This window comes from Streptomyces sp. NPDC028722, assembly GCF_040637655.1.
Lineage (GTDB): Bacteria > Actinomycetota > Actinomycetes > Streptomycetales > Streptomycetaceae > Streptomyces.
In genome coordinates, this window is sequence record NZ_JBEZWU010000006.1 from 228480 (window position 1) to 341995 (window position 113516).

At 72.2% G+C, this 113516-nt stretch carries 101 protein-coding genes and 3 tRNA genes (2 of these 104 cut by a window edge); 56 read left to right on the plus strand and 48 right to left on the minus strand.

Annotated elements, in window-relative coordinates:
- The 9 genes from dnaA to AB0F03_RS12580 form a co-directional block, all read left to right on the plus strand.
- Positions 1-565 carry the 3' end of a chromosomal replication initiator protein DnaA gene (dnaA, locus tag AB0F03_RS12540; RefSeq protein WP_361989624.1) on the plus strand. 1367 nt of this gene lie to the left of the window's left edge, so the window shows 565 of its 1932 coding nt (coding positions 1368-1932); its start codon lies off the left edge, out of view; it ends in the stop codon at positions 563-565.
- A 1219-nt stretch (positions 566-1784) separates the two neighbouring features.
- Complete coding sequence (dnaN, locus tag AB0F03_RS12545; protein WP_361989627.1) at positions 1785-2915, plus strand: DNA polymerase III subunit beta; 1131 nt, start codon at positions 1785-1787, stop codon at positions 2913-2915.
- 178 nt (positions 2916-3093) lie between these two features.
- Entirely contained in the window at positions 3094-3969 is an 876-nt protein-coding gene (gnd, locus tag AB0F03_RS12550; RefSeq protein ID WP_361989630.1) for a phosphogluconate dehydrogenase (NAD(+)-dependent, decarboxylating), read from the plus strand.
- A 33-nt stretch (positions 3970-4002) separates the two neighbouring features.
- Positions 4003-5124, plus strand: a complete 1122-nt coding sequence (gene recF, locus AB0F03_RS12555; RefSeq protein WP_361989633.1) for a DNA replication/repair protein RecF — start codon at positions 4003-4005, stop codon at positions 5122-5124.
- Entirely contained in the window at positions 5121-5711 is a 591-nt protein-coding gene (locus AB0F03_RS12560; RefSeq protein WP_361989636.1) for a DciA family protein, read from the plus strand. Before recF ends, AB0F03_RS12560 begins: the two co-directional genes overlap by 4 nt.
- Before the next feature lie 677 nt (positions 5712-6388).
- Complete coding sequence (gyrB, locus tag AB0F03_RS12565; RefSeq protein WP_361989639.1) at positions 6389-8485, plus strand: DNA topoisomerase (ATP-hydrolyzing) subunit B; 2097 nt, start codon at positions 6389-6391, stop codon at positions 8483-8485.
- A 42-nt stretch (positions 8486-8527) separates the two neighbouring features.
- Complete coding sequence (gyrA, locus tag AB0F03_RS12570; protein WP_361989642.1) at positions 8528-11119, plus strand: DNA gyrase subunit A; 2592 nt, start codon at positions 8528-8530, stop codon at positions 11117-11119.
- An 18-nt stretch (positions 11120-11137) separates the two neighbouring features.
- Positions 11138-11878, plus strand: a complete 741-nt coding sequence (locus AB0F03_RS12575) for a DUF3566 domain-containing protein (RefSeq protein ID WP_361989645.1) — start codon at positions 11138-11140, stop codon at positions 11876-11878.
- A 111-nt stretch (positions 11879-11989) separates the two neighbouring features.
- Positions 11990-12063: transfer RNA gene (locus AB0F03_RS12580), tRNA-Ile, on the plus strand.
- On the opposite strand, the gene AB0F03_RS12585 is transcribed toward AB0F03_RS12580, so the two are convergent.
- The 5 genes from AB0F03_RS12585 to AB0F03_RS12605 all read right to left on the minus strand — a co-directional run bounded on the left by AB0F03_RS12585 (position 12045) and on the right by AB0F03_RS12605 (position 19342).
- Entirely contained in the window at positions 12045-12560 is a 516-nt protein-coding gene (locus AB0F03_RS12585; RefSeq protein WP_361989647.1) for a hypothetical protein, read from the minus strand. The genes AB0F03_RS12580 and AB0F03_RS12585 overlap by 19 nt on opposite strands.
- Entirely contained in the window at positions 12503-13027 is a 525-nt protein-coding gene (locus tag AB0F03_RS12590) for a hypothetical protein (protein WP_361989650.1), read from the minus strand. The genes AB0F03_RS12585 and AB0F03_RS12590 overlap by 58 nt, the downstream gene beginning before the upstream one ends.
- Before the next feature lie 63 nt (positions 13028-13090).
- Positions 13091-13483, minus strand: coding sequence for a hypothetical protein (locus AB0F03_RS12595; RefSeq protein ID WP_361989653.1), 393 nt, complete (start codon positions 13481-13483; stop codon positions 13091-13093).
- A gap of 108 nt (positions 13484-13591) precedes the next feature.
- On the minus strand, positions 13592-14170 hold the full coding sequence (locus AB0F03_RS12600; RefSeq protein WP_361989656.1) for a hypothetical protein: 579 nt from the start codon (positions 14168-14170) through the stop codon (positions 13592-13594).
- Positions 14171-15040: 870 nt separating this feature from the next.
- Positions 15041-19342, minus strand: coding sequence for a hypothetical protein (locus AB0F03_RS12605; RefSeq protein ID WP_361989659.1), 4302 nt, complete (start codon positions 19340-19342; stop codon positions 15041-15043).
- A gap of 517 nt (positions 19343-19859) precedes the next feature.
- Here AB0F03_RS12605 and AB0F03_RS12610 point away from each other — a divergent pair.
- A complete protein-coding gene (locus tag AB0F03_RS12610; protein ID WP_361989662.1) occupies positions 19860-20075 on the plus strand; it encodes a ferredoxin in 216 nt (71 codons plus the stop codon).
- On the opposite strand, the gene AB0F03_RS12615 is transcribed toward AB0F03_RS12610, so the two are convergent.
- Positions 20065-20859 carry a glycosyltransferase gene (locus tag AB0F03_RS12615; RefSeq protein ID WP_361989664.1) on the minus strand — a complete coding sequence of 265 codons (795 nt, stop codon included), beginning with the start codon at positions 20857-20859 and terminating at the stop codon, positions 20065-20067. The two genes, AB0F03_RS12610 and AB0F03_RS12615, sit on opposite strands and share 11 nt — an antisense overlap.
- A gap of 270 nt (positions 20860-21129) precedes the next feature.
- Positions 21130-21471: a DUF6344 domain-containing protein gene (locus tag AB0F03_RS12620; RefSeq protein ID WP_361989667.1), complete on the minus strand. Its 342-nt coding sequence runs from the start codon at positions 21469-21471 to the stop codon at positions 21130-21132.
- Between the two features lie 256 nt (positions 21472-21727).
- Between AB0F03_RS12620 and AB0F03_RS12625 the strand changes: the two genes are divergently transcribed.
- Together AB0F03_RS12625 and AB0F03_RS12630 are read left to right on the plus strand one after the other, a co-directional pair.
- Positions 21728-21856, plus strand: a complete 129-nt coding sequence (locus tag AB0F03_RS12625) for a DLW-39 family protein (protein ID WP_003999697.1) — start codon at positions 21728-21730, stop codon at positions 21854-21856.
- A 392-nt stretch (positions 21857-22248) separates the two neighbouring features.
- Entirely contained in the window at positions 22249-23604 is a 1356-nt protein-coding gene (locus tag AB0F03_RS12630) for a hypothetical protein (protein ID WP_361989670.1), read from the plus strand.
- Here the strand turns inward: AB0F03_RS12630 and AB0F03_RS12635 are convergent.
- Complete coding sequence (locus AB0F03_RS12635) at positions 23568-24878, minus strand: serine/threonine-protein kinase (protein WP_361989672.1); 1311 nt, start codon at positions 24876-24878, stop codon at positions 23568-23570. The genes AB0F03_RS12630 and AB0F03_RS12635 overlap by 37 nt on opposite strands.
- Positions 24879-24989: 111 nt before the next feature.
- Positions 24990-25538, minus strand: coding sequence for a DNA-binding protein (locus tag AB0F03_RS12640; RefSeq protein WP_361989675.1), 549 nt, complete (start codon positions 25536-25538; stop codon positions 24990-24992).
- Between the two features lie 181 nt (positions 25539-25719).
- Here AB0F03_RS12640 and AB0F03_RS12645 point away from each other — a divergent pair.
- A tRNA-Ala gene (locus tag AB0F03_RS12645) sits at positions 25720-25792 on the plus strand.
- A 163-nt stretch (positions 25793-25955) separates the two neighbouring features.
- On the opposite strand, the gene AB0F03_RS12650 is transcribed toward AB0F03_RS12645, so the two are convergent.
- The gene (locus AB0F03_RS12650) at positions 25956-26657 is read right to left on the minus strand and encodes a DUF5324 family protein (protein WP_361989678.1); all 702 of its coding nucleotides are present in this window, start codon (positions 26655-26657) and stop codon (positions 25956-25958) included.
- A 205-nt stretch (positions 26658-26862) separates the two neighbouring features.
- Between AB0F03_RS12650 and AB0F03_RS12655 the strand changes: the two genes are divergently transcribed.
- Both AB0F03_RS12655 and AB0F03_RS12660 read left to right on the plus strand, forming a co-directional pair.
- A complete protein-coding gene (locus AB0F03_RS12655; RefSeq protein WP_361989681.1) occupies positions 26863-27393 on the plus strand; it encodes a peptidylprolyl isomerase in 531 nt (176 codons plus the stop codon).
- Between the two features lie 162 nt (positions 27394-27555).
- Positions 27556-28440 carry a rhomboid family intramembrane serine protease gene (locus AB0F03_RS12660; RefSeq protein ID WP_361989684.1) on the plus strand — a complete coding sequence of 295 codons (885 nt, stop codon included), beginning with the start codon at positions 27556-27558 and terminating at the stop codon, positions 28438-28440.
- 283 nt (positions 28441-28723) lie between these two features.
- Here the strand turns inward: AB0F03_RS12660 and crgA are convergent, their stop codons facing one another.
- Positions 28724-28978, minus strand: a complete 255-nt coding sequence (crgA, locus tag AB0F03_RS12665; protein WP_356819045.1) for a cell division protein CrgA — start codon at positions 28976-28978, stop codon at positions 28724-28726.
- Positions 28979-29130: 152 nt separating this feature from the next.
- Here crgA and AB0F03_RS12670 point away from each other — a divergent pair, with 152 nt between their 5' ends.
- The 5 genes from AB0F03_RS12670 (at position 29131) to AB0F03_RS12690 (ending at position 32763) form a co-directional block, all read left to right on the plus strand.
- The gene (locus AB0F03_RS12670) at positions 29131-29919 is read left to right on the plus strand and encodes a DUF881 domain-containing protein (protein ID WP_356819044.1); all 789 of its coding nucleotides are present in this window, start codon (positions 29131-29133) and stop codon (positions 29917-29919) included.
- 149 nt (positions 29920-30068) lie between these two features.
- Positions 30069-30230, plus strand: coding sequence for a hypothetical protein (locus AB0F03_RS12675; protein WP_356819042.1), 162 nt, complete (start codon positions 30069-30071; stop codon positions 30228-30230).
- Positions 30227-30865: an aminodeoxychorismate/anthranilate synthase component II gene (locus AB0F03_RS12680; RefSeq protein ID WP_361989688.1), complete on the plus strand. Its 639-nt coding sequence runs from the start codon at positions 30227-30229 to the stop codon at positions 30863-30865. Before AB0F03_RS12675 ends, AB0F03_RS12680 begins: the two co-directional genes overlap by 4 nt.
- A complete protein-coding gene (locus AB0F03_RS12685) occupies positions 30862-31977 on the plus strand; it encodes a class E sortase (protein ID WP_361989691.1) in 1116 nt (371 codons plus the stop codon). Before AB0F03_RS12680 ends, AB0F03_RS12685 begins: the two co-directional genes overlap by 4 nt.
- A gap of 27 nt (positions 31978-32004) precedes the next feature.
- Positions 32005-32763: a class E sortase gene (locus AB0F03_RS12690; RefSeq protein ID WP_361989694.1), complete on the plus strand. Its 759-nt coding sequence runs from the start codon at positions 32005-32007 to the stop codon at positions 32761-32763.
- A gap of 80 nt (positions 32764-32843) precedes the next feature.
- On the opposite strand, the gene pknB is transcribed toward AB0F03_RS12690, so the two are convergent.
- The 6 genes from pknB to AB0F03_RS12720 all read right to left on the minus strand — a co-directional run bounded on the left by pknB (position 32844) and on the right by AB0F03_RS12720 (position 41134).
- Positions 32844-34862, minus strand: a complete 2019-nt coding sequence (gene pknB, locus AB0F03_RS12695) for a Stk1 family PASTA domain-containing Ser/Thr kinase (RefSeq protein ID WP_361989696.1) — start codon at positions 34860-34862, stop codon at positions 32844-32846.
- 195 nt (positions 34863-35057) lie between these two features.
- The gene (locus tag AB0F03_RS12700; protein ID WP_361989699.1) at positions 35058-36542 is read right to left on the minus strand and encodes a penicillin-binding protein 2; all 1485 of its coding nucleotides are present in this window, start codon (positions 36540-36542) and stop codon (positions 35058-35060) included.
- On the minus strand, positions 36539-37990 hold the full coding sequence (locus tag AB0F03_RS12705) for an FtsW/RodA/SpoVE family cell cycle protein (RefSeq protein ID WP_361989702.1): 1452 nt from the start codon (positions 37988-37990) through the stop codon (positions 36539-36541). The genes AB0F03_RS12700 and AB0F03_RS12705 overlap by 4 nt, the downstream gene beginning before the upstream one ends.
- A gap of 27 nt (positions 37991-38017) precedes the next feature.
- Positions 38018-39580: a Stp1/IreP family PP2C-type Ser/Thr phosphatase gene (locus AB0F03_RS12710; RefSeq protein WP_361989997.1), complete on the minus strand. Its 1563-nt coding sequence runs from the start codon at positions 39578-39580 to the stop codon at positions 38018-38020.
- Between the two features lie 140 nt (positions 39581-39720).
- The gene (locus AB0F03_RS12715) at positions 39721-40257 is read right to left on the minus strand and encodes an FHA domain-containing protein (RefSeq protein ID WP_361989705.1); all 537 of its coding nucleotides are present in this window, start codon (positions 40255-40257) and stop codon (positions 39721-39723) included.
- Between the two features lie 10 nt (positions 40258-40267).
- Complete coding sequence (locus AB0F03_RS12720) at positions 40268-41134, minus strand: DUF3662 and FHA domain-containing protein (protein ID WP_361989708.1); 867 nt, start codon at positions 41132-41134, stop codon at positions 40268-40270.
- A gap of 442 nt (positions 41135-41576) precedes the next feature.
- Between AB0F03_RS12720 and AB0F03_RS12725 the strand changes: the two genes are divergently transcribed.
- The 4 genes from AB0F03_RS12725 to AB0F03_RS12740 all read left to right on the plus strand — a co-directional run bounded on the left by AB0F03_RS12725 (position 41577) and on the right by AB0F03_RS12740 (position 44794).
- A tRNA-Leu gene (locus tag AB0F03_RS12725) sits at positions 41577-41660 on the plus strand.
- Between the two features lie 275 nt (positions 41661-41935).
- Positions 41936-43363, plus strand: a complete 1428-nt coding sequence (locus AB0F03_RS12730; protein WP_361989999.1) for a DUF2252 domain-containing protein — start codon at positions 41936-41938, stop codon at positions 43361-43363.
- Between the two features lie 204 nt (positions 43364-43567).
- A complete protein-coding gene (locus AB0F03_RS12735; protein WP_361989710.1) occupies positions 43568-44380 on the plus strand; it encodes a hypothetical protein in 813 nt (270 codons plus the stop codon).
- 84 nt (positions 44381-44464) lie between these two features.
- Complete coding sequence (locus AB0F03_RS12740) at positions 44465-44794, plus strand: rhodanese-like domain-containing protein (RefSeq protein WP_361990002.1); 330 nt, start codon at positions 44465-44467, stop codon at positions 44792-44794.
- Between the two features lie 172 nt (positions 44795-44966).
- Here AB0F03_RS12740 and AB0F03_RS12745 read toward each other — a convergent pair whose 3' ends face one another.
- From AB0F03_RS12745 to paaA, 5 genes are read right to left on the minus strand one after another with little or no spacing between them, the layout of a single operon-like run.
- On the minus strand, positions 44967-46031 hold the full coding sequence (locus AB0F03_RS12745) for a 2Fe-2S iron-sulfur cluster-binding protein (protein WP_361989712.1): 1065 nt from the start codon (positions 46029-46031) through the stop codon (positions 44967-44969).
- The gene (paaD, locus tag AB0F03_RS12750; RefSeq protein WP_361989715.1) at positions 46031-46588 is read right to left on the minus strand and encodes a 1,2-phenylacetyl-CoA epoxidase subunit PaaD; all 558 of its coding nucleotides are present in this window, start codon (positions 46586-46588) and stop codon (positions 46031-46033) included. Before paaD ends, AB0F03_RS12745 begins: the two co-directional genes overlap by 1 nt.
- Complete coding sequence (gene paaC, locus AB0F03_RS12755) at positions 46582-47283, minus strand: 1,2-phenylacetyl-CoA epoxidase subunit PaaC (RefSeq protein ID WP_361990005.1); 702 nt, start codon at positions 47281-47283, stop codon at positions 46582-46584. The genes paaD and paaC overlap by 7 nt, the downstream gene beginning before the upstream one ends.
- A gap of 56 nt (positions 47284-47339) precedes the next feature.
- Entirely contained in the window at positions 47340-47627 is a 288-nt protein-coding gene (paaB, locus tag AB0F03_RS12760) for a 1,2-phenylacetyl-CoA epoxidase subunit PaaB (protein WP_356819018.1), read from the minus strand.
- Positions 47624-48637, minus strand: coding sequence for a 1,2-phenylacetyl-CoA epoxidase subunit PaaA (gene paaA, locus AB0F03_RS12765; protein ID WP_361989718.1), 1014 nt, complete (start codon positions 48635-48637; stop codon positions 47624-47626). The genes paaB and paaA overlap by 4 nt, the downstream gene beginning before the upstream one ends.
- A 527-nt stretch (positions 48638-49164) precedes the next feature.
- Between paaA and AB0F03_RS12770 the strand changes: the two genes are divergently transcribed.
- Genes AB0F03_RS12770 through AB0F03_RS12780 form a run of 3 tightly spaced genes read left to right on the plus strand, consistent with a single transcriptional unit; the run spans position 49165 to position 51874 of the window.
- Entirely contained in the window at positions 49165-49914 is a 750-nt protein-coding gene (locus AB0F03_RS12770) for a DUF5819 family protein (RefSeq protein WP_361989721.1), read from the plus strand.
- The gene (locus AB0F03_RS12775) at positions 49911-51122 is read left to right on the plus strand and encodes an HTTM domain-containing protein (protein ID WP_361989724.1); all 1212 of its coding nucleotides are present in this window, start codon (positions 49911-49913) and stop codon (positions 51120-51122) included. Before AB0F03_RS12770 ends, AB0F03_RS12775 begins: the two co-directional genes overlap by 4 nt.
- Positions 51119-51874: a TrmH family RNA methyltransferase gene (locus AB0F03_RS12780; protein WP_361989726.1), complete on the plus strand. Its 756-nt coding sequence runs from the start codon at positions 51119-51121 to the stop codon at positions 51872-51874. The genes AB0F03_RS12775 and AB0F03_RS12780 overlap by 4 nt, the downstream gene beginning before the upstream one ends.
- 99 nt (positions 51875-51973) lie before the next feature.
- Here the strand turns inward: AB0F03_RS12780 and paaN are convergent, their stop codons facing one another.
- A complete protein-coding gene (gene paaN, locus AB0F03_RS12785; RefSeq protein ID WP_361989729.1) occupies positions 51974-53665 on the minus strand; it encodes a phenylacetic acid degradation protein PaaN in 1692 nt (563 codons plus the stop codon).
- Positions 53666-53824: 159 nt separating this feature from the next.
- Between paaN and AB0F03_RS12790 the strand changes: the two genes are divergently transcribed.
- Both AB0F03_RS12790 and AB0F03_RS12795 read left to right on the plus strand, forming a co-directional pair.
- The gene (locus tag AB0F03_RS12790) at positions 53825-55339 is read left to right on the plus strand and encodes a 3-hydroxyacyl-CoA dehydrogenase (protein ID WP_361989732.1); all 1515 of its coding nucleotides are present in this window, start codon (positions 53825-53827) and stop codon (positions 55337-55339) included.
- A complete protein-coding gene (locus tag AB0F03_RS12795) occupies positions 55336-55923 on the plus strand; it encodes a TetR/AcrR family transcriptional regulator (RefSeq protein WP_361989735.1) in 588 nt (195 codons plus the stop codon). The genes AB0F03_RS12790 and AB0F03_RS12795 overlap by 4 nt, the downstream gene beginning before the upstream one ends.
- Before the next feature lie 2 nt (positions 55924-55925).
- Here AB0F03_RS12795 and AB0F03_RS12800 read toward each other — a convergent pair whose 3' ends face one another.
- Positions 55926-56408, minus strand: coding sequence for an Lrp/AsnC family transcriptional regulator (locus AB0F03_RS12800; protein ID WP_361990007.1), 483 nt, complete (start codon positions 56406-56408; stop codon positions 55926-55928).
- 190 nt (positions 56409-56598) lie between these two features.
- On the opposite strand from AB0F03_RS12800, the gene pdhA (AB0F03_RS12805) reads away from it, so the two are divergent.
- The 7 genes from pdhA (AB0F03_RS12805) (at position 56599) to AB0F03_RS12835 (ending at position 64730) form a co-directional block, all read left to right on the plus strand.
- The gene (gene pdhA / locus AB0F03_RS12805) at positions 56599-57753 is read left to right on the plus strand and encodes a pyruvate dehydrogenase (acetyl-transferring) E1 component subunit alpha (protein ID WP_361989738.1); all 1155 of its coding nucleotides are present in this window, start codon (positions 56599-56601) and stop codon (positions 57751-57753) included.
- A complete protein-coding gene (locus tag AB0F03_RS12810; protein ID WP_361989741.1) occupies positions 57750-58754 on the plus strand; it encodes an alpha-ketoacid dehydrogenase subunit beta in 1005 nt (334 codons plus the stop codon). Before pdhA (AB0F03_RS12805) ends, AB0F03_RS12810 begins: the two co-directional genes overlap by 4 nt.
- On the plus strand, positions 58754-60196 hold the full coding sequence (locus tag AB0F03_RS12815) for a dihydrolipoamide acetyltransferase family protein (RefSeq protein WP_361989744.1): 1443 nt from the start codon (positions 58754-58756) through the stop codon (positions 60194-60196). Before AB0F03_RS12810 ends, AB0F03_RS12815 begins: the two co-directional genes overlap by 1 nt.
- Positions 60197-60314: 118 nt before the next feature.
- Complete coding sequence (locus tag AB0F03_RS12820; protein WP_361989747.1) at positions 60315-61226, plus strand: NTP transferase domain-containing protein; 912 nt, start codon at positions 60315-60317, stop codon at positions 61224-61226.
- Entirely contained in the window at positions 61223-62626 is a 1404-nt protein-coding gene (locus tag AB0F03_RS12825) for a molybdopterin molybdotransferase MoeA (RefSeq protein ID WP_361989750.1), read from the plus strand. Before AB0F03_RS12820 ends, AB0F03_RS12825 begins: the two co-directional genes overlap by 4 nt.
- Positions 62623-63720 (plus strand): potassium channel family protein, encoded by a 1098-nt coding sequence (locus AB0F03_RS12830; RefSeq protein ID WP_361989753.1) that lies wholly within the window; start codon positions 62623-62625, stop codon positions 63718-63720. The genes AB0F03_RS12825 and AB0F03_RS12830 overlap by 4 nt, the downstream gene beginning before the upstream one ends.
- 29 nt (positions 63721-63749) lie before the next feature.
- Positions 63750-64730, plus strand: coding sequence for an NAD(P)H-quinone oxidoreductase (locus AB0F03_RS12835; RefSeq protein WP_361989755.1), 981 nt, complete (start codon positions 63750-63752; stop codon positions 64728-64730).
- A gap of 69 nt (positions 64731-64799) precedes the next feature.
- Here AB0F03_RS12835 and AB0F03_RS12840 read toward each other — a convergent pair whose 3' ends face one another.
- On the minus strand, positions 64800-65573 hold the full coding sequence (locus AB0F03_RS12840) for a hypothetical protein (RefSeq protein WP_361989758.1): 774 nt from the start codon (positions 65571-65573) through the stop codon (positions 64800-64802).
- Positions 65574-65747: 174 nt separating this feature from the next.
- Between AB0F03_RS12840 and AB0F03_RS12845 the strand changes: the two genes are divergently transcribed.
- Positions 65748-66293, plus strand: coding sequence for a bacterial proteasome activator family protein (locus AB0F03_RS12845; RefSeq protein ID WP_361989760.1), 546 nt, complete (start codon positions 65748-65750; stop codon positions 66291-66293).
- Positions 66294-66406: 113 nt separating this feature from the next.
- Here AB0F03_RS12845 and AB0F03_RS12850 read toward each other — a convergent pair whose 3' ends face one another.
- Complete coding sequence (locus AB0F03_RS12850) at positions 66407-68056, minus strand: protein kinase (RefSeq protein ID WP_361989763.1); 1650 nt, start codon at positions 68054-68056, stop codon at positions 66407-66409.
- A 337-nt stretch (positions 68057-68393) separates the two neighbouring features.
- Here AB0F03_RS12850 and AB0F03_RS12855 point away from each other — a divergent pair, with 337 nt between their 5' ends.
- Positions 68394-70031 (plus strand): protein kinase, encoded by a 1638-nt coding sequence (locus AB0F03_RS12855; protein ID WP_361989765.1) that lies wholly within the window; start codon positions 68394-68396, stop codon positions 70029-70031.
- 67 nt (positions 70032-70098) lie between these two features.
- On the opposite strand, the gene AB0F03_RS12860 is transcribed toward AB0F03_RS12855, so the two are convergent.
- Positions 70099-71115, minus strand: coding sequence for a phosphotransferase (locus AB0F03_RS12860; RefSeq protein ID WP_361989768.1), 1017 nt, complete (start codon positions 71113-71115; stop codon positions 70099-70101).
- Positions 71116-71660: 545 nt separating this feature from the next.
- On the opposite strand from AB0F03_RS12860, the gene pdhA (AB0F03_RS12865) reads away from it, so the two are divergent.
- From pdhA (AB0F03_RS12865) to AB0F03_RS12875, 3 genes are read left to right on the plus strand one after another with little or no spacing between them, the layout of a single operon-like run.
- Positions 71661-72869: a pyruvate dehydrogenase (acetyl-transferring) E1 component subunit alpha gene (gene pdhA, locus AB0F03_RS12865; RefSeq protein WP_361989769.1), complete on the plus strand. Its 1209-nt coding sequence runs from the start codon at positions 71661-71663 to the stop codon at positions 72867-72869.
- A gap of 1 nt (position 72870) precedes the next feature.
- Positions 72871-73848 carry an alpha-ketoacid dehydrogenase subunit beta gene (locus tag AB0F03_RS12870; RefSeq protein WP_361989772.1) on the plus strand — a complete coding sequence of 326 codons (978 nt, stop codon included), beginning with the start codon at positions 72871-72873 and terminating at the stop codon, positions 73846-73848.
- 10 nt (positions 73849-73858) lie between these two features.
- Complete coding sequence (locus tag AB0F03_RS12875) at positions 73859-75244, plus strand: dihydrolipoamide acetyltransferase family protein (RefSeq protein ID WP_361989775.1); 1386 nt, start codon at positions 73859-73861, stop codon at positions 75242-75244.
- Between the two features lie 73 nt (positions 75245-75317).
- On the opposite strand, the gene AB0F03_RS12880 is transcribed toward AB0F03_RS12875, so the two are convergent.
- Together AB0F03_RS12880 and AB0F03_RS12885 are read right to left on the minus strand one after the other, a co-directional pair.
- Positions 75318-76322: a Bro-N domain-containing protein gene (locus AB0F03_RS12880; RefSeq protein WP_361989777.1), complete on the minus strand. Its 1005-nt coding sequence runs from the start codon at positions 76320-76322 to the stop codon at positions 75318-75320.
- 161 nt (positions 76323-76483) lie between these two features.
- Positions 76484-77386: a D-alanyl-D-alanine carboxypeptidase gene (locus tag AB0F03_RS12885; protein WP_361989779.1), complete on the minus strand. Its 903-nt coding sequence runs from the start codon at positions 77384-77386 to the stop codon at positions 76484-76486.
- A gap of 188 nt (positions 77387-77574) precedes the next feature.
- Here AB0F03_RS12885 and AB0F03_RS12890 point away from each other — a divergent pair, with 188 nt between their 5' ends.
- The gene (locus AB0F03_RS12890) at positions 77575-78249 is read left to right on the plus strand and encodes a GntR family transcriptional regulator (protein ID WP_361989781.1); all 675 of its coding nucleotides are present in this window, start codon (positions 77575-77577) and stop codon (positions 78247-78249) included.
- Positions 78246-79556, plus strand: coding sequence for an MFS transporter (locus tag AB0F03_RS12895; protein WP_361989784.1), 1311 nt, complete (start codon positions 78246-78248; stop codon positions 79554-79556). The genes AB0F03_RS12890 and AB0F03_RS12895 overlap by 4 nt, the downstream gene beginning before the upstream one ends.
- A gap of 293 nt (positions 79557-79849) precedes the next feature.
- On the opposite strand, the gene AB0F03_RS12900 is transcribed toward AB0F03_RS12895, so the two are convergent.
- Positions 79850-80674: a maleylpyruvate isomerase family mycothiol-dependent enzyme gene (locus tag AB0F03_RS12900; RefSeq protein ID WP_361989787.1), complete on the minus strand. Its 825-nt coding sequence runs from the start codon at positions 80672-80674 to the stop codon at positions 79850-79852.
- A gap of 183 nt (positions 80675-80857) precedes the next feature.
- On the opposite strand from AB0F03_RS12900, the gene AB0F03_RS12905 reads away from it, so the two are divergent.
- A complete protein-coding gene (locus AB0F03_RS12905) occupies positions 80858-81682 on the plus strand; it encodes a carbon-nitrogen family hydrolase (RefSeq protein ID WP_361989790.1) in 825 nt (274 codons plus the stop codon).
- Positions 81683-81696: 14 nt separating this feature from the next.
- Here the strand turns inward: AB0F03_RS12905 and AB0F03_RS12910 are convergent, their stop codons facing one another.
- Both AB0F03_RS12910 and AB0F03_RS12915 read right to left on the minus strand, forming a co-directional pair.
- Positions 81697-82191 carry an LURP-one-related family protein gene (locus tag AB0F03_RS12910; protein WP_356818973.1) on the minus strand — a complete coding sequence of 165 codons (495 nt, stop codon included), beginning with the start codon at positions 82189-82191 and terminating at the stop codon, positions 81697-81699.
- Between the two features lie 163 nt (positions 82192-82354).
- The gene (locus tag AB0F03_RS12915) at positions 82355-83374 is read right to left on the minus strand and encodes a helix-turn-helix domain-containing protein (RefSeq protein WP_361989793.1); all 1020 of its coding nucleotides are present in this window, start codon (positions 83372-83374) and stop codon (positions 82355-82357) included.
- A 43-nt stretch (positions 83375-83417) separates the two neighbouring features.
- Here AB0F03_RS12915 and AB0F03_RS12920 point away from each other — a divergent pair, with 43 nt between their 5' ends.
- From AB0F03_RS12920 to AB0F03_RS12930, 3 genes are all read left to right on the plus strand, one after another.
- Positions 83418-83813: a cupin domain-containing protein gene (locus AB0F03_RS12920; protein WP_361989796.1), complete on the plus strand. Its 396-nt coding sequence runs from the start codon at positions 83418-83420 to the stop codon at positions 83811-83813.
- Positions 83814-84022: 209 nt separating this feature from the next.
- Positions 84023-84901, plus strand: coding sequence for a calcium-binding protein (locus AB0F03_RS12925; protein ID WP_361989799.1), 879 nt, complete (start codon positions 84023-84025; stop codon positions 84899-84901).
- A 69-nt stretch (positions 84902-84970) separates the two neighbouring features.
- Entirely contained in the window at positions 84971-86827 is a 1857-nt protein-coding gene (locus AB0F03_RS12930; RefSeq protein ID WP_361989802.1) for an NHL domain-containing thioredoxin family protein, read from the plus strand.
- Here AB0F03_RS12930 and AB0F03_RS12935 read toward each other — a convergent pair.
- The 3 genes from AB0F03_RS12935 to AB0F03_RS12945 all read right to left on the minus strand — a co-directional run bounded on the left by AB0F03_RS12935 (position 86815) and on the right by AB0F03_RS12945 (position 90433).
- Positions 86815-87063, minus strand: a complete 249-nt coding sequence (locus AB0F03_RS12935; protein WP_361989805.1) for a DUF6458 family protein — start codon at positions 87061-87063, stop codon at positions 86815-86817. The genes AB0F03_RS12930 and AB0F03_RS12935 overlap by 13 nt on opposite strands.
- A 119-nt stretch (positions 87064-87182) precedes the next feature.
- The gene (locus AB0F03_RS12940; RefSeq protein WP_361989807.1) at positions 87183-88481 is read right to left on the minus strand and encodes a M18 family aminopeptidase; all 1299 of its coding nucleotides are present in this window, start codon (positions 88479-88481) and stop codon (positions 87183-87185) included.
- Positions 88482-88606: 125 nt separating this feature from the next.
- Entirely contained in the window at positions 88607-90433 is a 1827-nt protein-coding gene (locus AB0F03_RS12945; RefSeq protein ID WP_361989810.1) for an acyl-CoA dehydrogenase, read from the minus strand.
- A gap of 287 nt (positions 90434-90720) precedes the next feature.
- Here AB0F03_RS12945 and AB0F03_RS12950 point away from each other — a divergent pair, with 287 nt between their 5' ends.
- The gene (locus tag AB0F03_RS12950) at positions 90721-91206 is read left to right on the plus strand and encodes an SseB family protein (RefSeq protein ID WP_361989813.1); all 486 of its coding nucleotides are present in this window, start codon (positions 90721-90723) and stop codon (positions 91204-91206) included.
- Between the two features lie 123 nt (positions 91207-91329).
- A complete protein-coding gene (locus AB0F03_RS12955; protein WP_361989816.1) occupies positions 91330-92301 on the plus strand; it encodes a pirin family protein in 972 nt (323 codons plus the stop codon).
- A 153-nt stretch (positions 92302-92454) separates the two neighbouring features.
- Here AB0F03_RS12955 and AB0F03_RS12960 read toward each other — a convergent pair whose 3' ends face one another.
- From AB0F03_RS12960 to AB0F03_RS12980, 5 genes are all read right to left on the minus strand, one after another.
- Positions 92455-93063: an alkaline shock response membrane anchor protein AmaP gene (locus tag AB0F03_RS12960; RefSeq protein WP_361989818.1), complete on the minus strand. Its 609-nt coding sequence runs from the start codon at positions 93061-93063 to the stop codon at positions 92455-92457.
- Between the two features lie 30 nt (positions 93064-93093).
- Complete coding sequence (locus tag AB0F03_RS12965; RefSeq protein WP_361989821.1) at positions 93094-93780, minus strand: DUF6286 domain-containing protein; 687 nt, start codon at positions 93778-93780, stop codon at positions 93094-93096.
- 52 nt (positions 93781-93832) lie between these two features.
- Positions 93833-94246 carry an Asp23/Gls24 family envelope stress response protein gene (locus AB0F03_RS12970; RefSeq protein ID WP_361989823.1) on the minus strand — a complete coding sequence of 138 codons (414 nt, stop codon included), beginning with the start codon at positions 94244-94246 and terminating at the stop codon, positions 93833-93835.
- Positions 94243-94413, minus strand: coding sequence for a hypothetical protein (locus AB0F03_RS12975; RefSeq protein ID WP_361990024.1), 171 nt, complete (start codon positions 94411-94413; stop codon positions 94243-94245). The genes AB0F03_RS12970 and AB0F03_RS12975 overlap by 4 nt, the downstream gene beginning before the upstream one ends.
- A 73-nt stretch (positions 94414-94486) precedes the next feature.
- Positions 94487-94969 carry an Asp23/Gls24 family envelope stress response protein gene (locus tag AB0F03_RS12980; protein WP_361989826.1) on the minus strand — a complete coding sequence of 161 codons (483 nt, stop codon included), beginning with the start codon at positions 94967-94969 and terminating at the stop codon, positions 94487-94489.
- Positions 94970-95123: 154 nt separating this feature from the next.
- Here AB0F03_RS12980 and AB0F03_RS12985 point away from each other — a divergent pair, with 154 nt between their 5' ends.
- The 4 genes from AB0F03_RS12985 to AB0F03_RS13000 all read left to right on the plus strand — a co-directional run bounded on the left by AB0F03_RS12985 (position 95124) and on the right by AB0F03_RS13000 (position 97934).
- Positions 95124-95699 (plus strand): RNA polymerase sigma factor, encoded by a 576-nt coding sequence (locus AB0F03_RS12985; RefSeq protein ID WP_361989829.1) that lies wholly within the window; start codon positions 95124-95126, stop codon positions 95697-95699.
- A complete protein-coding gene (locus AB0F03_RS12990) occupies positions 95690-96361 on the plus strand; it encodes a hypothetical protein (protein ID WP_361989831.1) in 672 nt (223 codons plus the stop codon). Before AB0F03_RS12985 ends, AB0F03_RS12990 begins: the two co-directional genes overlap by 10 nt.
- Entirely contained in the window at positions 96361-96738 is a 378-nt protein-coding gene (locus tag AB0F03_RS12995; protein ID WP_361989833.1) for a hypothetical protein, read from the plus strand. Before AB0F03_RS12990 ends, AB0F03_RS12995 begins: the two co-directional genes overlap by 1 nt.
- Before the next feature lie 131 nt (positions 96739-96869).
- Positions 96870-97934, plus strand: coding sequence for an AI-2E family transporter (locus AB0F03_RS13000; RefSeq protein WP_361989836.1), 1065 nt, complete (start codon positions 96870-96872; stop codon positions 97932-97934).
- On the opposite strand, the gene AB0F03_RS13005 is transcribed toward AB0F03_RS13000, so the two are convergent.
- Entirely contained in the window at positions 97886-100039 is a 2154-nt protein-coding gene (locus AB0F03_RS13005) for a SpoIIE family protein phosphatase (protein ID WP_361989838.1), read from the minus strand. The two genes, AB0F03_RS13000 and AB0F03_RS13005, sit on opposite strands and share 49 nt — an antisense overlap.
- Before the next feature lie 174 nt (positions 100040-100213).
- Here AB0F03_RS13005 and aspS point away from each other — a divergent pair, with 174 nt between their 5' ends.
- Positions 100214-101977, plus strand: a complete 1764-nt coding sequence (gene aspS, locus AB0F03_RS13010) for an aspartate--tRNA ligase (RefSeq protein ID WP_361989841.1) — start codon at positions 100214-100216, stop codon at positions 101975-101977.
- Positions 101978-102046: 69 nt separating this feature from the next.
- On the opposite strand, the gene AB0F03_RS13015 is transcribed toward aspS, so the two are convergent.
- Positions 102047-102796, minus strand: a complete 750-nt coding sequence (locus tag AB0F03_RS13015; RefSeq protein WP_361989844.1) for a nucleotidyl transferase AbiEii/AbiGii toxin family protein — start codon at positions 102794-102796, stop codon at positions 102047-102049.
- Between the two features lie 171 nt (positions 102797-102967).
- On the opposite strand from AB0F03_RS13015, the gene AB0F03_RS13020 reads away from it, so the two are divergent.
- Complete coding sequence (locus tag AB0F03_RS13020; protein WP_361989847.1) at positions 102968-104311, plus strand: polysaccharide lyase family 1 protein; 1344 nt, start codon at positions 102968-102970, stop codon at positions 104309-104311.
- Between the two features lie 76 nt (positions 104312-104387).
- Here the strand turns inward: AB0F03_RS13020 and metG are convergent, their stop codons facing one another.
- The 5 genes from metG to AB0F03_RS13045 form a co-directional block, all read right to left on the minus strand.
- Positions 104388-106109, minus strand: coding sequence for a methionine--tRNA ligase (gene metG / locus AB0F03_RS13025; protein ID WP_361989850.1), 1722 nt, complete (start codon positions 106107-106109; stop codon positions 104388-104390).
- A gap of 140 nt (positions 106110-106249) precedes the next feature.
- Complete coding sequence (locus AB0F03_RS13030) at positions 106250-108199, minus strand: VWA domain-containing protein (RefSeq protein ID WP_361989853.1); 1950 nt, start codon at positions 108197-108199, stop codon at positions 106250-106252.
- Between the two features lie 88 nt (positions 108200-108287).
- Entirely contained in the window at positions 108288-110231 is a 1944-nt protein-coding gene (locus AB0F03_RS13035) for an FUSC family protein (RefSeq protein ID WP_361989855.1), read from the minus strand.
- Positions 110232-110264: 33 nt separating this feature from the next.
- Positions 110265-111221: an endonuclease/exonuclease/phosphatase family protein gene (locus AB0F03_RS13040; RefSeq protein ID WP_361989858.1), complete on the minus strand. Its 957-nt coding sequence runs from the start codon at positions 111219-111221 to the stop codon at positions 110265-110267.
- Positions 111222-111237: 16 nt separating this feature from the next.
- The gene (locus AB0F03_RS13045) at positions 111238-112020 is read right to left on the minus strand and encodes an alpha/beta fold hydrolase (protein WP_361989861.1); all 783 of its coding nucleotides are present in this window, start codon (positions 112018-112020) and stop codon (positions 111238-111240) included.
- Between the two features lie 87 nt (positions 112021-112107).
- On the opposite strand from AB0F03_RS13045, the gene AB0F03_RS13050 reads away from it, so the two are divergent.
- Positions 112108-113454, plus strand: coding sequence for a PLP-dependent aminotransferase family protein (locus AB0F03_RS13050; protein ID WP_361989864.1), 1347 nt, complete (start codon positions 112108-112110; stop codon positions 113452-113454).
- On the opposite strand, the gene AB0F03_RS13055 is transcribed toward AB0F03_RS13050, so the two are convergent.
- A protein-coding gene (locus tag AB0F03_RS13055) for a hypothetical protein (protein WP_361989867.1) crosses the window boundary here: on the minus strand, positions 113354-113516 show its 3' end. It continues 761 nt past the right edge of the window; the window shows 163 of its 924 coding nt (coding positions 762-924); its start codon lies off the right edge, out of view; it ends in the stop codon at positions 113354-113356. The two genes, AB0F03_RS13050 and AB0F03_RS13055, sit on opposite strands and share 101 nt — an antisense overlap.

The window sequence follows — 113516 nt, forward strand, 5'->3', positions numbered from 1 at the left end:
CCGTTTCGAGTGGGGTCTGATCACCGACGTCCAGCCGCCCGAGCTGGAGACGCGGATCGCGATCCTGCGCAAGAAGGCGGTGCAGGAGCAGCTGAACGCGCCGCCGGAGGTGCTGGAGTTCATCGCCTCCCGGATCTCGCGGAACATCCGTGAGCTGGAGGGCGCGCTGATCCGGGTGACGGCGTTCGCCTCGCTCAACCGGCAGCCGGTGGACCTGGGCCTGACCGAGATCGTCCTGAAGGACCTGATCCCCGGCGGCGAGGACTCGACGCCGGAGATCACCGCGCCGGCCATCATGGCGGCGACCGCGGACTACTTCGGGCTCACGGTCGAGGACCTGTGCGGCAGCTCGCGGGGCCGCCAGCTGGTCACGGCCCGGCAGATCGCCATGTACCTGTGCCGCGAGCTGACGGACCTGTCGCTGCCGAAGATCGGCGCGCAGTTCGGCGGCCGTGACCACACGACCGTGATGCACGCCGACCGCAAGATCCGCGCGCTGATGGCCGAGCGGCGCTCGATCTACAACCAGGTCACCGAGCTGACGAACCGCATCAAGAACGGCTGAGGCAGGCCGGAGGCCGGCAGGAGGCAGGCAGGCAGGCAGGCCGCGAACCGCACGGAGGGCGCCCCGGAACGCATCCCGGGGCGCCCTTCGGCATTCCCGGGAGCTGTCCCGGCGGGGACCCCCGGCCGGGGGTCCCGCTGCGGAGCCGGCCCAGCGGGGCGCGCCCCCGCGCGACCCGAGCCGTCCCGGCGAGGTGCTCCCGCCGTTCCGAGCCTCCGAGCCGTTCCAGCAAGGTGCGCCCGCCGTGCCGAGCCGTTCCAGCAGGCGTACCCCCGGGCGTCCCGAGCCGTTCAGCTGGGCCCGCTCGGCGGTCGGCGCCCGCTCGCTCGGGCCCGCTCGGCCCGCTCGAGGTGCGCGCTTCGGCGTCCAGGAGGCCGCCCGCCGGAAGCGTCGGCCGGTGTTCCGGCCCCTCGGGGCGCCGCGGGCAGGGCGGTGGGCCGTTCCTCCCGTGTCATCCGGTGTTCGAATACTTGCCGGGTTACGGCCACTCTCCACAGATTCGGTGACTTTCTTCCGTCCACATGCTGGGGACCGCGGAGTTGTCCCGAACTGCGTCCACAGGGAGGCTGGCCCTAGGACCTCCGCCCAGCTCAGAGGCCTGTGGATTCGTGGACAAAGGATCTCCACAGCCTGTGGAAAACTTGAGGGCCTCCACCCTGTGGACGAAGTTGTCCACGGGCAACCCACAGGCTGGGGGTTGTTGTCCCCAGTGTTCCGCCGCTTCTCCACATGGTTGTCCACTGTTCGGCAACCCGCTGGCCCCGGTCACCACGTCGAGTGAAAGGCGTCACACGATGCTGCCGGATTGGGGTGTGGGAAACCCGGGTATTCCTGGGGACACAGCTGGGGAGAACTGCCCCCACCCTGTGGGCGCTGTGTGCAGAACTTTTTGTTCTCCACAGACAGGCCCGGTTGTCCACCGGCTCCACCCACAGGCCCGGTGGATAAAATTCCCGCCCTGAGCTGGGAAAACGGGGTTATCCACGGTATCCACAGGCCCTACTACTACTCCCGACTAGAGATAGCTGGGAAACCGCTTCGAAGTGGGGTCTGTGCACAACTCGCCGTCTCGAGCCCGGCTGCCCCCCGGACCGACTTGACCCCGATGGGCACCTACTGTCAGTGCCGTGCGTCAGACTGGTCCCCGGTGCTCCGCCCGTCGCAGTGGGCGGTGCACCGAGTCGGAGGACTCAGTAGCAACAGCAGGAGGCGGCTTACGGTGAAGATCCGGGTGGAACGCGACGTACTCGCGGAGGCAGTGGCCTGGGCGGCCCGCAGCCTCCCGGCCCGTCCGCCGGCGCCTGTCCTCGCCGGCCTTCTGCTGAAGGCCGAGGACGGCCAGCTGAGCCTGTCGGGTTTCGACTACGAGGTCTCCGCCCGGGTGAACGTCGACGCGGAGGTCGAGGAGGAGGGCACCGTCCTCGTCTCCGGCCGCCTGCTGGCCGACATCTCCCGGGCCCTGCCCAACCGGCCGGTGGAGATTTCCACAGACGGTGTACGGGCGACCGTGGTCTGCGGCTCCTCCCGGTTCACCCTCCACACCCTGCCGGTGGAGGAGTACCCGGCGCTGCCGCAGATGCCGAACGCGACCGGCACCGTCCCCGGCGAGGTCTTCGCCGCCGCCGTGTCCCAGGTGGCCATCGCCGCCGGCCGTGACGACACGCTCCCGGTGCTCACCGGTGTCCGCATCGAGATCGAGGGCGACACGGTCACCCTGGCCTCCACCGACCGTTACCGCTTCGCGGTCCGCGAGTTCCTGTGGAAGCCGGAGAACCCGGACGCCTCCGCGGTCGCCCTGGTCCCCGCCAAGACGCTGCTGGACACCGCCAAGTCGCTCGGTGCCGGTGACAGCGTCACGCTGGCGCTCTCCGGCTCGGGTGCCGGTGAGGGCCTGATCGGTTTCGAGGGCGCGGGCCGGCGTACGACCACGCGGCTCCTCGAGGGCGACCTGCCGAAGTACCGGACGCTGTTCCCGACCGAGTTCAACTCCGTCGCCGTGATCGAGACCGCGCCCTTCGTGGAGGCCGTCAAGCGTGTGGCCCTCGTCGCCGAGCGCAACACCCCGGTGCGGCTGAGCTTCGAGCAGGGTGTGCTGATCCTCGAGGCCGGGTCCAGCGACGACGCACAGGCTGTGGAAAGGGTCGACGCCCAGCTGGAGGGTGACGACATCTCGATCGCCTTCAACCCGACGTTCCTGCTGGACGGCCTGAGCGCGATCGACTCCCCGGTGGCCCAGCTGGCGTTCACGACGTCCACGAAGCCGGCGCTGCTCAGCGGGAGGCCGTCGGTGGACGCGGAGGCCGACGACGCGTACAAGTACCTGATCATGCCGGTGCGTCTCAGCGGCTGAGCGGCCGGTGGTCGTCCACAGGCCGGTGGGAAACCGTCCCGGCCTGTGGAAGGAATCCGCAGGTGAGGGGCTACGGATGAGCACGTATGCCCACAGCTGTGCGTGACCGGGCGGGTTTAGGCTCGGCTCGGCACTCCGGTGCCTGTCACGCCACACAGCGACCTAAGGAACACAACTGATGGAGCTCGGTCTCGTCGGCCTCGGCAAGATGGGCGGCAACATGCGCGAGCGGATCCGCCGCGCGGGCCACACCGTTCTCGGATACGACCGCAACGCCGACCTCGCGGATGTCCACAGCCTGGAAGAACTCGTGGGCAAGCTCAGCGGTCCGCGCGTCGTCTGGGTGATGGTCCCGGCCGGCGAGCCCACGCAGTCGACCATCGACCAGCTCGCCGAGCTGCTGGAGCCCGGTGACGTGGTCGTGGACGGCGGCAACTCCCGCTGGACGGACGACGAGAAGCACGCCGGGGAGCTGGCGGCCAAGGGCATAGGCTTCGTCGACTGCGGTGTCTCCGGCGGCGTCTGGGGCCTGGAGAACGGGTACGCGCTGATGTACGGCGGCGACGCCGAGGACGTCGCCAAGGTGCAGCCCGTCTTCGACGCGCTCAAGCCGGAGGGCGACTTCGGCGCGGTGCACGCCGGCCGGGTCGGCGCGGGCCACTTCGCGAAGATGGTCCACAACGGCATCGAGTACGCGATGATGCAGGCCTACGCCGAGGGCTGGGAGCTGCTGGAGAAGGTCGACTCCGTGGAGAACGTCCGCGAGGTCTTCCGCTCCTGGCAGGAGGGCACCGTCATCCGCTCCTGGCTGCTGGACCTCGCGGTCAACGCCCTGGACGACGACGAGCACCTGGAAGGCCTGCGCGGTTACGCACAGGACTCCGGTGAGGGACGCTGGACCGTGGAGGCCGCGATCGACAACGCGGTGCCGCTGCCCGCGATCACCGCCTCGCTGTTCGCGCGGTTCGCCTCCCGGCAGGACGACTCGCCGCAGATGAAGATGATCGCCGCGCTGCGCAACCAGTTCGGCGGCCATGCCGTAGAGAAGAAGTAGCGCCACAGGAGCAGGGAGGTCGGCGGAACGACCATGCACGTCACGCATCTTTCGCTGGCCGACTTCCGTTCGTACGCCCGGGCCGAGGTCCCGCTCGACCCGGGCGTCACCGCCTTCGTCGGCCCCAACGGGCAGGGCAAGACCAACCTGGTGGAAGCGGTCGGGTATCTGGCCACGCTGGGCAGCCACCGGGTGGCCTCCGACGCGCCCCTGGTCCGGATGGGCGCCGAGCGGGCGGTCGTCCGGGCGCAGGTCCGGCAGGGCGAGCGGCAGCAGCTGATCGAGCTGGAGCTGAACCCGGGCCGCGCCAACCGCGCCCGCATCAACCGGTCTTCGCAGGTCAGGCCGCGGGACGTGCTGGGGATCGTCCGCACCGTGCTGTTCGCGCCCGAGGATCTGGCGCTGGTGAAGGGGGATCCCGGGGAACGGCGGCGGTTCCTCGACGAGCTGATCACCGCGCGGTCCCCGCGGATGGCGGGTGTGCGCTCCGACTACGAGCGGGTGCTCAAGCAGCGGAACACCCTGCTGAAGTCGGCGGCGCTCGCGCGCCGGCACGGTGGGCGGTCCATGGACCTGTCCACCCTGGACGTGTGGGACCAGCACCTCGCGCGCGTGGGCGCGGAGCTGCTCGCCCAGCGGATGGATCTCGTCGCGGCGCTGCAACCGCTGGCCGACAAGGCGTACGAACAGCTGGCTCCGGGCGGTGGCCCGGTGGCGCTGGAGTACAAGCCGTCGGCGCCCGGCGAGGCGCACGGGCGCGAGGAGCTGTACGCCCAGCTGACGGCGGCCCTGACGGAGGCACGCAAACAGGAGATCGAGCGGGGTGTCACGCTGGTGGGCCCGCACCGGGACGACCTGGTGCTCAAGCTGGGGCAGCTGCCGGCGAAGGGGTACGCCTCGCACGGCGAGTCCTGGTCGTACGCCCTGGCGCTGCGACTGGCCTCGTACGACCTGTTGCGCGCCGAGGGCAACGAGCCGGTGCTCATCCTGGACGACGTCTTCGCCGAGCTGGACGCCCGCCGCCGGGAACGGCTGGCGGAACTGGTCGCCCCCGGGGAGCAGGTGCTGGTCACCGCCGCCGTGGACGACGACGTACCGCACGTGCTGGCCGGCGCCCGGTACACGGTGGCCGACGGGACGGTGGAGCGCGTATGAGCCCCGACGGCCCGGCCCCGAAGGACCCGGGGAAGAACCCGGGAAACCCGGCGACGGGAACCCCGGGGCAGGATCCGGGGAGGACAGAGCCCTCTGGCGTCGACCTCGCGCGCGTGGCGTTGCGCGCGGCGAAGGAGCAGGCACGCGCGCGTGGGGACGCGGCACGGCAGAAGAAGCAGGCCCGGCGGGGCGGTGGCCTGCGCTCCGGCGCGCGGGCCGACGGCCGTGATCCGCTGGCGCTCGGCGCGGCGATCAACCGGCTGATCACCGAGCGGGGCTGGGAGACGCCCGCCGCGGTGGGCGGGGTGATGGGCCGCTGGCCGGAGATCGTCGGCGAGGACCTGGCCAAGCACTGTGTGCCGCAGCGGTACGACGAGGACGAGCGGGTGCTGACGGTGCAGTGCGACTCGACGGCCTGGGCGACCCAGCTGCGGCTGCTCGCGCCGGAGCTGGTGGCCCGGCTCAACAAGGACCTCGGGCAGGGCGCGGTCCGGTTGATCAAGGTGCAGGGCCCGGGCGGCCCCGCCCGCCGTTACGGCCCCCTGCGGGCGCCGGGCAGCACGGGCCCCGGCGACACCTACGGCTGAGCCGGCGGCACGGTCGTCGTAGGCACGGGTGGGACCGGCACAGGCCGCTGCGGACACGGGCGGCACCCGGGCGGGCAGGGACGCGGCGCAGGGGTACGGCAGGGACGCCGCCGGCCCGGGCCCTCTCGGGACGCTGGCCCAGGCCGTCTGTGGATACGGGACACACCCGCACGGGGCTCCGCAGGGCGCCCGGGGCGCCGGCACCGGCCCGGCGGGAGCACAGCCGGACACCGGCACACACCCCCCGTGGATACGCCCGGTACCCGGGAGAAGGGCCTCTGAAGCCCCGCCGACGCCGAGGTGACGTACCTCACGTGCGGACCGCGCGCGCGGTGCCGTCGCACCCCCGGGCACAGGCCCGGATCACCCCCGTACACAGGTGTGGGTCGCCATCTGACCCGGGAGTAGCCAAGGGTTGACGGCTCAAGGCGCTGAGTGCCGCCGTGAGCCCCCTGGAGCCCCCATCCGTATATCGGGACCCGGCGGAGACCGGTTGAGGGCGGCACATGGGGACTCAGGTACCGGCAAACCCCCAACGATGTCAGCGCTACCGGTAGACTGGAAGACAATCCCGCCCCCACGTGGGGACCGCCCGGGAAAAGCTGAGCAACGCTGATCAAGGCTTACCAACGCAACATGCCGCAGCCGCTCCGGCAACCTGCCGACGAGCCCGGCTCGTGCTGTGCCAGAAAGGGCGCTTCGTGGCCGATTCCGGCAACCCCAACGAGAACATTCCGTCCACCGACGCCGGCGTGAACCGCGAGGCCCCCCAGGTCCCCGCGAGCGGCGAGGCCACCCCCTCGACCTCCTACGACGCCAGCGCCATCACCGTGCTCGAAGGGCTGGACGCGGTCCGCAAGCGGCCCGGCATGTACATCGGCTCCACGGGCGAGCGCGGTCTGCACCACCTGGTGTACGAGGTCGTCGACAACTCGGTCGACGAGGCGCTGGCCGGTTACGCGGACACCATCGACGTGACCGTCCTCGCGGACGGCGGTGTGCGTGTCATCGACAACGGCCGCGGCATCCCGGTGGGCATCGTGCCCTCCGAGGGCAAGCCGGCCCTCGAGGTCGTGCTGACCGTGCTGCACGCGGGCGGCAAGTTCGGCGGCGGTGGCTACGCGGTCTCCGGTGGTCTGCACGGCGTCGGTGTCTCCGTGGTGAACGCCCTGTCGTCCAAGGTATCCGTCGAGGTCAAGACCGACGGCCGCCGTTGGACGCAGGAATACAAGATGGGCGTCCCGACGGCCCCGCTCGTCCAGCACGAGGCGACGGAGGAGACCGGCACGTCGGTCACCTTCTGGGCGGACGCGGACATCTTCGAGACGACCGAGTACTCCTTCGAGACGCTGTCCCGGCGTTTCCAGGAGATGGCGTTCCTCAACAAGGGCCTGACGATCCGGCTCACCGACGAGCGCGAGTCGGCGAAGGCCGTCACGGGCGCGGACGAGGCCGGTGCGGACGAGAAGGCCGAGGTCAAGACCGTCACGTACCACTACGACGGCGGCATCGTCGACTTCGTGAAGTACCTCAACTCCCGCAAGGGGGAGGCGGTCCACCCCACGATCATCGACCTGGAGGCCGAGGACAGGGACAAGAGCCTGTCCCTCGAGGTCGCCATGCAGTGGAACAGTGGCTACAGCGAGGGCGTGTACTCCTTCGCGAACATCATCCACACCCACGAGGGCGGTACCCACGAAGAGGGTTTCCGGGCCGCGCTGACCTCGCTGATCAACAAGTACGCGCGGGACAAGAAGCTGCTGCGCGAGAAGGACGACAACCTCACCGGTGACGACATCCGTGAGGGTCTGACCGCGATCATCTCGGTCAAGCTGAGCGAGCCGCAGTTCGAGGGGCAGACGAAGACCAAGCTGGGCAACACGGAGGCCAAGACCTTCGTGCAGAGGGCGGTCTACGAGCACCTCAACGACTGGCTGGACCGCAACCCGGTCGAGGCCGCGGACATCATCCGCAAGGGCATCCAGGCGGCCACCGCGCGCGTGGCGGCCCGCAAGGCCCGCGACCTGACCCGCCGCAAGGGCCTGCTGGAGTCGGCGTCCCTGCCGGGCAAGCTGTCGGACTGCCAGTCCAACGACCCGACCAAGTGCGAGATCTTCATCGTCGAGGGTGACTCCGCCGGCGGCTCGGCCAAGTCCGGCCGCAACCCGCAGTACCAGGCGATCCTCCCGATCCGCGGCAAGATCCTGAACGTCGAGAAGGCCAGGATCGACAAGATCCTCCAGAACCAGGAGATCCAGGCGCTGATCTCGGCCTTCGGCACGGGTGTGCACGAGGACTTCGACATCGAGAAGCTCCGCTATCACAAGATCATCCTGATGGCGGACGCCGACGTCGACGGGCAGCACATCAGCACCCTGCTGCTCACCTTCCTGTTCCGCTTCATGCGGCCGCTGGTCGAGGCCGGGCACGTGTACCTCTCCCGTCCCCCGCTGTACAAGATCAAGTGGGGCCGGGACGACATCGAGTACGCGTACTCCGACCGCGAGCGCGACGCCCTGATCGAGATGGGCCGGCAGCGCGGCAAGCGCATCCGCGAGGACTCGATCCAGCGCTTCAAGGGTCTCGGCGAGATGAACGCCGAGGAGCTGCGCGTGACCACCATGGACCAGGAGCACCGGGTCCTCGGCCAGGTCACCCTCGACGACGCCGCCCAGGCCGACGACCTGTTCTCGGTCCTGATGGGCGAGGACGTCGAGGCCCGCCGCGCGTTCATCCAGCGCAACGCCAAGGACGTCCGCTTCCTCGACATCTGAGTCGGTCTCAGCTGACCGCACCAGGAAGGATCTTCACCAGCAATGGCCGACGAGAACACTCCCGTCACCCCCGAAGAGGGCGAAGTCGCGATGCGTGTCGAGCCCGTCGGGCTCGAGACGGAGATGCAGCGTTCGTACCTCGACTACGCGATGTCCGTCATCGTGTCCCGCGCGCTGCCCGACGTCCGTGACGGCCTCAAGCCCGTCCACCGCCGCGTGCTGTACGCGATGTACGACGGCGGTTACCGCCCCGAGCGCGGCTTCTACAAGTGCGCCCGCGTCGTCGGCGACGTCATGGGCAACTACCACCCGCACGGCGACTCCTCGATCTACGACGCACTGGTGCGCCTCGCCCAGTCGTGGTCGATGCGGATGCCGCTGGTGGACTCCAACGGCAACTTCGGCTCCCCGGGCAACGACCCGGCGGCGGCGATGCGCTACACCGAGTGCAAGCTGGCGCCGCTGTCGATGGAGATGGTCCGTGACATCGACGAGGAGACCGTCGACTTCACGGACAACTACGACGGCCGCTCCAAGGAGCCGACCGTCCTGCCGGCCCGCTTCCCGAACCTGCTGATCAACGGCTCGGCCGGCATCGCGGTCGGCATGGCGACCAACATCCCGCCGCACAACCTGCGCGAGGTCGCGGCCGGCGCCCAGTGGTACCTGGAGAACCCCGAGGCCTCGCACGAGGAGCTGCTGGACGCGCTCATGGAGCGCATCAAGGGCCCGGACTTCCCGACCGGCGCGCTCGTCGTCGGCCGCAAGGGCATCGAGGAGGCGTACCGCACCGGCCGCGGCTCCATCACGATGCGCGCGGTGGTCGAGGTCGAGGAGATCCAGGGCCGTCAGTGCCTGGTGGTCACCGAGCTGCCGTACCAGGTGAACCCGGACAACCTGGCGCAGAAGATCGCCGACCTGGTCAAGGACGGCAGGATCGGCGGCATCGCGGACGTCCGCGACGAGACGTCGTCCAGGACCGGCCAGCGTCTGGTGATCGTCCTGAAGCGGGACGCGGTCGCCAAGGTCGTGCTGAACAACCTGTACAAGCACACCGACCTCCAGACCAACTTCGGCGCCAACATGCTGGCGCTGGTCGACGGTGTGCCGCGCACGCTGTCCCTGGACGCGTTCATCCGCCACTGGGTGACGCACCAGATCGAGGTCATCGTCCGCCGGACCCGCTTCCGGCTGCGCAAGGCCGAGGAGCGGGCGCACATCCTGCGCGGTCTGCTGAAGGCCCTGGACGCCATCGACGAGGTCATCGCGCTGATCCGGCGCAGTGACACCGTCGACGTGGCGCGCACCGGCCTGATGGGCCTCCTGGAGATCGACGAGATCCAGGCCAACGCCATCCTCGAGATGCAGCTGCGCCGGCTGGCCGCCCTGGAGCGCCAGAAGATCGTCCAGGAGCACGACGAGCTCCAGGCGAAGATCAGCGAGTACAACGAGATCCTCGCCTCGCCGGTCCGCCAGCGCGGGATCGTCAGCCAGGAGCTGGCCGCGATCGTCGAGAAGTACGGCGACGACCGGCAGACCAAGCTGATCCCGTACGAGGGCGACATGTCCATCGAGGACCTGATCGCCGAGGAGGACATCGTCGTCACCGTCTCGCGCGGCGGTTACGTCAAGCGGACGAAGACGGACGACTACCGGGCGCAGAAGCGCGGCGGCAAGGGCGTGCGCGGGACGAAGCTGAAGGAGGACGACATCGTCGACCACTTCTTCGTCTCCACCACCCACCACTGGCTGCTGTTCTTCACCAACAAGGGCCGGGTCTACCGGGCGAAGGCGTACGAGCTGCCGGAGGCCGGCCGGGACGCGCGCGGGCAGCACGTGGCGAACCTGCTCGCCTTCCAGCCCGATGAGGCGATCGCGGAGATCCTCGCGATCCGGGACTACGAGGCGGCGCCGTACCTGGTGCTGGCGACCAAGTCCGGACTGGTGAAGAAGACGTCGCTGAAGGACTACGACTCGCCGCGCTCCGGTGGTGTCATCGCGATCAACCTGCGGGAGCGCGAGGACGGTACCGACGACGAACTGATCGGTGCCGAACTCGTCTCGGCCGACGACGATCTCCTGCTGGTCAGCAGGAAGGCACAGTCGATCCGGTTCACCGCCTCCGACGACTCCCTGCGCCCGATGGGCCGCGCCACCTCCGGCGTCAAGGGGATGAGTTTCCGGGAGGGCGACGAGCTCCTCTCGATGAATGTGGTGCGACCCGGTACGTTCGTGTTCACTGCCACCGACGGTGGGTACGCGAAGCGGACCGCCGTCGACGAGTACCGCGTCCAGGGCCGCGGCGGCCTGGGCATCAAGGCCGCCAAGATCGTGGAGGACCGTGGATCGCTCGTCGGCGCGCTGATTGTCGAGGAGCACGACGAGATCCTCGCCATCACCCTCTCCGGCGGTGTGATTCGTACGCGAGTCAACGAGATCAGGGAGACGGGCCGTGACACCATGGGCGTCCAACTGATCAACCTGGGCAAGCGCGATGCTGTGGTCGGTATCGCACGTAACGCCGAGGCGGGACGCGAGGCGGAGGAAGTCGACGGCGACGTGGCCGTGGACGAGAACGCCGAAGGTGCCGCGACGACCGGCACGGACGAGGGCGAGGCGCCCTCGGCCGAGTAGCACGAGGAGAGAGTCATCGTGAGCGGAGCCACGGGCGCCGGATCGGCCGGTACCTCCACGGGTACGGAAACGGACGGCGGCGGCCGTGGCTCCGCCGCGCGTGCGGGGACCGACAACGACCCGCACACGACGAACCTGAAGCCGGTGAAGGCTTCCGCGCCGGAGGCGTCCGGCGCGCACACATCGGAGCAGGAGCCCCAGGGGGGAACCGTGACGGACACCCGAGGCCCGGCCCGGGCCGGTGAGGCACAGCCCGCGTCGCCGCTTCCCGGCGAGCGGCATCCGGAGCAGACCGGCGGGCCGTACCATCCGCCGCAGGCCTACCCGGCGCAGACCCCCGCCGGCGCGACGCGCAAGCCGCGCACCGGTGTGCGGACGACGGCACCGCGCACCCGCAAGGCACGGCTGCGCGTGGCCAAGGCCGATCCGTGGTCGGTGATGAAGGTCAGCTTCCTGCTCTCCATCGCGCTCGGCATCTGCACGGTGGTCGCCTCGGCGGTGCTGTGGATGGTCATGGACGCGATGGGCGTCTTCTCGACGGTCGGCGGCACGATCTCGGAGGCGACCGGCTCCAACGAGGCGAACGGCTTCGACCTCCAGGCGTTCCTGTCCCTCCCCCACGTCCTGATGTTCACGACGGTCATCGCGGTCATCGACGTGGTGCTGGCCACCGCGCTCGCGACGCTCGGCGCGTTCGTCTACAACCTGTCCGCGGGGTTCGTGGGCGGCATCGAGCTGACCCTGGCGGAGGACGAGTAACCGCCCGCGACAGTCCGGCCCCACGGCCCCCGACAACCGATTTTGGGACTGGCGCGGTCGTGCGCTAATCTTCAGGAGTCAGCGCGCGGGACATACACCGCAGAGCGCGGCGGGGCTATAGCTCAGTTGGTTAGAGCGCATCCCTGATAAGGATGAGGCCACAGGTTCAAATCCTGTTAGCCCCACATGCGAAAAGACCCCCGGTCCGTATGGGCCGGGGGTCTTTTGACACCCATGGTTGACACCAACAGCGGCGGTCAGCCGATGAGCGGATCTTCCAGGAGTTCGGCGAGCATGCCGACCGCTTCACGCCCAGCGTCCCGCAGGTGTGCCGAGCGAGGCGAACCGTGATGCGGCGGACGCCGGCGCGCCTGACGAGCCGCTCGAAGGTCCGTGAGAAGCCGAGCGGGTCGATTATGCCGCCGTGCTCGGCGGAGAAGATCAGGTCGTGGTCGGGTTCCTGCGACCAGTGCTCACCGGCGATCTTCCGCTCCAGCTCTTGCAGCTCCCGCCGCTCCTCCAAGACCCGGGCGCAGAACTCGGGAAGCGGAAGCACGGCCTGTGAGGACACCGTCTTCAGATCCTTGAGGACCAGGCCGGCGCCCTTGACCCGCTGGACCTGCTTCACCGGGACGAAGCGGCCGGCCTCGAAGTCGATGTCCTGCCGGCGCAGCCCGAGCACCTCACTGCGGCGGAGCCCGAGGACCAGGACGAGGACGCAGGCCGCCTAGAGCCGGTGGCGCGGACCGAGCGCAGGAAGGTGATCGCTTCCCGGGCGTTCCATGCCGTGCCCCTGTCCCTGATGACCTTGGGCATGTCGACCAGGAGCGCGACGTTGCGCGTGACCAGCTCCTCGCGCATGGCCCGGTTGAGGACGTTGCGGAGGACGCGGAGGACCTCGAAGCGTGCCGAGGCGCCGACCTTCTCCCGGGTCAGGGCCGCCATGAAGGCGCGAATCTGTGCCGGGGTGAGCTTGACCAGCGGCTTCTTACCAAGGTGAGGCAGCAGGTAGAGCCGGACCTTGGACTCGTACTTCACATACGTGTTGTGCTCGCGCTCCGGCTGGACGATGTGCTCCAGCCGGTAGGTCAGCCACTCGCCGAGCGTCCAGGATCGGGAAGACGTAGGCGCGGCCCATGTAGCGTCCATCTGCCCGCCTTGAGATGGTGCCCCCAACCGGTGCGGCCGGGAACTCATCGCACCTGCGTGCGATCAAACGGTTGGAGGGACGGCCCGGGTCAGGGGTTCCAGGTCTCCGTACAGGGCAGCGTGAAGCGCGGCGGCGAGTTCACGGGCTCGTTCTTCTCTGTGCACCCCGTGCATCATGAAGTAGATCGGCCCCGTGTAAGCGCCCCAGTCGACCTCGTGCCTTTCCACGAGGCGGGTGATCGCGGCCCCGACTTCCGCGTTGACTGGGTCGGGGACTGCGTGGCCGGAGCCGACAGTGAGCGTGTCCGCCTTCACGGTCCACCGGTTTCCTTCGCATTCAATGGCGACGAACACGGCGCCGTCCGCCATAGCGTTCCGGTACGCGTCGTGGAACGCGTCGGTACCGGTGGCGACCGGGATGAGGTGGGCGGGGCACGGAACCGGTAGCGGCTGCACGCAGAGCATCATTACAGGTCGTGAGATCAGATCACAGTCGGTGACAACCAAGCGGTGGCAACCCCCGCTCGAATGGCCGATCAGACTGCCGACGCCAGCATCAATTCACTAGCGGGGTCTGTTGCGCACCCAGCGGTGGCGCGGAGGAAGCGCAGTGCCCGGAGGGACGAGCCAGGGGCTGACTGCCTTCCCCAGCGGTGCGATGGCGGGGCGGTGCATGATCTCTTCGAACCAGGCTGCGGCGATCCGGCCGAGGTGTTCCGGAGGTCCGGCGGCGCAGAGAGGCTGCACGTTCCTCGTTGGTTCCGGAGCCTGCCATTCCTGGCTGTGGCGCTCGCTGCAGAAGAGCCGGTCACCGAGAATGGTCGCACCCACGTTGAGGAAGATCAGGTCCCTTTTACCCTCGCGCCGATCGGTCAGCTGCACGAGGAGGGTGACGATCTCGTCCCCTCGGGCTATCGCCTTGCCCAGTGCGGCGTAGTAGGCCACATGCTCGGCGGGCGGCTTCCACTGCGATTCTCGCGCGGCGGCGCGTGCGGCCTCCTTCTCTTCTTCCGGCTCGAAGACGAGCGCAACCGTGTCACTGGGCTCGCATTGAGGCCAGGAGCGGGCGGACTCCCTCACGACGTCCACGAAGGCCCTCTGCTCGCTGTTCAGGTCATCGTCCTCGAACCAGTCCTCGTCCACACGCAGGAGGCTACGCCGTGAACTTGAGGCACAGTTGTGCGGCTCATCGGCCGGCGTACCTGACGGACGCGGCGGTTCAAGAGGGTCCGGCTATCGGCCCGCGCTGAGGGCCCGGAAGGGCATGAACGCAGGTGAACACTCCGGCGCCGAGCCCGTCGGACCGCCGGCAGACTTGGAACGCGCGCACCTGGTGACACCAACGGCTGAAGATCGGCGAGCATGCCGACCGCTTCCCGCTCACTGTCGCCGCGCGAGCGCGGGCCGGCCCCTGGGGGCCGGCCTCTCTGCGCCTTCGCCGAGGCCGACCTCCTGTCGTCCTCGGACGGACGGATGAGCCCTTGATACCGTCCCGCCTGTGAAGCATGCGCACCGGTGGCCGAAGGCGAGACCCCTGGTCGTGGCCTGGCTCATTACGACGCCGGCCTTCTGGGCGATGGGCAGGCTGACGGGAGAGCGCGAGGGCATCGTTTTCTGCGCCGTCCTTGCCGCGTGGGTGACCGCGTGCGGTGAGCTCGCGCCCAGGTGGCGCCGGTACCGCCGATCAAGGAAGCAGGCCCGGAACGCTGCCGGTAGCCAGCGGCTGATCGATCGTGCCCCTCTCGTGCCCGTTCGGCCGGGAAGCAGCGGGGAACCACCGTCGTCGGCGGATGACGCTCAGGGGACCGGCCCCTGACCGAGATACCTGGTCGAGGGCCGTTGCTGACGTACCTGGCGGGTCACGCGGTGGCGGGCTGAGCGCATCGCGGCCGGGGACGCGAGCGCCCGACCGCTGGCGACGGGGGATGCACCAGCGATCGGGCTATGGCCAAGGGTAACAAGGTTGTCGGTTCCGTGGGGGCAAGTCCGGGGGAATCCCGGCACGTTGGCCGATCATCGACCACACGGGGGGTCGTAGGAGAGGCGCGACAGGTACTCGTGCCATTTGTGTTCGGTCAGGACGTTCCGGGTGACCGAGCAGATGTGCCGGATCGCGGCGTCGGCGTCCAGGCTCCACAGGCGGACCGTGTCGGCGCCGCTGGAGACGCCGAGGACCCGGGTCGCGGGGCTGAAGGACAGGAAGTTGCCCGTCTTGGCGTTGGGGCTCATCGACTGGCCGATCGGGGTCGCCGAGGCGGGGTCGGAGACGTTCCACAGGCGTACCGTGTTGTCGTTGCCGCCGCTGGCCAGGATGTGGCCGTCCGGGCCGAAGGTCAGGGACGTGACCGCCTCGGTGTGGCCGGTGAGGCGGGCGCCGCGGGCGCTGGCCGCGGCCGGATCGGTGACGTTCCACAGGCGCACGGTGTCGTCGTCGCTGCCGCTGGCCAGGGTGTGGCCGTCCGGGCTGAAGGCGAGCGCGTTGACGGGCCCGGAGTGCTCGGTGAGCGGGGTGCCGAGCGGTACGGGCCGGCCGGGGTCGGTGACGTTCCACAGCCGGATCGTGCTGTCGGCGCTGCCGCTGGCCAGGGTGCGGCCGTCGGGCGCGAAGACCAGGGTGTCGATGAAGCCCCGGTGGCCGGTGAGCGGCTTGCCGAGGGGGACCGCGCGCGTGGGGTCGGTGACGTTCCACAGCCGGATGGTGCGGTCGTCGTAGGCGGTGGCCAGGGTGTGGCCGTCCGGGCTGTAGGCGAGCGCGTCGGGGCCCATGAAGCGGGTCCGCAGACGCAGCGGCGGGCCGGCGGGGGCCGGGTGGGCGGGGTCGGTGACGTTCCACAGGTACACCGCCTCGTCGCTGGTGAGGACGGCGAGGGTGCGGCCGTCGGGGGAGAAGACGGGGGACCGCTGGCCGCCGTCCGCCCGCATGAACGGCTCGCCGAGCGGGACGGGCCGGCCGGGCCGCGCCACGTTCCACAGCCGCAGCCGGCCGTCCCGGGCGGCGGTGGCCAGGACCCGGCCGTCCGGCCGGAACGCACCGCTCCGGCCGATCATGTCGGAGGTGGGGACCGACCACAGGCGCACCTTGCCGTCCCCGCTGCCGGTGGCCAGGGTCCGTCCGTCGGGGCTGAACCCCAGGGCGTACATCTCGCCGCTGCTGCCCGCGAGCGGCTCGCCGACCTGGGACGGGGACGCCGGATCGCTGACGTTCCACAGGCTCGCCGTGCTGTCGGCGCTCGCGGCGGCCAGCCGGCCGCCGTCGGGGCTGAACGCGACGGACCAGATCGGCCCGGTGTGGCCGGTCAGCGGCGGGCCGGCCGCCACCGCGTGGCCCGGGGCGGTGACGTTCCACAGCCGGATCGTGTCGTCCGCGCTGCCGCTGGCCAGGGTGTGACCGTCGGGGCTGAAGGCCACCGTGTGCACCAGGCCCGTGTGTCCCCGCAGTGCCCCGACCGGTTCGGGCCGGCGCGCGGCGGTCACGTCCCACAGCCGGACCGTGTCGTCGTCGCCGCCCGTCGCGAGCGTCCGCCCGTCCGGGCTGAACGTCACACAGCGCACCGCGGCGCTGTGGCCGCGCAGCGTGGCCAGCGGGGTGGGCCGGCGCCGGCCGGCCAGGTCCCACAGCCGTACGGTGCGGTCCTCGCCGGCCGAGGCCAGCGTGTGCCCGTCCGGACTGAAGGCGACCAGGTAGATGGTGCCCTCGTGCCCGGCGAGCGGCGTGCCCAGCGGGACCGGGTGGGCGGGATCGGTGACGTTCCACAGCCGGATCGTGCCGTCGTCGCCGGCGCTGGCCAGGGTGTGCCCGTCCGGGCTGAAGACCGCGCTGCTCACCCAGCTGGTGTGCCCGGTGAGGGGCTTGCCGAGCGGGACCGGGCGGTGCGGGTCGGTGACGTTCCACAGCCGGATCGTGCGGTCGTAGCTGGCGGTGGCCAGGGTGTGGCCGTCGGGGCTGAAGGAGGTGAGGTAGACGGCACCGGTGTGGCCGGTCAGGGGGGTGGCCAGGGGCGCGTTCACGATCGAGATCAGGCGGCTGTAGGTGCCCTCGTCACCGGGGCGCAACTGGTGGGCGACCAGGTCGAGCTGGGCGGCCAGGGACGGGTCCGTGTGCTGGACCCGGTCGGCCTCGGCGAGCACCTGTTCGAACACGGCGTCGTCGCGCTGCTTCCAGGCGATCACCGCGGAACCGGCCGCGAGCAGGGCCAGCACCACCAGCGCCGCCACCGCGGCCCGGCTCAGCCACACCGTGCGCCGGTGCAGCCGTACGGACGCGGCCAGGAACTCCACCGCGCTGCGGGTCAGGCTCGTGTCCCCCGTCACCCGGGCCCAGTTGCGGGTCTTCTCCAGCCGGGTCCCCCGGTACAGCAGCGAGCTGTCCCGGCCCGTGCTCTCCCAGGCCCGGCCGTCCTCCTCCAGCCGCTGGCGCACCAGGTGGTCGCCGCGGCCCTCGTCGATCCAGTGCCGCAGCCGGGGCCAGGCGTGCAGCAGCGCCTCGTGGGTGATCTCCACCGTTTCCGCGTCCAGCGTCACGAGCCGGGCCTGGACCAGGGCCTCCAGGGACTCCTCCGTCTTGCCGGGGTCCGCGGACTCCTCCGCCAGCTGCCGCCGGGTGCCGCGCCGGCGGGTGGCCTGGGTGTCCTCGCCGAGGCGGACCAGGCGCAGCAGCAGCAGCCGGGCGGCGGTGCGGGCCGCGGGGTCCAGGCCGGACCAGGCACGCTCGGCGGTCCCGGCCACCGCGCCCTGGATGCCGCCCGCCGCGCGGTAACCGGCCAGCGTCAGCCGTCCGGCCTTGCGGCGCTGCCAGGTGGCCAGCAGGGCGTGCGACAACAGGGGCAGCACGCCGGCATCGTGCGCCCCGCGCGGGCCGTCCGCGCTCACCTCGCGCACGATCAGCTCGGCGAGCCCCGGCTCCAGCTCCAGACCCACCGCCCGGGCCGGACCGGTCACCACGTCGCGCAACTCGGCGCTGGTCAGGGGGCTGAGCACCATGTGGCGGTGCTGGAGCGCGTCGGCGAGTTCCGGGTAGCCGAGGCATTGCTCGTAGAAGTCGGCGCGGATGCCGAGGACGACGAGAACGGGCGCCGGCTCGTCGGGGCCGGCACCCGGGGTGCAGGCCGCGTGCAGGAGCTGGATGAAGGTGCGCCGGTCCGCCTCGTCGGGGCAGAGGGTGAACGCTTCCTCGAACTGGTCCACGATGACGACCGGCCGGGTGTCCCCGGGGGTCTCGCGGCGCGCCCAGGCCGTGACCGCCTCGCGGACGGCCCGGGTGAGGTGCGGGGCGTCGGAACCGGGCGCCACCGGGTTCTCCGTCGCCTCCTGCTCGGCCCGGCGCGCGTCGGCGGCGACGGGGGCGAGGTCGGGGATCCGGCGGACCAGCTCCGCCAGCGGGTCGACGCCCGGGACGAACTGGAGGACGGGACCGCCCGGTGCGGCGTCCGCGGCGTGCGGACCGGTGCCGGACGCGGTGCGCGCGGCGAGGTCCGTGGGCGGCGCGGCGGGGGCGGCGGTGGCGGTTGTGGCGCCGGCCGAAGGGGGCTTCTCGGAAGCGGTCCCGGGAGCGGTCCGGGAAGCGGTGGCCGGAGTGGTCCGGGAAGCGGTCCCTGGAGCGGTGGCGGTTCCGTCGGCCACCGGGGTCCTGGCGTCACGCCTCCCGCCGTTGTGCGTTCCGCCGTCCCGCGTCCCGCCGTTGTGCGTCCTGCCGTCCCGCGTCCCCAGGGTGCCGGCGCGGATCGCGGGCACCAGGCCGGCGTTCAGCAGGGACGATTTACCGGCTCCCGAGGCGCCGACCAGCATCACCAGCCCGCCCTCCCGTTCGGCGGCGCGCAACTGGTCCACGAGCGCCCGCGTACTGCGCTCCCGGCCGAAGAACCACCGGGTGTCCTCCTGCCGGTAGGGGGCCAGTCCCCGGTACGGGCACACGACGCCGGCGACGGGCGGGGCCTCGGCCGGTGGCCGCCGGTTCTTCTCGGCCTCGGGCACGGGACCGTCACCGACCGGGCCGGCGAGGGCGCGTTCCCACAGCCGCTGCCAGTGCGCGAGGTCGTACAGGCCCGCGGAGACGGGTGTGGGGCGCAGTCGCCGCGCCTCCGGGACGAGGATCTGGAGGACCGCCGCGAGGGCGGCGAACTGGGCCGGTACGTTCCTGGCCCGGCGCCAGTCACTGATCCGCTGCGCGGACACCCGTACGGGACGGCCGCGTTCGTCGACCCGCCGGAGCCGTACGACGGCCTCGGCGACGCTCTTGAGGGGAGGGTTGCCGGCCTCCCTGTACAGCAGCGCGAGGCGTTCGGCGAAGGCTGTGCGTGCCCCTGAGTCGGAACTCAAGGTCCCACCCCTTACTTCCCCCCACCCCAGGACGTCCGGACCGGAAAACTCACCTTATACGCCTGACCTGGGCGGAAGGGCTGGAGTGGCGACCGGAGCCTCCTCGGAGGCGGTATCAGATGGCAGGATCCAAACCCGGTATCGGATCCGTCACACACCGTTCGGACAGGCCAACGGCCCCGCACCCGGAGAAGGCAGCCCATGGCGCCGAACGTTATCGGTCAACTTCCGCCACAGACTGGGAACGGCGACGACACCGGCGGGTGAGAGAACCCGCCGGCGCTCCTTGACCGGCTCCCTTCTTCGGCCCGCGCCGGTACGCCGTCGTGGCGCGGGCCGACAGCCCCGCACCGTTCGGCACCGGTCCCCACGAGGGGAGGGACCGGTGCCGGGCGGGCAGGGCGCGCGGACGTGCCGAAGCGAGGACCGATGCGTGCGGGGGCGGTTCGGCGGGTGCTCCGCCGGGCAGGGACGGATCCGGGGAACACCGAGATCGCCGTTGACGGCTGGAGGACGTATGAAGGTCTCCGTCGACCGCTCCCTGTGCTACGGCTCGGCCGAGTGCGCGCACCGGGCACCGGCCGTGTTCGCGTTCGAGGACGGCTACGGCGTCGTGCGGCCCGGTGCTGCCCAGGCCGCCGCGGACCCGCAGAGCCGGGCGGCGGTCAGGGAGGCGGCCGAGAGGTGTCCCTCGCAGGCGATCGTCTGCACGGAGCAGGACGTCACGTCGTAGCCGGGGCGGAAGCGGACGGTCCCGGCGCGGCGGGCGGATAGCTCCAGCCCAGGTCCGCCAGGCCCCGGGCCCTGGCCTCCGCGACCGCCGTGCGGGCCGCGCGCTCGACGGGGTCCCCGTGCGGCGCCTGGCCCGTGACCTGCCCCTCCCATTTGCGGTACAGCAGGCCGGTCTCCGCCGAGAACCAGCCGCGGCTCACCGCGCTCAGCGCCAGCAGCAGGCCGGTGTCCTCGGAGGCCGGCAGCGCCATCCAGCCGCCCAGGGCGGTCAGCAGCTCCCGCCGGACGCAGAGGGTCGCGGGATGGACCGGTGGGCGGAAGTCGTTGCGCCGCCAGTGGTCGAGGACGGCACCGCGTTCGAGCGGCCCGTCGTCCGGGTCGCCGGGGAAGCCGGCCGTGGAGCCGTCGGGCAGCAGGTCCAGGACGCGGGACGTGGTCCACCCGATGGCCGGGTCCGCCTCCAGCACGGCCAGGTCGCGGGCGAGCGCACCCGGTGCGAGCCGGTCGTCGGCGTCCAGGACCTTGACGTACGTGCCCTCGGCGCGCGCCAGCGCGATCGTCCGCGCGACTCCGGGCCCGCCGGGGCGTCCCTGGCGGAAGGTCACGCGTGCGTCGCCGTCCGGGACGTGCGGGCGGACCTCGTCCGTGAAGCCGTCCTCCTGGACGACCCACTGCCACTCCCAGCCGTCGGGGAGCCGCTGGCCGCACAGGGAGGCGTAGGCGTCCGGCAGGAAACGGGCGGACGGGCCGTGGACAGCGGTGACAACGGTGACGCGCCGGTTCACGGCGGCACTCACCTCCTTCCGGGGCCGCGGGTGGGAGTCGGTCGGGGCTGCGGGTGGGCTCGGGGGCGGGGTCGGAATCAGGGTTGGGGTCGGGTTGGGGTCGGGCTCGGGGTCGTACAAGCATGACCTACGGGCCGGGCACGCCGGCGCTGTGGGGGCCGGAACAGCGCGAGACCCCCGGCCGTTCCCGGCCGGGGGTCTTCCGTGTCGACTGGTGCGTACGCAAGTCGCCGTGGTGTCGAGACGTTGCGGTACTGCGGCAGGACCGGATCAGCAGTCGAGGGACTCCGCCGCGTGGTCGCTGTCCGTCGAGTCCGTCTGCGTCTCGGGGCCGGGGCGGTGCCGGCAGCTGGGGGACTTGCCATGGGCCTCGGCCCGGATCCGCTGCTTCATCGTGGGGGGCAGGGCGCTGCCGTGGGACCAGACCCAGCGGCTCGTCGCCGGGATCATCGGTGCCGACTGCTGCGCGGTGCCGGTGCGGGGACTCTCGGTCCGGGGTCCGGCCGCGGCGGCGGTCGCGGAGCCGGCGGTGACGAGTCCGAGCGCCGTGCACAGCGCGAGGAAGGCGGTGACGATGGCGGTCCACAGCTTCATGACCTTGTTCTGGGTCATGGCCCCTCACTTTCGGGTTGGGCGATTTGCGTACTTTCCTCATGATGTGTATGAGGTTCGCGAAGTGGTGGACCGACGGCCGTGGCGCGGCGATGTTCCGATGAACACCACCCGGACGGGTGCACGGGGACGGAGAACCTCGGTGCTGCCGGAGGCGGGGACTTGAGGCCCCGACGCAGGTCACCGATCGATATCGGCCGGTGTGTATAGTCGGGCGCCAGAGGTCCCTCACGTCAAGGAAAGACGAGGTCGCGCGGTGAAGAAGCTGCTCCTGGTCGCACTGGCCGCCATCGGCGGGCTCCTCGTGTACCGGCAGATCCAGGCGGATCGCGCCGAGCAGGACCTGTGGACGGAGGCGACTGACTCCGTGCCCACGGGTTCGTGAGTCCCCCACACCCCAGCTGAACCGACCCCGGCCGCCTTCGCGGTCGGGGTTTCGCGTTCCCGGGGTCCGGGTTCCGCATCCCGCGGGCGCTGTCCCGTGTTGCGGGGTGCCGGCGGGTGGGGTACGGGGGCTGGTGGGGCCCGGGGAGGGGGGCGGGCTTTTCGGTCGGCCGTACGCATGCCCCGGACGGCGCAGGGCCGGCCGGGGCAGGATGGGACGCGGACGGCGGGCGCTGCCCGAGGACCGGGGACCGGGGGTGGCGGCACGTGCGAGGGCGTACGGCGTGGTGGCGGCAGGTGCGCGTGCCGACCGCGCGGTGGCGGCACGGGTCAGGGCCTGCGGCGCGGTGGCGGCGGGCGCGCGTGCGGACCGCGTGGTGGCGGGGTGTGGGCATGGGTACGGCGGCCCCGCGGCGGGCCGCCCGCCGGTGCGTGCCGGCAGCCGTCTGTGCCGCCCTCGCCGTGTCCGCCGTCTGTGCCGCTGTCTGTGCCGTCCTCGTGCTGCCGGCCGCGGCGCCGGCGGCAGCCGCCGGGGCGCACCCGGGGCCGTACGCCTTCGCCCCCGGCGCCCGGGCGGTCACGGGCGCGCGGAGCACCGCCGGGGCCGCCCTGCTGGATCCCGGCCGCACCTACCGCGACACCCTCCCGCGTAACGGCCGGCTCCACTACCGGCTCGAGCTGGCCGCCGCGGACACCGCGTACGTCCCCGTCACCGCCGTCCCGCCGGCGGACGCCACCGTCTCCGCCACCGACGGCATCCGCGTCTCGCTCCGGGACGCGCACGGCACGTCCTGCTCCTACGCCTCCGCCCGCTTCGGCGCCGGGCTCAGCCCGCGCCCGGTCACGGCCCTGGGGCAGCGCGAGGCCGGGAAGTCGCTGTGCCAGGGCGCGGGCACCTTCTCCCTCCTCGTCGAACGCCTCGACGCCCAGGGCTCCGGCGCGGCGGCCCCGGCCGGTGCGTGGGATCTGGAGATCGCGCCCGCCACGGAACCGGCCCTCGCCCGGACCGGCGCCACCACCGCCCCCCGGGCCTGGGACTCCGCCACCCCCGGGCCCCTCACCGCCGTGCCCCGCGACCGTTCCGGCGGCACCGGCTTCGCCGCGGCGCGTCCGCTGGGCGAGGGCGTCTGGCGGACCCGCCTGGCGCCCGGACAGACCCGGTTCTACAAGGTGCCGCTCGACTGGGGCCGGCAGCTGTACGCCTCCGCCGGCCTGGGCGACTCCCCGGGACACGGATACGTCGGCGGCGCCCTGAACCTCTCCCTCTACAACCCCGTCCGCGGCTACGTCGACGACGCCTCCGTCGGCTACACCGGCACCGCCGGGGCCGCCGCCCTCCAGCCGCTGCCACCGGTGGAGTACGCCAACCGGTACGCCGTCCCCACCGCGGTGACCTCCGTCCGGTTCGCCGGTGACTACTACCTGGTGCTGCACCTCAGCGCCCGGATGACCGGCACGTTCGGGCCGGGACCGTTCGAGGTGACCCTGCGGGTCCGGGTGGGCGGGCAGGCGCACCCCGGTCCGGCGTACGCCGGGCGGTCCGTCCCGGACGGCGTCCTCACGGTCACCGGGCAGGACCGGACGGCCGCGCTGACCGGTGCCACCGGAGACGACGGTCACCTCACGATGACGCTGGTCGCCGTCGGCGGGATCGGCGGGGGAACCGCGCTGCTGCTGTTCCTCGGCGGCTGGACGGTGACGGCCCGGCGGGCTCACAGACGGGTCAGCGCCCAGAAACCGACCGTGTAGCAGACGAGCGCCAGCAGCAGGACCGGGAGCACGACGCGGGCCGGGGGGCCGGGGCGGCGGGCCGCGCGCCGGCCGCGGCGGCCCCGGGCGGGCCGCGGCGCGGGCGGGACCGGCGGGGGTGTCCGGGGCGGTGGCTGGGGATCGGGGGCGGTGTACGCGGCGGTGCCTGAGCCGGTACGCGGATCCGGTGCCGGGGGCTGCCGGGGAGGGGGCAGGCGGAAGCTGCCGGTGTCCGAGAGGGAGCCGGTGCCCGTCGGGCCGCCGCCCGCCGGCGTGCTCCCGTGCCATGCGCCGGAACCGGTGCCGGTCACGGAGGGCGCCGGGTGAGCCGCCCCCGGTACGGTTCGCGCGCCCGCCCCCGGGACCGTCTCCAGGGCCACACCGGAGGCCCGCGCGAGAGGGCCCTCGGGTCCGAAGCCCGGCGGCAGCGGGCCGAGTTGGTCGAAGATCTCGATGAGTTCGTCGTCGGGGCCGGGCTCGGGCAGGAGTTCCGCGGCGGCGGCGAGCGCCTTGCGCGCCCCCGTGGCGGTGCGGAAGCGGTCCTCGGGGTCGGGCTGGAGGAGCGTGGCGACGACCTGCCAGAGCGGCTCCGGAACGCTCCGGGGCGCACCGGGCGTCCCGTGTTCCTGGAAGTACTGCACGAGCGCCTTGGCGTCGGGCCGCGCGCCCTCCAGGAGGTACAGGGCGACCAGGCCGACGGCGAACAGGTCGGCGGAGAAGTCGGGTTCGGCGCCCAGCATCTGTTCGGGGGCGAGGTAACCGGGCGTGCCCACCACGAGGTTGGTCTCCGTCAGCCGGGGCTCACCCAGCCGCATGGCGATGCCGAAGTCGGACAGCCGCAGCCGCGGCCGACCGGTACCGGTGGCCTCCAGCAGCACGTTGGCGGGCTTGATGTCCCGGTGGACGACGTCCTCGGCGTGCACGGCGGCGAGCCCGGACAGCAACTGGTCGAGCAGGGTGCACACGAACGCGGGCGGGAGGGGCCCGTAGTCGCCCACGAGGTGGACCAGGGAGCCGCCGCCGACCAACTCCATGGTGAACAGCACCTTGTCGTCGTCGGCGGCCCAGCTGGCCGGGGCGAGGACGTGCGGATGGTCGATGCGCAGGGCCTGCTCGCGGACGAAGCGGAGCAGGGAGTGGGCGTCGCGCTGCTGGAGGACCTTGGCGGCCACGTACCGCCGCCGGCGGTGGTCCCAGGCCCGCCACACGGCGCCCACACCGCCGCGCCCGATCGGGTCGGCCAGCTCGTACCGGCCGGCGAAGACCTCACCCATGACAGCCGCCGCTCCTCCCCCTGGCCCTGCGAGGCCCCCGTGCCCCTCGCTCCCCTTCCCTACCCATGTGACGGCGGATACGCGCCTTGGCCCCTGCCACGAACCGCCGTGTCAGTTCTGGTGGGACTGGTAGTGCGCGACGGCGTCGGAGGTGCGGCCGGCACCGTAGACGCGGAGGAACTCGGCCAGTTCGGGGTGGCTCGGGGCGAGGGTGTCCGCGGCGTCGATGATGTCGCCCGCGGCGGCCACCGAGCGGAGCAGCGACTGGATCTCGCGGACCACCCGCTTGACCGTGGGGGCGCCGGAACTGCCCGTGGTCTGTGTGGTGTTGCTGAGCACGGAGCCTCCCTGTGACTTCCTGATCTCGTCCATGCGCTCGGTCGCCTCGGCAGCGCTGACGCTGCCGTCCGCGACCAGGGCCGCCAGCTCCTGGAGCAGCTGTACCCGCTGCACCACCGCCGGATTGCCGATCTTCGCGCGCTGGCCGCTCATCAGCTGCGAAAGCATCGGGGCGGACAGTCCCAGAACCGCCGCGAGACGGGCCTGGTTCAGCCCGAGATCGTCGATGAGCTTACGGAAGAGCGCCCCCAACGGCTCCCCGTACCAGTTCCGCTGGAGCTCCCGCGCTCTCGTGGTGGCTTCCTGCTGTGCGGCGTCCATTGCGTCTCCCCATCGCTTCCCCTGAAAACCGCGGTTCGCTGTAGCGAACCACGTCGAGCATCCTACGGAGAGTGGTCATCCGCGGGGACCCCCAATCTTTTTGCGGGATACGGGGGGTGACCCGGTACTCTGGTCTGCGGCACCGCCGGAGCGAGCTTCCTCCGGCCGGTCGCTGCCTCCCGGGGCCTTAGCTCAGTTGGTAGAGCGCCGTCTTTGCATGGCGGATGTCAGGGGTTCGACTCCCCTAGGCTCCACGCGAAATGACCCCTCCGACCTGCGGAAACGCAGGTCGGAGGGGTTTCTTTCCCCCGGCTGGGCGAGTGCCCGCGTCCGCCGTCGGTCATGACGAGACCCCTGCGGTCCGCCCGCTCGCGGGCCGCAGGGGTCTTCTGTCGTGTGCGGCGTGCGCCGCGCGGGTCAGGCCTGGTCGTCGCGGTCCGTCTGCTCGTCCTGCGTCTGCTTGGCCTCGACCTCCGGGTCCAGTGGCGCGGTACCCGTGCCGTCGACGGAGCTGAGGCGGCCCGTGTCGGGGACCTCCGTCGCCGCGGACGGTTCGACCAGCCAGTCGGGGTTGGCCTGCCTGTCCCACCACTTCCACGCGGCGAACGCGCCGCCCGCCACGGCGCCGACCACCAGCAGCGTCTTCACGGTGCGGCCGGTCCGGGAGCGCCGTTCGTTGCGCCGGGCCAGCTTCTGGATCTGCTGGGCCGAGACCTGGCCGCGCAGCGCGGCCAGGGCGGCGGCGCCGCGGGCGGCGGCCTCGTCGCGTACCGGAGCGGTCGCGGCCACGGCCTGTTCGATCCGGGGAAGCGAGTACTCGGCGGCCTGCCGGGCGGCCTTGCGGGTGAGTGCGGCGGCGTCGTGCGCAGCCTGGTCGACCTTCGGCGGTACGTGCGTCAGCGCCTGCTCCACACGTGGGGCGAGCCGGGCGTCGTACTGGACGCGGGCCTGACCGGCGGCCTGCGACACCACGGGCGCCAGCCGTACGCGTGCCTCCTGCGCATAATGCGACGCACGCTCCTTGGCCGTGTCGGCGTAGGGCGCCACCACTTCCGCGGCGTGCAGCACGCTGTCCTTCGCCGAACCGGTCGCGGCGCGCACGCTGTCGATGCGGGTCACGGGTTCCTCCTCCTCGGTGGCGTACGGTATTTCGACTTTCCACCCTTTTACGGATCATGCCTGTCAACGGCGACCGCAGCATGTGCGGACGCGCATACGGGTGCCGACAACCCTCTCCCGGCGGAAGTCGCGGGCGTGCGACGACGCGCGGGCGGGGGCGTGCAAGGATCGAGTCGTCGCAGCGTACGACGACGGAAGGCACCTCGTGGCTGAGCAGCTGTATGCCACCCTGAAGACCACCCTCGGCGACATCGGGGTGCGGCTCTTCCCGCACCACGCTCCCGTCACGGTGCGGAACTTCGTCGAACTGGCCCGGGGCGAACGCGAGTGGACGCACCCCGGCACCGGCGAGAAGAGCCGGCAGCCTCTCTACGACGGCACGGTCTTCCACTCCGTCATCAGCGGCTTCATGATCCAGGGCGGCGATCCCCTGGGCAACGGCATCGGCGGCCCCGGCTACGGGTTCGAGGACGAGTGCCACCCCGACCTGTCCTTCGGTGTCCCGTACCTGATGGCCATGGCCAACGCGGGTCCGGGCACCAACGGCTCGCAGTTCTTCATCACGGTCACCCCGAGCACCTGGCTGAACGGCAAGCGCACCATCTTCGGCGAGGTCACCGACCCGGCCGCGCAGAAGGTCGTCGACGCCATCGCGAGCGTGCCGACCGGACGCAACGACCGTCCGCTCCAGGACGTGGTCATCGAGACGGTGGTCATCGAGACGCGCCAGGGCTGATTCCCGCATCCTGGACCACCTTCCCTCCCCGGTTCCCGGGTTCCCCGGAACACCCGCTTTCCCGGAAAACCCCCGCGGGGAACCAACCGCGCCCCCCGTCCGTAAGGATGAGCGGGGCAGGATAGTGCCGTCAGGCAGGGACACGACGACCAAGGGGACCCGATGGAGCAGGCCGCAGGCAGCGCGCAGGACGCCGGGAGAGCGCCCGTGTGCTACCGGCACCCGGACCGTGAGACCGGCGTGCGCTGCACCCGGTGCGAACGCCCCATCTGCCCCGAGTGCATGGTCAGCGCCTCGGTCGGCTTCCAGTGCCCGGACTGCGTCCGCGGTGGTTCGGGTACGGGGCAGGCGCCGCAGGCGTCCCGGCCGCGGACACTCGCCGGCGGCACGGTCACGTCCGACCCCCGGCTGCTCACCAAGATCCTGATCGGGATCAACCTCGCGGTGTTCATCGCCGTCCAGGCCGACCGGTCCCTCCTGGAGCACCTGGTCCTCATCGGCCAGTGGCCCCCCAGGCCGTTCACGCCGACCATGGGGGTCGCCGACGGCGAGTGGTACCGCTTCGTGACGTCGATGTTCGCGCACGAGGAGTACTGGCACATCGGCTTCAACATGCTGAGCCTGTGGTGGGTCGGCGGTCCGCTCGAGGCGGCTCTCGGCCGGACCCGCTATCTGGCGGTGTACTTCGTCTCCGGACTGGCCGGCGGCGCGCTCACCTACCTGATCGCCTCCCCGGCGACCGCGTCGCTGGGCGCCTCCGGTGCGATCTTCGGTCTCTTCGGCGCCACCGCCGTGCTGATGCGCCGGCTGAACTACGACATGCGGCCGGTCATCGCCATGCTGGTGATCAACCTGTTCTTCACGTTCCGGTTCAGCAACATCGCCTGGGAGGCGCACATCGGCGGCCTGGTCGCCGGTGTCGTGACGGGCTTCGCGATGGTGCACGCACCGCGGGAGAAGCGGTCGCTGGTGCAGTACGGCACCTGTGCGGCCGTCCTCGCCGTGGCGGTGGCGGTGGCGCTGGTCAGGACCGCCCAGCTGACCTGACCGGGCCTGCGAACACCCGGCTACCGAACCGTTGTCCACAGAGGGTGGCGAGTGTGGTGCAGGCTGTGCGGGCACGGCTGTGCCCCCTGCCGCTCGGATGTGTTTCCGCAGGTAGGGCAGGGGGCGAACAGGTGTCTGGTGGGCTGTCGACCGGTCACACCGGCGTCAACACGCGACGGGTTATCCACAGATCGTCGTTCTTTTTCCCCACTGTGGAAAACAGCTGTGGATAACTCAGTGGATAGCCGTGGGCAGAGCTATTCCGCCCCGGGGCGGCCCACCGCTACTTCCACTGCGTGGAGACACCGAAGCCGGCGGCGATGAAGCCGAAGCCGACCACGATGTTCCAGTTGTCCAGGCTGTCGATCGGCAGCGAGCCGTCGGTCACGTAGAAGACGACGATCCAGGCCAGTCCGATCAGGAACATGGCCAGCATGACCGGTGCGACCCAGGCGCTGTTGGTGAGCTTGATGGCCTGCGCCTGCTTCGCCGCGGGCGGCGTGTAGTCGGCCTTCTTGCGGATACGTGACTTCGGCACGAGGGTCTCTCCTGTCGATGCGCTGCGTGGCCGCGCAGGGAACGGGGTCGGGCTCGGGGCAGCGTACAAGGGGCCGACATGACGACTCTGTGTGCTCCCCCGGGCGTCCGTTAGCGTAGTGCTTCCGTGGCGCCGAAGGAGATAAGGGTACGTTGAGCAATTCTGCCGACTTTCCCGGGACGGGATCAACGGGCTCCGGTCCGGCCCGCCGGCCGCGCCCGCGACCCGTGCGGATCCTCACGGCGGCCGTCTTCGCCCTCGCCGGGCTCATCTTCTTCACCAGCTTCGACACCGCCAGGGGCACCGACATCCGGCAGGACGGCTCCCTGCTGAAGCTGTCCGACCTGATCCAGCAGCGCAGCCGCAAGAACAAGGGGCTGGACGAGTCCAACGCGGCCCTGCGCGCCGGCGTGGAGTCACTGGCCGAGAGCGACGACGGCAGCACCAGGGCCGAGGACCGCAAGCTCGGTGCCCTGGAGAACGACGCGGGCACCCGCGGGCTCACCGGCAAGGCCGTCACCGTCACCCTGAACGACGCCCCGCCCAACGCCACCGCCAAGCTCCCCGGCTACCCCGAGCCCCAGCCCGACTACCTGGTCATCCACCAGCAGGACCTCCAGGCGGTGGTGAACGCGCTGTGGCAGGGCGGCGCCCGGGGCATCAAGGTCATGGACCAGCGGCTGATCTCCACCAGCGCGGTGCGCTGCGTCGGCAACACCCTGATCCTCCAGGGCCGCGTCTACTCGCCGCCGTACCGGATCACGGCGGTCGGGGACCCGGGGCGGCTGAAGCAGGCGCTCGCGGCGAGCAAGGCGATCCAGACCTACATGGTCTACGTCAACGTCTACGGCCTCGGCTGGAAAGTCGCCGACGACGGCACGGTGACCCTTCCCGGCTACTCCGGCACGGTGGACCTGCACTACGCCAAGCCCGTGCGGTGACCGGCCCGCGCCGGGAACCCGGCGGGGGCCACCCCGATCCCACCGGGTCCGCGGAGGCAGCCGAACCGGGGGCGCCGCGCCGCTAGTCTGGTGACGTACGGCGTGGGTCTGGTGCCGTAGGGAACACGGAAGGGACGGCAGGGAACGGCATGTACGGCTGGATCTGGCGGCATCTGCCGGGCAACGCGTGGGTGAGGGCGCTCGTCTCGCTCGTACTGGTCCTGGCCGTGGTCTACGTCCTGTTCCAGTACGTCTTCCCGTGGGCCGAGCCGCTGCTGCCCTTCAACGATGTGACGGTGGACAACCAGTGAGTGCGCGGATTCTCGTCGTCGACAACTACGACAGCTTCGTCTTCAACCTCGTCCAGTACCTGTACCAGCTGGGCGCCGAGTGCGAGGTGCTGCGCAACGACGAGGTGTCGACCGCGCACGCCCAGGACGGCTTCGACGGCGTGCTGCTCTCCCCCGGGCCCGGGACGCCCGAGGAGGCCGGCGTGTGCGTGGACATGGTCCGCCACTGCGCCTCGACCGGCGTACCGGTCTTCGGCGTCTGCCTCGGCATGCAGTCCATGCAGGTGGCGTACGGCGGCGTGGTCGACCGGGCGCCCGAGCTGCTGCACGGCAAGACCTCGCCGGTCGAGCACGGGGGCCAGGGCGTCTTCGCGGGCCTGCCCTCACCCTTCACGGCGACCCGCTACCACTCCCTGGCCGCCGAGCCGGCGACCGTCCCGGCCGAGCTGGAGGTGACGGCCCGCACGCACGACGGCATCATCATGGGCCTGCGTCACCGCGAACTCCCGGTGGAGGGCGTGCAGTTCCATCCCGAGTCGGTGCTGACCGAGCACGGCCACCGGATGCTGGCCAACTGGCTCGCCGAGTGCGGCGACCAGGGCGCCGTGGCGAGATCGGCGGGGCTCGCCCCGGTGGTGGGCAGGGCCACGGCGTGACCGCGCTGCGCCCCGAGCGCGAGGACCTGTACGGCGGCGGCAGACCGTACGAGTCCTCCGGCGGAGCGCGGCCGCACACGGGACGCCGACAGGATCCGCCGACGGCCCCGATGCCCCGGCTGACGGAGACCGGCCCGGCGCGGGGCGAGAACCTCATGGCGCCGTCGCCTCCCGCGGACGCGGAGACGATGGCGCTGCGGATCCCGGTACCGGCGGACACCGGCCCGGGGAACATGCCCCTGCGCCCGCCTGGGGCCTCCCCCGCCCCTTCTGCCACCGGAGTCGCACCGGGCGGCCGGGCGGCCCGCAGAAAGGCCGCCAAGCGCCGCGGCGGGCGCCACGGCGGGACCCGGGGGACGGCGGCTCCGCCGGCGGAGCGGGACCCGGGACGCCCGCAGTCCCGGGTGGAGGCCCGCCGGCAGGCGAAGGCGCGCAGGCCGGGCCCGGCCGTCCTGGTGAGCCGGGCCGTCGGCGAGGTGTTCATCACCACCGGCGTGCTGATGCTGCTGTTCGTCACCTACCAGCTGTGGTGGACCAACGTGCGCGCGCACGCGCAGGCCGGCAGCGAGACGCACCAGCTCCAGGACGACTGGGCCAGCGGCACACGCAAGCCGGGCGTCTTCGAGCCGGGCCAGGGCTTCGCCATCCTGCACATCCCCTCCCTCGACGTCGTCGCGCCCATCGCGGAGGGCGTCAGCAACGAGAAGGTGCTCGACAAGGGCATGGTCGGGCACTACGGCGGGCAGAGCGCGCTCCGGACGGCGATGCCCGACGCCCGCACCGGCAACTTCGGTCTCGCCGCGCACCGCAACACCCACGGTGAGCCGTTCCGGTACATCAACCGCCTCAAGGCCGGCGACGCGGTCGTGGTCGAGACACAGGACACGTACTTCGTGTACAAGGTGACCTCGATGCTTCCGGTGACCCCGCCGTCCAACACGAGCGTGCTGGACCCCGTCCCGCCGGGCTCCGGGTTCACCCGGCCCGGCCGCTACATCACCCTCACCACCTGCACGCCGGAGTTCACCAGCAAGTACCGGCTGATCGTCTGGGGCAAGATGGTCGAGGAACGCCCGCGCAGCAAGGGCAAGCCGGACGCGCTCATCGAGTAGGGCTCATCGAGTAAGGGCAGACGAACTGTGGCAGCGACCACCGACGAGACCGAAGACACCACGGACGCGTCCGAACCGGACCCGGACCGGGCCGCGCGCCGCCGGCGCCCCGGCCGGATCGCGACAGCGGTCAGCGTCTTCGGTGAACTCCTCATCACCGCGGGCGTGCTGCTCGGCCTGTTCGTCGTCTACTCGCTGTGGTGGACCAACGTCATAGCGGACCGCAAGGCGGACCGGCAGGCCGACCGGGTCCGCGAGCACTGGGCGCAGCAGCGGGACACCGGCCCGGGTGCGCTGGACACCAAGGAGGGCATCGGCTTCCTGCACGTGCCGGCGATGAAGAACGGCGAGGTGCTGGTCGAGAAGGGCACGGGCACGGACGTCCTCGACGACGGCGTGGCCGGCTACTACACGGACCCGGTGAAATCCTCGCTGCCCACCACCGGCAGGACCGGCAACTTCGCCCTCGCCGCCCACCGTGACGGCCACGGCGCGAAGTTCCACAACATCGACAAGCTGCGCGAGGGCGACCCGGTCGTCTTCGAGACCCGGGACAACTGGTACGTCTACAAGGTCTACTCGATCCTGCCCGAGACCTCGAAGTACAACGTCAAGGTCCTGTCGTCCGTCCCCAGGGAGTCCGGCCGGAAGAAGCCCGGCCACTACATCACCCTGACGACCTGCACCCCCGTCTACACCTCCCGCTACCGCTACGTCGTCTGGGGCGAACTGGTCCGGGTGCAGAAGGTCGACGCCCGGCGGACGCCGCCGGCGGAACTGCGCTGACGCGCCCCCCGGGGACAGAGGGAACGACGTGGGCCCCTGCCGGGACATCCCGGCAGGGGCCCACCTGCGAGCGCGGGGCGTCAGCCGGTGGTACCGCCGAAGAAGTTGGTGCCGCCGTTGTCGCCGCCGTTGCCGTTTCCGCCGCCGTTGTTGTTGCCGAAGCCCAGCGTCGTCAGGGTGACGGTGGTGCCCCCCGGGTTGTCGACCTGGTCGTTCTGCTTCGGGTCCTGGGCGGCGACGATGGCGGTGTCGCTGCCGTCGCTGCCGCTGGCGAACTGGATGTTCGTGAAGCCCGCGGCGTTCAGCAACTGCCGGGCCACGGCGACCGTGCGGCCCCGGACGTCCGGGACCGCCGTCTTCTGCTGTTCCGGCGCCTTGCCGACGTTGATCACCACATTGGTGTTCTTGACGACCTGCTGGCCCGCCGCCGGGTTGGTGTTCTGCACCTTGCCGTTCTGGGCGGGGTCGCTGACCGGGGTGTCGTTGCAGGTCGGCGCGAGTCCCTTGGCCTGGAGTGCGGCCTTCGCCTCGTCACAGGACTTGCCGGTGACGTCGGGCACGGTGATCTTCTCCTCGGCCTTGGCGACCGTGAGCGTGATCGTGGAGCCCTTCTCCTTGCTGGTGCCGCCCTCCGGGTCCTGGGTGATGACCACACCGGGCGTCCGGGTCGACACCTGGGTCTTCTTGTCGACGTCGAAACCCTTGGCCGTGAGTTCGGCCTCCGCCTGGTCGAACTGGGCGCCGCGCACGTCCGGCACGGTCACCTTCGGCGCGCCCGTGGAGATCACCAGGGTGACCGTGGTGTCCTTGGCGACCTTCCCGCCCGGATCCGGGTTCTGGGTGCACACGTTGCCCGTGGCCTGGTCGTCGCAGGACTTCTTGGTCACCGAGACCTGGAGCCCGGCGTTGTCGGCCATCTTCCGGGCCGTCTTCTCCGGCTGGCCCACGAACGTCGGTACGGTCACCTTGCCGTTGTCCGTGTTGTCGCCGGTGAAGGCCCACTTGCTGATCAGGATGGCGCCGACCAGCACCAGCAGGCCCGCCACCACCAGCAGGACCGTGGAGGTGTGCGACTTCTTCTGCTGGCGGCGGCGGTCCGGGCGGTCGTCGTAGCCGTAACCGCCGCCGTCGTCGGGGTTCATGGGCGGGAGCATGCTGGTCGCGCCCGCGCCCGCGTCCGACCGCAGGGCCGTCGTCGCCTGGTCGTCGGGGTAGCCGCCGTAACCCGCCGCGCCCATCGCGGCCGTGGCCGCGACCGGCTGGCCGTCCAGGCACGCCTCGATGTCGGCGCGCATCTCGTCGGCCGACTGGTAGCGGTAGTTGGGGTCCTTGACCAGCGCCTTCAGGACGATGGCGTCCATCTCGGGGGTGATCTCGGGGTCGAAGACCGAGGGAGCCTGGGGTTCCTCGCGCACGTGCTGGTAGGCGACGGCCACGGGGGAGTCGCCCACGAACGGCGGACGGACCGTGAGCAACTCGTACAGGAGACAGCCGGTCGAGTAGAGGTCGGAGCGGGCGTCGACCTGCTCACCCTTGGCCTGCTCCGGCGAGAGGTACTGCGCCGTGCCGATCACGGCGGCCGTCTGGGTCATGGTCATCCCGGAGTCGCCCATGGCCCGGGCGATACCGAAGTCCATCACCTTGACCTGGCCGTTGCGGGTCAGCATGACGTTGGCCGGCTTGATGTCCCGGTGGACGATGCCGCTGCGGTGCGCGTACTCCAGGCCCTGGAGGATGCCGATGGTCATCTCCATCGCGCGCTCGGGCAGCAGCTTGCGGCCGGAGTGCAGCAGCTCGCGGAGCGTGGAACCGTCGACGTACTCCATCACGATGTACGGGATGGAGACCCCGTCGATGTAGTCCTCGCCCGTGTCGTAGACCGCGACGATCGCGGGATGGTTGAGCGAGGCGGCCGACTGGGCCTCCCGGCGGAACCGGGCCTGGAAGGACGGATCACGCGCGAGGTCCGCGCGCAGCGTCTTCACCGCCACGGTGCGGCCGAGGCGTGTGTCATGGGCGAGGTAGACCTCCGCCATGCCACCGCGGCCGAGCACCTGGCCCAGCTCGTACCGGCCGCCGAGGCGACGCGGCTCTTCCATAGCTACCTACCAGCCCTCTCCGTCGGTCCCCGCCCGCACGGTTCGTGTGCGGCCGGAGGCTGCCGTCCGGGCCTACCGTACCCGGATCGCTCTGTGTGACCTGGCCAAGCCCATAACCCGATACAGGACCGGTACCGCTACGTGCGGCGATGCGAGGACGGTGTGAGCGGCGTCACTCGGCGGTGATCGGGGCGGTCACTTCTTGGAGTTGATGACCGCCTCCATGACGTTCTTCGCGATCGGCGCGGCCAGGCCGCCGCCGGAGATGTCGTCGCGGTTGGCGCCCTCGTCCTCGATGACCACGGCCACGGCGACCGGGCTGCTGTGGTCGCTGAGCTTGGCGTAGGAGATGAACCACGCGTAGGGGTTCTCGCTGTTCTCCACACCGTGCTGGGCGGTACCGGTCTTGCCGCCGACGACCGCGCCGTCGATCTTCGCGCGGGTACCGGTGCCCTTCTCGACGACCGTCTCCATCATCGACTGGAGGATCTGCGCGTTCTCGGGCGACAGCGGCCGGCTCAGCTCCTCCGGCTGCGTCTTGGCGACCGGGTCCAGGTTCGGGGACTGCAACGAGTCGACCATGTACGGCTTCATCAGCTTGCCGTCGTTGGCGACCGCCGAGGCGACCATGGCCATCTGGAGCGGGGTGGTCGCGGTGTTGTACTGGCCGATGGAGGACAGCGCGGTCTGCGACGCGTTCATGCCGTCGGAGAACACCGAGGCGCTGGACCGCACCGGGGTGTACTGCTGGGAGTCGAAGCCGAACTTCTTCGCCTCGGCGAGCATCTTGTCGTTGCCGAGGTCGGCGCCGATCTTGCCGAAGACGGTGTTGCAGGAGTACTGGAGCGCGACCCGCATGGTCGCGTTCTCGCACGGGATGTTGCCCTCGTTCTTCAGCTGGGTCGTGGTGCCCGGCATGGTCCACGGCAACGGCGATTCGGTCTTCTGGTCGGCCGAGGTGTACTTGCCGTTCTCCAACGCCGCCGCGGCCGTGACCACCTTGAAGGTGGAGCCCGGCGGATAGGTCTCGCGCAGCGCCCGGTTCAGCATCGGGTCGGCCGGGTTGTACTTCTTCTGGAGCTTCTTCCAGGCCGCCGCGTCGTTGTTGCTGTTCCCCGCGAAGGACGAGGGGTCGTACGACGGGTAGGAGGCCAGCGCGAGTATCTTGCCGGTCGACGGCTCCAGGGCGACGACCGCGCCCTTGCCGCCCTGCCGGCGCAGGCCGTCGAACGCGGCCTTCTGCGCGGCGGCGTTCAGCGTGGTGACGACGTTGCCACCCTGCTGCTGCTTGCCGGTGATCATGTCCAGCGTCTTGCGGAAGAACAGCCGGTCGTCGTCGCCGGTGAGGATGCCGTCGTCGATGGACTCCAGCTGGGTGGCACCGAAGGCCTGCGAGGCGTACCCGGTGACCGGCGCCCACATGGCGCCGTTCTTGTAGGTCCGCTTGTACTTCAGGTCGTTCTCGCCGGTCTTGCTGGTCAGCGTGGATCCCGTGATGGGATCGCCGTCGACGATGATGTCGCCGCGCGGGGTGGCGTAGCGGGCGATGGTGACCCGGCGGTTGTTCGGGTCGTCCTTCAGCTTGTCCGCCCTGACGTACTGGAGGTAGTTGTCCCGCAGCAGCAGGGTCAGGACGAGAAGGCCGCAGAAGAGCGCGATCCGGCGCAGGGGCTTGTTCATGACGGGCGGACCACCTGGGTCATCTCGGCGTCGGGGTTGGCGGCGGGGGCGGGCGCCGGGCGGCGGGCGGTGTCGCTGATGCGGATGAGGATGCCGATCAGCGCCCAGTTGGCCAGCACGGAGGAACCGCCGTACGCGAGGAACGGCATCGTCATACCGGTCAGCGGGATGAGGCCCATCACACCGCCGGCCACGACGAACACCTGGAGCGCGAAACCGCCGGACAGGCCGATGGCGAGCAGCTTGCCGAACGGGTCGCGGGCGGCCAGGGCGGTGCGCACACCGCGCTCGGCGATCAGACCGTAGATCAGCAGGATCGCCATGATGCCGGCGAGCCCCAGCTCCTCGCCGAAGGTGGCGAAGATGAAGTCGGAGTTGGCGGCGAACTTGATCAGGTCGGAGTGGCCCTGGCCGAGGCCGGTGCCGAGGGTGCCGCCGGAACCGAACGCCCACAGGGCCTGCTGCAACTGGTCGGAGTGGAGGATGCCGTCATGGGTGATCTGGCGGCTGAGCTCGTACTCGCGCATCGGGTCGAGCCAGGCGTGCACACGCGTCTGGATGTGCGACTCGAAGCTCGCCACGCCGACGGCGCCGACCGCTGACATCAGCAGACCGAAGACGATCCAGCTGGTCCGCTCGGTGGCGACGTACAGCATGATGACGAACATTCCGAAGAACAGCAGCGACGTACCCAGGTCGGTTTCGAAGACCAGGATGAGGATCGAGATCGCCCAGACGACCAGGATGGGACCGAGGTCGCGGCCGCGCGGCAGGTACAGGCCCATGAAGCGGCGGCTGGCGAGAGCGAGGGCGTCGCGCTTGACCATCAGGTAGCCGGCGAAGAAGACCGCGAGGACGATCTTCGCGAACTCACCGGGCTGGAGGGAGCCAAGGCCGGGGATCCTGATCCAGATCTTGGCGCCGTAGATGTTGGCACCGAGGCCGGGCACCAGCGGCAGGATGAGCAGGACCAGCGCGCTGAACATCGAGATGTAGGTGTAGCGCTGTAGGACCCGGTGATCCTTCAGGAAGACCAGCACCACGGCGAACAGGGCGATGCCCAGCGCGGTGTAGAGCAGCTGGCGGGGCGCGGCCGGGGCGAAGTGGGGCAGCGACTGAAGCAGTTTCGACTGGTCCAGCCGCCAGATGACGACGAGTCCGAGCCCGTTGAGCAGGGTCGCCAGCGGCAGCAGCAGCGGGTCGGCGTACGGCGCGAACTTCCGTACGACGAGATGGGCGACGCCGGCCAGCAGGCCCAGCCCGAGACCGTAGCTCAGGAGCCCCGCGGGGACCTGGTCGTCGATGGCCAGGCCCACGTTGGCGTAGGCGAACACGGGGATGACCACCGCGAAGACCAGCAGGGCCAGTTCGGTGTTGCGCCGGCTCGGGGCGCCGATCGCGCCGATCGTGGACGTGTGATGCGTCGGCGAATTCGTAGTACTGCTCATCGTGTGACAGGGCCTCTCACGGCTTGCCTACTGCTTACCGCACAGCGAGACGACCTTCTGCTCATCCTCCGAGAGAGTGGGGCCGGGGCTGGGGGTCGCGGACGGGGACGTGGACGGAGGCTTCGAAGGGGACGTCGGGGACGGCTTCGAGGCCGACGGGTTCGGGGTCGTGGTCGGTGCCGGGGCCTTGGTGAAGGCGGTGCGTGTGACGGTGCCCGTGCCGCCACCGGTCCTGCCGGTGCGGTTCGTGCTGCTCCGCGCCTCCGCGGCGGCCTTGCGCTCGGCCTGCTTGCGGCACGCGGACGCCTGCACGGCCAGCTCCTGGACCTTCGTCCGGGCGTCCGTGAGACCGCCCTCCGTGATCGTGGCCTTCACCTGCTTCTGCTGGTACGGCGGCAGGTACTTGAGTTCGATCTCGGGGTGGTCCCGCTCCACCTTCGACAGCGACACCCAGGCCAGGTCCTGGCTGATCCCCCGGTACAGGGCGACATGCTCGTCCTTCGCGCCGACGTAGTACTGCGTCTGCGTCCAGCGGTAGCCGCCGTAGAGGCCGCCGCCGACGACGGCGAGCGCGAGGACGCCGTACAGGGATCTCTTCAGCCACCGGTGCTTGCCGCGCGGCTTGGTGAAGTCGTCGTCGGCGTAGTCGTCGAAGCTGCCGTCCGGGACGTAGCCGGCGCTGTCGCCGGAGCCGGGCGGGCCGAACTCGCCGCCGCCGCCGTGCCGCTGGTTCTGGCGGCCCAGGTGGGAGGCGCGGCCGGCCGGCGTCTGCATGATGCCGTTGTCGTGCAGGTGGTGCTGGTTCTCGGCGACGGCACCGACCACGACCGGCTGGTCGGACAGCTGCCCGGCGAGGGTGTCACCGGTGTCCAGGTCGAGGACGTCGGCGACGATGACCGTGATGTTGTCGGGGCCGCCGCCGCGCAGCGCGAGCTGGATCAGCTCCTGCACGGTCTCCTGCGGGCCCTGGTAGCTGGCGAGGGTTTCCTCCATCGTCTGGTGGGAGACGACCCCGGACAGCCCGTCGGAGCAGATCAGATAGCGGTCGCCGGCCCGGACCTCGCGCACCGACAGATCGGGTTCGACGTGCTCGCCGCTGCCGAGGGCGCGCATCAGCAGGGAGCGCTGCGGGTGGGTGGTGGCCTCTTCCTCGGTGATCCGGCCCTCGTCGACGAGGCGCTGCACCCAGGTGTGGTCCTGCGTGATCTGCGTGAGCACGCCGTCGCGGAGCAGATACGCGCGCGAGTCGCCGACGTGCACCAGACCGAGCCGCTGCCCGGTCCACAGCAGGGCGGTGAGGGTCGTCCCCATGCCCTCCAGCTGCGGGTCCTCCTCGACCATGGAGCGCAGCTGGTCGTTGGCGCGCTGCACGGCCACACCGAGGGAGGTGAGGAGGTCGGAGCCGGGCACGTCGTCGTCGAGGGTGACCAGGGTGGAGATCACCTCGGAGGACGCGACCTCGCCCGCCGCCTGGCCGCCCATGCCGTCGGCGATGGCGAGCAGGCGCGGACCGGCATAACCGGAGTCCTCGTTGCCCTCGCGGATCATGCCCTTGTGCGATCCGGCGGCAAAGCGCAGTGACAGACTCATGCGCACCTCACCCGTCGGCTCCGGGTACAGCCGGTCGTGTCGAGCCACACTGCCCACCCTCCGGTCGGGAGCGCGCCGCAGACCGGGTGGCGGCCTGCCGCTGCGTGCTCGCTCCGCTCGCGCTTACTCATGACGTAGCACTACTTCCGCAGCTCGATTGCGGTCTTGCCGATGCGGATCGGCGCGCCCAGCGGGATCGGTGTGGGGGTCGTCAGCCGGGACCGGTCCAGATAGGTGCCATTGGTGGAGCCGAGATCCTCGATGATCCACTGGCCGTTCTGGTCCGGGTAGATCCTGGCATGGCGGCTGGAGGCGTAGTCGTCGTCCAGCACGATGGTGGAGTCGTGCGCCCGGCCCAGGGTGATGGTCTGGCCCTGCAACGCGACGGTGGTACCCGTGAGGGTGCCCTCGGTCACGACCAGCTTGGAGGGGGCGTTGCGGCCACGCCTGCCGCCGCCCTGCTGCCCGCGCTGGGGCGGGGGCGTGGCGGCGGCCTGCTGCCGGGTCTGCGGCCGGGGGGCCGCTTGCTGCGGGCGCCCGGCCTCCCTACGCGATCCGCGCTGAGTGACGCGCGTACCGAACAGGTCGCTCCGGATGACCTGCACGGCCACGATCACGAACAGCCACAGTACGGCCAGGAAACCCAGCCGCATGACCGTGAGGGTCAGCTCTGACATTGCCCCCGCTTCACCCTTCGGCTTGCCTATAGATAACGGTGGTGCTGCCCACGACGATCCGCGAGCCGTCGCGGAGCGTAGCGCGGGTGGTGTGCTGCCCGTCCACCACGATGCCGTTGGTGGAGCCGAGATCCTGGATCGTCGAGGGCGTTCCGGTCCGGATCTCGCAGTGCCGGCGGGAGACGCCGGGGTCGTCGATCCGCACGTCGGCGTCGGTGCTGCGGCCCAGCACCAGCGTCGGGCGGGAGATCTGGTGGCGGGTGCCGTTGATCTCGATCCAGTAGCGGGTGCGCGCGCCGCTCATCGGGGCGGCGGCGGGTCGCTGGGTGGCGGGCTGCGGGTAGCCGTAGCCGCCGGGGCGGGCGCCGGGCGGCGGTGCCGCCGGCATCGGGGGAGGCCCCGCGGGCGCGGCCGGCGAGGGGCCGTAGCCGCCCGGGGCGCCGGCGCCCGTGGGTCCGGGCCGCCCGGCCGGTGCGGCGGGCACCTGGCCCTGCTGGTTGCTGGAGGAGGCGAGGGTGCGCGAGCGCACCCGGTACAGGCCGGTGTCCAGGTCCTCGGCCTTCTCCAGGTTGACCTTGATCGGTCCCATGAAGGTGTAACGCTGCTGCTTGGCGTAGTCGCGCACCATTCCGGCCAGCTCGTCGCCGAGCTGCCCGGAGTAGGGGCTGAGGCGCTCGTGGTCGGGCGCGCTCAGCTCCACGATGAAGTCGTTGGGTACGACCGTCCGGTCACGGTTCCAGATGGTGGCGTTGTTGTCGCACTCCCGCTGGAGCGCTCCGGCGATCTCCACGGGCTGGACCTCGGACTTGAAGACCTTGGCGAAGGTGCCGTTCACCAGACCTTCGAGACGCTGCTCGAACTTCTTCAGGACTCCCATGGGGCACCTCCTCCGTCCCTGCCGCTGTCTTGCCCTGCTGTGTGCCGCTGCCTTGCCGGGTACTGCCGGTACTGCTCACTGATCGTATCTACGCGCCCGCCAATCAGCCGGTTCCCCCAGCGGCTCCCCTTCGAACTCCTGGCGCGTGTCCTGCTGGCATGGATCGTAGAGGCGGGCGAAGACCAGTGTCCCGCACCCGGCTGTGGACCCGGTCCGCCTCCTGGTGAGATGGCCGGGACCGGTACGAGGTTGATACGTGAACCGTGTCTCCCTGATACCCGCGCCACCGCCTGGGACCCGTGGGCGCGCCGCGACCGGACCTGGGGGCCGGCGGCCGGGGGCGGCCGGGAAGGGATGTGATTCCACCCCGTCCCACGTGCTAATGTTCTGCGTGTCGGAAGGGGCCAGCCCGCAAGGGCCGGAAACGGAAGACACACCCAATGCGCGGGTGGCGGAATAGGCAGACGCGCTGGATTCAGGTTCCAGTGCCCGCAAGGGCGTGGGGGTTCAACTCCCCCCTCGCGCACAGTGAGAACCGATGAAACGGGTCTCCACCGGTGACGGAAGTCACGGTGGGGCCCGTTTCTCGTTGTACCCGGCGTGTGAGGCATCGCACAGCCACGGAGCCGGCCGGGACCGGTGGTTCCGGTGAGCTATCTCACGGGGCCTCAGGATGTGGCGGTTGCCTGATGTGTTCCCGTCACCGGTTGTACGGTCTCCCCCGAGTCGGTGTGGGTACCGACGCCTGTTCGGCAGGCGTGCGGGAGTGCGGGGGAGGCGGTCGTGGTGACCGGAACCGGTGTGGTGGATGTGTCAGAGGGAGCCGAGGGGGCGGACCGGGGCGCGCGTCCGTTGCCCCGGGTGCGCGGCTTCGCCCAGTGGCCGCCGCAGGGATCGCCGAAGAAGGAGGGCAAGGCCCTCAGGGCGAGCGTGCCGCGCGACGCGCACCGCACGCTCGGCCCGGACTCCGCCCGCCCCGACGCGGTGAGCGCGGTGGCCGAGTCGAACGCGGGGCGGCTGCCCGAGCTGACCCCGATACGGGTGGGCCGGATGGCGGCCACCCCGTTCGCCTTCCTGCGCGGCTCGGCCGGGCTCATGGCGTACGACCTGGCCCGCACCCCCGTCACCGGGATCGCCACCCAGCTCTGCGGCGACGCGCACGCGGCCAACTTCGGCCTGTACGGCGACGCCCGCGGTGGCCTGGTCATCGACCTCAACGACTTCGACGAGACCGTGCACGGACCCTGGGAGTGGGACCTGAAGCGGCTCGCGGCCTCCCTGGTGCTCGCCGGGCGCGAGACCGGTGCCGACGAGGACACCTGCCGCGCGGCGGCACGGGACGCGGTCGGCGCCTACCGGCGCACCATGCGCCTGCTGGCCGCACTGCCCGTCCTGGACGCCTGGAACGCCATCGCCGACGAGGAACTGGTCTCCCACACCGACGCCCACGACCTGCTCGGCACGCTGGAACGGGTCTCGGAGAAGGCGCGGGGCAACACCAGCGGCCGGTTCGCGGCCAGGTCTACCGAGACGGTGGCGGACGGCGGGCGCCGGTTCGTGGCCGCCCCGCCGGTCCTGCGCGAGATCCCGGACGCCGAGGCGGCGGCCGTCGCGGCCTCCCTGGAGTCGTACGCCGGCACCCTCGGCGAGGACCGGCACCCGCTGCTCGCCCGGCACGCGGTCCACGACGTGGCCTTCCGGGTGGTCGGTACCGGCAGCGTCGGCACCCGGTCCTACGTCGTGCTGCTGCTGGACCACCGCGGGGAGCCGCTGGTGCTCCAGGTGAAGGAGGCGCGCCCGTCGGCGCTCGTCCCGCACCTGGTCACGGCCGGTTTCGAGGCGCCGCCGGTGGCGCACGAGGGGCGCCGGGTGGTCCTCGGGCAGAAGCGGATGCAGGTGGTGAGCGACGTTCTGCTGGGCTGGACGACCGTCGAGGGGCGGCCGTACCAGGTGCGGCAGTTCCGCAACCGCAAGGGCAGCGTCGACCCGGCCGCGCTCACCGCCGACCAGGTCGACGACTACGGCCGCATGACCGGCGCCCTGCTGGCCCGCGCCCACTCCCACAGCGCCGACCCGCGGCTGATCGCCGGGTACTGCGGGAAGAACGAGGAGCTGGACGAGGCGGTGGCCGGCTTCGCCGTCGCCTACGCCGACCGCACCGAGGCGGACCACGCCGACCTGGTCGCGGGCATCCGGGCGGGACGGATCGCGGCCGAGTCGGGGGTGTGATCGGGGTGTGAGGGCGCGACGGGGGTGTGAGGGGAGCGGGCCGGTTCCGCCACGACAAGCGGAATCAAGACTTCCCCTGGAGGTGCTGCCTCCCTGCGGGGAGAGCCCCACTGGTGTCCCCCGCGTGGTCACCCGGCGCGGTCCGGCCGGCCCGGCCCCCGGTGCGTGCCGGTCCGCGCGGGGCGCAGCGGCTAGTCTGGGCGGGTGACGACCCCGGAAGCCGATCAGTCCCAGGCGCCGCGTCCCGAGGAGCGGCTGGAACAGGCCGTACGGGCCGCCGAGCAGGCGTTGATCGAGTTCGAGATCGCCGTGGAGACCTACCGCGTCGAGGTCGAGAACTTCTCCCGCCTGCACGAGCAGCGCCTCGGCCCGCTCTACCTGCGTATCGAGGAACTCGACGCGGAGATCGCCGAGGCGAAGGCCGCCCGCACCCAGGACCCCGAGGACATCCGGCGGGCCGCTGAGGCCCGCGCCCACGTCCTGCCGATCCCGGGCGTGGAGGAGCTGCTGCACGGCTGGATGGACGGTGACGGCCTCTTCCCGGAGGCCGCGGCCATGCTCACCGACCAGGCGGTACGTCCCCCGCAGCGGGTACGGCCCAGCGAGGAGGCCCGCAAGCTCTACCGCGAGCTGGCCCGCAAGGCCCACCCCGACCTGGCGCAGGAGGACGAGGAGCGCAAGCGGCGCGAGGAGTTCCTCTCACGGGTCAACGCGGCCTACGCCCGCGGCGACGCGCCCCTGCTCAAGGAGCTGGCCGCGGAATGGGCGGCCGGCCCGGTGCCGCCCGAGCGGCGGCCGAGCCCCGCCGAGGAGCTGTACGCCCGCCTGGAGTGGCTGGCCCAGCGCAAGGAACTGCTCACCTACGTCGCCCGCGAGCTGGAGGACGGCGCCATCGCCGGCATGCTCCGCCTCGCCCCCGACGACCCGGACGGCCTGCTCGACGAGATCGCCGGCCGGCTGCGCGCCGACATCGCCGAGCGGGAGGCGGAACTGGCGGGCCTGCTGGGGCAGGCCTGAGCTGTTCCGTCCTGAGCCGTACCGTCCTGGGCCGCCCGGTCCTGTCCTTCGGGTAGCGTCGGAGTCATGAATATCGGAGCTGGTGTGCCCACGGTCCCGGTCACCGACCTCAAGGACGGCGACTTCCTGCTGGACGTCCGCGAGGACGACGAGTGGCAGGCGGGTCACGCCGAGGGAGCGCTGCACCTTCCCATCAGTGAGTTCGTGGCCCGGTACGGCGAGCTGACCGAGGCCGCCCCGCAGGACGGCCGCGTCCACGTCATCTGCCGCTCGGGCGGCCGCTCGGCCCAGGTGACCATGTACCTGGTCCAGCAGGGCATCGACGCGGTGAACGTCGACGGCGGCATGCAGCACTGGCACGCCAGTGGCCGTCCGGTGATCACCGACGACGGCAAGCCGGGCTTCGTCCTGTAACCGACCCGGACGGCCGTGATCGCGGTGCCGGGCGTGGTCAGCCGTGGGTCCGGTGCCGGCCCGGTCGGCCGTGGGTCCGGTGCCGCGGGTGGTCGGCCGTGGTCGCGGCGCCGGACGTGCTCAGCCGCGGTTTCCGGTGCCGTCCCGTCCACCGGTCCCGGTGCGGCGCCGGTCAGCGGTCGAAGTCCAGCTCCACCGTCTCCGTCAGTGGGTGCGACTGGCAGGCCAGCACGTACCCGGCCTCCGTCTCCTCCTTCTCCAGGGCGAAGTTGCGGTCCATGCGGACGTCGCCCGAGACCAGGAAGGCCCGGCACGTCCCGCACACCCCGCCCTTGCAGGCGTAGGGCGCGTCGGACCGGTTGCGCAGCACCGTCTCCAGCAGCGACTCGCCCTCCCGCACCGGCCAGGTGCCGCCGCGTCCGTCCAGCCGCGCGGTGACGGTGCTGTGCGCGGGAGCCGAGGCGGTGACCACCGTGGCGCTCCCCGCGTCCACGTGGAAGATCTCCTGGTGGATCCGCGACCGGTCCACGCCCAGCTCGCGCAATGCCCGTTCCGCGTCCTCGACCAGCCCGTACGGCCCGCAGAGGAACCAGCCCACCACCCGCTTCGCCGGCAGCAGCGCGGGCAGCAGCCCCACTAGCCGCTCCCGGTCCAGCCGGCCCGACGGCAGGCCCGCCTGCTGCTCCTCCCGGGAGAGCACGGTCACCAGCTGGAACCGTTCGGGGTAGCGGTCCTTCAGATCGGCGACCTCCTCCAGGAACATCGTCGAGGCGGCCGTGCGGTCGCTGCGTATCAGGCAGAACCGGGCCGCGGGCTCGCGCGCCAGCAGCGTGGTGACGATGGACAGCACCGGGGTGATGCCGCTGCCACCGACCACCGCCGCGTACAGCCCCGGCGCCGGGTCCAGGGTGAAGCGGCCCGCCGGGGTCATGACCTCCAGCTCGTCACCGACGGCGATCTCCTTCAGGGCGTACGAGGAGAAGGCACCGCCCTCGACCAGCCGCACCCCCACCCGCAGGGTGTCCGGGCCTCCGCCGGCCGGGTCGGGTGCGGGGGAGCAGATCGAGTAGGTGCGCCGGATCTCCGTGTCGTCGACCCGTCGGCGCAGCGCGAGATGCTGGCCGGGCCGGTGCCGGTACTCCTCGCGCAGCCCGGGCGGAACGCTGAGGGTGAGGGCGACGGAGTCGTCGGTGAGCGGGTCGACCGCGGCCACCGGGAGCGGGTGGAAGCGCGCCATCACAACTCCTTGAAGTGGTCGAACGGTTCACGGCAGGCCAGGCAGCGGCGCAGTGCCTTGCAGGCGGTGGAGGAGAACCGGCTCAGCAGCTCGGTGTCGGCCGAGCCGCAGTGCGGGCAGCGGACCGGCTCCGCCGCGCCCCGCGTGACGGTCCCGGTGCCGGTCTCCGTGCCGTGCGTGCGGGTCGGGCCGAGGGCCAGCGGGACCGGCCCCGAGGCGGCGTGCAGGCGCGGGGGTGCGATGCCGAACTCCTGGAGCTTGCGCCGTCCTTCGGGGGTGATGTCGTCGGTCGACCAGGCGGGCGTGAGCACGGTACGGACGGTCACCTCACGCATCCCGTGGGCGCGCAGGGCCCGTTCGATGTCGACGCTCATCGCCTCGACGGCCGGGCAGCCGGTGTAGGTCGGGGTCAGGTCGACGTCCACCGCGTCCGCGCCGCGCACCCGTACCGCGCGCAGTACACCCAGCTCCCGCAGGGTGAGCACGGGCAGTTCGGGGTCGGGCACCGCGCCGGCCAGCTCCAGCAGCTCCGCCTCCAGGGCGGTAGCGGTCACCATGACGCCCCCGGATGGCTGCGGTGCAGGTGCTGCATCTCGGCGAGCATCCGCCCGAACGATTCGGTGTGCAGGCCCTGCCGGCCGGCGCCGGCCGCCCAGGCCCCGGTGCGCGGTCCCTGGGGGACGGTGAGGGTGGCCCGGCCGAGCACGTCACCGACGTACTCCAGCCAGCGGGCCTCCAGCGCCGGCCAGTCGGCGTCCAGGCCCTCGACCGGCTGGAACATCTCCCCGGTGAACCGCCACAGCGCGTCGCAGGCCCGCTGCATCCGCTCGTGGCTGGTCGGTGTGCCGTCACCGAGCCGCAGCGTCCACTGCTCGGCGTGGTCGCGGTGGTAGGCGACCTCCTTGACCGCCTTGGCGGCGAGCGGCGCGAACGGGCCGTCCCCGGTCGACAGTTCCCCGTAGAGCAACTGCTGGTAGACGGAGAAGTACAGCTGGCGGGCGATGGTGTGCGCGAAGTCGCCGTTCGGCTGTTCGACGAGCTGGAGGTTGCGGAAGGCGCGCTCCTCGCGGAGGTAGGCCAGGTCGTCCTCGTCACCGGCGAGTGACAGCAGCACCCGCGCCTGGCCGAGCAGGTCCAGGGCGATGTTGGCGAGGGCGACCTCCTCCTCCAGGACCGGGGCGTGCCCGGCCCACTCCCCCAGGCGGTGGGAGAGCACCAGGGCGTCGTCCCCGAGGGCGAGCGCGGCGGTCACCGGGACGGCGGCCGGGCCGGTCGGGGTCACCGGGTCGGTGGCGGGGCCGGTGGCGGTCACAGGTGCTTCACCCCTTCCGGGATCGCGTAGAAGGTCGGGTGCCGGTAGGGCTTGTCGGCGGCCGGCTCGAAGAACGGGTCCTTCTCGTCCGGTGACGACGCGGTGATCGAGGCGGCCGGCACCACCCAGATCGAGACGCCCTCGCCGCGCCGGGTGTACAGGTCGCGGGCGTTGCGCAGGGCCAGCTCGGCGTCGGGGGCGTGCAGGCTGCCGGCGTGGGTGTGGGAGAGGCCGCGCCGGGAGCGCACGAAGACCTCCCACAGCGGCCAGTCGGTGGTGCTCATGCTCGCGTCGCTCCCGTCTCACCGGCGGTGCCGGTGTGCTTGGCCGCGTAGGCCGCGGCCGCTTCCCGTACCCATGCGCCCTCGTCGTGGGCGCGCCTTCGCTGGGTGATCCGCTGTTCGTTGCACGGGCCGTTGCCCTTGAGGACGTCCCAGAACTCGGTCCAGTCGATCGCGCCGAAGTCGTGGTGTCCCCGCTCCTCGTTCCACCGCAGGTCCGGGTCGGGGAGGGTGAGGCCCAGGGACTCGGCCTGCGGGACGCAGATGTCGACGAAGCGCTGGCGCAGTTCGTCGTTGGAGTGACGTTTGATCTTCCAGTCCATCGACTGTGCGGAGTGCTGGGACTCGTCGTCGGGCGGGCCGAACATCATCAGTGACGGCCACCACCAGCGGTCCACCGCGTCCTGTGCCATCGCGTGCTGCTCGGGGGTGCCGTTGCTCAGGGCCAGCAGCAGCTCGTAGCCCTGGCGCTGGTGGAAGGACTCCTCCTTGCAGATCCGCACCATCGCTCGGGCGTACGGGCCGTAGGAGCAGCGGCACAGGGGGACCTGGTTGGTGATCGCGGCGCCGTCCACCAGCCAGCCGATCGCGCCGACGTCGGCCCAGGTCAGCGTTGGGTAGTTGAAGATCGAGGAGTACTTCTGGCGGCCGGAGTGCAGCTTGCCGAGCAGCTCGTCGCGGCTGGTGCCGAGGGTCTCGGCCGCGCTGTACAGGTACAGGCCGTGGCCGGCCTCGTCCTGGACCTTGGCCATCAGGATCGCCTTGCGGCGCAGGGAGGGCGCGCGGGTGATCCAGTTGGCCTCCGGCTGCATGCCGATGATCTCGGAGTGCGCGTGCTGGGCGATCTGCCGGACCAGCGTCGCCCGGTAGGCGTCGGGCATCCAGTCACGCGGTTCGATGCGTTCGTCGGCGGCCACGGCCGCGTCGAAGGCGCTCTGGTAGGCCGTCGTGTCGACGGTGCGGGCGCCGTCCGCTTCCGTACGGGCCGTGCGCTGCGCGGCTGCTGTGGCCATGCGGTCCCCCTGACCTCGGGCTCTGCGGTGAGCACTGTCCCGATCGGGCCGTCACCATGTCCCGACCGATCGTTCGGTTCGTGCGCATCCATGGTGTGCCGGGCCGCCACGGGGTGTCAACCGCTGTGGAAAACTCGACCGGCCCCCTGTGGACAACGCCCACGAGCAGGCCGGGGACCGGCCTGGGCGGGCCCGGGCACGCTCGTTGAGACCGGCCGGGCGAGGCCGGACCCGCACCGCGTGGCGGTATCCACCCGTGCCGGGCCCCTACCCGGGGCTGTGCCCGGTGCCCGGGGCTGAGTACCGTTCCGTCGAGCGCCGAGAACGTGGCGCTCGTGAGGCATGCGACGCCTGTGCCGGGCGCGGCGCCACCGGGCCGTCCCGCTCAGCCGCACCGCTGGGCCGGGCGGCCGGGCCGTACGACCGGCCGGGCCGTAGGACCGAGCGGGACGCATGACCGAGCGGACGAACCGACCGAGCGGGACGACCGAGCCGACCGCATGAGCCGAAACGGGGGACGGGGCCACATGGACGCGTACGACGAGGACCCGAGGGGCCCGCGGGCCCCGGACGGGTCGGCCGGGACGCGTCTCCCGGAGGAGCCGCCGCAGCACGTGCCGCCCCCGCCCCGCGCCGGGGTCGCCGCGCTCTCCCCCCGCTACCAGGTGGGCGCGGCCGTGGCGCTCGCGGTGGTCGCCGTCGCCGCCTGCGTGCACGTGCTGATGGTGTTCCTCAGCCTCGCGCCCGCCAACACGGTGACCAAGCAGCACGGCAAGGCGATAGAGGAGTGGCTCTATCCGGAGTTCGAGCAGAACTGGAAACTGTTCGCGCCGAACCCGCTCCAGCAGAACATCGCCGTCCAGGTGCGCGCCCAGGTGCACCTGCGCGACGGCGGCGTGCGCACCACCGGCTGGACCGACCTCTCCGCCCAGGACGGCGCCGCCATCGACGGCAACCTGGTGCCCAGCCACACCCAGCAGAACGAGCTGCGCCGGGCCTGGGACTACTTCGCGGCCACGCACGGCGCCGACAACCGCCCGGTGGGCCTGCGCGGCTCTCTCTCCGAGCAGTACCTGCGGCGGATCGTGGTGATGCGCCTGTACCGCGACGATCCGACGAGCCGGGAAGGTGTGATCCAGCGCGTGCAGGTCCGCTCCAGCACGACCAACGTCCAGCCGCCGGCGTGGAGCCGCGAACGGGTCTCCGACAAGCCGGTCTACCGTCAGATGCCCTGGTGGTCCCTGACGGCCGACGAGGCGGCGGGGGGCGTGCGGTGAACGAGCTGTCCGTGACACTGTCACGCGGTGTCGCCCGGGTCACCGAGGCGGCCCTCGGCCCCTACCAGAGCGCCGTGATCCGGATCGGCTTCTCGCTGACCTGGCTGCTCTTCCTGCTGCGCGAGTTCCCCCACCGCCGGGAGCTGTACGGTCCCACCGGCCCGTGGGGCTGGAACCTCGCCAAGCAGCTGACGGCCGACAACCACGCCTTCACGGCGCTGCTGTGGTCCGACAGCCGGCTCTGGTTCGAGTGCTGCTACACGCTGGCGATCCTCGCGAGCGCCGCCCTGCTGCTCGGCTGGCGCACCCGGGCCGCCTCCCTGTTGTTCATGGTGGGTGTGCTGTCCCTCCAGAACCGCAGCGTCTTCGTCGGCGACGGCGGTGACAACGTCCTGCACCTGATGTCCTTCTACCTGGTGTTCACGCGCTGCGGCCAGGTGTGGTCCCTCGACGCGCGGCGCGCGGCCCGCGCCGCGGCGGCACGCGCGCGCGGCGTGCGCGTGGCCGCCGACCGGGTGGGGCCGGTGCTGTGGGCGGTGCTCGGCGCGGCGCTCGGCGCGGTCACGCTGACCGGCCGCTTCGACAACGGCTGGCTGATTCCCGCGCTGCTGTGGACGGCCTGGGCGGCGCTCGGCCTGTGGTGGGCCGCGGGCCGCCGACAGGCCTGGGACCAGCCCCGGATCCTGCTGGACGTCATCACCAACGTCCTGCACAACGGGGCCTTGGCCGTGATCATGGCGGAGGCCTGCCTGATCTACGCCACGGCCGGCTGGTACAAGATCCAGGGCTCGCGCTGGCAGGACGGCACCGCCGTCTACTATCCGCTCCACCTGGACTACTTCTCGCCCTGGCCCGGACTCGCCGACCTGATGTCCTCCAGCGGGACGATCATGATGGTCGCGGCCTACGGGACCGTCATGGTGCAGGTCGCCTTCCCGTTCACCCTGTTCAACCGGCGGGTCAAGAACGTCCTGCTGGTGCTGATGATGACCGAGCACGCGGTGATCGCGGTCGTCCTCGGCCTGCCGTTCTTCTCGCTGGCGATGATCGCGGCGGACGCGGTGTTCCTGCCGACGGGCTTCCTGCGCCGGCTGGGCGGCCTGGTGGCAGGCGCGCGGGCACGGCTCGTGCGGCGCGGCGGCCCTGCGGTGCCCCCGCCACGCTCTCCGGAGGAGGCCGCACCGGGCCGCGTAGGGTTCAGCGCATGACCGATCCCCTGGCCCGCTGGCGCGTGCACGCGGAGGACGCCGTGCTGCTCGACGGCTTCCACGCCCTGAAGCACGCGCTGCGCTTCGGGGCCGAGGTGCCGGTCGCGGTCACCACCGACCGGGAGGCCGCTCTCGCTCTCGCCGAGGAGTTGGCCGGGGACGTACGGGACACGCTGGCCGCCCTGCTGACGGAGGTACCCGGACCGGCGTACGCCGGCCTCGTCCCGCGCCCGCATCCCACCGGCGTGGCCGCGCTCGCCGTACGGCCCTCGCGCGCGGCCGGTCTGCGGGCGCTCGCCCGTACACCCCGCACCGCGCCCGTCGTGGTCCTGGACAACCCCCGCAACCTGGGCAACGCCGGTGCCGTGATCCGGCTGGCCGCCGGCTTCGGGGCCACCGGTGTGGTCACCACGGGCACGCTCGACCCGTGGCATCCGACGGTGGTGCGCGGCGGCGCGGGCCTGCACTTCGCGACCACCGTGGAACACCTCGACGTCGCCGACCTGCCCGCCGGCCCGCTGTTCGCCCTCGACCCGGAGGGCGAGGACATCCGCGGCACCCGGCTGCCCGACGACGCCGTCCTGGCCTTCGGCTCGGAACGCACCGGCCTCTCGACGGAGCTGCGGGCCCGCGCCGACCACCTGCTGCGCCTGCCGATGCGCCCTCAGGTCTCCAGCTACAACCTGGCCACCAGTGTGGCGATGACGCTGTACCACTGGAGCGCCAACGGCACCCCCGGGGACGCGCGCTAGCCGACTGCCCCGTGCCGGCCCGGCTGTGCGCACAGGGCGCACCCGGGCCGCCCGTCCGCTGTGACGGCCCGCGGCACCCGGCCGGTGAGGAGAGTGCGTCTACGCCTCCCGGCGGACCTCCACCACCCGGAAGCGGCCGGCCACGAACGCGCCGTCGCACAGGGCCGCGTTCGCCGCCGGGTTGCCGCCCGAGCCGTGGAAGTCGGAGAACGCGGCGGTCTGGTTGACGTAGACCCCGCCGGTCAGGTTCAGGGAGAGCTGGGCCGCCTCCTCCAGGCAGACCTCCTCGACGGCGCGCTCGGTGTCGGCGTCGGTGGTGTACGCGCCGACCGTCATCGCGCCCTTCTCCCGGACCGTGCGGCGCAGCAGTTCCACCGCGTCCGTCACCGAGTCGACGGCGACGGCGAAGGAGACGGGGCCGAAGCACTCGCTCATGTAGGCCGCCTCGTCGTCCGGCTTGGCGCCGTCGAGCTTCACGATGACGGGGGTGCGGACCACCGCGTCCGGGAACTCCGGGTTGGTGATCTCGCGGGAGGCCAGGGCGACCTCGCCGAGGCCGGCCGCCGCCTCCAGGCGGGCCTTGACGTCCGGGTTGACGATCGCGCCGAGCAGGGCGTTCGCACGCGCGTCGTCACCGAGCAGGCCGTCCACCGCGCGGGCGAGGTCGGCGGTGACCTCGTCGAACGTCCTGGGGCCCTGGTCGGTGGTGATGCCGTCCCGGGGGATCAGCAGATTCTGCGGGGTGGTGCACATCTGGCCGCTGTACAGGGACAGCGAGAACGCCAGGTTGGACAGCATGCCCTTGTAGTCGTCCGTGGAGTGCACGATCACCGTGTTGACGCCGGCCTTCTCCGTGTAGACCTGCGCCTGGTGGGCGTTGGTCTCCAGCCAGTCGCCGAAGGACGTCGACCCGGTGTAGTCGATGATCCTGATCTCGGGACGGGTGGCGAGGGTCTTGGCGACGCCCTCACCGGGGCGCTCGGCGGCCAGCGCGACCAGGTTCGGGTCGAAGCCGGCCCCGGCCAGCACATCCCGGGCGACCTGCACGGTCAGCGCGAGCGGCAGCACCGCGCGCGGGTGCGGCTTGACCAGGACCGCGTTGCCGGTGGCCAGGGAGGCGAACAGACCCGGGTAGCCGTTCCAGGTGGGGAAGGTGTTGCAGCCGATGACCAGGGCGATCCCGCGCGGGACCGGGGTGAACCGCTTGGTGAGGGTCAGCGGGTCCCGTTTGCCCTGCGGCTTGCTCCACTCCGCCGCGTCGGGCGTGCGGACCTGCTCCGCGAACGCGTACGCCACCGCCTCCAGGCCGCGGTCCTGGGCGTGCGGGCCGCCCGCCTGGAACGCCATCATGAACGCCTGGCCGCTGGTGTGCATCACGGCGTGCGCGAACTCGTGCGTGCGGTCGCTGATCCGCTTGAGGATCTCCAGGCAGACCACCGCCCGCACCTCCGGGCCGGCGTCCCGCCACGCCCGCTGTCCGGCCCGCATGGCCGGCAACAGCACGTCGATGTCCGCGTGCGGGTAGGTCACGCCCAGCTCGACGCCGTACGGCGAGACCTCACCGCCCACCCAGTCGTCCGTACCGGGCTGGCCGAGGTCCAGGCGGGTGCCCAGCAGGGCGTCGAAGGCGGCCTTGCCCGCCGCCGCGTCCAGGCTGCCGTGCTCGCCGTACGCCTTGGGGTGCTCGGGGTGCGGGGACCAGTACGCGCGCGTGCGGATCGTTTCCAGGGCCTGGTCGAGAGTGGGCCGGTGCTTCGCGGTCAACTCGTGCGCGGTCAGTTCGGCGGCCATGCGGGACCAACTCCTCGTCTGGAGAACTCTTCGTCGAGTTCACGACCTGGCAGAAAGAGCAGCGGGATGGGGCAGTCAGAGCTAGAGTAACCGAACGATCGGTCGGGACAAGGGGGTCCGCCGCATCTGTGGAAAACCCCGTGCGGGAGGATCGCGCACATGACAGCAATCGACCTCAGCAGCCCCGTGGCCGTCGTCGGCACCGGCACCATGGGCCAGGGAATCGCCCAGGTCGCGCTGGTCGCCGGCCATCCCGTGCGGCTGTACGACGCCGTCCCCGGGCGGGCCCGGGACGCGGCCGACGCGATCGGCGCGCGCCTCGACCGGCTGGTGGCCAAGGGCCGGCTCACCGACGCCGGCCGGGACGCGGCCCGTGCTCGCCTCCGGCCCGCGGACGGCCTCACGGAGCTGGCCGACTGCGCGCTCGTCGTGGAGGCCGTCCTGGAGCGGCTCGACGTCAAACAGCGGCTTTTCGGCGAGCTGGAGGACATCGTCGCCGAGGACTGCCTGCTCGCCACCAACACCTCCTCGCTGTCGGTGACGGCCGTCGGCGGCGCCCTGCGCCACCCCGGACGCTTCGTCGGCCTGCACTTCTTCAACCCGGCACCACTGCTGCCGCTGGTCGAGGTGGTCTCCGGGTCCGCCACCGACGTCACGTCGGCCACGCGCGCGTACGAGACCGCCCGCGCCTGGGGCAAGACCCCGGTGGCCTGCGCGGACACCCCGGGCTTCATCGTCAACCGCATCGCCCGGCCGTTCTACGCCGAGGCGTTCGCGGTCCACGAGGCCCAGGCCGCCGACCCCGCGACCGTCGACGCGGTCCTGCGCGAGTGCGGCGGGTTCCGGATGGGCGCGTTCGAGCTGACCGACCTCATCGGCCAGGACGTCAACGAGTCCGTCACGCACTCGGTGTGGCAGTCCTTCTTTCAGGACGTGCGCTTCACCCCGTCCCTGGCCCAGCGCCGGCTGGTGGAGTCGGGCCGGCTCGGCCGCAAGAGCGGGCACGGCTGGTACGACCACACCGAGGGTGCCGAGCGGCCCCGGCCGCACACCGCCGACCGGGAGCAGCCGCCCGCCCACGTCGTCGTCGAGGGCGGCCTGGGCCCGGCGGCCGGGCTGATCGAGCTGATCCGGGAGGCGGGCATCGAGGTCCGCGCGGAGGACGCGTACGACGACACCCGCCTGGTGCTCCCCGGCGGCGGCCGGCTGGTCCTCGCCGACGGCCGGACCTCCGTGGAGTCCCGGGACGTCGTCCACTTCGACCTCGCCCTGGACTACCGCACGGCCACCCGCATCGCCCTCTCCGCCTCCCAGGACACCTCGCCGCAGGCCCTCGCCGAGGCCACCGGCCTGTTCCAGGCGCTCGGCAAGGAGGTCAGCGTCATCGGTGACGTGCCCGGCATGATCGTCGCCCGCACGGTCGCCCGGATCATCGACCTCGCCCACGACGCCGTCGCCAAGGGCGTGGCCACCGAGGAGGACATCGACACCGCGATGCGCCTGGGCGTCAACTACCCGCTCGGCCCCTTCGAGTGGGACCGCAGGCTCGGCTCCGGCTTCGCCTTCGACATCCTGTACGAGATGCACGACCGCGACCCCTCCGGACGGTATGCGCCCTCCCTCGCGCTGTACCGCCACGCGTATGCCACCGACCAGCGGGAGGGCACCTCATGACCACGGCCAGGCGCGACACGTACACCCCCGAGACGCTGCTCGCCGTCGCCGTCCGCGTCTTCAACGAGCGCGGCTACGACGGCACCTCCATGGAGCACCTCTCCAAGGCGGCCGGGATCTCCAAGTCGTCGATCTACCACCACGTCAGCGGCAAGGAGGAACTGCTGCGCCGCGCCGTCAGCCGCGCCCTGGACGGCCTGTTCGCCATTCTGGACGAGGAGCACGCGCGCGTGGGGCGCCCCGCCGACCGGCTGGAGCACGTCGTGCGCCGCATGGTCGAGGTGCTGATAGCCGAGCTGCCCTATGTGACCCTGCTGCTGCGCGTGCGCGGCAATACCGCCACCGAGCGGTGGGCGCTGGAGCGGCGCCGCGACTTCGACCACCGGGTCGCCGAGCTGCTCAAGGCGGCCACCGCCGAGGGGGACGTGGGCGGCGACGTGGAGGTCCGCCTGGCCACCCGGCTGGTCTTCGGGATGATCAACTCGATCGTGGAGTGGTACCGGCCGGACCCGCGCGGCGCGAGCGCCCGTGACGTGTCCGACGCCGTCGTCCGGCTGGTGTTCTCGGGGCTGCGCCGCAGCTGACCTCAGCCGTCCGGCTCCAGGTCCTCCTCCTCGAAGACCAGCAGGGTGCGGGTGCTGAGCACCTCGGGGATCGCCTGGAGCCGGGTGAGCACCAGCTCGCGCAGCGCCTTGTTGTCGGGCGTGTGCACCAGCAGCAGCACATCGAAGTCACCGCCCACCAGCGCGATGTGGGAGGCGCCGGGCAGCAGTCTGAGCTGCTCGCGGACCGTGCGCCAGGAGTTCTGGACGATCTTCAGGGTGATGTACGCCGATGTGCTGTGGCCCGCGCGCTCGTGGTCGACGCGCGCGCTGAAGCCCCGGATGACCCCGTCCTCGACGAGCCGGTTGATGCGGGCGTAGGCGTTGGCGCGCGAGACGTGCACGCGTTCGGCGACGGACCGTATCGAGGCCCGGCCGTCGGCCTGGAGGATCTTCAGGATGTCCTGGTCGATGGCGTCGAGCGGACGGGCCGGCAGCAGGGCCCCCTCCTGCGGCCCGTCGGCCATTTGTTCAGGTCCCATGTCCCCCCGCTCGGTCGCCGTGGACGTCCTGCGTTCATTGCAGGCTGTGCAGAACCGTTTGTCCACAGCCTGACGGTGCCTGTAGCCAAAATGCGTCGGCGACCGAACAATCGGTTGGTGAGGCGGGTCACATCCGACACGCCTCCCGTAGCCGCTCCCACGAGGAGGTGCCGTCATGACGGTTCTGGAGCAGCGGGGCGCGTACCGGCCTTCGCCGCCGCCCGCCTGGCAGCCCCGTATGGACCCCGCGCCGCTGCTGCCCGACGCCGAGCCCTACCGCGTCCTCGGCACCGAGGCGGCCGCAGAGGCCGACCCGGACCTGCTGCGCCGGCTGTACACCCAGCTGGTGCGCGGGCGCCGCTACAACACGCAGGCCACCGCGCTGACCAAACAGGGCCGGCTCGCCGTCTACCCGTCCACCACCGGTCAGGAGGCCTGCGAGGTCGCCGCCGCGCTGGCCCTGGAGGAGCGCGACTGGCTCTTCCCGAGCTACCGCGACACGCTCGCCGTCGTCGCCCGCGGCGTGGACCCCGTGGAGGTGCTCACCCTGCTGCGCGGTGACTGGCACAACGGCTACGACCCCCACACCCACCGGGTGGCCCCGCTCAGCACCCCGCTCGCCACCCAGCTGCCGCACGCCGTCGGCCTGGCCCACGCCGCCCGCCTCAAGGGCGACGACGTGGTCGCGCTGGCCATGGTCGGTGACGGCGGCACCAGCGAGGGCGACTTCCACGAGGCGATGAACTTCGCCGCGGTCTGGCAGGCGCCGGTCGTCTTCCTGGTGCAGAACAACGGCTTCGCCATCTCGGTCCCGCTCGCCAAGCAGACCGCCGCGCCCTCCCTGGCCCACAAGGCCGTCGGGTACGGCATGCCGGGCCGGCTGGTCGACGGCAACGACGCCGCGGCCGTGCACGAGGTCCTCAGCGACGCCGTACGGCACGCACGCGCCGGCGGCGGTCCGACCCTGGTGGAAGCGGTGACGTACCGCATCGACGCCCACACCAACGCCGACGACGCCACCCGCTACCGCGGCGACGCCGAGGTCGAGGCCTGGCGCGCGCACGACCCGGTCCAGTTGCTGGAGCGCGAACTGACCACGCGCGGGCTGCTCGACGGGGCCGGGATCGAGGCCGCCCGGCAGGACGCCGAGACGATGGCCGCCGACCTGCGGGAACGCATGAACCGGGATCCCGAACTCCAGCCCATGGACCTCTTCGACCACGTCTACGCCGAGAGCACCGCGCAGCTGCGGGAGCAGCGCGCCCTGCTGCGGGCCGAGCTGGAGGCCGAGCAGGAGCAGCACGGCACGCAGGAAGGCGACGCCCGATGACCACCGTGGCCGTCAAGCCCGCCACCATGGCGCAGGCCCTCACGCGCGCGATGCGCGACGCGATGGCCGCCGACCCCGCCGTGCACGTCATGGGCGAGGACGTCGGCACCCTCGGCGGTGTCTTCCGGGTCACCGACGGGCTCGCCAAGGAGTTCGGCGAGGACCGCTGCACCGACACCCCGCTCGCCGAGGCCGGCATCCTCGGCACCGCCGTCGGCATGGCCATGTACGGCCTGCGGCCCGTGGTGGAGATGCAGTTCGACGCCTTCGCCTACCCGGCGTTCGAGCAGCTGATCAGCCATGTGTCCCGGATGCGCAACCGCACCCGCGGCAGGATGCCCCTGCCGATCACCGTCCGCGTCCCCTACGGCGGCGGCATCGGCGGCGTCGAGCACCACAGCGACTCCTCCGAGGCCTACTACATGGCCACCCCGGGCCTGCACGTCGTCACACCGGCGACCGTCGCCGACGCCTACGGACTGCTGCGCCGGGCCATCGCCTCCGACGACCCGGTCGTCTTCCTGGAGCCCAAGCGGCTGTACTGGTCGAAGGACGCCTGGAATCCCGAGCAGCCCACGGACGTCGAACCCATCGGCCGGGCCGTGGTCCGGCGGCCGGGCCACAGCGCCACGCTCATCACCTACGGCCCCTCGCTCCCGGTCTGTCTGGAGGCGGCCGAGGCCGCCCGGGCCGAGGGCTGGGACCTGGAGGTCGTCGACCTGCGCTCGCTGGTGCCGTTCGACGACGAGACGGTCTGCGCGGCCGTCCGGCGCACCGGACGCGCGGTCGTCGTGCACGAGGCCACCGGGTTCGGCGGCCCGGGCGGGGAGATCGCGGCCCGGATCACCGAGCGCTGCTTCCACCACCTGGAGGCGCCGGTGCTGCGCGTGGCCGGGTTCGACATCCCGTATCCGCCGCCGATGCTGGAGCGGCACCACCTGCCCGGCGTCGACCGCATCCTGGACGCCGTGGCCCGGCTGCAATGGGAGGCCGAGGGCTGATGGCCCAGGTACTGGAATTCAAGCTGCCCGACCTCGGCGAGGGACTCACCGAGGCGGAGATCGTGCGCTGGCTGGTCCAGGTCGGTGACGTGGTCGCCGTCGACCAGCCGGTGGTCGAGGTCGAGACGGCCAAGGCGATGGTCGAGGTGCCCTGCCCCTACGGCGGCGTGGTCACCGCCCGCTTCGGCGACGAGGGGGCCGAAGTGCCCGTCGGTGCCCCGCTGCTGACGGTGGCCGTGGGGGAAGCGACGGCGGAACCCGAGGGCTCCGGAAATGTCCTGGTCGGCTACGGCACCCAGGCACCGGCGGCACGGAGGCGCCGGGTCAGGACGGCGACGACCGGGACGGTGACCGGGACGGGCACGGCGACGGCAGGTACGACGACCGGGCACAGCGAGGACGGAGGCCCCGGACAGGGCGCCGGTTCTGGGCACGGCGCCCACAACGGGCAGGCCGCGGCGCGCGGGAATGCCTCGACGGGCGTCCACGCACGCGTGGCCACCACGGCACCCGCACCCACCCCCGTGACCGCCCCGCCCCCCGCGTCCGCCGACGGGCCGGTCCCCGTGATCTCGCCCCTCGTGCGCCGGCTCGCCCGTGACAACGGGGTGGACCTGCGGCAGCTGGCCGGCTCGGGGCCGGACGGACTCATCCTGCGCGCGGACGTCGAGGGCGTGCTGCGGGCCGAGGCCGGGCGGGCACCGGCGGCCGAGGAGACGGCCGTAGGCGTGCCCGCCGTGGCCCCGGCCGGGGGCGAGGTCCGCGTTCCGCTCAAGGGAGTGCGCGGTGCCGTCGCGGACAAGCTCTCCCGCAGCCGCCGGGAGATCCCCGACGCGACCTGCTGGGTCGACGCCGACGCGACCGAGCTGCTGCGTGCCCGCGCGGCGGTCAACGCGGCCGGGGGCCCGAAGATCTCCCTCCTCGCGCTGCTCGCCCGCATCAGCACGGCCGCCCTGGCCCGGTTCCCCGAGCTGAACTCCTTCGTCGACACCGACGCCCGCGAGGTCGTCCGGCTCGACCGCGTCCACCTCGGGTTCGCCGCCCAGACCGAACGCGGACTGGTCGTACCGGTGGTCCGGGACGCCCACGCGCGAAACGCCGAGTCGCTGACCGCCGAGTTCGCCCGCCTCACCGAAGCGGCCCGTGCGGGAAAGCTCACGCCGGGGGAACTCACCGGCGGCACCTTCACCCTGAACAACTACGGGGTGTTCGGCGTCGACGGATCCACCCCGATCATCAACCACCCCGAGGCGGCCATGCTCGGCGTCGGCCGCATCGTCGCCAAGCCCTGGGTGCACGACGGCGAGCTGGCCGTCCGTCAGGTCGTGCAGCTCTCGCTCACCTTCGACCACCGGGTGTGCGACGGCGGCACGGCGGGCGGCTTCCTGCGGTACGTGGCGGACTGCGTGGAACAGCCGGCGGTGCTGCTGCGCACCCTGTGAGCGCGTCTCGTGGACGCACCCCGCGAGACACGTGAGCGCACCCCGTGCGAGGTGAGCAGGCGCACGGTGTGACGTACGCCAACACCGGAAGGAGAAGCCGGCAGGACATACTCGGAGGGTGACCGACACCACCCCCGCCACGCCCGGGGCGCCCGCGCCGTACGACGCCGTCGTACTGGCCGGCGGCGGCGCCCGGCGGCTCGGCGGGGCCGACAAACCCGGTCTCCGGGTCGGCGGCCGTACGCTCCTGGACCGGGTGCTCGCGGCCTGCGCGGGCGCCCGGACGACCGTCGTGGTGGCCGCGCCCCGGCCCACCGTCCGGCCGGTGCGCTGGGCGCGCGAGGAGCCGTCCGGCGGCGGACCGGTCGCCGCGCTGGCGGCCGGCCTGCGGCTCACCGCCGCCGCGCACACCGTCGTCCTCTCCGCCGACCTGCCGTTCCTTCAGCAAGCCACCGTCCAGCGGCTGCTTACCGCCCTTCGGGACACCGGCGCCGACGGTGCGCTGCTCACCGACGCCGACGGCCGTGAGCAGCCGCTCGTGGCCGCCTACCGCACCGCCGCGCTCCGCCGCGAGCTGACCGCCCTCGCCGCCACGCCCGACGGCCTCTCCGGGCTGCCCCTGCGCCGGCTGACGGGCGCCCTCCGCCTCACCCGCGTCCCGGATGCGCAGGCGTCCTTCGACTGCGACACCTGGGACGACATCGCCCATGCCAGGGCACACATCAGGGAGCATGGGCACGTGTTGGACGAATGGATCTCCGCAGTCAAGAACGAGCTGGGCATCGACCTGGACGTCGACACCGGCGCCCTGCTCGACCTGGCCCGTGACGCCGCGCACGGCGTGGCCCGGCCCGCCGCCCCGCTGACCACGTTCCTCGTCGGTTACGCCGCGGCCCAGGGCCTGGGCGGCCCCGAGGCCGTCGCGGAGGCCACCCGCAAGGCCGCCGCGCTGGCCCTGCGGTGGGCTGAGGAGAGCGACGGGGGCACGGAAGAGAACAGCGGGGGCCCGAGCGCCCCGGACGCCGGATGACCGCCCCCGGCACCCGGGCCCAGGCGGCCGCCGAGGATGACGACGACCTCGACGTCGAGGAGGCCCTGGCCCTCGTGAGGGAAGCCCCCCGGGAAGCCGGGGACGACAGCGAGGGCCACGCGCCCGTCCCGGCCCCGCCGCCGTCCGGCGGACAGCCCGCCGAGCGGCACGGGGCCACGGCCTGGCCCCGGGCCCGCGAGATCGCCGCCCGCGCCGCCCGCCCCCCCGCCCCGAACAGCACAGCGGCGCCCGCCGGTGCCCGCCGCACCCCCGTCTCCGTCCCACTCGGTGACGCCCTGGGACTGGTCCTGGCCGCCCCCCTCGACGCGCTGACCGACCTGCCCTCCTTCGACACCTCCGCGATGGACGGCTGGGCCGTCGCCGGACCCGGCCCCTGGCAGGTACGGGCCGAGGGCGTGCTCGCCGGGCACGCCCAGCCCGAGCCGCTGACCGACGGCGAGGCGGTCCGTATCGCCACCGGCGCCCGCATCCCCGCCGACACGACCGCCGTCCTGCGCGCCGAGCACGGCCGTACCGACGCCCAGGGCCGCCTGCACGCCACCCGCGACATGCTCCACGGCCAGGACATCCGCCCCCGCGGCCAGGAGTGCCGCAGCGGTGACCAGCTGCTGCCCGTCGGCACCCTGGTCACCCCGGCCGTCCTGGGCCTGGCCGCAGCGGCCGGATACGACACGGTCACCGCCGTACCCCGCCCCCGGGCCGAGGTCCTCGTCCTCGGCGACGAGCTGCTGACCGGGGGACTCCCGCACGACGGGCTCATCCGGGACGCGCTCGGCCCCATGCTGCCGCCCTGGCTGCGGGCGCTCGGCGCCGAGGTCGTCGCCGTACGCCGGCTCGGTGACGACGCCCGGGCGCTCCGCAAGGCGGTCACCTCCTCCGGCGCCGATCTCATCGTCACCACGGGCGGCACCGCGGCCGGACCCGTGGACCACGTCCACCCGGTCCTGGAACGCATCGGCGCCGAACTCCTCGTCGACGGCGTCAAGGTGCGCCCCGGCCACCCGATGCTGCTGGCCCGCACCAAGGAGAACCAGCATCTCGTCGGGCTGCCCGGCAACCCGCTCGCCGCCGTCTCCGGCCTGCTCACGCTCGCCGAGCCGCTGCTGCGCACCCTCGCCGCCCGTCCCGCCCCCGAGCCGTACACGCTGCCGCTGCGGGAGGCGGTGCACGGGCATCCGTACGACACCCGGCTCGTCCCCGTGGTGCTGCGTGGTGACCATGCCGTACCGCTGCACTACAGCGGCCCGGCCATGCTCCGCGGTATCGCCGCGGCCGACGCGCTGGCCGTCGTACCGCCGGGCGGGGCCCGGCAGGGCGAGGAGACGGAGCTGCTGGACCTGCCGTGGGCGACCGCCGGCATCGGGGTGTGTTTCACGTGAAACTTCCGGGTCAGGACGCCATCGCCCGCCAGGCGGGCGAGCATCTGGCGACCCATCGGGTGAGACTCCCCAGAAAAGTCGTGGAGCGGCCCATCCGCCAGGTCGTCGAGCGGCTGTTCATGGCCCTGCTGGTGCTGGTCGTCACCGCGTTAGTCGTCTACGCCGGCCACGACGGCTACCACGACGACTCCGACGGCTCGGTGGACCTGCTCGACGCGTTCTACTACGCGACCGTCACCCTCTCCACCACCGGGTACGGCGACATCACCCCGGTCAGTGACAGCGCCCGGCTCACCAACATCTTCGTGATCACACCCCTGCGCGTGCTGTTCCTGATCATCCTGGTCGGCACCACGCTGGAGGTCCTCACCGAGCGCACCCGGGAGGAATGGCGCCTGAACCGCTGGAGGTCCACCTTGCGCGACCACACCGTCGTCGTCGGCTTCGGCACGAAGGGACGGTCGGCCGTCCAGACCGTCTGCGCGACCGGGCTGAGGAAGGAACAGGTGGTCGTCGTCGACCCCAGCGCCAAGGCGGTCGACGCGGCCACCGCCGAGGGCTACGCCGGTGTCATGGGCGATGCCACCCGCAGTGACGTGCTCAGGCGGGCGGAGGTGCACCGGGCCCGGCAGATCATCATCGCTCCGCAGCGCGACGACACCTCCGTCCTCGTCACGCTGACCGCCCGCCAGCTCAACCGCGGCGCCAAGATCGTGGCCGCGGTGCGCGAGGAGGAGAACGCCCCGCTGCTCAAGCAGTCCGGAGCGGACGCGGTCATCACCAGCGCCAGCGCGGCCGGCCGGCTGCTGGGGCTCTCCGTGCTCAGCCCCGCCGCCGGGATGGTGATGGAGGACCTGATCCAGCAGGGCAGCGGGCTGGACATCGTCGAACGGCCGGTCGTCCGCGGCGAGGTCGGCAGGAAGCCGCGCGAGACGGACGACCTCGTGGTCAGCGTCGTCCGCGGACACCGCGTGCTCGGCTACGACGATCCGTCGCTCGGCACCCTCCAGCTGACGGACCGGCTCATCACCATCGTCCGCGTCACGCCCGGCGCCCGGACCACCCCGGACACCCGCCCCCTCCCACACGGGTGACGGAGCCCACGGGGGGTAGCGTCACCCGCATGCATGCGATCACGATTCCCCAACCTGGCGGTCCCGAGGCTCTGGTGTGGGACGAGGTCCCCGATCCGGTGCCCGGCGAGGGCGAGGTGCTGGTCGAGGTGGTGGCCAGCGCCGTCAACCGCGCCGACATCATGCAACGGCAGGGCTTCTACGACCCGCCGCCCGGCGCTTCCCCTTATCCCGGCCTGGAGTGCTCCGGCCGGATCGCCGCGCTCGGCCCCGGGGTGTCCGGCTGGTCCGTCGGGGACGAGGTGTGCGCGCTGCTCGCCGGCGGCGGCTACGCCGAGAAGGTCGCCGTACCGGCCGGACAGCTGCTGCCCGTCCCCCGGGGCGTCGACCTCCGGCAGGCCGCGGCTCTGCCCGAGGTGGCCTGCACGGTCTGGTCCAACGTGTTCATGGTCGCCCACCTGCGGCCCGACGAGACGCTGCTGGTGCACGGCGGCTCCAGCGGCATCGGCACCATGGCGATCCAGCTGGCCAAGGCCCTCGGTGCCAGGGTCGCGGTGACCGCCGGCACGAAGGAGAAGCTGGACTTCTGCGCCGAGCTGGGCGCCGACGTGCTGATCAACTACCGCGAGCAGGACTTCGTCGCCGAGATCAAGGAAGCCACCGACGGCGCGGGCGCCGACGTCATCCTCGACAACATGGGCGCCAAGTACCTGGACCGCAACGTCCAGGCCCTCGCCGTCAACGGGCGCCTCGCCATCATCGGTATGCAGGGCGGCACCAAGGGCGAGCTGAACATCGGCGCGCTCCTGGCGAAGCGTGCCGCGGTCAGCGCCACCTCGCTGCGCGCCCGTCCGCTGGACGAGAAGGCGACCATCGTCGCCGCCGTACGCGAACACGTGTGGCCGCTGCTCGCCGACGGTCACGTCCGCCCGGTCGTCGACCGCGAAGTGCCGATGCCCCAGGCTTCCGAGGCCCACCACCTGGTGGAGGCGAGCGGCCACATCGGCAAGGTGCTCCTGGTGGCGCCGTAACGGAAAGCGGCCGGCGGACGGCTGGGGCGGGATCCGAGCGGGACCGGGGAGCCCCGGTGGCCCCGGGAGTCAGGTTCTGCGCAGTCTCAGGCCCAGGAGGGCCAGGGCCAGACCCAGGCCGATGAGGACCAGGCCCGTGCCCAGCGGAAGGATCCGCAGGACCGGCTCCGTGGGGCCCTCGCCCTGCTGGACCGCCTGCCGGGCCGCGGGCCGCAGCGAAGGCCTGGCGGGGTCGAGTCCGGCTTCCTCGGGCGGCGGTGAGGCCGTCGGCGTTCCGTCCGGTACGTCCGCCGTCTCCCGCTCCTGTGCCCGCGCGGCCTCGGTGTCGGGCTCGTCGCCCTCCACCTCGGCGGCGGGCCCGTCCGGCCGGCCCGGCCGTATCCGTCCCTCACCTGCCCGGCTGCCCGCACGGGACGGCTCGGCGGCGAGGCGGGCGGAGACCGAGGGGCGGACCGACGCCGAAGCCGAGTCGGACGGCATGGGGACGACGGCGGCCGGTGGCTCGCCGGCGGGCGGGTCCGGGTCGCGCACGCCGGGCGCGGGCCCGAGGGCGGCGGCCGTGGCGGAGCCGGGGAGGCCGTGACCCGGCCGTCCGTGGCCCGGGCCGTCGCCGCCGGGCTCGTCCCCGCCCGGATGCCCGAGGCCCGGTGCCGCGGCGCCCGGCAGTGCCGGCCCCCGCTGGTCCCGGTGCCCCGGAGCGGACGGGCGGACGGGGCCCCGCTCGCCGGCGTGGGCGGACGTGGCGCCGTACGCGACGGTGGCGCCGTACGCCGGCAGGGCCGCCGCCGCGAGGAAGAGCAGCAGCCGGACGCAGCGGAGTGCGAGGCGCAGGCATGGAGCCACGTCGGTGACCTCCCGGAGCCCAGGTGTCGTGACCGATGGAAACCCGACGGGGACAAGCCTCACATTCGTCGGCCGGCAGGGCATTCCGGATTGCGCCATCAGGTCTAAACGGCGGATCAGCCACCCGGGGGGGCACCACGGTGGTGAGGTGGCGGTGTGCGAGAGAATGGCGGTATGGAGATGCCGAGGAACGAACGGTCGCCGGAGAATCCCCAGATCCTCGTCGTGGGGCAGGACGGGGCGGCGCTCGGTGGCGGCGGGGACGAGGACTCCCGCGAGACCCCGGTGACGGAGATGGTGGAACAGCCGGCCAAGGTGATGCGGATCGGCAGCATGATCAAGCAGCTCCTGGAGGAGGTGCGGGCGGCTCCCCTCGACGAGGCCAGCCGGGTGCGCCTGAAGGAGATCCACGCCAGCTCGGTGAAGGAGCTGGAGGACGGCCTGGCGCCGGAGCTGGTCGAGGAACTGGAACGGCTCTCCCTGCCGTTCACCGACGAGGTGACCCCGAGCGACGCGGAACTGCGGATCGCGCAGGCACAGCTGGTGGGCTGGCTGGAGGGTCTCTTCCACGGGATCCAGACGACGCTGTTCGCCCAGCAGATGGCCGCGCGGGCCCAGCTGGAGCAGATGCGCCGCGCCCTTCCGCCGGGCGTGTCCGGTCCCGACGGGCTGGGTGACGACCCCCGCGGCGGCGCCCACACGGGCGGACCGTACCTGTAGGCAGCCCACCCGGCCCGGCCACGAGGTCACGGGTCACGACATCCGAAGGGCCCGGCGGACACCCGCCGGGCCCTCACCGCGTCCGGTTCGGCCTCACCGCGCCCGGTGGGGCGTCACTGCGGCGGATTGCCCGTCGACACGCTCAGGTCGATGGTGCCCACGTTGTGGGGGGCGACATCGGTGCCATGGTCGGGGAACTGCTTCAGCACGGTCCCCTCGCCCCAGGTGTCGTCGTCCTCGTGGTCGATGCTCCACTTCCAGCCCGCGGCCTGGAGGCACTTCTTCACCGAGCCGATGTCCTTGTAGCGGAAGTCGGGCATCTCGACCTTCTTCGGGTCGGTGTACGACTCCTGCGGCTCGGTGCACTCCGACTTGTCGATCTGCCGCGTGGTGTCCGCCCCGCGGTAACCCGGCCGGTGCGAGGCGGACGCCGAGGCGTTCGAACCACCGGTCACACCTTTGATGTCGTCGCCGGCGTTCTTCAGCGTGAGGGCGACGATCAGTCCGACGACCGCGACGGCCGCCACCGTGACCGAGCCGATCACCAGCGGCCTGCGGCGCTTGCCCCGCCCGGCACCGGAGGGCTGCGGGGCGGTCTGCGGCGTGACCGTGTACGGCGGCGGGGCCGGGGCGGTCTGCGGGCCGTAGCCCACCGGGGGCGTCTGGTAGCCGCCCTGCTGGGGGTATCCGTAGGCCGGGGCGGGTGTCGGCGGGCCGTACGGGTTGTGGGGCGGGGCCGGGGTGGGCGGGTACGGCGTCTGCACCGGCCCGTACGGCGCCGGCGCCGACCGGTCGACCGGCGGGAACACCGCGGAGGCGACGCCCGCGCCGCTCCGGGCCGGCCCGGAGCCCGGCACGATGCTCGGCGGGGCCGCCTGGAGGGACGCGGCGACGCGCAGGCACTCGTCCCGCATGGACTCGGCGGTCGGGAAGCGCTCGTTCGGGTTCTTCCTCAGCGCGCGGGCGACCAGCGCGTCCACGGCCGGCGGCAGCGCGCGGTTGACCGAGGAGGGCGCCACCGGCTCCTCCTGCACATGCGCGTACGCGATCGCCAGCGGCGAGTCCGCGTCGAACGGCAGCCGTCCGGTCACCAGCTGGAACAGCATGATGCCGACCGAGTACAGGTCGGAGCGGGCGTCCACACCGCGGCCGAGGGCCTGCTCGGGCGAGAGGTACTGCGGGGTGCCGACGACCATGCCGGTCTGGGTCATCGAGGTGACGCCGGACTGCATGGCGCGGGCGATGCCGAAGTCCATGACCTTGACCACGCCGCGCTTGGTCATCATCACGTTGCCCGGCTTGATGTCGCGGTGGACCAGCCCCTTCTCGTGGCTGATCTCCAGTGCGGCGAGCACGTCGGAGGTGAGCTTCAGGGCCTTGTCGGCGGGCATCGCGCCGTACTGCCGGATGTCCTCGGCCAGGACCGAGCCCAGCGGACGGCCCTCGACGTACTCCATGACGATGTACGGCGTCGCCATGCCGTTCAGCTCGTCCTCGCCCGTGTCGAAGACGGAGACGATGTTGGTGTGGGTGAGCTTGGCCACGGCCTGGGCCTCGCGGCGGAACCGCTCGCGGAAGGCCTGCTCCCGGCCGAGTTCGGTGTGCAGCGTCTTGATGGCCACCTGGCGGTCCAGCACGGCGTCGTACGCGAGGTGCACCGAGGCCATGCCGCCCTCACCCAGCAGGTCGCGCAGCTGGTAACGGCCCCCGGCCAGCGCCTGCCCCGCGTACCGGCCGTGGCCGTGTGCGCCGTCCTGGCTCATCTCTCCGCGTCCCCCACCGGCCCCGGCGCCGTCACCGGCGAGGCCTTGATCGAATGGCTCATTCCCGGCCAAGTCTGCCCCAGGGCACGGGCACGTCAAGCTCGGTGCCCGTTCCGTGACCGTACGCGCAAGAAGCGTCGCGCAAGCGTTACCGGTGTCGTACGGCAGGCACACGGAATTTGCACGACAGCGCGTGCTACGGGTTTCATGACCGGTCCGTCGCGGACCCGTCCCGGTTGCGGTTCCGGACCGGTGGCCCCCGCGGAGGCTGTAGCGTGGCCGACGGAGACCGTGACAACACCGCGCGCACCGCGGGCAGAAACGACGGCGAGGACTGATGGCACAGCAGCAGCGCTCTCAGGGCCCGTCCGACCCCGAGGCGACTGGCGGCGGCATGTCGGACGCGCCGGAGATGTGGGGCAACGGAGGGCTCGTCGGCGACGGCCGGTACCGGCTCACGCACCGGCTGGGCCGGGGCGGCATGGCCGAGGTGTTCGCGGCGGAGGACGTCCGCCTGGGCCGTACCGTCGCGGTCAAGCTGCTCCGCGCGGACCTGGCCGAGGACCCGGTCTCCAAGGCACGCTTCACCCGTGAGGCCCAGTCGGTCGCCGGCCTCAACCACCACGCGATCGTCGCCGTGTACGACTCCGGCGAGGACAGTGTGGGCGGCCAGTCCGTGCCGTACATCGTCATGGAGCTGGTCGAGGGCCGCACCATCCGCGACCTGCTGCTGAACGCCGAGGCGCCGGGTCCCGAGCAGGCCCTGATCATCGTCTCAGGGGTGCTGGAGGCGCTCGCCTACTCGCACCAGCATGGCATCGTGCACCGTGACATCAAGCCGGCGAACGTCATCATCACCCACAGCGGTGCCGTCAAGGTGATGGACTTCGGCATCGCCCGTGCCCTGCACGGGGCGTCGACGACGATGACGCAGACCGGCATGGTCATGGGCACCCCGCAGTACCTCTCCCCGGAGCAGGCGCTCGGCAAGGCCGTCGACCACCGCTCCGACCTGTACGCCACCGGCTGCCTGCTGTACGAACTGCTCTCGCTCAGGCCCCCGTTCACCGGTGAGACCCCGCTGTCGGTGGTCTACCAGCACGTCCAGGACATTCCGGTGCCGCCGTCGCAGGTCGCGGACGGAACGTGCCCGCCGGAGCTGGACGGCCTGGTCATGCGGTCCCTCGCCAAGGATCCCGACGACCGGTTCCAGACGGCCGAGGAGATGCGCGGCCTGGTCCAGTACGGCCTCCAGATGCTGTACGAGCAGGGCGCCCACACCGGCACCTGGAACACCGGCCCGGTGGCGGCGCACGACGGCCGGCACACCCCGGCGGGCGGCTTCGCCGGCACGACCGTGATGCCGCACCCGATGGACGCCTCGGGCACCGCGCAGATCCCGCAGCCGATCCTGCCGACGGGCTACGGCAGCGGCGACGACGGCGGTTTCGAGGGGCACGGCAACAAGGGCAGCGGACGCGGCAAGATGTGGATCCTCGCCGTCCTCGCGGTCGTCGCGATCGCGGCGGGCGTGGCGCTGGCGCTGAAGGGCGCCGGCGGCAGCGGCGGCGGTACGGGCACCGACACCAAGCCGTCGAGCACGCACTCCAAGAGCACCAAGCACGAGAAGCCCTCCGCGAGCCCGTCCGACGAGAAGACCGACCAGCCCTCGGACCCGTCCACGCACACCGGATCGGACACCGGGACCGGCACCGGCAACGGCTGGCCGCCGGCGTCCACGCCGGCGTACACCCCGTCGCAGCCGACCGGCTCCACGCCGAGCGACGAGCCGTCGGACCCGCAGACCTCGCAGTCCCCGCCCCCGGACCCGACGAGCGGCGGCACGGACACCGGCGCCACCGACGGGGGCACGGACACCGGCGCCACCGACGCGGGCGCGGACGCGGGCACCGGTGACGGCGGTACCCCCGCGGGCACCACCACGGACGGCAGCACGGGCGACACCACCGGTTGAAGGACACCCACGGCGGCCGGGACGGTGATCCCCGGGGGCTGACCCCGTTCCCGGCCCGCCGCCCGGCTCACCGCACGAACGCGTCGCACACGGCGTCGTACTCGCGGGTCCACCACACCGCGAGCGCGGACGCGGCCGGGAACTGGCAGTCCGCGCGCGTGTCGCCGCGTTCGTAGTGCCAGCGCAGCATCCAGAAGTCGTTCAGCCGTTCCCACCACACCCGGTGCGCGGCTGCCGCCAGCTCCGCGGACGGGGCACCGGCCGCGCGGCGGTACGCGCGCGCGTAGGCGCGCACTTTCGGCAGGTCCAGGGTTCCGCCGGGGCGGACGAAGAAGATCACCGCGGCGCGTACGGCCTCCTCCGCGCGCGGCTGCACGCCGAGCCGGTCCCAGTCCACGATGGCCGCCGGGGCGTCGTCCTTGTAGAGCAGGTTGAACGGGTGGAAGTCGCCGTGCACCCAGCCCACCGAGCCGCCGCGCGGCGGGCGCCGGCCGGCGTGCTGCTCCAGGAGGGCGCGGCGTTCCAGCAGCCGGTGCCGGGCCAGTTCGTCGAAGGCGTCGGCGGGGCGGTGCCGGTGCACGTGGCCGAGCAGGGCGTCGATGAGGGCGAAGGTGTCGGCCGGGTCGGCGCTCCGCACGGGATGGGGGCCGGTCGCCGGGCGGGTGCGCCCCTTGGGCGGCATCACGCGCTCCAGGCAGGCGTGCACGGCCCCCAGGAGGGCCCCCAGGCGTGCGCTCTGCCCGCGGGTGAGCTGGCCGCCGTGGCGGTGCCTGCCGTCGATCCAGGGGTGCAGGGCGTAGGCGTGGCCGGCGACGACGGCGACCGTACGGCCCTCGCGGTGGGCGAGCGGCGGGGCGACCGGGACGCCGAGGTCGGCCAGGCGTTGGGTGGCCCGGTGCCGGCGCTCGATGGCGGCCGGGTCGGCGGTGTCGGGGTCGAAGTGGTGCTTGAGGAAGTATCGGCCGCGCGTGGTGCACAGCCGGTAGCCGCGGTTGAGCAGCCCTTGGTCGACCGGCTCACAGGCGAGTGCGGTGCCCGCGCCGTACAGGCGCAGCAGGGGGCCCAGAGGGGGCGCGTGGGACATGAGGGGTGGTACACATGAGCGCGGCACGCGGCAGATGGTAGGGCACGCGCAGGCCCTGTGAGCTGCGCGTTGTCACAGGCAGTCGCCGACGGTCGCTTTCGGTCACACGAGGTGATCGGCCGGCGGACGCCCGGGGTCCCGCCCGGTGGCCGCCGGCGCGCGTGGCGGCGGACGGGGACGGGTCGGTCACGGGAGGTATGCGGATTTGTCCCTCTTCGTGTGCGAGGTCGGTCTCACATACGACTCTTCCCGTGACCTGGGTGCGCGGGATAACGTGCGGGTGCTCCGGACTGCCGCAAGGCTGTGACCAGCAACGCTTTCCCGTCCCCTCGATTTACTTGGAAATCCAAGCAAAATCGCAGGTCAAAGGGGGTTTCACAGAAATGTGAAGCACTGGGTAACGTGTTGGTCGCAGGGCGCTCGCCGGGGCACCTGTCACGCCTGTTCCCGGTCGAGTGGCACCCACCCCGTGCCCGGTGGTCGGAACAGGTGAGCCGCACTGGCCTACCGGCAACCCCGGGGGCCGGAACGACGGAGGAGCACACGTGACCGTGGAGAGCAGTGCCGCGCGCAAGCCGCGACGCACCGCCGCAGGCAAGGCCGGCACGTCCGGCGACACGACCGGAGCCACCGGCACCAAGCGCACCACCCGCAGCACCGCCGGGAAGGGCACCGGCCCGGAACTGGTGCAGCTCCTGACCCCCGAGGGCAAGCGGGTCAAGAACGCCGAGTACGACGCCTACGTCGCCGGCATCACCCCCGACGAGCTGCGCGGCCTGTACCGCGACATGGTGCTCACCCGCCGTTTCGACGCCGAGGCCACCGCCTTGCAGCGCCAGGGCGAGCTGGGCCTGTGGGCCTCCCTGCTCGGCCAGGAGGCCGCCCAGATCGGCTCGGGCCGGGCCACCCGGGAGGACGACTACGTCTTCCCGACCTACCGCGAGCACGGCGTCGCGTGGTGCCGCGGTGTCGACCCGGCCAACCTGCTCGGCATGTTCCGCGGCGTGAACAACGGCGGCTGGGACCCGAACAGCAACAACTTCCATCTGTACACGATCGTCATCGGCTCCCAGACGCTGCACGCCACCGGCTACGCGATGGGCATCGCCAAGGACGGCGCGGACTCGGCGGTCATCGCCTACTTCGGCGACGGCGCCTCCAGCCAGGGCGACGTGGCCGAATCGTTCACCTTCTCCGCGGTCTACAACGCCCCCGTGGTGTTCTTCTGCCAGAACAATCAGTGGGCGATCTCCGAGCCGACCGAGCGCCAGACCCGCGTCCCGCTCTACCAGCGCGCCCAGGGCTACGGCTTCCCGGGCGTCCGCGTCGACGGCAACGACGTGCTGGCCTGCCTCGCGGTCACCAAGTGGGCGCTGGAGCGCGCCCGCAACGGCGAGGGCCCGACCCTGGTCGAGGCGTACACGTACCGCATGGGCGCCCACACCACCTCCGACGACCCCACCAGGTACCGGGGCGACGAGGAGCGGCTGGCCTGGGAGGCCAAGGACCCGATCCTGCGCCTGCGCCGCTACCTGGAGGCGTCGAACCACACGGACGAGGGATTCTTCGCGGAACTCGAGGCCGAGTCCGAGACGTTGGGCAGACGAGTGCGCGAAGCGGTCCGGTCCATGCCCGACCCGGACCACTTCGCCATCTTCGAGAACGCCTATGCGGACGGGCACGCGCTCGTCGACGAGGAGCGCGCCCAGTTCGCCGCCTACCAGGCGTCGTTCGCGGAAGAAGGGGGTCACTGAGATGGCCGAGAAGATGGCGATGGCCAAGGCCATCAACGAGTCGTTGCGCCGCGCCCTGGACGCCGACCCCAAGGTCCTCGTCATGGGTGAGGACGTCGGCAAGCTCGGCGGTGTCTTCCGTGTGACGGACGGACTCCAGAAGGACTTCGGCGAGAGCCGGGTCATCGACACCCCGCTCGCCGAGTCCGGCATCGTCGGCACCGCCATCGGCCTCGCCCTGCGCGGCTACCGCCCGGTGGTGGAGATCCAGTTCGACGGCTTCGTCTTCCCGGCCTACGACCAGATCGTCACCCAGCTCGCCAAGATGCACGCCCGCTCGCTGGGCAAGGTCAAGCTGCCGGTCGTCATCCGCATCCCCTACGGCGGCGGCATCGGCGCGGTCGAGCACCACTCCGAGTCCCCGGAGGCCCTGTTCGCGCACGTGGCGGGCCTGAAGGTGGTCAGCCCGTCCAACTCCGCCGACGCGTACTGGATGATGCAGCAGGCCATCCAGAGCGACGACCCGGTCATCTACTTCGAGCCCAAGCGGCGCTACTGGGACAAGGGCGAGGTCGACGCCGAGGCGATCCCCGCCCCCCTGCACAAGGCCCGCGTGGTCCGCGAGGGCACGGACCTCACCCTGGCCGCCTACGGCCCGATGGTGAAGCTGTGCCAGGAGGCCGCGGACGCGGCGGCCGAGGAGGGCAAGTCCCTGGAGGTCCTGGACCTGCGGTCGGTCAGCCCCCTGGACTTCGACGCCGTCCAGGCCTCGGTGGAGAAGACCCGCCGTCTCGTGGTCGTCCACGAGGCACCGGTGTTCTTCGGCTCCGGCGCGGAGATCGCCGCGAGGATCACCGAGCGCTGCTTCTACCACCTGGAGGCACCCGTCCTGCGGGTCGGCGGCTACCACGCCCCGTACCCGCCGGCCCGCCTGGAGGAGGAGTACCTGCCCGACCTGGACCGCGTGCTCGACGCCGTCGACCGCTCGCTGGCGTACTGAGGAGAGGGTCGTGACGACGATGACGGAAGCGTCCGTACGCGAGTTCAAGATGCCCGACGTGGGCGAGGGACTCACCGAGGCCGAGATCCTCAAGTGGTACGTCCAGCCGGGTGACACGGTCACCGACGGCCAGGTGGTCTGCGAGGTCGAGACCGCCAAGGCGGCGGTGGAACTCCCCATCCCCTACGACGGCGTGGTCCGCGCACTGCACTTCCCCGAGGGCACCACGGTGGACGTGGGGACGTCCATCATCGCGGTGGCCGTGGCGGGCGCGGCCGCGCCCGAGGCCCCGGCCGAACCGGCCCGGGCGGTGCCCGCACAGCCGAAGGAGGAGCCGAAGCCCGAGGGCCGCCAGCCGGTCCTGGTCGGCTACGGCGTGGCGACCTCCTCCACCAAGCGCCGCCCGCGCAAGGGCCCCGAGGTCACCGTCCCGGCGGCGGCGCAGGCGGTCCAGGTGGAGCTGAACGGCCACGGCGCGGTGGCGGACCGGGTCCGTCCGCTGGCCAAGCCCCCGGTGCGCAAGCTCGCCAAGGACCTGGGCGTCGACCTCGCCACCCTCACCCCCTCCGGCCCGGACGGCGTCATCACGCGCGAGGACGTCCACGCGGCGGCCACCTCGCGCACCGCCGAACCGGCGGCACCGGTCGCGACGACTCCCGCGGCGGCCCCGGCGCCCGTGGCGTCGTACGACACCGCGCGCGAGACCCGCGTCCCGGTCAAGGGCGTCCGCAAGGCGACCGCGCAGGCGATGGTCGGCTCGGCGTTCACGGCGCCGCACGTCACCGAGTTCGTGACGGTGGACGTGACGCGCACGATGAAGCTGGTCGAGGAGCTGAAGCAGGACAAGGAGATGCAGGGCCTGCGGGTGAACCCGCTGCTGCTGATCGCCAAGGCGCTGCTGGTCGCGATCAAGCGCAACCCCGACGTCAACGCGTCCTGGGATGAGGCCGGCCAGGAGATCGTGCGCAAGCACTACGTCAACCTGGGCATCGCGGCGGCCACCCCCCGCGGGCTGATCGTCCCGAACATCAAGGACGCGCACGACAAGACGCTCCCGCAGCTGGCGGAGGCGCTGGGCGAGCTGGTGACGACGGCCCGCGAGGGCAAGACCTCGCCCGCCGCCATGCAGGGCGGCACGGTGACCATCACCAACGTCGGCGTGTTCGGCGTCGACACCGGCACGCCCATCCTCAACCCGGGCGAGTCGGCGATCCTCGCGGTCGGCGCGATCAAGCTCCAGCCGTGGGTCCACAAGGGCAAGGTCAAGCCCCGCCAGGTCACCACGCTGGCCCTGAGCTTCGACCACCGCCTGGTGGACGGGGAGCTGGGCTCCAAGGTGCTGGCGGACGTCGCGGCGGTCCTGGAGCAGCCGAAGCGGCTGATCACTTGGGCGTGAGGGCCTTCACCGGGTAACCTCCACGCCTGTGGGGGACGGCCGCAACTTCGGTTTGCGACCGCCCCCCGCTTTTTCAGCCCTGGTTGAGCACGTACACCGGTGCGCCGTCCTCGGCACCGCCCTGCGAGCGGATGCAGGCATGCGTGCGCAGCAGGCGCAGACACGCGTTGACCTGGCGGACCGTCAGCCCCGTGCGGGCCGCGATGGATTCCAGCGGCTCGCGCAGCTCACCCGTCTCGGCCAGGATCGGGGCGATCACCACCGCGACCGTCCACACGTCCTCCGTCACGGACAGCCGCTGCCGCCAGTCGGCCAGTACGGACTCCGTGGTGGTCGGCGCCATGAGGCGGCCCCCGGGGGCCGGACGCGTGAGGACGAGGGCGTCGAGCCGGTCCGCGATGCGTTCCATCGCGCGGACCATCGCCTGATGCACGGCGAGTGTGGCCTTCTGCGTCGCCAGCGTCTCCCGTTGGACGGCCAGCGTCTCCCGCTGGACGTCCAGCATCTCCTTCTGTAGCGCGTTCGATTCGCGCTGCCCGTCCGCGAGTTCCTCGTCCAGCTGGAGGTTGTGCGCCTCGAGCCGGACGATGGCCTCCGCGACCTGCTCGGGCATGGCGTACGCGACGGGCGCCCCCGGTTCGGCCGGCTGTACCTCGGCCTCGTCGAGAGTGTAGGAACCCTCCCGCTGCACGGTCTCGATGACTTCGGCGACCCACTGCTTGAAGGGGGCGCAGGCGGGCTTGGTGCAGGCGCTGACAAGCAGGATGAGACCTTGCAGAGAGATGATGTTCAGGTCTCGGCGCCACTCCCTACCTGCGGGAATGCTGAGACCGTAAGCTCCAGTTACGGTCTCGAGAATCTCTCGATGGCTCTCTGGGACATGGTCGGAGAGCGCCTGCCGAGAGTTGGTGTGCCCGAGTTCCTTGCACACATCCACCGCCGGGAACCAGTGACTTCCGTCCGGCATGGTCAGCCTGCGGACGCGGGCGCCGGTCGCGGCGTACACGAAGTCGCTGACGTCGATGGCCTCGCGCCGTGCCGCCGAGCCGGACTCGGACTGCTTCTTGGGTTCGTTCATGTGAACCACCTCCGCTGCGGAACGTAGAGCGGATGAAATGGAATATGCCAGCGGAAAGAGGGATGTTCACGATTGAGAGTGAAAAGCGGCGATATCGCTGGCCGGACACGGCGAAGGGCCCGTCGCAGGGATGCGACGGGCCCTTCTCTGTTCCGCCGGCGTCAGCCGAGCTTGGCGAAGCTGTAGGTGAGGAGCTTCTTCGCGTCCGTCTCGCGCTGGGTGATGGACGTGGAGGCGAGGACGGTGCCGATGACCGTCCTGCCGTTCCGGGTGGCGGCGAAGACCAGGCAGTACTTGGCCTCCGGGCCGGAGCCGGTCTTCACGCCGATGGTGCCGCTGTAGCTGCTGAGCAGCCCGTTGGTGTTCTTCCACGCGTTCATCGTGCGCGTGCTGCCGGTCTTGGTGATCGTCTTCGCGGTGTACGACTTCGTCTTGACGATCGTGCGGAACGTGGAGCTCTTCATCGCGCTGCTGGCGATCTTCGTCAGGTCGCGCGGCGTCGAGTAGTTGGAGCCGTTGCCGATGCCGTCGAAGGAGTCGAAGTGGGTGTTCTTCAGGCCCAGGTTCTTGGCGGCGGTGTTCATCTTGCCGATGAACGACTTCACGCGCGCGTCGGTGGAGGAGCCCGAGCCGTACTTGTCGGCGAGCGCGTAGGCGGCGTCGCAGCCGGACGGCAGCATCAGGCCGTAGAGCAGCTGGCGGACGGTGACCCTGTCGCCGACGATCAGATGCGCCTGGGAGGCGTTGTTCTTGACGACGTAGTCGCTGTAGATCTTCTTGATCGTGATCTTGGAGTCGAGGTTGAGGTTCGACTGCGCGAGCACGACCTTGGCGGTCATGATCTTGGTGGTAGAGCCGGTGGACCGCTTGGTGTCTGCCGTCTTGGTGTACAGCGTCGAGCCGGTGACGTTGTTCATCACGTAACCGCCCTTCGCCACGATGGAGGGCGTCGTGACGGCCTGCGCGGGCGCTGCGGTGAGGGCACCGGTGGCGAGCAGCGCGCCGGAGCTGACGGCGACGACGGCGGCCCTGCGAAGGCGGGTGCCCTGAATGCCGGTAATCAAAGTGATATACCTCGAATGTATTGAATGCCCGTTGTGTGCGGCCGAGTTGAAGTGGCAACGGAGCGGGCCGCACGTGTGTGACACGTAAGTAGCACAGAAGGTTGTGCGGTCGCTTCGAGGGGCTTTCGTCACGTCCGCATGATGGACGGCACTCCTGCTTGCGTACGTGTTGTATCTAAGCTGTCGGCATGAAAACGGCCGTCGAGCAGTCCGCGCCCCAGTCCCTGAAGCCGCCACCCGCTGCCGACCGCGTGTACGCCCATGTCAAGCAGGGTGTGCTCGACCGCCACTACGAGGGCGGCACCCTGCTCACCGAGGGGGAGCTCGCCGAGGCCGTCGGGGTCTCGCGCACCCCCGTCCGGGAGGCGCTGCTGCGGCTGGAGACCGAGGGCCTGATCCGCCTCTACCCCAAGAAGGGCGCCCTCGTCCTGCCCGTCTCCGCCCAGGAGATCGCCGACGTGGTGGAGACCCGGCTGCTGGTCGAGGAGCACGCGGCCCGCAAGGCCGTACCCGCCCCGCCGGGCCTGCTGGCACGGCTGGCGGAGCTGCTGGCGCGGCAGAAGGCGCAGGCCGCCGCCGGTGATCTGGCCGCCGCCGCCGTCACCGACCGCTGCTTCCACGCCGAGATCGTGCGCAGCGGCGGCAACGAGATCCTCTCCCGCCTCTACGACCAGCTGCGCGACCGCCAGCTGCGGATGGGCGTCGCCGTCATGCACTCGCACCCCGACCGGATCGCCAAGACGCTCGCCGAGCACGAGGAGATCCTCGACGCGCTGCGCGCCGGGGACGCCGAGGCGGCCGTCGGGGTCGTGCACCGGCACGTGAGCTGGTTCTCGCACCTCGCGCGAGGTGAGGTCCGGTGAGCAGTCCCGCGCGCAACGCCACCCTTCCGGGTGATCCGCCCGGCGGCCGGGGCGCCGTCGCCGTGTGGTCCATAGGCGTGGCCGTCTACTTCGTCGCCGTCATCTTCCGCACGTCGCTGGGCGTGGCCGGACTCGACGCGGCCGCCCGCTTCCATGTGAACGCCTCCGCCCTGTCGACGTTCTCCATCCTCCAGCTGCTGGTCTACGCCGGCATGCAGATACCCGTCGGCCTGCTGGTCGACCGGCTCGGCACCAGGAAGGTGCTGAGCATCGGGGCGGTGCTGTTCACCGCCGGGCAACTGGGCTTCGCCTTCTCCCCCTCGTACGGCACCGCGCTCGCCTCCCGGGCCCTGCTGGGCTGCGGCGACGCGATGACCTTCATCAGCGTGCTGCGGCTCGGCACCCGCTGGTTCCCCGCCCGGCGCGGCCCCCTGGTCGCACAGCTCGCGGGGCTGGTCGGCATGGCGGGCAACCTGGTCTCCACCCTCGTCCTCGCCCGGCTGTTGCACGGCGTCGGCTGGACCCGGGCGTTCGCGGGCAGCGCGCTCGCGGGTGTGGTCGTCCTCGTCCTGACCCTGCTGTTCCTGAAGGACCATCCCGAGGGTCACGAACCGGAGCCGTCGCCGCACCAGGGTTCGGTCTATGTCCGCCGGCAGATCACCGCGGCCTGGCGGGAGCCGGGCACGCGGCTCGGACTGTGGGTCCACTTCACCACCCAGTTCCCGGCGATGGTGTTCCTGCTGCTGTGGGGGCTGCCGTTCCTGGTGCAGGCGCAGGGGCTCAGCCGGGCCACGGCCGGCGAGCTGCTCACCCTCGTCGTCCTGTCCAACATGGTGATCGGCCTGGTCTACGGCCAGATCGTCGCCCGGCACCACGCGGCACGGCTGCCGCTGGCGCTCGGCACGGTGAGCGCGACGGCGCTGCTGTGGGCGGGGACGCTCGCCTACCCCGGGGAGCACGCGCCGATGTGGCTGCTCGTGATGCTGTGCGCGGTGCTCGGTGCGTGCGGGCCGGCGTCCATGCTCGGCTTCGACTTCGCCCGGCCGGCCAACCCGCCCGAGCGGCAGGGCACCGCGTCCGGCATCACCAACATGGGAGGATTCATCGCCTCCATGACGACGCTGTTCGCGATCGGCGTGCTGCTGGACGCCACCGGGGACGACTACACCGTGGCCTTCTCCGCGGTGTTCGTGCTCCAGGCGCTCGGGGTCAGCCAGATCCTGCGGTTGCGGGGGCGGACGGTTCGGCGGGAGCGGGAACGGCTGGTGGCGAGCCGGGTGGAGACGGTGCACGTGCCTGCGGCTTGAGGCGGTGGCTCGCCCGCCCGCGCGCCCACCGTTTCCGGTGTGCCGAGAGGCTGGGCGGCCTGTGGGGCGGGCGTCCGTCGGCGGCTTTCCGCCCGCGATCGGGGGCCGCGCCGGACGCCTGCCGCCGAGGCGCCCGGATCCGGGAAACCAGCCCGGGAAACCTGCCCCGGGATATCTCTCCCCGCGACACTTGGCCCCGGGACATCTCCCCCCGGGGTGCCCTGGACGCGGGCTGCCCGGGCTCGGTGCGCCCCAGTGCCTGGGCCGCCCCGGACACGGGGCGCCCCCACCCGCTACGGCGTCACCGTGAAGTTGTGGAGGATGGCTGCCGCCAGGTCCTGGTCGCCCTCGGTCTTCACCCGGTCCGCCACCGCCTGGGGGGTCACCCGGCCGCAGGCCAGGCGGACGTAGGTCTCCCAGTCGAGGGTGAGCGTGGCCGCGGGGCCGAGGGCCGGGGCGGTTTCCACGGTGCCGCGGCCCTGGATGTCGACGCGGACGGTGCGCAGGAACTCGACCGGGCCGTGCACGTCGAACACGATCGCCGAGCTGCGCGGGGCGTCCGCGTCCTTCGCGACGACCTTGGGCAGCGCGGCCAGCAGGACGTCCCGGGTGACGTACGCGCCCGGCGAGTCCAGGTTGCCGGGGCGGCCGAGGGCCGTACGCAGGTCCTGTTCGTGCACCCACACGTCGAACGCGCGGGCGCGATAGGCCTGTTCCAGGGTGACCTCGCTGCCCAGCGGGCCGCGCACCGTGGTCGCGGGGTCGCGGGACTCGTTGCGCAGCTGGCGGTTGCGGCGGATGACGGTGTACTCCAGCTCGGCCGTCATCTCCGGCGCCGTGTGGTGACGGCGGACGTCGACCTGCATCTCCATGTACCGCTGGTGCTCGGTGGCGACGTGGAAGAGGTCGCGCGGCAGGGCGTGGATGGGGCGCGGGTCGCCGAGCATCTCGCAGTCGAGGCCGATGACGTGCGACACGATGTCCCGGACCGACCAGCCGGGGCAGGGGGTCCGCCGGTTCCACTCGCCCTCGACGAGCGACTGCACCATCTCGGATATCGCTTCGATGGAGTGCGTCCAGGCGTCGGCGTAGGGCTGGAGGGTGGGATGCAGACTCACGGAAACGGGACCCCTCGGCGGTCGGTACACGGGCAGGTTGTGGCGGCGTTGCCAGCGGGCGGCGGCTGCACTTCGACGGGTGTCTCGACGCTAAGTTACGCTGCGGAGAGGCACCCCGGCAGTGCTTTCGTGTGACGATCGTAGGCCCGTGTGGCCGAATCGAATTGCCAGGACGGTGGTAGTGTGCGCGCCTCGCTGATCCAGATCGCCGTGGACGAGGACGAATCGGTCGACTCCCGGCGGCGTCGGGCGGCCGCGCTGGTGCGGGAGCAGGCCGGTGCGGACCTCGTCGTACTGCCCGAACTGTGGACCACCGGCGCCTTCGCCTACGAGGACTTCGGCCGCGAGGCCGAGCCGCTCGAAGGGCCGACATATCAGGCGATGGCCGGGGCGGCGCGTGACGCGGGCGTGTGGCTGCACGCCGGCTCCATTCCCGAACGGGCGGCGTCCGGCGGCGGCTCCGCCACGCAGGACGGTCCCCTCTACAACACGTCTCTCGTCTTCTCCCCCTCCGGTGAACTGGCCGCGGCCTACCGCAAGATCCACCGCTTCGGCTTCGACAAGGGCGAGGCCGTGCTGATGGGCGCGGGCCGGGAACTGGTGACGGTCCCGCTGCCCGGGACCACGCTCGGCGTGGCCACCTGCTACGACCTCCGTTTCCCCGAACTCTTCCGTGGACTCGTCGACGCCGGTGCCGAGATGCTGGTGATCCCGGCGGGCTGGCCCGAGCGGCGACGCGCGCACTGGACGCTGCTGGCTCAGGCGCGGGCGGTGGAGAACCAGGCGTTCGTGCTCGCTTGTGGAACGGCCGGGACCCACACCGGAGTTCCGCAGGCGGGTCACTCGATCGTGGTCGATCCGTGGGGCGAGGTGCTCGCCGAGGCAGGATCGGGCGAGGAGGTCCTCACCGTCGACCTCGACCCGGCGAAGGTGTCCGCCACGCGCGAGCAGTTCCCGGCGCTGAAGGACCGCGTCCTCGGTCTTCAGGCGCCCCCGCACCGGCGCTAGCCCCGCCGCCGGGGTCAGTCCTCCTCCCCCTCCTTCTCCGAGAGGTGGATGACGCACACCGCCACCGCGATCAGCAGCGCCGGGTCGGCGTCCTCCCGTACGACGTCGACGCCGTAGGTGTCGCGCACGGTCAGCCAGCGGCGGGAGATCACCGCGAGCAGTTCGCCGTCGTACTCGACGGCGAACTCGCGGTCCAGGATCTTGCCGCTGACGTCGAGTTCGGTGCCGTCCACCAGGGAGACCCGGTAGTGGTTGCGCAGCAGGGACAGCCGTTTGCGCCTGATCCTGGCCAGGGCCTCGCCGTCCCGTTCGATCACCATCGTGTCGCGCAGCGCGAACATCTTCTGGTGGATGTCGATCAGGATCCGCCCCTGGGCGTCCTTCAGCTCGAAGGTGTCCCGCAGCCGCATCGCCTTGCCGTCGACGAGGAACACCTTCCGGCCGTGCTCGTCCTCGATCCACCAGTCGTCACCGATGCCGAGGATCCGGTCGCGTACGAGGAATCTCATACAGGTCATGCTTCCCCGGCACCGGCTGATCGTCACAGGGCCGTCCCCGCCGGCCTGCTCCCGGCCCGGATGTCATGTTCGACCGGGGCTCATCCACGAGGCCGACGGCTGCGGTTGCGCCTGCGGCGTCCGCACCCGCGCCGACGAGCGGGGCCGCGCCGGGTCACCCGCCGGCCGCCCTCGTCCCCGCCGCCGTCCCTCCGGCCGGCCCCCCGCCGAACCGTCTCCGGTACGCCGACGGGCTCAGCCCCGTCTCCCGCCGCAGCCGTGCCCGCAGGTTGGCCGCCGTACCCAGGCCGCTGCGTGCCGCCACGACGTCCAGCCGCTCCTCGCCCCGCTCGATCAGCCGGCAGGCCAGCGCCACGCGCTCCCCGGTGAGCCAGGCCAGCGGGGTCGTCCCCAGCTGGCCGCGGAAGCGGCGGTGCAGGGTGGCCGGGGAGACGGCCGCGCGGGCGGCGAGAGCCGCGACGGTCAGCGGCTCGCCCAGCCGTTCCTGGGCCCAGGCCAGGAGCGGGCCGAGCGACGCGTCGGGCACCTCCGGCACCGGCCGCTCCACGAACTGCCGTTGTCCGCCGTCCCGGTGCGCGGCGAAGACGAGGCGGCGGGAGACGGCGTTGGCCGTCTCCGCACCGTGATCCCGCCGCCAGATGTGCAGGCCGAGGTCGAGCGCGGCGGCGCTGCCCGCGGCGGTGAGGACGTCACCGTCGTCCACGAAGAGCACGTCCGGCTCCAGCCGCACCGCCGGATGCAGCTCCCGGAAGGCATCCGCCCACATCCAGTGCGTGGTGGCGCGGCGGCCGTCCAGCAGGCCCGCCTCGGCGAGCGCGAAGCTGCCGGTGCAGAAGCCGACGACACGGGCGCCACGCGCGTGCGCCCGGCGGATCGCGGCCAGGACGTCGGGTCCGCGCGGTACGACGTTGTCCGGGCGGCCGGGGACCACCAGGGTGTCCGCCCCGTCCACCGCCTCCGGTCCGGGCAGGCCGCTCATGGTGAAGAAGCCGTGGTTCATCCGTACCGCGCGCGTGGGCGCGCACAGCGTCACCTCGTAGAGGGGCCGTCGCCGGCCCAGCTCCGGCCGGGGCAGCCCGAACAGCTCGGTGGCGACACCGACCTCGAACGGGTTCGTGCCCTCGTCCACGATCACGACGACCCGGTGCGGTGCCTGAGAGGATCGTTGCGGCATGTGCGATTCCTAGCACTCGTGGGACGGTCCCGTCACCCGCACGATGAGGCGCATGGAACCGATCTCCCTGGAAACGGCCCTCGCCTCCTTCACCGCGCGGTGGAGCCCCCGCATCGTCACGACCGTCAACGACTACGACGTGCGCGTGGCGAAGGTGGAGGGCGAGCACGTCTGGCACGTCCACGACCACACCGACGAGTTCTTCTTGGTCCTCACCGGCGAACTGCACATCGGCCTGCGCGAGCCCGCCGGTGAGCGCACGGTGGTCCTGCCGCGGGGCTCGGTCTTCACCGTCCCGCGCGGCACCGAACACAAGCCGTACGCGCGCGTGCCGACCGAGATCCTGCTCTTCGAGCCCACCGGCACCCTCACCGTCGGCGACCGGCACGAGGACGTGCCCCGCCACGTGGACGCGACCACGGGCCACACGCTCACCTGACGGTGCCTCACCGGGCCGAGGCCGCCGGGCGGGTCCCACCGGACCCGGGCCTCTTCCGACCGGGCACCGGAATCCACCGGGACGCCGGGTGATGCCCAGGTGAACTTCCCGCTTTTCCGGGGCGGGTGGCCAACCGGCGGGCGGGCCCGCGGGTCGGATCGTACGGAAGCCGGCGACAACGCCGGACCCGATCCTCCCGGAGGCCCGCCATGTCCGCTCGACCCGCCCGCCACCGCCCCGTGCGCACGCTCGCCCTGGTCCTCGGCACGGCCGCCCTCGCCGTGCCGTGCGCCCTGGCCGGCAGCGCCGCCGCGGCCGTCCCCGGGTCCGCCCGCGCGGCTGTCCCCGCGGCCACCGCCGAGGTCAACCGGTACGGCTGGCAGCTGGCCTACACCGCCGCCCCCGGGCAGGCCAACAAGGCGACCGTGACCGCGTCCCGCACCGCCGACGGCGCCGGCATCACCTATGTGATCGACGACGTCGTCCCGATCGGCGCGGGCAACGGCTGCGCCCGTCCGGACGCCGCCGATCACACCAAGGTCTCCTGCACGGTCACCGCCGAGGAGAGCCAGGACCCGTACCCCGCACTGACGATGGACCTCGGCGACCGCGACGACACCGTCGCCTACGCGAACAGGACCGACCAGGTGTACCGCTTCGCCCGGATCTCCCTGGGTTCCGGCAACGACCGGCTCACCGACAGCGGGCGCCTCGACGGCAACGACGTCTCGGGCGGCGCGGGCGACGACACCCTCACGGTCGGCGAGGCGGGGCTGGCATTCGGCGGGGACGGCGACGACACGGTCCACGCCGACGGTGACCTGGTCATCGCGAAGGGCGGCAAGGGCGACGACGTGCTCCGCGGCGGTGCCGGCGGCCAGGACCTGTCCGGTGACGACGGTGACGACACCCTCTACGGCGGGGCCGGCGCCGACACCCTGTACGGCGGCAGGGGCGACGACGCGCTGTACGGCGGTGCCGGAGGCGACAGGCTCTACGGCAACAGCGGGAACGACCGGCTGTACGGCGGCCCCGGCCGGGACACGCTCTCCGGCGGACCCGGCCGCGACGTGGTCCACCAGGACTGACGACCGGACGGCCCGGAGTTTTCCACAGGGCCGGCCCGGCCGTCGGCACCGGATGGCACCCTGGGAACCATGACCGATTCCGCACCCCGACGCGTCCGCGTCCGCGCCCCCGAGCTGACCGGCAGGGGCGGTTGGATCAACACCGGCGGGAAGAACCTGAAGCTCGCCGACCTCCGCGGTCGCATCCTGGTGCTGGACTTCTGGACCTCCTGCTGCATCAACTGCCTGCACGTCCTGGACGAGCTGCGTGAGCTGGAGGAGAAGCACCGGGACACGGTCGTGGTGGTCGGGGTGCACTCGCCGAAGTTCGTGCACGAGGCCGACCACCGGGCGGTCGTGGACGCGGTCGAGCGTCACGGCGTGGCACACGCGGTGCTGGACGACCCGGAGCTGGCCACCTGGAAGCAGTACGCGGTCCGGGCGTGGCCGACGCTCGTCGTCATCGACCCCGAGGGGTACGTCGTCGCGCAGCACACGGGTGAGGGGCACGTGCACGCGATCGGGCGGCTGGTGGAGGAGCTGGCGGCCGAGCACGCAGCGAAGGGCACCCTGCGCCGCGGTGACGGTCCGTACGTGCCGCCGGAGCCGGAGCCGACGACGCTGCGTTTCCCCGGCAAGGCGCTGCTGCTGCCGTCGGGGACCTTCCTGGTCAGCGACACCACCCGGCACCGGCTGGTGGAGCTGGCCGAGGACGCCGAGACCGTCGTACGCCGGATCGGTTCCGGTGCGCGCGGGTTCACCGACGGCGGCCCGCGGGAGGCGTCCTTCAACGAGCCGCAGGGTCTCGCGCTCCTCGACGACGGGGCGGTCGTGGTCGCCGACACCGTCAATCACGCCCTGCGCCGACTGGATCCGGCCACGGGCGAGGTGACCACCCTGGCGGGCACCGGGAAGCAGTGGAGGCAGGGCTCGGCGACCTCGGGTGCGGCCCGGGAGGTGGATCTGTCCTCACCGTGGGACGTGGCGGTCTTCGGCGGCCGGGTGTGGATCGCCATGGCGGGCGTCCACCAGCTGTGGACGTACGACCCGGTCGCCCGCACGGTCGCCGTGGCGGCGGGCACCACCAACGAGGGCCTGGTGGACGGCCCCGCCGCGGAGGCCTGGTTCGCTCAGCCGTCGGGGCTCGCGGCCACCGCCGACCGGCTGTGGCTCGCCGACTCCGAGACGAGCGCCCTGCGCTGGGTGGACCACGACGGGCAGGTGCACACGGCCGTCGGGACCGGCCTGTTCGACTTCGGCCACCGGGACGGCGCCGCGGAGCGGGCCCTCCTCCAGCACCCGCTGGGGGTCACCGCCCTGCCGGACGGCTCGGTCGCCGTCGCCGACACGTACAACCACGCCTTGCGCCGCTACGACCCGGCCACCGGCGAGGTCACCACGCTCGCCACCGATCTGCGCGAGCCCGGTGACGCGGTCGTCGCCGGCGGGGACATCGTGGTCGTGGAGTCGGGGCGGCACCGGCTGACCCGGCTGCGGCTGCCGGAGGAGGCGGTGCGGGTGGAGCAGGTCGCCCGGCGGGCAGCCACGGAGGTCGCTCCCGGCCGCCTCCGCCTGGATGTGCTCCTCCAGATCCCCGCGGGCCGCACACTCGACACGAGCCACGGGCCCGCCACCCGCCTGCTGGTCTCCTCCACCCCACCCGAGCTGCTGCTCAAGGGCGAGGGAGCCGGAACGGATCTCTTCCGCGAGCTGGAGCTGGACCCGGCCGTCCCGGAGGGCGTCCTGCACGTCTCCGCGGTGGCGGCGTCCTGCGACGACACCGCGTCCGGCGGCGGCCCGGCCGGGGACGCCGACGCGTATCCCGCCTGCCGTGTCCACCAGCAGGACCGGGACGTCCCGGTCCGCCTCACCAAGGGTGGTGCGGACCGCCTGCCGCTCGTCCTGGCGGGCCTGGACGAGCAGGAGGCGGTGTATCAGACGCCGTAGCCGTCGGAGTAGCCGTCGACGTGGTGGTGGCGGGGCTCCTCGTCCACCACCGGTGTCGTCGGCACCACGACGCGGCGGCGGCGTGCGATGCCGCTGAACGTCGCCACCCCGATCAGGCCCACGGCCATCAGGATCAGCCCGACCACGGTGACGTTGACGCCCGTCATGTGCCAGTCGGTCGCGAACGTCAGGATGGCCCCTATGGCGATGAGGATGATGCATCCGCCGAGACCCATGAGACCTCGCCTCCCCTTCCGGTTCCGGAATCTCCGGTGCCGTCCGGGTACCCGGCGCGGGCCCGACTAGGCCGTGTCGCCCAACTCCCGCCGCTTTCCCCGGGGACGGCGGCTGGAGGTCAGCCCTCCAGGAAGGCCGTGAGGGCGTTCGCGAGGAGGAACGGATCGTCCGCGCCGCACAGTTCGCGCACGCTGTGCATGGAGAGGATCGCGACGCCGATGTCGACCGTGCGGATGCCGTGCCGGGCCGCGGTGATGGGGCCGATGGTGGTGCCGCACGGCATGGAGTTGTTGGAGACGAAGCTCTGGAAGGGGACGTCCGCCTTCTCGCAGGCCGCGGCGAACACCGCGCGGCCCGAACCGTCCGTGGCGTAGCGGTTGTTGACGTTGACCTTGAGGATGGGGCCGCCGTTGACCCGCGGGTGGTGCGTCGGGTCGTGCCGCTCGGCGTAGTTGGGGTGCACGGCGTGGCCCGTGTCGGAGGACAGGCAGACCGTGCCGGCGAAGGCCCGGGCCCGGTCCTCGTACGTGCCGCCGCGCGCGAACACCGAGCGTTCCAGCACCGATCCGAGCAGCGGGCCGTCGGCGCCGGTGTCCGACTGGGAGCCGTTCTCCTCGTGGTCGAAGGCGGCCAGCACGGGGATGCGGGTGGGCGGGGTGCCCGAGGCGGCGACGGCGGTCAGGGCGGCCACGCCGGCGTGCACGGACAGCAGGTTGTCCATGCGCGGGCCGGCGACCAGCTCCCGGTCCCGGCCGAGGTAGGCGGGCGCCTCCACCGGGTGCGTCATCAGGTCCCAGCCGGCCACCGAGCCCGCCGCGACCCCGGCCTCCTGTTCCAGGAAGGCGATCAGGTCGCCGTCGCGCACCTCGCCGCCGAGACCCCAGACCGGCTGGAGGTGGCGCTGCTTGTCCAGCTTGAGTCCCTCGGCGGAGACCGAGCGGTCCAGGTGGATGGCGAGCTGCGGCACCCGCAGCAGCGGCCGGTCGACGTTGACGAGGGCCGAGGAGCCGTCGCGCAGGGTGAGCCGGCCGGCGATGCCCAGGTCGCGGTCCAGCCACGAGTTCAGCAGCGGGCCGCCGTAGATCTCCACGGCGACCTGGCGCCAGCCGTGCGCCCCGCTGTCGGGGCGGGGCTTGACGCGCAGGCTGGGGGAGTCGGTGTGTGCGCCGATGATGTGGAACGGGGTGTGCGGCTCGGCGCCCTCGGGGACGTACCAGGCCACGATCGCGCCGCCGCGCAGCACGTACCGGCCGCCGTGCGTGCCGTCCCAGGCGTCCGTCTCCGCGACCTGCCGGAAGCCTGCCTTCTCCAGCCGCTCGGCGGTGTTCGCGACGGCGTGGTACGGCGTGGGGCTCGCCGCCAGGAAGGTCATCAGGTCGTCGGTGTGGCCGCGGTCGAAGCGGGCTGCTGCGCTCATGGGTTCACCTTAACGACGTGCACGGGCCCGCTCCCGGTGGGAGAGCGGGCCCGTGCGGGCAATCAACGGATACGGACGCCGGATTCCGGTTTGTGCTCCGGGGCCGGGCCGGGCCGGACCGGCGCCTAGAAGGCGGCCTCGTCCAGCTCCATCAGGTCCAGCTCGACGCCGGCGGCGACCTTGCGGGCGAGCGTGACGCCCGGCAGGACGTTCGCCGCGAAGAACTTCGCCGCGGCGATCTTGCCGGTGTAGAACGCCTTGTCCTTCGCCGAGGCCGTGGCCAGCTTCTCGGCGGCGATGGCGGCGCCCCTGAGCAGCAGGTAGCCGACGACGACGTCACCGGAGGCCATCAGCAGGCGGGTGGTGTTCAGGCCCACCTTGTAGATGTTCTTGGTGTCCTGCTCGGTGGCGGCGAGATCGGTCAGCATGAGGCCGACGATCGCCTCCAGCTCCACGGCGGCCTTGGCCAGGTGCTCGCGGGCGCCGGCCAGGTCCTCGCCGCCGGTGCCGAGCGCGAGGAACTTCTTGATGTCCTCGGCGAGCGAGTTCAGGGCGCTGCCCTGGTTGCGGACGATCTTCCGGAAGAAGAAGTCCTGGCCCTGGATCGCCGTGGTGCCCTCGTACAGGGTGTCGATCTTGGAGTCCCGGATGTACTGCTCGATCGGGTACTCCTGGAGGAAGCCGGAGCCGCCGAAGGTCTGGAGCGACTGGGCGAGCTGCTCGTAGCCCTTCTCGGAGCCGTAACCCTTGACGATGGGCAGCAGCAGGTCGTTCAGCGCGTGCTCGACGGAGGCGTCCTCGCCGTTCGCCTCCTTGATCTGGATGGCGTCCTGGACCGAGGCGGTGTGGAGCACGAGGGCGCGCATGCCCTCGGCGTAGGCCTTCTGCGTGATCAGCGCGCGGCGCACGTCGGGGTGGTGGGTGATGGTGACCTTGGGCGCGGTCTTGTCCAGGAAGTTGGCCAGGTCCGGGCCCTGGACGCGCTCCTTGGCGTACTCCAGCGCGTTGAGGTAGCCGGTGGAGAGCGTGGAGATCGCCTTCGTGCCGACCATCATGCGGGCGAACTCGATGATGCGGAACATCTGGCGGATGCCGTCGTGCTTGTCGCCGATCAGCCAGCCCTTGGCGGGGTGCTTGTCGCCGAAGGTCATCTCGCACGTGTTGGAGGCCTTGAGGCCCATCTTGTGCTCGACGTTGGTGGCGTAGACGCCGTTGCGCTCGCCCAGTTCACCGGTCTCGAAGTCGAAGAGGTACTTCGGGACGAGGAAGAGGGACAGGCCCTTGGTGCCGGGGCCGGCGCCCTCGGGGCGCGCGAGGACGTAGTGGAGGATGTTCTCCGACATGTCGTGCTCACCCGAGGTGATGAAGCGCTTCACGCCCTCGATGTGCCAGGAGCCGTCCTCCTGCTGGACCGCCTTGGTGCGGCCGGCGCCCACGTCGGAGCCCGCGTCGGGCTCGGTGAGCACCATGGTGGAGCCCCACTGCTTCTCCACGGCGACCTGGGCGATGTGCTTCTGGACCTCGTTGCCCTCCTCGAAGAGGATGCCGGCGAACGCGGGGCCCGAGGAGTACATCCACACGGCCGGGTTGGCGCCCAGGATCAGCTCGGCGTAGGCCCAGATGAGGGAGCGGGGCGAGGTGGTGCCGCCGATCTCCTCGGGCAGGCCGAGCCGCCAGTACTCGGAGTCCATGAAGGCCTGGTAGCTCTTCTTGAACGACGCGGGGACCGGCGCGGTGTTGGTCTCCGGGTCGAAGACGGGCGGGTTGCGGTCCGCGTCGGTGAAGGACTCGGCCAGTTCGTTCTCGGAGAGGCGGGTCAGCTCCTCCAGGACGCTCTTGGCGGTCTCGACGTCCATCTCCTCGAACGGGCCGGTGCCGTAGACCTTGTCGCGCCCGAGTACCTCGAAGAGGTTGAACTCGATGTCGCGGAGATTCGACTTGTAGTGCCCCATGGCGACGGCTCCGTTGAGAGATCGGCGAGGCACTGACTCCTCGCACCTAGTTCACGTACCAACAAGTAGCTCCGATGATGCTACCCGCCGGTAATAAGAAGCAACCCCTGTCGGCCGAAGTGTGAGAAGGGTCTACCCGGGCGTGCCTGTGAACAGGGCCGTCCTTCGGCCGGGCGGACCCGTGGAAGGCGGCCGACCGCCCGGTACGGCCACCCCGCGCGCTCCGGGACGGCGCCCTGCCCCGGACGGGGACCTTCCCGGGCCGCCGCCTCGGTACGCTTGCGCGCATGTACGGATACGGCCAGCCGATGGACGGGGGCACTGCCCAGCAGCAGTACGCCCCGCCGCAGCAGCAGATGCCGGGCGATGCGGGCGGGTACGGTCAGCAGCCGCCGCTCTACCCGGAGCCGTCCCCGCCCTCGCTCGCGGACGCGGTGCGCGCCTTCACCACGGGCCAGCTGGCCGCCGAGGACTTCCAGCAGATCTTCGCCACCTCCAAGGTGTACTGCCCGCGCGGCGACAGCCCCGGCTTCCTGGCCCTGCACAACACCCAGCAGCCGGTGATCCCGATGTTCACCTCCCTCAAGGAGCTGCGCCGGTACGCGGGCAAGGAGTCCAAGTACTTCGTCATCACCGGCGCCGAGGTCATCGACCTGCTGCCGACCGGCTACGGCTTCGTCCTGGACATGGAGGGCGAGCACCGGATGGTCTTCGACGCGAAGGCCGTCGAGCAGATGGTGGACTTCGCGATGCGCCGGATGTACGGCGGCTGACCGACCCTGTCCGAACTCGGGCCGGACGAGTGGCCCGGAGGGAATGCCCTCCGGGTCTTTCTTGTTCTGGGATGCAAGAAGTTCAATCGTCAACTAAAGTGGGCCCGTGCCAAGGAGGTACCCATGCCTGCAGTGACCGTCGAGAACCCGTTGACGCTGCCCCGTGTGACCGCTCCCGCCGACGCCGTGGCACGTCCCGTGCTCACCGTCACGACCGCGCCGAGCGGTTTCGAGGGCGAGGGCTTCCCGGTGCGCCGGGCGTTCGCGGGGATCAACTACCGCCACCTCGACCCGTTCATCATGATGGACCAGATGGGTGAGGTGGAGTACGCGCCGGGCGAGCCCAAGGGCACGCCCTGGCACCCGCACCGCGGCTTCGAGACGGTCACGTACATCATCGACGGGATCTTCGACCACCAGGACAGCCAGGGCGGTGGCGGCACCATCACCAACGGCGACACCCAGTGGATGACGGCCGGTTCGGGCCTGCTGCACATCGAGGCGCCGCCGGAGTCCCTCGTCGTGTCCGGCGGCCTCTTCCACGGCCTCCAGCTGTGGGTGAACCTCCCTGCCGAGGACAAGATGATGGCGCCGCGCTACCAGGACATCCGCGGCGGCAACGTCCAGCTGCTCACCTCCCCCGACGGCGGCGCGCTCCTGCGCGTCATCGCCGGTGAGCTGGACGGCCACGCCGGTCCCGGCATCACCCACACCCCGATCACGATGGTCCACGCGACCCTCGCGCCGGGCGCGGAGATCACCCTGCCCTGGCGGGAGGACTTCAACGGGCTGGCATACGTCCTCGCGGGCCGCGGCGCGGTCGGTGCGGAGCGCCGCCCGGTCCGCATGGGCCAGACGGCCGTCTTCGGCGCCGGCTCCTCGCTGACCGTCCGCGCGGACGAGCGGCAGGACGCCCACACCCCGGACCTGGAGGTCGTCCTCCTGGGCGGCCGGCCGATCCGTGAACCCATGGCGCACTACGGCCCGTTCGTCATGAACACCCGCGAGGAACTCCAGCAGGCCTTCGAGGACTTCCAGAAGGGCCGCCTGGGCACCGTCCCGGCCGTCCACGGGATGTCCGAGGGCGGGCTGTAGGGCTTTCCCTGGCGGGGTCACCCCCAGTGTTGACGGGCCAGGTCATCGACCCGCGGTAATCATTTGCCGCGCTTCGGTGACCTGGCCTTCTGCCGGTGACCGGCGATGCGTTCGTCCGTGGGGAGCGCGCGGACACGGGGACGTCCGGTCTCCTCATTCCGCGCGGTGCGGTCTGCGGGACGCGACCTGTAGACGGACCTCGGTGGGCAGGTCGGGCAGGCCGGTGGACCGACGGGCGGTGCGGAGCGGGCCTTCGCAGAGGGCACCGAGAGCGGCGCCGGGTGCGGCCTGCGGGGTGAGGGTGAGCCGGACGTGGGCGCGGGGGTGGGTGGACCGGCCGGTGACGCGAACGGCCGCGTGCTCGGACTCCGGCAGGGCGCCGGTCTCGGTCGCGATCGCGTCGCTGAGCGCGCGTTCGCGCAGTTCGACGCCTTCCTGCGGGGGTGAGCCGCCGACGGACAGTGCTCCGGGGCGGCGTCCGCGCAGCTGGATGAGCAGCCACCACAGGGCGAGCAGGGCGACGAGGGCGAGTGCGGCGATGACCGCGGGCCACCACCACCAGCCCTGGCTGCTCCAGCGGGCCCGGTCGGCGGAGCCGAGCAGGACGTCGTCCGCGGTGGTCAGGGGCCAGCCGCCGGGCGGGAGCAGATCGTGTCGCCGGTAGAGGTCGAGTCCGGCGAAGAGCACGAGCAGTCCGCCGCCGAGCAGGACCAGTCCGGTGAGGGCCAGCAGACTGCGGTTGAGTACGTGTCGCGGCGTCATGGTGCGGGCTCCCGGTGTGCGGGTTCTCGGTCAGTCGGTGCGTCGCCGCACCCGTACGACGATGCGGGGAGGGCGGGCGAGGGCCAGCCGGTCACGTTCCTCACCGAGGATGGCGGTGAGGTCGTCCTTCACCTGCCGGAGGTCGCGGAAGCGGACGTCCGCGCGGGCTTTGACGCGATGGCGGCGCACCCGGACGCGGGCCCTGCCGACGCCGGGCACCCGCAGAGCGGCGTCGCGCAGCAGCTCGGCCGCGCCGTCGCGGTCCAGGGAGGCCCGCACGCCGGGCGCGGGGGAGCGCAGGGGCAGCCAGTGGCGGAGCCCCGGGGTGAGGGCCAGGACGATCAGCCAGACGCCGAGGGCGGCGGCCAAGGAGGCTCCCGCCAGCATCCAGACGTCGTCCACGGAGCGTGTGGCCAGTTCGCCGGCCAGCTGCCGTCGCCAGGCCGCCGCCGGGCGTCCCACCCGTACGGCGATGACGTCGACCAGCGCCGCGACCGCCGCCACGAGGATCGCCGAGGCGACCAGCGCGGCCGGGATGCGGCGCGCTGACCACGGCCGGTGGGTCCGGCGCCCTCTGCCGTGCTCACCGGTGGTCAGTTTCTCGGCGGGCGCGTCGCGTTCGGGCGGAACAGGCTCCTTCGTCGACGGAACCGTGGCCCCGTGCGCGGACGGGGCGGAGCCGGGGCCGGGGCCGGGAGGACCCGGGTCGGGTGTCATCACGGAGCCCCTTCCTGCACGGCGGACCCGGCGACCCGGGCTGCGCGGCCTCTCACCGGACCCGCCCCCGGCCCGCGTCGGCGGCGGTCAGCAGCCGTCGGACGGTGAGGGTGACCTCTCCCACCCGGAAACCGGTCAGCCGTGCCACTCGTTCGGCGACGTCCTGCTGGATCCGCTCGCAGACACGGGGGATGTCGGTGGGATAGGGCAGGTCCATGGTCAGATGCACGCGCACCGATCCGGCGCCGACGGCGGCGGAGGCGCTCGGCGTCATCGGCGCGCTCCGGTCGGCCGGCACGGCGGCGCGCCGCGACTGGGCCGTGCGTGCGGCCTGGACGGCGATACGGGCGACCACCCTGCCCGGGATGACGGTGGCGCCCCGTTCGGCCGGGGGCGGCAGGCCGGCGGCCCGTTCCGGCGGGCCGGACCCCTCGCCGACGGGTGGGGAACCGGGCCCGGTCCTCACCGCTGTCTCCGTGTCCGGAGGTCGAGGTCGCCCTGCACGGCGAGGCCGACGATCAGGCCCGCCGTCCCCAGGACCAGAACCAGCAGAAAGGCCCAGAAGCCGCCGAAGTAGCCGGCGAAGCCCAGGGCCATACCGGCCACGAGGCCTGTGGTTGCTGCGTTCATCATGCACTCACCCGTCTCGCGAACGTACGTCACCGTTCCCGCGATGACCCGCGCCCGCCCGGGGCGCGGCGGTGGATCACCTCACGCGGCTCTCGTCCGGTTCGGCTTCCTCCCTCTCGTCGGGAAGGTGGACGTCGTCGACGGCGATGTTCACCTCGACGACCTCGAGTCCCGTCATCCGTTCCACGGCGCCGATCACGTTGGTGCGTACGTCGCCGGCGACGTCGACGATGGAGACGCCGTAGTCGACGACGACGTCCAGGTCCACGGCGGCCTGGCGCTCGCCGACCTCGACCTTCACCCCTCGTGTGACGGCTGCGCCTCCGCCGGGGACGCGTTCCCGCATCGCCCCGAAGGTGCGGGACAAGCCCGCCCCGAGGTTGTGGATCCCGGAGGTCTCGCGGGCGGCCATGCCCGCGATCTTGGCCACCACGCCGTCCGCGATGGTGGTCCTCCCCCGTGTCTCGGCCGGAGCCCCGGCCCCGGTACGGCCCTTGAGCGCGCTCACGCCCGCATCGGACCTGCCGCCCCCGCCGACGCTGGTGATGTTTTCCGTCATGGCGGTCGCCTCGATCGGTCGGCCGGACACCGGTGCGGCGTCCGTCGAAAGGTTGGACACGCGGGGCGGCACAGTCCTCACATCCACGGTGTGTGATGTGCATCACACACCTGGCCGGGGGTACCCGTCGGTTCCGAGCCTGCGTGGGAGCGTCATGACCGAACGCACTGTTGCCCCACGGCTGGGATACGACCTGCCGGACCGGCTGCTGGCCGTACGTGCGGCCGATGGGGACGAGGATTCCTTCGCCGTTCTCGTCCAGCGGCACGGCCGGCCCCTCCTGGCCCTGGCCCGCCACATGCTCGGCAATCCGCAGGACGCCGAGGAGGCCGTTCAGGACGCCTTCGTCAGCGCCTGGCGGCGACTGCCGGAGTTCCGCCACGGCGCGGAGTTCCGCACCTGGATGTACCGGATCACCGTCAACCGCTGTCTGACCATGCGCCGCCGCCGGCCACCGCCCCTGCCCCTGGACGCCGTCGCCGAACCCGAGGCGGGGAACGCCTGGAGCCAGCCCGCCCGGACGGCCGAGCAGGAAGCGGCCACCGCCGCCCTGTCCCGGGCGCTCTTCGAGCTGGACGCCGGGCAGCGGATCTGCTGGATCCTGCGCGAGGTGCAGGGCCTGTCCTACCGGGAGATAGCCCAGGTGACACGGAGCAGCGAACAGACGGTGCGCGGCAGACTGTACAGGGCACGCCGATCCTTGCAGGAGGCGATGCGCCCATGGCGCTAGACGACCCGAACGCACGGCTTTCCCCGGCCCCCGAGGCGGACGGACCCCGCACCGGCCCGGCCGCCGAGGACGGGCCCCCGTTCACCGGTGACGAGGTGCTGCCCTGCGGCCGCCTGCTCAGCCGGGTCTGGGAGCAGGCGCGGGACGCGCCGCCGGCCGCGGACCCGCACACCGTCTCCTGCCCTTACTGCCACGAGGCCGTCGAGGGACTGGCCCCGGTGGACGCGGCCACCCGGGCGCTGCGCGCCGAGGGCACCCCGGGCCTGCACGCACTCGCCGGCCGGGTCATGGACATCGTCAGGGCGGAGGTGCGGCTCGGCCGGCTGCTGCCCCTGCCCGACCCGGACCGCGACCTGCGGATCGCCGAGAGCGCCGCCGCGAGGGTGCTGCGGCAGGCCGCCGACACCGTCCCCGGTGCCAGGTCCGCGACCTGCCGGCTCGTGCCCGAGGGCGAAGGCACCGACGTGCGGGTGACCATGACGCTGGCCGCCGCTCTCGACCACCCGCTGCCCCACCGGGTCCACCAGGTACGCCGATCGGTCCTCGACTCGGCCGGACAGGACCTGGGGCTCGCCGTGACGGCCGTCGACATCACCGTGTTCGACGTGCTCGAGCCGGAGCCACCCCTCGATCGCGGCCTCCCGGCCGGCGGGGGTACGTGATGACCGCCGTCCGCCCGAACACGCTCCTCGGCGTGGCGGCCGAGGCGGCCCTCGCGACCCCCGGTGTGACCGGACTGCACCCCCGCCTCGCCCACCGCCTCGCGGCAGCCGCCACACCCACCCGGACGGACACCGCGCCTCACCGCACGTCGCCCGAGGCGGGTGTCCGCGCCGACCGGGCGCCGGACGGTTCGGGATGGCACATCGAGGTGCGCTGCGTCCTGGACGAGGGCCGGCGGGCGCTGGACATCGCCCGGGACGTCCACGACCGGGTGGCGGCGGCCGTCATCTCCCACCTCGCCGCCCTCGGTGCCGTGGAGCGGGTCACGGTCGAGGTCACGGTGACCCGTGTCGGACCCCGGCGCGAGGTGGCATGAGTGCCGGGTCGTCCTCCGCACGGCGATCCCGGCCGGCGGACCCCGTGCCGGCGGAGTCGTCTCTCCCGCCGGCTCACCCGCCCGGCCCCGCGTCGTAGGACAGGTGCCGGGGTCTGTGGTCGGGTGGGGGTGTGCTTCTGTTGCCCGCGGCCGTTCGCCGGTTCGCTGCCTGGTGTGTCGTGCTGCTGCTCGTCGCCGGGGTGGGCTGGGTGGGGGTGCGGTTGTGCGCGGAGTTGCGTACGGCCGTCACGCCGGTGCTGCTCGCGCTGCTCGGGACCGCGCTGCTCGGGCCGCTGTACCGGCGGATGGTGCGGGCCGGGGTGCAGCCGTCGGTCGCGGCCGGGCTGACCTGCGTCGCCGTGGTGGCCGTCGTCGGCGGGGCCCTGTACATCATCGTCGCCGCGCTGATCGACACCGGCGGGCAGATCGCCGCCTCGCTCCGCGACGCCGCCCACAGCGTCACGCGGCACTTCGGGGCCTCCGGGGCCAGGCTGGGCGACCTCTCCGGCAACGCGCGCACCCTGCTGGGCAAGTTCGGCGGCACCGCCGTGTCCAACGTCATCAGCGGGGCCGGTGTCGTCGCCGAGACCGGCGCGATGGCCGTGCTCGCGCTGCTCCTCGTCTTCTTCTTCCTGCGCGACTCCGACCGGGCCGTGGCCGCCGCGAGGTCCCTCGCGCCCGGTGACACCGCCGACACCGTCGAGGCCATCGGCCGACGGGCCTTCGCCGCCGTCGAGGGGTTCATGCGCGGGACCACTCTCATCGCCCTCATCGACGCCCTGTGCATCACCGTCGGCCTGCTCGTCCTCAGGGTGCCCGGCGCGGTCGGGCTGGGCGCGCTCGTCTTCGTCGGCGCCTACGTCCCGTATCTGGGGGCGTTCGTCTCCGGTGCGGTGGCCGTGCTGGTCGCCCTCGCCGACCGGGGGTTCGTCATCGCGCTGTGGGTGTTCGCGGTGGTGCTCGCCGTGCAGCTGCTGGAGGGACATGTGCTCCAGCCGGTGATCCAGAGCCGGACCGTGCAGATGCACCCCGCCGTGGTGCTGCTGGCGATCACCGCGGGCGCCTCCGTCGCGGGCGTCCTCGGCATGCTCCTCGCGGTCCCGCTGACCGCGGCGGCCTTCGGGGTCGTGCGGGAGCTGAAGGAACGTCACACGGCCGGGCCCGGGCCGTCCGCCGACGCGTCCGGCGGCTCATAGAGGACGAACCAGATGCTCTTGCCCTCGCCCCGCGGGTCCACCCCCCACGCGTCCGCGAGGAGTCCGATCAGCATCAGGCCGCGGCCGGAGGAGGCCAGTTCGCCGGGGCGGCGCTTGTGCGGCAGGTCGTCGCCGGTGTCGAAGACCTCCACCCGCAGCCGCCGTCCGCCGCCCTCGCCCGTGACCTCGGCCAGCAGCAGCGCGTCGGCGTCGGTGTGCACCAGCACGTTGGTGACCATCTCGGAGACCAGCAGCACCGCCGAGTCCACCTGCTCGGCCGACGCCCAGTCGTGCAGCAGGTCGCGCAGGTACTGACGGGCCTCGGCGATCCGCTCGGGTTCGTCCTGCCCCACCGACAGCAGGGTGCGCCGCACCCTGGGCCGTACGGCCGTGCCCCGGACGTCGGTGGTCCCGCAGCCGCCGTCCTCGCCGGGCCGGCAGAGCAGCAGCAGCGCGATGTCGTCCTCGCGGCGGTCGGCCAGCGGGCCGGTGGTGTGGTGCGAGGACGGCCCGTGCACGCCGTGGACCAGCGCGTCGGCCAGCGCCTCCAGGTCGTCCCGGTGGTCCTCCAGGATCGCCCGCAGCCGGTGCCAGCCGCTGGCCATGTCGTGTCCGCCGGTCTCGATCAGGCCGTCGGTGCACAGCATCAGCGTCTCGCCGGGTTCGAGGGCGAACCGGGTCGTCGGGTAGTCGGCGTCCGGGTCGATGCCCAGCGGCAGGCCGCCCGTCGTCGGCCGCAGCATCACCGTGCCGTCGGCCATCCGGATCACCGGGTGCGGGTGCCCGGCGCGGGCGATCTCCAGCATCCCGGTCGCCGGGTCGACCTCGCCGTACAGGCAGGTCGCGAACCGCGGGTCGGTCATCTCCTCGTCGTGCGTGATGCCGTGCAGGAAGCGGGAGACGCGGGAGAGGACGGCGTCCGGGCGGTGTCCCTCGGCGGCGTAGGCGCGCAGTGCGATGCGCAGCTGGCCCATGAGTCCGGCCGCGCGGACGTCGTGGCCCTGGACGTCGCCGATGACCAGCGCGAACCGGCCCGAGGGCAGCGGGATCATGTCGTACCAGTCGCCGCCGACCTGGAGTCCGCCGCCGGTCGGGATGTAGCGGGCGGCCACCCGCATGCCAGGGATCTCGGGGCCCAGCGACGGCAGCATGGAGCGCTGGAGGCCGTCGGTCAGTTCCCGCTCGGACTCGGCGGTGCCGGCCCGGGACAGGGCCTGGGCGAGCATCCGGGCGACGGTCGCCAGCACGGCCCGCTCGTCGGGCGTGAACGCCACCGGATAGGTGAAGGCCGCCATCCAGGTGCCCATGGTGCGCCCGGCCACGGTCAGCGGCAGGAACGCCCAGGACCGGCGGGCGAAGTGCCGGGCGAGCGGCCAGGTGGCCGGGTAGCGGGCCTTGTACTCCTCGGGGGAGGACAGGTAGACCGCGCGGCCGGTGCGGACCACCTCGGCCGCCGGGTAGTCGGTGCTCAGCGGCATGTACGCGAAGGGGCCCATGTCACCTGGCTGGTGCCCGTGCTGGCCGGTGATGGTCAGCCGGTCGCCCTCGACCCCGAACAGGACGAGCCCGTCCGGGGAGAACCCCGGCATCGACAGGCCGCCCGCGACCCGCAGCACCTCCTCCGTCGACCGGGCCTCGGCCAGCGCACGGCCGGCGTCCAGCAGGAACGCCTCCCGGGAGCGCCGCCAGTCGCCGGTGACCGCGCTGCGGGCGGCTGCCGTGCCCGGGATCGGCTCGGTCACCTCCTGGAGGGTGCCGATCAGCTCGTACGCCCGCCGCTCGGGGTCGAACGACGGCTTGGAGCGGCTGCGGACGACCCGCAGGACGTCGCCCTGCTCGTCCATGATCCGGATCCGGACCTCGGCGAGGGTGCCCTCGGCGACCGCCAGCGGCACCACGCCGGTGATCTCGTTCCAGTCGGCCGGGTGCAGCCGGGCCCGGGTCTGGGTCTCGGTGAGGGTGACCGGCTCCGGGGGCAGCCCGAGCAGCCGGGCCGCCTCCGCGTCCACGGTGACCAGCCCGGTTGCCGTGTCCCAGTGCCACATCCCGGTCGCGAGGGCGGCGAGGACGTCCTCGACGGACGGGAGCGGCTCGCCTGTGCGCATTGCCCTACTTTAGGAAGAGATGACCGTTGACTGCCACTGTAGACGGGCGGACGGTAATGGTGGGGAGCCGATCATGGGCTGCCCGGTACCCTTGACGGGTCCGGGCCCCGTGCCCGTTCCCGCCGGTCGGAGAGCCGGCGGGAGAAACCCCACCACGAAGGACGATGAACGACGATGCATCGGTACAGGTCCCACACCTGCGGCCAGCTCCGCGCCTCTGACGTCGGCACCGACGTCCGGCTCAGCGGATGGCTGCACAATCGGCGCGACCTGGGCGGCATCCTCTTCATCGATCTGCGCGACCACTACGGCATCACCCAGCTGGTCGCCCGTCCCGGCACCCCCGCGTACGAGGCCCTGGACAGCATCTCCAAGGAGTCCACGGTCCGCGTCGACGGCCGCGTCGTCTCCCGCGGCACCGAGAACGTCAACCCCGACCTGCCGACCGGTGAGATCGAGGTCGAGGTCGCCGAGGTCGAGCTGCTGGGCGCGGCCCAGCCGCTGCCCTTCACCATCAACACCGAGGACGGGGTCAACGAGGAGCGGCGCCTGGAGTACCGCTTCCTGGACCTGCGCCGCGAGCGCATGCACCGCAACATCATGCTGCGTACGGCGGTCATCGGCGCGATCCGCCAGAAGATGACGGCGCTCGGCTTCAACGAGATGGCGACCCCCATCCTGACGGCCACCTCCCCCGAGGGCGCCCGCGACTTCGTGGTCCCCTCCCGGCTGCACCCGGGCCGGTTCTACGCCCTGCCGCAGGCCCCGCAGCAGTTCAAGCAGCTGCTGATGATCTCCGGCTTCGACCGCTACTTCCAGATCGCGCCCTGCTTCCGCGACGAGGACGCCCGCGCCGACCGCTCGCCGGGCGAGTTCTACCAGCTCGACGTCGAGATGAGCTTCGTGGAGCAGGAGGACGTCTTCCGGCCGATCGAGCAGCTGATGACCGAGCTGTTCGAGGAGTTCGGGGGCGGACGCCACGTCACCTCCCCGTTCCCGCGCATCCCGTTCCGTGAGGCGATGCTCAAGTACGGCTCCGACAAGCCGGACCTGCGCGCCAAGCTGGAGCTGGTGGACATCACCGACGTCTTCGAGGGCTCGGAGTTCAAGGCGTTCGCCGGCAAGCACGTACGCGCCCTGCCGGTGCCGGCGGTCCAGGACCAGCCGCGCAAGTTCTTCGACCAGCTCGGCGACTTCGCCGTGACGCTGGGCGCGAAGGGCCTGGCCTGGGTCCGCGTCGGCGAGGACGGCGCGCTGTCCGGCCCGATCGCGAAGTTCCTCACCGAGGAGAACGTCGCGGAGCTGACCAAGCGGCTCTCCCTGGCCCCCGGCCACGCGGTCTTCTTCGGCGCGGGCGAGTTCGACGAGGTCTCCAAGATCATGGGCGCGGTCCGCGTCGAGGCCGCCAAGCGGGCCGGCCACTTCGAGGAGAACGTCTTCCGCTTCTGCTGGATCGTCGACTTCCCGATGTTCGAGAAGGACGAGGAGACCGGTCGGATCGACTTCTCGCACAACCCGTTCTCCATGCCGCAGGGCGGCATGGACGCGCTGGAGAACCAGGACCCGCTGGACATCCTGGCCTGGCAGTACGACATCGTGTGCAACGGCGTCGAGCTGTCCTCCGGCGCGATCCGGAACCACGAGCCGGACATCATGCTGAAGGCCTTCGAGATCGCGGGCTACGACCACGAGACCACCGAGCGCGAGTTCGCGGGCATGCTCCGCGCGTTCCGCTTCGGCGCCCCGCCGCACGGCGGCATCGCCCCGGGCGTGGACCGTATCGTCATGCTCCTCGCGGACGAGCCCAACATCCGCGAGACGATCGCCTTCCCGCTCAACGGCAACGCCCAGGATCTGATGATGGGCGCCCCGACCGAGCTGGACGAGTCCCGCCTGCGCGAGCTGCACCTGAGCATCAGGAAGCCGCAGCCGAAGTAGGCGGCACGCCAGTGCCGCAGCGCGCCGGTCCGTCCTGACCCGCTCTCGACGGATCGGCGCGCACCGCCGTCAGACGCCGGCGCCCGGGCCGGCCGAGTCGGTGTCGTCGCCCCCGGCCTCGGCCCCGCTCTCGTCCTCGTCCTCGTCCTCGTCGTCCGGAGAGGCCCCGTCCTCCAGCAGCCGTTCGGCGATGTCGTCGGACCAGTGCTGGGCCCAGGCGCGCAGGGCGGCGATCCGCTCACCGTCCAGCCCGAGGCGGAGGAAATCGGCGTCGGCGTAGAAGTCCGTGCCGGTCAGCCGGGACTGGAGAGTGGGCAGGTCGAAGGGGTCGTGGGCGTGCCGGCGCCCCAGCTCCTCCAGCCGCGGCAGGGAGAACCGGGCCGCCGCCGCCCGCGCGTCCACCAGATCGACGGCCGCGCCCCGGTCGTACAGCGCGCGGATCTTCGTACCGACCGCGTCCTCCAGGGAGAGCGCCAGGCCGTACCCGGTGAGTTCCGGCGGCTGCCAGAACACCTCCCTGTGCAGCGTGAGCGCGCACTCCTCGCCGCTCACCGGGTCGGTGACCGTCAGCTGCGCGGTGAGCGCGGTGCCGGCGCCGGTACGCACCTGCCGCCCCCGCGCCTCCAGCGCCGCGCCGACGGCGGCGGCGATGTCCTCCATGGCCCCGGAACTCTCCGTGGCGAGGTCGAGATCGGCGTGCGGGCGCCGCAGCAGCCCATGGGCCTGGAGCGCGTACCCGCCGGCGAGCACCAGGCCGTACGGTCCGCCCGCCGGGACGACGTCCGCGAGGAGGCGGTGATGAGGTTCGGGGATGTCCACGGGGAGATCATTTCCGGCTTCCCGGCACGCACACGCGACGCCCGGTGCCGCGAGGCCGCCGGACGCCACGGATCACCCGAAAGAAGTGCGCCGTCCGGCGGCAACCTTCCGGCGCGCGGCGGCCACTGAGGGAGCGTAAGACTCGTTCAGCAGACCCGTAAGGACTTCTCCGTGGCAGCTCCCTCCCACCGCCGGTCCCTCCGTGGGCGGCGCACCCTCGCCGTGGCCGCCGCCGTCGTGGCGGCCGGCGCCGGCGCCGGGGTGTTCGTGATGACCGCGAACGCCGACGCCGTCGACCTGTACCACCGGTCGCTCCCCGCCAAGGACGGCTGGGCCGCCGCCGGCACGGGGACCACCGGCGGCGCGAAGGCCGACTCCGCGCACACCTACACCGTCACCAGCCGCGCCCAGCTCGTGAAGGCACTCGGCTCGGCCTCCGACACCGCGCCCCGCGTCATCAAGGTCAAGGGCACCATCGACGCCAACACCGACGACAGCGGCAAGAAGCTGACCTGCGCGGACTACGCGGCCGGCACCGGGTACTCCCTGTCGGCCTACCTCAAGGCGTACGACCCAGCCACCTACGGCCGCTCCGAGCTGCCCTCCGGCACCCAGGAGAAGGCCCGCGCCGCCGCCCAGGACAAGCAGGCGAAGAACATCGTCTTCAAGGTGCCCGCCGACACCACGATCGTGGGCGTGCCCGGCACCGGCGCCGGGATCACCGGCGGCAGCCTCCAGGTGAAGGGCGTCGACAACGTCATCATCCGCAACCTGGCCTTCTCCGCCACCGAGGACTGCTTCCCGCAGTGGGACCCGACGGACGGCGACGACGGCAACTGGAACTCCGCCTACGACGCCGTCACCCTGCGCGGCGCCACGCACGTGTGGGCGGACCACAACACGTTCACCGACGCGCCCCACCTCGACCGGGCCAACCCCAAGTACTTCGGCCGCGAGTACCAGATCCACGACGGCGCCCTCGACATCACCAACGGCTCCGACCTGGTGACCGTCGAACGCAACCGGTTCTCCGACCACGACAAGACGATGCTGATCGGCTCCAGCGACAAGGACAGCACCGGCAAGCTACGGGTCTCCCTCCACCACAACGTGTGGAAGGGCATCGTCCAGCGCGCCCCGCTCGCCCGCATCGGCCAGATCCACGTCTACGACAACGTGTACGACACGACGGCCGTCGACGGCTACGCGCCCCTGTACAGCATCGACTCCCGCGCGACGGCTCAGGTCGTCGCTGAGGACAACTACTGGACGGTGCCGTCCGGCGGCAAGGTCGCCAAGCTGCTCAGCGGCGACGGCACCGGCTCGGTCGCGGGCAGCGGCAACCTCGTCAACGGCACGGCCACCGACCTGGTCGCCGCGTACAACGCCGCCTCCTCGAAGAAGATCAAGGCGACGGTGAACTGGACCCCGACGCTCACCGCGGGCCTGGAGACGTCGGCGAAGAACCTCCCGGCGGAACTGGCGACGAGCACGGGTGCGGGCGTACTGAAGTGACCCGGTAGCTCCCGGTCATGCGAAAGGGCGCCGAGCACCCGGCTCGGCGCCCTCAGCGGGCCTCAGCGCGGCGCGGTCAGCCCTCGTCGCCGCCGAAACGCTCCTTGTACGTCGCCAGGTCCTCGTCCGTCAGCTTGGCGAACAGCACCGGTGGCACCGTGAACGGGGTACCGGCCGGGACGGAGGCCAGGGCCTTCGCCTCGTCTGCGGTGACCCAGGCGGCGGTGTCGTCCGGCAGGGCGAACGCCGCGCGCATCACCGCCGAGCTGGCCGGGATCAGCGGCTCGGAGACCACCGCGTACAGGTGGATCAGGTTCATCGCCGTACGCAGGGTGAGGGCCGCGCCGTCCTTGTCCGTCTTGATCTCCAGCCAGGGGGCCTTCTCCTCCAGGTAGGAGTTGCCGGCCGACCACAGGGCGCGCAGCGCCGCGGCGGCCTTGCGGAACTGGAGGGCCTCCATCTGCTCCTCGTACTCGGCGAGCAGCCGGGCGATCTCCTCACCGAGCCGCGCCTCCGCCTCACCGGGCGTGCCGCCGGCCGGTACGTCGTCGCCGAAGCGCTTGCGGGAGAAGGACAGCACGCGGTTGACGAAGTTGCCGAGGGTGTCGGCGAGGTCCTTGTTCACCGTGGCGGTGAAGTGCTCCCAGGTGAAGGACGAGTCGTCCGACTCGGGGGCGTTGGCGACCAGGAAGTAACGCCAGTAGTCGGCGGGCAGGATGTCCAGCGCCTGGTCGGTGAAGACGCCCCGCTTCTGCGACGTGGAGAACTTGCCGCCGTAGTACGTCAGCCAGTTGAACGCCTTGACGTAGTCGACCTTCTTCCACGGCTCGCGCACACCCAGCTCGGTGGCCGGGAACATCACGGTGTGGAAGGGGACGTTGTCCTTCGCCATGAACTCGGTGTAGCGGACGGTGTCGTCCGCCTCGTACCACCAGGACTTCCAGTCCCGGGTCTCCCCGTCGGGGGCGGTGTCCGCCCACTCCTTCGTCGCACCGATGTACTCGATCGGGGCGTCGAACCAGACGTAGAACACCTTGCCCTCGGCCGCCAGCTCCGGCCAGGTGTCCGCCGGCACGGGAACGCCCCAGTCGAGGTCACGGGTGATCGCGCGGTCGTGCAGGCCCTCGGTCAGCCACTTGCGGGCGATGGAGGAGGCGAGCTGCGGCCAGTCGTCCTCGTGCCGGGCGACCCAAGCCTCGACCTCGTGCTGGAGCTTGGACTGGAGCAGGAAGAGGTGCCTGGTCTCGCGGACCTCCAGGTCCGTGGAACCGGAGATCGCCGAGCGCGGGTCGATCAGGTCGGTCGGGTCCAGGACGCGGGTGCAGTTCTCGCACTGGTCGCCGCGGGCCTTGTCGTAGCCGCAGTGCGGGCAGGTGCCCTCGACGTAACGGTCCGGGAGGAAACGGCCGTCGGCCGGGGAGTACACCTGGCGGATCGCCCGCTCCTCGATGAAGCCGTTCTCGTTCAGCTTCCGCGCGAAGTGCTGGGTGATCTCCACGTTCTGCGGGCTGGAGCTGCGTCCGAAGTAGTCGAACGCCAGCGCGAAGCCGTCGTAGATCGCCTTCTGGGCGTCGTGCGCCTGCGCGCAGAACTCGTCCACCGGCAAGCCCCGCTCCTTCGCGGCCAGCTCGGCGGGGGTGCCGTGCTCGTCGGTCGCGCAGATGTACAGGACCTCGTGGCCGCGCTGGCGGAGATACCGGGAGTACACGTCCGCCGGGAGCATGGACCCCACCATGTTGCCCAGGTGCTTGATCCCGTTGATGTACGGAAGGGCGCTGGTGATGAGGTGTCGAGCCATCGCGGGCTGCTCCCAGGTCGGGGGATTGTACGAACCTTGAAATCGTAGCCGAGACGGGTGGGCCGCCCGCTTCCCGTTTTGCAGGGTGGGAAGGGGCGGCCGGGTCGCGCGGGGCGGTGGCGTGGTGGGTGACCGGCTGGTCACGGGCGCCAGGTGGCCAGTACGCCCTGGTACAGCTCGGTGTCCGTCAGCTCGCGGGGCGTCGGGCCGGCGTGGAAGAAGGACGTGTTGCCGGCCTTCAGCTTGCGGAGGTAGTCGAAGGCCTTGTTGTCGTGCTCACCGAAGGCGACGAAGGAGAAGAAGACGGCGGGGTGGCCGGCCGCGGCCTTCGTGAGGGACTGGGTCGCCGGGGTCTTCGCGTCCGGGGCGCCGTCGGTCTGGAAGACGACCAGGGCCGGGGTGCCGGGGGCGGCGTTCTCGTCGTAGTGGGCGAGTACGGCGTCCACGGCGGCGTGATAGCTGGTACGGCCCATGCGGCCGAGGCCGGCGTGCACGTCGTCGATCTTCGTCTCGTGGTCCTCGGTGAGGGTGAGATCGGTGGTGCCGTCCACCTCCGTGGAGAAGAGGACGACGTGGACCGTGGCCTGCGGGTCCAGGTGGGCCGCGAGGGCGAGGGTCTGGTCGGCGAGGGCCTGGGCGGAACCGTCCTTGTAGTACGGGCGCATGCTCGCGGAGCGGTCCAGCACGAGGTAGAGCTTCGCTCGGGTGCCGGTGAGGTCGGTCTTCTCGAGGGTGGCTGCCGCGGCCTGGTACGCGGATGCGAGGGCGGGGGCGGCACGCTTCAGCTCCGCGAGGGGGAGGGCGGGGGTCGCCTTGCCGGCCTCGGTCTCGGTCTCGGTTTCGTCCTCGGCCTCGTCCTCGGCCTCGCTTTCGCCTTCGGCGTCGGTGTTCCCACCCGCACCACCCGTGCGGGTTTCGTCGTCGGGTGCGGGTGCCTCCTGCGGGGCGTCCTCGCCGTCGGCGGCCTGCGGCTGCTCCGGGTGCGGGTCCGCCTCGGCTGCGCCTTCGGCGTCCGTGTTCCCACCCGCACCACCCGTGCGGGTCGCGTCGTCCAGTGCGGGTGGCCCCTGCGGGGCGTCCTCGCCGTCGGCGGCCCGCGGGGTCGTCGTCTCCGGTTCTTCCTCGGTGACGGCCTCGGCCGCCGTCGGTCCCGGGGTGTCCTCGCTCGCGCTCGACTCCGGTTCGGGCGCCGACTGCTCGGGCTCCGCGTCGGTGGCCGGAGCGGTGCGCTCGGCCTCCTCGGCCGCCGCTGCGGGCGTCTCCGTGTCCTCGGCCGTCGTCCCGGCGGCCTCCGTGCCGGCCGGCTCTGCCTCGGTCCGCGCCTCGGCCGTGAACGGCTGCTCGGTGGACTCCGGACCGACCTCAGCCGTGGGCGGCTCCTCGGCCGCGTCCTCGGCCGGGGCCGTCACCTGAGCCCCCTCCTCAGGCTCGGCCTTCTCTTCGGCCGCGACCTCAGGCTCGGTGTCCTTCTCGGCCGCCACGTCAGCGTCAGCCGTGAGCGCAGGCTCGGTCTCCTCCTTGGTCACGGGGGCGACCTGAGGCTCGGATGCCTCGTCGGTCTCGGCGGCGACTTCAGCCTCGTAGGCCCCATTCGCCTCGATGGTGACCACAGCCTCGGGAGCCCCACCGGTCTCATCGGTGACCCCCGGCTCGGTCTCCTCCATCGCCTCGGCCGCGACCACAGGCTCGTGAACCTCGTCGATCTCACTGGCGACCTCGGCCTCGGAGGCCCCCCTCGCCTCGGCGGCGACGGTAGCCTCGTGAGCCGCACCGGTCTCGGCCGTTACCACCGGCTTGGCAGGCTCATCGGTAACCGGCGCCTCGGAAGCCTCAGTAGCGACCTCCGGCTCCGCAGGCTCAGTAGCGACCCTCGGCTCGGCCGCCCCGGAGCTCTGCTCCGTCGCCGTCCCCGTCGGGGCCGAGGTCTTTACCTTGTCGAAGGCCGCTGCCACCAGTTCGTGTTCGTCGGTGAGGACCGGGGTGGTGGGGGCGGGGGTGCGCTCGGGGGACCGGTCCGCACCCTCCGCCTCGGTGGCTCGTGCCTTGCGTGAGCGGCCGAACGCGTTCCGCAGGAGAGTGAGAATGCCCATGTGCGCAACCCTTCGCGTGAGTTGTATCCCTTAAATCACTGGCCAGGACGGACACGTAAGGTTAGCGGCCCCGGATGGCCGGTCCGCGTCAGTGCGGGGACGCGATCGAGCGGGCCGCGGCCAGCTCCTGGCGGAGGGGTTCGAGGACGCTGCCCGCGGGGCCGGTGAGGTCGGTGCGGACGGCGGTCAGGGTCTCCGCGCCGCGCACGGCCTCGGACAGCTCGCGCAGTTGCAGGGTCACCTGCGCGATCTCGACGCTGGAGGGGGCCGCGGCGCCGTGGCGGACGCGGACGCGGGCCGCTGTCGTGGCGTCCACGACGCGTTCGACGGCGACGACGAGCGGCCACCACGCCGCGGCGCGCCGGCCGGTCGGCGGGGGCTCGGTCAGGGCCCGCTGGAACTCGGTGCGGATGACGGACAGGTCGCGATAGAGGCGGCGGCGCATGCGGGCACGGGCGGCGGGGTCGGGGGTGGGTCCGAAGGCCGCTTCGACGTAGGCCGCCGTGTCGGCGACCGCGTCGGCCAGTCGGGCGCCGACACGGGTGTGCCAGCTCTCGGGCCACAGGAGGTAGCCGGCGATCAGGGCGATGGCGCAGCCCAGCAGGGAGTCGGTCAGCCGGGGGAGCAGCAGGGCCGTGCCCTTGTGGTTGAGGATGTCGGAGAGGAGCAGGATCACGGGGGTGATGGCCGCGGTCTGGTAGCCGTAGCCCCGGGGGGTGAGGGCCGGGACGAGGGGGGCGAGGAGGAAGAGCGTCGGGACGTCCCACCAGCCCAGCGGGACCTCGGCGAGGACGACCGCGGCGACGACCAGGCCGGCCACCGTGCCGAGGGCGCGCAGCAGGGCGCGGGAGAAGACCGAGCCGAAGTCGGGTTTGAGGACGAAGGTGATGGTCAGGGCGACCCAGTAGGAGCGGGGGACGGGGATGAGGGAGACCAGGGCCTGGGCGATGCCGATGCAGAGGGCGAGGCGCACGCCGTAGCGCCAGGAGTTGGCGGACAGGACGACGTCGCGTGCCGCGCGGGCGGTGCGGACGCGCAGGGCGGCGGGGCGGCCGAGGCGGTCGTCGGTGCCGCGGGGGTCGACGTCGGGATGGGCGACGACCTCGGCGGCGTGGCGCAGCGCGTGGTCGACCGCGCGGGCCGTCTCCGTGGTGGGGAGGGGGAGGGCGAGGGGGGCGGGGGGTGTCCGTCCGGTTTCGACGGCGTCCGCCAGGCGGTGCAGTGCCGCGGGGATCGGCTCGGGGAGGGGGCGGGCGGCCAGGTGGGCCGCGGGGGCCGCCTCGATCAGCGGGGTGATCGCGTTCAACTGGGCCAGCATCCGGGTCAGTTCGGGACTGCGGCCGTGGTGGCGGGCGCGCCGGGCCAGGATCAGGTCGTAGGACTGGTTCAGGGACTGGGTGACGGTGCGGCGGGCCTCCTCGTACTCCTCGGCGCGGTCCGTGCCGGCGGCGGTGAGGAGGGCGGCGACGGCGCGGTAGGTGGCGGCGACCGCGGCGCGTTCGGGGACGCCCGCGCGCAGGGGCCAGGCCGCCAGGGCGAGCAGGAGGATCAGCAGGCCGCCGCCGGTCATCAGGGTCGGGGCCACCCACCAGGGGGAGGGCAGCGGGAGGCCCGCGCCGATCACGCAGTTCAGGAGCAGCAGCAGGCCGGAGACGGAGGCGACCGCGCCGATCGTGGAGATCATGCCGGAGAGCAGGGCGACGCCGGTGACGGTGGCCACCGCGTACCAGCCGTGGCCCTGCACCAGTGCGCCCAGGGCCACACCGGCCGCGCCGAAGAGCTGCGGGACGGCGATGTTGAGGATGCGCATGCGGTAGGCGTCGGCGGTGTCGCCGATGACGCCGGAGAGGGCACCCATGGAGGCCAGGGCGCCGTAGGCGGGGTAGCCGGCGGCGAGGCCGAGAGCCAGGGGGAGGGACATGCCGAGGGCGGCGCGGGCGAGGGCGGGCCGGTTGAGCGGGGCCTGCTGGGGTCTGAGGTTCCGGACCAGCCAGTCGGGAGGGGTGAGGCCGATGGGGAACTCTCGGGACATGCGCCCATTATGGCCGGTTCGATCGCGGCCGGTTCAGGTGCGCCGGCGCAGGGTGAGGTCCACGACGAGGGCGCGGTGGTCGGTGCCGGCCAGGGGCAGGAATCGGGTGCCGGCCGCGGTGAAGTCCCGGGAGACCAGGACGTGGTCGATCTGGACGCCGATGACGGAGGCGGTGCGCGACGGCCAGCTGGGGACGCGGTCGTGCCCGGTGAGACGGGCCGCGTCGGTCAGGCCGGTGTCGAGGATGTGCCGGAAGGCCGCGTGGTCCTGGGAGGCGTTGAAGTCGCCGGCGAGGACGGTGGGGGTGCGGGGGCCGGCGGCGGCGAAGGCGCGGAGCCGGCCGAGTTCGCGGCGCCACACGCCGACCTGGCCCGGCAGCGGCGGCATGGGGTGGGCGAGCTGGAGGCGTACGGCGTGGCCGTGGACGTCGGCGACCGCGCCGGGCATGCCCAGGGTGCCGTGGACACCGGGGGCCGGGGTCAGCGGGTAGCGGCTGAGGACGAGGGAGCCGCGGGAGCCGTCCGCCTCGACGGCCCGGCGGTGCGGGTAGCGGGTGCCGGTGCCGTGCTCCAGGGTGGCCCGGCAGCCGGCGTCGCATTCCTGCACGAAGACGACGTCGGGGTGCCGGTCGCGCACGGCACGGGCGAGGGCGGGGGTGGCGTGGCCGGACTCGACGTTGGCGGTGAGGACGCGGAGGGCGGCGAGGGGCGGGCCGTCGGGCTCGGCGGTCCTGCCGTACGGCTCCAGGTACCAGGCGAGCAGGCCGAGGACGGCGATCGCCCAAACCAGGCCCGTCCACCAGCGGGTGAGCAGCGCGCACAGCAGGGCGAACACGGCCGGTGCGAGCAGCCAGGGCAGGAAGGCGAGCAGCTGGGGCACGGGGGTGATGGCGTCGGTGCCGGCGATCCGGCAGCCGATGACCGCGCTCACCCCGGCGAGCAGCAGACCGGCACACCAGGCGCCGGGCCTGCGTCCGCGGTGCTGGGTCACGGGGACGAGCCTACGATCACCCGTCGAGCCGTGCCAGGAAGGCGGCCAGGGCGCGGTTGAACTCCTCGGGTCGCTCCAGGTTGGGCAGGTGGGCGGCGCCGTCGATGACGTGCAGGACGGAGTCGGGCAGGGCCGCGTGCAGGGCCTCGGCGTCGGGGACGGGGGTGTAGGTGTCGTCGGCGCCGACCAGGACGAGGGCGGGCACGCTCACCCTGGTCAGCAGGTCGCGGTAGTCGGGGCGTTCGGCCCGGCCGCGCAGGGCGGCCGCGGCGCCCTCCGGGGAGGTGGCCGTCATCATGCGGTGGACGTGCGCCTTGACCTCGGGGCGGGCACAGGGGGCGACCATCTTCTCCAGCACCTCGTCGGCGTAGCCGCGCATGCCCTCGGCGAGCAGCCGGCCGGCCATGGCGCAGCGGGCGCGCCGCCCGTCGGGGGTCTCGGCGGCGGCGGAGGTGTCGGCGAGGACCAGGCCCCGGACGCGGTCGCCGAGGCGGCCGGCGCACTCCATGACGATCTGGCCGCCCATGGACAGGCCGGCGAGGGCGAAGGTGTCGACGCCGAGGTGGTCCAGGAGGGCGGTGATGTCCTGGGCGTGCCGGGAGAGCGGGACCGCGCCGGGGGTGACGGGGGAGGCGCCGTAGCCGCGCAGGTCGGGGGCGATCACCCGGCGGCCGGCGGCGAACTCGGCCAGCTGCGGCTGCCACATGGTGCGGTCGAAGGGGTGTCCGTGGACCAGGACGAGGGGAACCCGGGAGGACGTTCCGGGACCCTTGTCCTCGTATGCGAGGCAGGGGGGCATGATCCGACCCTAGGCCGGGCCGTCACTCGGTGCAATAAAATCTTTGCTCTCGGTGCAATGCCAAGAGGCCGACGAACTGGGGGACTTGTGGACGACTACCGGCGCATCGCCGATCTCATCGCGCGGGACATCACGGGCGGCCGGCTGCGTCCGGGGCAACGGCTGCCGCCGCAGCGGGTGTTCGCGCGGCGCCGGGGCATCGCGCCGTCGACGGCGGGCCGGGTGTACGCCGAACTCGTACGCCGGGGACTGGTGGTGGGCGAGGTCGGACGCGGCACCTTCGTGCGGGCCGCGGCGCCGGACCCGCAGCCCGGGCACGCCCTGGCCGAGGCCGCGGGGGCCGCACCCGTCAACCTGGAACTCAACTACCCGTCCGCACCCGGCCAGTCGGAGCTGCTGGCACCGGCCCTGACGCCCCTGCTGCGGCCGGACGCGCTCGGCCAGGCGCTGCGGCCGGCCGCCGCCGCGGGCACCCCGGACGCCCGGGACGCGGTCGCCGCCCTGCTGGCCCGGGCCGGGCTGCCGGCCCGTCCGGAGCGGATCCTGTTCACCGGCAACGCCCGCCAGGCGATCGCCGCCACCCTCGCCTCGCTGGTCCGGCCCGGCGGCCGGGTGGGCGTGGAACCGCTGACGTATCCGCTGGTGAAGGAGATCGCGGCCCGCCTCGCCCTCACGCTCGTCCCGCTCGCCACGGACGAGGAGGGGCTGCTGCCCGCGTCGGTCGCCGCCGCGCACCGGGGCGCGCCGCTGTCCGCCCTGTACCTCCAGCCGACCCTGCACAACCCGACCTCGCGGACGACGGGTGCCGGGCGGCTGCGGCAGCTGGCCGAAACCGTCCACAGGCTGGGGATACCGGTGGTCGAGGACCGGATCTGGTCCTTCCTGCACCCGGGCGGCACCCCTCCGCTCGCCGCGCTGGCACCGGAGCGCGTCCACCTCGTCGACGGCCTGTCCAAGCGGGTCGCGCCCGGCCTCACCGTCGGCTTCACCGTCGTACCGGACGACCGCGTCGACGCGGTCGCGCGGGCCGTCCGGTCCGGTGGCTGGAGCGCGGGCGGCTTCGCGCTGGAGGCGGCCGTGCGGTGGCTCGGCGACGGGACCGTGGACCGGCTGGTGGCCGCGAAGCAGCGCGACGCGCGGCGGCGGCAGCGGCTGGTCGCCGAGAAGCTGGCCGGTTTCACCGTGCGCTCCGACCCGGCCGCCTACTTCGCCTGGTGGGAGCTGCCCGCGCCGTGGCGCGCCGACACCTTCACGGCCGCCGCGCGGGCGCGCGGCATAGCCGTCACCCCGGGTACGGCGTTCTCGGTCGGCGCCGGCCGGACCCCGGACGCGGTCAGGCTCGGGCTCGCGTCGGTGCCGGAGCCGGAGCTGGCGCGGGCGCTGGTGACCCTGGCCGGCGTCGCCCGGGACGCGTCAGGCGCAGGTACCGGGTGAGCCAGGCGGTGAGGGCCACCGCCAGACCGAGACCGAGCAGCAGCCAGGCCACGGTGCGCAGG

What these genes read in the sequence shown, in the direction of transcription:
- AB0F03_RS12700 (WP_361989699.1), bottom strand. Translation starts at nt 36,542, where the DNA reads ATGAACAAGCCCCTGCGCCGGATCGCGCTCTTCTGCGGCCTTCTCGTC.
- AB0F03_RS12990 (WP_361989831.1), top strand. Translation starts at nt 95,690, where the DNA reads ATGGCGCTAGACGACCCGAACGCACGGCTTTCCCCGGCCCCCGAGGCG.
- AB0F03_RS12815 (WP_361989744.1), top strand. Translation starts at nt 58,754, where the DNA reads ATGGCCCAGGTACTGGAATTCAAGCTGCCCGACCTCGGCGAGGGACTC.
- AB0F03_RS12850 (WP_361989763.1), bottom strand. Translation starts at nt 68,056, where the DNA reads ATGAGCCAGGACGGCGCACACGGCCACGGCCGGTACGCGGGGCAGGCG.
- AB0F03_RS13035 (WP_361989855.1), bottom strand. Translation starts at nt 110,231, where the DNA reads ATGTCCCGAGAGTTCCCCATCGGCCTCACCCCTCCCGACTGGCTGGTC.
- AB0F03_RS12980 (WP_361989826.1), bottom strand. Translation starts at nt 94,969, where the DNA reads ATGACGGAAAACATCACCAGCGTCGGCGGGGGCGGCAGGTCCGATGCG.
- AB0F03_RS12965 (WP_361989821.1), bottom strand. Translation starts at nt 93,780, where the DNA reads ATGACACCCGACCCGGGTCCTCCCGGCCCCGGCCCCGGCTCCGCCCCG.
- AB0F03_RS12640 (WP_361989675.1), bottom strand. Translation starts at nt 25,538, where the DNA reads ATGGACGCCGCACAGCAGGAAGCCACCACGAGAGCGCGGGAGCTCCAG.
- AB0F03_RS12590 (WP_361989650.1), bottom strand. Translation starts at nt 13,027, where the DNA reads ATGGACGCTACATGGGCCGCGCCTACGTCTTCCCGATCCTGGACGCTC.
- AB0F03_RS12720 (WP_361989708.1), bottom strand. Translation starts at nt 41,134, where the DNA reads ATGGGAGTCCTGAAGAAGTTCGAGCAGCGTCTCGAAGGTCTGGTGAAC.
- AB0F03_RS12660 (WP_361989684.1), top strand. Translation starts at nt 27,556, where the DNA reads ATGGAGCAGGCCGCAGGCAGCGCGCAGGACGCCGGGAGAGCGCCCGTG.
- AB0F03_RS12915 (WP_361989793.1), bottom strand. Translation starts at nt 83,374, where the DNA reads ATGCCGCAACGATCCTCTCAGGCACCGCACCGGGTCGTCGTGATCGTG.
- AB0F03_RS12955 (WP_361989816.1), top strand. Translation starts at nt 91,330, where the DNA reads ATGCCTGCAGTGACCGTCGAGAACCCGTTGACGCTGCCCCGTGTGACC.
- AB0F03_RS12890 (WP_361989781.1), top strand. Translation starts at nt 77,575, where the DNA reads ATGAAAACGGCCGTCGAGCAGTCCGCGCCCCAGTCCCTGAAGCCGCCA.
- paaN (WP_361989729.1), bottom strand. Translation starts at nt 53,665, where the DNA reads ATGGCCGCCGAACTGACCGCGCACGAGTTGACCGCGAAGCACCGGCCC.
- AB0F03_RS12870 (WP_361989772.1), top strand. Translation starts at nt 72,871, where the DNA reads ATGGCCGAGAAGATGGCGATGGCCAAGGCCATCAACGAGTCGTTGCGC.
- AB0F03_RS12800 (WP_361990007.1), bottom strand. Translation starts at nt 56,408, where the DNA reads ATGGCCGACGGGCCGCAGGAGGGGGCCCTGCTGCCGGCCCGTCCGCTC.
- pknB (WP_361989696.1), bottom strand. Translation starts at nt 34,862, where the DNA reads ATGGAAGAGCCGCGTCGCCTCGGCGGCCGGTACGAGCTGGGCCAGGTG.
- AB0F03_RS12770 (WP_361989721.1), top strand. Translation starts at nt 49,165, where the DNA reads ATGGACGCGTACGACGAGGACCCGAGGGGCCCGCGGGCCCCGGACGGG.
- AB0F03_RS12845 (WP_361989760.1), top strand. Translation starts at nt 65,748, where the DNA reads ATGGAGATGCCGAGGAACGAACGGTCGCCGGAGAATCCCCAGATCCTC.
- AB0F03_RS12835 (WP_361989755.1), top strand. Translation starts at nt 63,750, where the DNA reads ATGCATGCGATCACGATTCCCCAACCTGGCGGTCCCGAGGCTCTGGTG.
- AB0F03_RS12940 (WP_361989807.1), bottom strand. Translation starts at nt 88,481, where the DNA reads ATGAGCGCAGCAGCCCGCTTCGACCGCGGCCACACCGACGACCTGATG.
- AB0F03_RS12630 (WP_361989670.1), top strand. Translation starts at nt 22,249, where the DNA reads ATGGGTACGGCGGCCCCGCGGCGGGCCGCCCGCCGGTGCGTGCCGGCA.
- AB0F03_RS12920 (WP_361989796.1), top strand. Translation starts at nt 83,418, where the DNA reads ATGAGGCGCATGGAACCGATCTCCCTGGAAACGGCCCTCGCCTCCTTC.
- AB0F03_RS12880 (WP_361989777.1), bottom strand. Translation starts at nt 76,322, where the DNA reads ATGAACGAACCCAAGAAGCAGTCCGAGTCCGGCTCGGCGGCACGGCGC.
- AB0F03_RS13045 (WP_361989861.1), bottom strand. Translation starts at nt 112,020, where the DNA reads ATGCCCCCCTGCCTCGCATACGAGGACAAGGGTCCCGGAACGTCCTCC.
- AB0F03_RS12945 (WP_361989810.1), bottom strand. Translation starts at nt 90,433, where the DNA reads ATGGGGCACTACAAGTCGAATCTCCGCGACATCGAGTTCAACCTCTTC.
- AB0F03_RS12935 (WP_361989805.1), bottom strand. Translation starts at nt 87,063, where the DNA reads ATGGGTCTCGGCGGATGCATCATCCTCATCGCCATAGGGGCCATCCTG.
- gyrA (WP_361989642.1), top strand. Translation starts at nt 8,528, where the DNA reads ATGGCCGACGAGAACACTCCCGTCACCCCCGAAGAGGGCGAAGTCGCG.
- aspS (WP_361989841.1), top strand. Translation starts at nt 100,214, where the DNA reads ATGCATCGGTACAGGTCCCACACCTGCGGCCAGCTCCGCGCCTCTGAC.
- AB0F03_RS12810 (WP_361989741.1), top strand. Translation starts at nt 57,750, where the DNA reads ATGACCACCGTGGCCGTCAAGCCCGCCACCATGGCGCAGGCCCTCACG.
- paaB (WP_356819018.1), bottom strand. Translation starts at nt 47,627, where the DNA reads ATGAGCACCACCGACTGGCCGCTGTGGGAGGTCTTCGTGCGCTCCCGG.
- AB0F03_RS12825 (WP_361989750.1), top strand. Translation starts at nt 61,223, where the DNA reads ATGACCGCCCCCGGCACCCGGGCCCAGGCGGCCGCCGAGGATGACGAC.
- pdhA (WP_361989738.1), top strand. Translation starts at nt 56,599, where the DNA reads ATGACGGTTCTGGAGCAGCGGGGCGCGTACCGGCCTTCGCCGCCGCCC.
- gnd (WP_361989630.1), top strand. Translation starts at nt 3,094, where the DNA reads ATGGAGCTCGGTCTCGTCGGCCTCGGCAAGATGGGCGGCAACATGCGC.
- AB0F03_RS12745 (WP_361989712.1), bottom strand. Translation starts at nt 46,031, where the DNA reads ATGGCGCGCTTCCACCCGCTCCCGGTGGCCGCGGTCGACCCGCTCACC.
- AB0F03_RS12790 (WP_361989732.1), top strand. Translation starts at nt 53,825, where the DNA reads ATGACAGCAATCGACCTCAGCAGCCCCGTGGCCGTCGTCGGCACCGGC.
- paaD (WP_361989715.1), bottom strand. Translation starts at nt 46,588, where the DNA reads ATGGTGACCGCTACCGCCCTGGAGGCGGAGCTGCTGGAGCTGGCCGGC.
- AB0F03_RS13030 (WP_361989853.1), bottom strand. Translation starts at nt 108,199, where the DNA reads ATGGGCATTCTCACTCTCCTGCGGAACGCGTTCGGCCGCTCACGCAAG.
- AB0F03_RS12620 (WP_361989667.1), bottom strand. Translation starts at nt 21,471, where the DNA reads ATGACCCAGAACAAGGTCATGAAGCTGTGGACCGCCATCGTCACCGCC.
- metG (WP_361989850.1), bottom strand. Translation starts at nt 106,109, where the DNA reads ATGGCTCGACACCTCATCACCAGCGCCCTTCCGTACATCAACGGGATC.
- AB0F03_RS12780 (WP_361989726.1), top strand. Translation starts at nt 51,119, where the DNA reads ATGACCGATCCCCTGGCCCGCTGGCGCGTGCACGCGGAGGACGCCGTG.
- AB0F03_RS12910 (WP_356818973.1), bottom strand. Translation starts at nt 82,191, where the DNA reads ATGAGATTCCTCGTACGCGACCGGATCCTCGGCATCGGTGACGACTGG.
- AB0F03_RS12995 (WP_361989833.1), top strand. Translation starts at nt 96,361, where the DNA reads ATGACCGCCGTCCGCCCGAACACGCTCCTCGGCGTGGCGGCCGAGGCG.
- AB0F03_RS12950 (WP_361989813.1), top strand. Translation starts at nt 90,721, where the DNA reads ATGTACGGATACGGCCAGCCGATGGACGGGGGCACTGCCCAGCAGCAG.
- AB0F03_RS12855 (WP_361989765.1), top strand. Translation starts at nt 68,394, where the DNA reads ATGGCACAGCAGCAGCGCTCTCAGGGCCCGTCCGACCCCGAGGCGACT.
- AB0F03_RS12610 (WP_361989662.1), top strand. Translation starts at nt 19,860, where the DNA reads ATGAAGGTCTCCGTCGACCGCTCCCTGTGCTACGGCTCGGCCGAGTGC.
- AB0F03_RS12795 (WP_361989735.1), top strand. Translation starts at nt 55,336, where the DNA reads ATGACCACGGCCAGGCGCGACACGTACACCCCCGAGACGCTGCTCGCC.
- recF (WP_361989633.1), top strand. Translation starts at nt 4,003, where the DNA reads ATGCACGTCACGCATCTTTCGCTGGCCGACTTCCGTTCGTACGCCCGG.
- AB0F03_RS12710 (WP_361989997.1), bottom strand. Translation starts at nt 39,580, where the DNA reads ATGAGTCTGTCACTGCGCTTTGCCGCCGGATCGCACAAGGGCATGATC.
- AB0F03_RS12560 (WP_361989636.1), top strand. Translation starts at nt 5,121, where the DNA reads ATGAGCCCCGACGGCCCGGCCCCGAAGGACCCGGGGAAGAACCCGGGA.
- paaA (WP_361989718.1), bottom strand. Translation starts at nt 48,637, where the DNA reads ATGGCCACAGCAGCCGCGCAGCGCACGGCCCGTACGGAAGCGGACGGC.
- AB0F03_RS12675 (WP_356819042.1), top strand. Translation starts at nt 30,069, where the DNA reads ATGTACGGCTGGATCTGGCGGCATCTGCCGGGCAACGCGTGGGTGAGG.
- AB0F03_RS12960 (WP_361989818.1), bottom strand. Translation starts at nt 93,063, where the DNA reads ATGACGCCGCGACACGTACTCAACCGCAGTCTGCTGGCCCTCACCGGA.
- AB0F03_RS12715 (WP_361989705.1), bottom strand. Translation starts at nt 40,257, where the DNA reads ATGTCAGAGCTGACCCTCACGGTCATGCGGCTGGGTTTCCTGGCCGTA.
- AB0F03_RS12975 (WP_361990024.1), bottom strand. Translation starts at nt 94,413, where the DNA reads ATGATGAACGCAGCAACCACAGGCCTCGTGGCCGGTATGGCCCTGGGC.
- AB0F03_RS12985 (WP_361989829.1), top strand. Translation starts at nt 95,124, where the DNA reads ATGACCGAACGCACTGTTGCCCCACGGCTGGGATACGACCTGCCGGAC.
- AB0F03_RS12635 (WP_361989672.1), bottom strand. Translation starts at nt 24,878, where the DNA reads ATGGGTGAGGTCTTCGCCGGCCGGTACGAGCTGGCCGACCCGATCGGG.
- AB0F03_RS12705 (WP_361989702.1), bottom strand. Translation starts at nt 37,990, where the DNA reads ATGAGCAGTACTACGAATTCGCCGACGCATCACACGTCCACGATCGGC.
- AB0F03_RS13005 (WP_361989838.1), bottom strand. Translation starts at nt 100,039, where the DNA reads ATGCGCACAGGCGAGCCGCTCCCGTCCGTCGAGGACGTCCTCGCCGCC.
- AB0F03_RS12925 (WP_361989799.1), top strand. Translation starts at nt 84,023, where the DNA reads ATGTCCGCTCGACCCGCCCGCCACCGCCCCGTGCGCACGCTCGCCCTG.
- AB0F03_RS12930 (WP_361989802.1), top strand. Translation starts at nt 84,971, where the DNA reads ATGACCGATTCCGCACCCCGACGCGTCCGCGTCCGCGCCCCCGAGCTG.
- AB0F03_RS12860 (WP_361989768.1), bottom strand. Translation starts at nt 71,115, where the DNA reads ATGTCCCACGCGCCCCCTCTGGGCCCCCTGCTGCGCCTGTACGGCGCG.